Genomic DNA, 115,343 nt, shown 5'->3' on the forward strand with positions numbered 1-115,343 from the left:
CCAGATCGACCTTGTCTTTTTCGACCAGGCTGTTTCCGACCGATTCGCCCTTGGCCAATGAAAACGTGTAAGCCATCGCGCCGCCGATCAGCACGGCATCGCAGATCCCCAGCAAGTTGTTGATCACGTTGATCTTGTCGCTGACTTTTGCCCCGCCCAAGATCGCCACAAAGGGTCGTTCGGGATTGGCGATCGCGTCGCTGAGGTATTGAATTTCTTTGGCGACCAGATGGCCGACAACCCTCGGCTTGCCGGCCATCGCTTCGGGCACCGCGACCATCGAGGCGTCTTTGCGGTGACAGGTTCCGAAGGCGTCGTTGCAATACGCATCGGCCAGGGCGGCGAGTTTGCCGGCGAATTCGGCGTCGCCTTTCTTTTCACCGTCGTTGAAACGCAGGTTTTCCAGCACCAGCACGTCGCCGTCGGACAGTGCGGCCGCTTTCGCCTCGGCGTCGGCTCCGACGGTGTCACTGGAAAAGGCGACGGTCTTGTCCAGCAGTTCGCCGAGACGTTTGGCGACCGGGGCGAGCGAAAACTTTTCGACATCCGACGGCTCTCCCTTGGGTCGCCCGAGGTGGCTCATCAAGATCAGCTTGCCGCCACGATCGATGACGCTCTTGATGCTCGGCAAGGCCATGCGGATGCGTCGGTCATCGGTAATCGTCTGGTTGTCATCGAGCGGGACGTTGAAGTCGACTCGCATCAGCACGGTTTTGCCTGCCACGTCAACTTGGTCAATCGTTTTCTTCGCCATCGGTCGTTCGGGTGTAAGGGGGGAGAGTTACCTGCATTGCTGGATGCGATTATCGAGATCCGGTCTGCAGTGTCGAGTCCTGGCAACTTGAAGGAATCTGGGGAAGAAATCGGAAATCCCGCCGCGATTTCCCGCCGGGGGCCCGGGAAAAAGCTTGCCCGGGAGGGCCCACCGGTTTTCTCTCAACTCCTTTACCGCCAATCGCCGAATCCTAATCCGGTGGGATGGTGGCCGATTCGGCCGCTGACTCCGAACGCAACACGGGGATTTTGGTGGCCAAGACGACGGGACACACGATCGCGCGCCTTCGGCACGTCTCCGCTACCCCCGCGTCGCGGCCCTGCGCCCCGGCTGTGCGACGCGCCGGGCCTCTGCGATGCGCCCGGGCTGTGCTCACCCTGTTGGCCGTTTGCTGGGCGATTTCTGATTCGCCCTGCGCCGCCGAAGGCCCGGCGGGAAAATCCCGCTACCGCTCCGCCACCCACGGTCACTCCAGCGGAGACGATCGCAGCGACACCAACGACGGCGAGCCGAATTCCAATCTGTTCGGACTCCGCTCACTCTTTGGCGGCAATGATGACGGAACCTCGTCGCGTCGGGACGAATTGCTCGATGCCTTGCCGATGGACCGGTTGACCGCGCACGCCAAGGTCAAACTGGCCGGGGTGACCGAGAAACCGACGCTGTACCGGCGTTTGCCGACCCAAGCGATTCGCTGTGACGAAGAATTGTTTCTGTTTCTGACCCGAAAACCCGAGGCGATCATCGGGATTTGGGATTTGATGGGGATCACCAACGTCCAGGCGACCCGCACCGGGCCGTACCAACTCGACGCGGTCGACGGCAGCGGCACGACCTGCCAGATCGATTTGCTTTACGGCGATCGCAACCTGCACGTGTTCATGGCCGACGGCATGTACGATGGCAAATTCGTGCAGAAACCGATTCTCGGCAAGGGCGTGTTCGTCTTCAAAAGCACTTATGCCGTCGCATCTGACGGATCGACCACCGTCACCGGCACCCTGGATTGCTACATCAAATTCGAGAGCTTGGGGGCCGACATCATCGCCCGTTCTTTGGGCGGACTGATCGGAAAATCGGCGGACCACAATTTCGTCGAAACGGCAAAGTTCATCAGCCAAATCTCTCAGGCCTGTGAACAAAACCCCGAGGGTATGCTGGAAATGGTCGACCGCATGCCACAGATCGACGCCCAAACCAAAGCCGAATTCGCCCGCACGATCATCAACGTCTCCCAGCGATACTTGGCAAAAACGCTGCCGACGGCCAAACTCGTGCAGGACCGTGGCATCCAAGCGACGCAGCGCTAGCGGCAACGATCGGCGGGCAACCGACCGATGGTGATCGCAAGTTCGCAGTCGACCGTCTCGCGGTGTGACATCTCCTCCTTCGAGTGGCCTCCGATGAGCAAAGGCATTCTTCCCAAGTCGCTGTTTGCGTTCCTGCGCAAGTTGAAACAGAACAACAATCGCGACTGGTTCGCCGCACACAAAGATCTCTACCAGCAGAACGTGCTCGGGCCGGCCGTCGAACTGGTCGCGCGGCTGGAAAAACCGCTCGCCCGCTCCGCCCCGATGCTGCACGTGTCCCCCAAGCCGCACAACGGCTCGGTGCTGCGGATTTACCGAGACACGCGATTCGGCAAAGACAAAACACCCTACAAGACCAACGTCGGCATCTCGTTGCGACACCAGGCGGGCAAAGACGTCCACGCCCCCGGTATTTACCTGCACCTGGAACCGGCGGAGTGTTTCATCGGGGCCGGCACCTGGCGGCCGGAAAGCAGCGCCCTGGCGTCGATCCGGGCCGCCATCGATGCGGACCCGAAAGCCTGGAAACGGGCCCGCGACAATAAGGCGTTTCGGGCGGATTTTGACTTCGTCGGCGAAAGTCTGAAAACGGCTCCACGGGACTATCCCAAGGACCATCCGCTGATCGAGGACCTGCGCCGCAAGGACTTTGTCGCGATCGCGCCGCTGAGCGAGGCGGAACTGACCGGCGATGCGATCGTGGATTTGATCGTCCAGCGGGTCAAACAGGCCCGACCGCTGATGCGTTTCTTGTGCGATTCGATCGGCGTGCCGTATTGAACCGCCCGTGCTACCCTATACGCTCTCATGAAGCCGCCGCTTCCGCCTCTCTACTCCTAAGCCCGCCCGTTCTATCGTGAATCCAGCTGCTGATCCCGAACCCAAGCCGATCCCGCCGGCCGATCTTGAGGTCAAAGACGCGCAATTGATTTTCAATTCCGTCTGGAAAGAATTGGAGTTTGAAAAAGGGAAATTGAACCTCCGGTTCCCCACCGAGCTGATCTTGCTGGGAGGAGCCCCGGGCGCGGGCAAGGGCACCAACACCGACTTCATTCGGCAAGTCCGCGACATCACCGCCAAACCGGTCGTCGTCAGCGAGCTGCTCAACTCCCCCGAAGCCAAGGCGATCAAAGCCCAAGGCGGCATGGTCGGCGACCGTGAAGTCGTCTCGCTGGTGTTCCGCAAGCTGCTCGAACCGGAATTCCAAAACGGCGCGATCCTGGACGGATTTCCCCGCACCAAGGTCCAGGTCGAATGCCTCAAGGCGCTCTACGACCGGATGAAATCACTCCGCCGCGAGTTGATCGACAATCCGAACGTCGAGCACATGAAGCCACCGGTGTTTCACATCATGGTGCTGTTCGTCGACGAATCCGAGAGCGTCAAACGCCAGCTCTCGCGGGGACGGCAAGTCATCGCGCACAACGAAGAGGTCGTGCGGAGCGGGATCGGCGAGCTGTGGGAAGAACGAGCCACGGACTTCAACGAGGCCCTGGCGCGCAACCGCTATCGAGTCTTCAAGGAAAAGACCTACGACGCGCTCGTCTCGCTGAAACAGATTTTTCACTTCCACTTCATCAACGCCCAAGCCGATCTGGTCGTTGTCCAAGAAAACATCCTCAACGAACTCGAGTACCAAAGTTCACTCGAACTCGACCCGCGAACGTTCCACGCGATCGGCGATATTCCGCTGGCCAGCGACATCGTCCAACACGCCCGCCGCGATCTGGTCCGCCGCCTGGACGGCTATGAATACGACCACGGAGAGATTTTCCATGCGGTCGTCGAATTGATCGAAGCCAAATTGGTGCCGATCATCCTTCGGCACGCCATTTCCGGACGCGCCACGATCAGCAGCGAAGACCCGGTGCTCGACGATCCGCTCGCCCTGCAGATGTTGATCGATATCTTTTCCGAACGCGGTTATCACGCGATGATCGACGTCCGCCGCCGAGCGATCCCGGAACAAGTCGACTTGCAGACCGGCACGATTACCTGCTGCCAAAAGAAGGTTTATCGAATCACACTGTACTTCAAAGGCAGCGAAATCCGCCGCGGCTAGCGGGGACGATCCTGAAGGGACGTCGATTCTTTTACAGCAGGATTCGGCAACTGATTTAGATTCGCTCCCGTCTGGGAGAGACGGCGTTTGCAGGACACGACCGCATAAGGATCATTTGAAAGTCTGTTAGACGATCCGAACGAAGTCCTCCGTTTTATTGAGGCGGAAGACGCCAAAATCATTGCAAGGAAGGATGAACCGCACGAAAGTGAACGAGATGTGAATTGAGCTTGTCATCCGATGGCAATCACTCAGCTTGGCCGAGAACACAGAGACGACTGGAATGTGCCCTGGAAGCCGATTGCAATTGTGCCCGTGCGACCGTCAAGCCTGGGCAACCCTTACCGGCTGTATTGCCTGTCCGATCATGCTTGCCGAAACGATTGTCACGCCTGGCGACCGCTTTCCCTGCACTCTCTTGCATCGACTCGGCAAGACGCGTGAAGTTGTCGAGGCGAAAACGTCGATTTTCATGACGTGTCTCCCTCGGTCATCACGGTCCACACGCGTCGCCCATGTTCCAGTCACGCCCCTGCATTGCCAACTATCGCGGCATCACCGGGCAACCGAAGCGCGGCGTGCAAACGGTCGCCAAATCGACTCAAGACTGGATCCAGCGTGTCCGCGCCCGCGGCCGGCAACTCGCACCGCTCGACGATCGAACGTTTCGAGCCTCCGCCGCACAGTGTCGCGATCGGATTCGATCTCGCGATGATGCCGCCGTCCTGGACAACGCGATCGAATCGTTTGCCTTGACCGGCGAGGCGCTGCGGCGGACCACGGGCATGTCGTACTACGACGTCCAACTGTGCGGCGGATTCGTGCTGGCCGCCGGAACCATCGCCGAGATTCAAACGGGCGAAGGCAAAACGATCACGACGGCGCTGCCCGCGGTGCTGCACGCCTGGTCCGGGCGCGGCGTGCACGTCGCGACCACCAACGACTACCTCTCCCGGCGCGACCACGACGAACTCAAACCGGTCTATGAATTGCTCGGCTTCAGCGTCGGACTGCTGCAACCCCAAGGACCCGTCGAAGAGAAAATCAAGGCCTATGCCTGCGACATCACCTATGGCCCGGGTTATGAATTCGGATTTGATTTTCTCAAGGACCAGCTGGCACTTCGTTCTCGCCACCGAACGCGTCTCGGTGAGCGATTCCTCCGCTCGCTGCAAGGGATCGACAACCGTGAAGCGACGCCCGCCCAACGCGGCCATGCGTTCGCGATCATCGATGAAGCCGACAGCGTATTGATCGATGAAGCCACCACTCCGCTGATCTTGGCCGGCGGAAAAAGCAGTGCATCGACGTCGCCGACCCTGTATCAATTTGCCCGCCGCGTCTCGATGGACTTGAGCGAAGACGACGACTACATCATCGACCCGATTAAACGCACGATTCGTTTAACTCCCGACGGCTGGAAACGTATTCACCGATCGTTTGATTCACGGCCGCCGGGTCAACTCGCCCGCCCCTGGAGCCAATTGGTAGAAAACGCATTGCGGGCCGAGCGGATCCTGCAACGCGACGTCGATTACGTCGTGCAAGAAGGCCAGGTCATGATCGTTGACCAAAACACGGGCCGCATCCATGACGAACGAAAATGGAGCAGCGGGTTGCACCAGGCGGTCGAGGCCAAAGAACAAGTCGAGATGACCGATGAGAATGAAACGCACGCCCGCATCACCCGACAGCGTTACATCGGGTTCTACGAAGGCGTCGCGGGTCTGACCGGAACCGCGTCGGATAGCGAATCGGAACTGCGAGAATTCTATCGTTTGCCGGTCGTGCGGATCGAAACCAACAAACCCTGTATACGGCAACCACTTCCTCTGCGATGCTTTGAGACGTGCCAGCGCAAATTCGACGCGATCGCCGATGACGCGGCCGGGCGCAGTCGCCGCGGCCAGCCGGTCTTGATCGGGACCGGGACGATCCAGGAAAGCAAGCTGCTGAGCCGACGTTTGACCGAGCAAGGAATCTCGCACGTCGTTTTGAACGGTTTGCAAGACGAAGAGGAAGCGTCGATCGTCCATCGGGCAGGCGTTGCGGGAGCCGTGACCGTCGCGACGAACATGGCCGGACGCGGCACCGACATCAAACCCGACGCCCAAGCCCTGGCGGCCGGTGGACTGCACGTCGCGGCCGCCGCGATGCACGCCTGTCAGCGCGTCGATCGCCAACTCGCCGGCCGCGCCGCCCGCCAAGGCGACCCGGGAAGCTGCCAGTTCTATGCCGCCGCCGATGACGAACTGATTCAATCGCGGGATCCGGATTTGGCGGCGGAAATGCGTGCCTCGGCCGGACCGACCGGCGAATGCCGCAAAGACTTCTCCGTCGCGCTGCGACGACTGCAACGACAAGCCGAAGCCGACGCGCTGGTGCAGCGGCAACGCATGGTCGCCCATGACGATTGGATGGAATCGGTGCAATCGTCGTTGGCCAGACGCGCCTAAGAGCAACGCTCCAGCACGGCTCAATCCACGGAGGGCAAGCCGAACGTCACCATGAACATCACTGCCCCACACCTCTTCAGCGGCCTGCTGGTCGCTTGTTGTTGTGCATGCCTTTGCCTGGATGCCGACCGCTGCCACGCCGCGCCGCCCGGCCAAACGCAAATCGATACGCCGGCGGAGCACCTCGACGCCTTCAGCGGATTCACCGAGCCGTTTCGTGAAATCGAACTCTGCGTCGCCGAAAGCGGTTCGGTCGATACGGTCTTGATCCATCGCGGAATGAAGGTCGATGAGGGGCAGTTGCTGATAACGCTCGACTGCGACGTGTTGCAGGCCAGCCGAAACGTAGCCTCTGCCAGGGCCGAATCCAGATCACGAATCGATGCCCTGATCATCGAATCCGATCTAAAGCACCAACGCTATGAAAAACTTCAACAACTGCTCGACGACGGTGCGGGCAGTGTCGAAGAGGTTCGCCGCGCGAAAGCCGATGCGTCGGTGGCCATGCTGGAGGTCGATGCGGCGCGGGAAGAGATACGGCTGAGGAAACTCGAATTGCGAGAAATCGAAGCTCGTATCGAGCAACGACGGGTCTACAGCCCGATCTCGGGCGTGATCACCGACGTGACGAAGCAGCCGGGAGAGTACGTCTCACTGCAAGAACCACATGTCGCCACCGTTGTGCAATTGGATCGGCTGCGTGTCACCCTGTTTGTGCCAACCTCGGTCGCCGGTTCGCTGGACTCAATGTCGGAGGTCGACCTGTGGCAACCTGAATCCGATCAGCGTTGCGTCGGTCGCGTCGACTATGTCGGTGTCGTGACCGAAGCGGACAGCGGACGGGTGCGTGTCGACCTGCTGATCGACAACCCGAATCGTCACTATCGAAGTGGTGTGCGCTGTCAATTGCAGGCCACCCGCGCGAGGATTCGCCCGACAACGCTGACGGCCACACCAAAGGATTAGCACAGCGATGGACCAACTGCGAAGCGACACCGCGCAGATGCCCCTGGCGATCGGCCGGACCATTCGGCCCCGCCACGACGACGGTGCCAATGACCCACGACAGCTGCACTGGATCGCGGATCTACAGGCGCGATTGACGGAGTTGCTGGCGCGTGGGAGAAGCCTTGACCAGACCATCGCCGCCGCGCTGAGTCTGCAAGCGGAGCGTCCCGCCGTACGAGGCATGCTGCTGGTACGTCGCGCCAAAAACGGCGATCTTTCGGTCGCCTCGCGCACCCTGGACGCAGCAAAACACGACGTCCACAAACTCCAGGCGTGGCTGTTGCCGAAGGCCGCCGAATCGCTGGCCAAGGGGCGGCCGGTGATCGCTTCAAGCGTCGAAGACCGCGTGGAATGCATCGCGCTGGCCACGAGGTCGCTTGAATTTGCCGCCGTCGTAACTGTCGTGCGGTGGCCCATTGGCAATGCGCAGCGGGCGATCGAGTTGAGTGTCGCCCAGTCGGTCCTGAGCTTCTTGGAGTACGCGGCACAGCAACAGCGACTTGAGGAGACGTTCGGCCAAACACGGATGGCCGCGGCGTCGCTCGAACTGGTTCAGCGCATTCAAGACGCGGCGACGATTGATCAGGCATGCCTGGTCACCGCGGCACAGCTGCAACAACACCTTCAATGTGACCAGGTATTTGTCGGCTTGGTCGGGCGACGAGGCAGGCGTGATGCCGCGGGAGCGTGCCGCGTCAGGGCGGCGTCCAAGTTGCCGACGATCGACCCCTATTGCGAAACCATGCTCAACATGAAAGCGGTCTTGGATGAAGCGGTGGGTCGGGGAACGATCGGATCCTGGCCGCCGCTGCCCGGAATCCGAACGCATCAGTTGTTGGCCCACAAACAGTTTGCCGGGCGCGATTCGTTGGTGATCACGGTTCCCTTGAGCGACCGCGCAGGCCAGGTCATCGGTGCGTTGGCAGCCACCGGGCGACGTGAATTGGCAACCGATCCGGAATTCACACGTTTTCTTTCAGCCATCGAACAACCCGTGGGAGAGGCATTGAGCGTGGTCGCGCGACATCAACGCAGCGCCGCCGGCCGGTTGCTTCGCGGCGCGTTTGCGAAACAACATCGGCTCAAGCAGATCGTCGCGTTGGTCACCATGTTTGCTGCCGGCATCGTGCTGGCCTGTCCTTGGCCGTATACGATTCGATGCCGAAGCGTGACCGAACCGGTGGAACGCCGGTTCTGCGTCGCGCCACATGACGGATTGCTAGAAACCACCTTGGCCGAACCGGGCGACGTGGTGCGGGCCGGACAATGTCTCGCCAACTTGGACGGTAGTGAGATCTTGTGGGAACTGGCCGGCGTGACGGCGGAACACTCGCGGGCCGAAGCGAAGCGAGACGCGCACCAGGCACGCTACGAAACACCGCAAGCGGTGATGGCCGACTTGCAAGCCCGCGCCTTGGCGAACAAGCAAGCACTCTTGCGGTTTCGGCAATCGAATCTTCAAGTCCGCAGCCCGATCGACGGCATCGTCCTGTCGGGAAGTCTGGATCGGCGTGAAAACTACCCGGTGACCAAGGGACAAGTGTTGTATGAGGTCGCACCACTGGATCGTCTGCGTGTCGAGGTGGCGGTCCCCGCCGAAGAGGTCGCCCACGTCGAAACCGGTGACCGCGTGACGCTGTTTCTGGAAGGGATGGGAAGCGAGACCGCCGAAGGAACGATTGACAAGATCCGCCCCCGCGCCGAAGTGCGGGGTCAACGGAACGTTTTCGTCGCCGAAGTGATCCTGGAAAATCACGATCAAACCCTGCGTCCCGGTATGCAAGCAACGGCAAAGGTCAGCACCGATTCAAAACGCATCGCATGGATCTTGTTTCATCACGCCGCGGAGAAAGCCAGGGCGGCCTGGTTCTTCTGAAAACCGGAAGGATGTTTCAAATCTCAAAACCTGAAACCTGAAACCTGAAACCTGAAACTTGAAACCTGAAACTTGAAACTTGAAACTTGAAACTTGAAACTCCTCTCCCCCCCGCCCCACACCTGACCGTCGACATCCTTGGGCTCTGTCCCTCGGTTCGCGACGACGTGCGGGTTGCGGTTCAGGTGTATGGCGGGCGGACGTGTTATGTGATCGAAGACGTTTTGCGCAGCAAGTTCTATCGACTGGGACTTGCCGAATACACGTTCGTCTCGTTGCTGGACGGTCAGACAACGATCGCCGAAGCGATGGGGCAGACGGCGGAGATCTGCGGCAGCGATGGATTAGAGGAACGCGAAGTCGCCACGCTCTGCAAATGGCTGCTGGAATGTTCCATCATCACGACCGAGCAGTCCAGCTGCGAGAATCGGCTGGAGGAAGGGCGTGTCAAACAACAGACGCGCAGAGTGCTGGGCGGCGTCAATCCGATGATCCAGAAGATTCCGCTGTTCAATCCGATGCCGGTTTTACGTCCACTGGATCCGTTGGGCAAACTTATTTTCGGCGTTTGGGGAGGGGTAGTCTGGAGTCTCGTGGTCGGCTACGCGGCGTTTGCGTTGTGGGAATCCTGGGACGCGTTTACTGGCGCGGGGATGCACGTGTTGGCGCGGCAGAACTGGCTGGTGCTGCTGGCCACCTGGTTGGGGCTGAAGCTGATTCACGAAGCCGGTCACGCGTTGGCCTGCCGTCGATTCGGAGGTCATGTCCGCGAGTCGGGGATCGTGCTGATTCTGTTTGCACCGATGCCCTACGTCGATGTGACCAGCGGCTGGAAGATCGACGGCAAGTGGCAGCGGGTCATCATTTCGGCAGCGGGAATGTACGCCGAAATCTTCTGTGCGGCGATTGCGGCATTGGTGTGGACGTCCAGCTTCGATCCGTTGGTCCGTCAGCATGCGATGAATGTGATCGTGACCGCATCGTTAATGACGCTGTTGGTCAACGCGAATCCGTTGATGCGTTTCGACGGGTACTACATGATGATCGATGCCTTGGAACTGCCCAACCTGGCAACACATGGACGGCGGTGGTTGGCCACGGCGACGCGCCGCTATTTCTTGGGGATCGACGTCCGCGGTCCCGATCGGGGCGAAGGCAGTCCGGCCATCGTCGTCGCGTATGCCATCGCAGCGCTGGTGTGGCGGTGGATCGTCTGTGTCTCGCTGCTGCTCTCGGCCGAAGTGTTGATGCACGGGGTGGGAAAGGCGATCGCGATCGTCGCAATCGGATTGTGGGTGGGGCCGACGTGTTGTCGTTGGATCCGCATGATCCTGCAGAACCGCTTGGTGCGTCATCGCCGCCTGGGTTGGATCACCGCGGCGGCATCCGCAACCCTGTGGATGTGCTGGTCGGTGGTGCCGTGGTACTCGCGTGGAACCGTACCGCTGGTCGTCGATTACCACCATCCGCACGAAGTACGAATCGGCGCGGATGGATTCTTGGACGAACTTTCGGTGTCGGTCGGGGACGTTGTCTCGCGCGGACAGATCCTGGCTCGGCTGAGCAATCGCGAACTGGAATTGGAGTACCGCGATGTGTTGTTGGATCTGGAAACATCCGATGCCCGCTATCGAGGTTTCCTCAGTTCCGAATCGATCGCCGCAGCAGGTGTGGAGCAGAAGGTGCAAGCGTCGTTACGAAGCCGACTGGCACAACTGGAAGGACAGCTCTCCGGGCTGGTCGTTTGCTCGCCGGCCGACGGTGTGATTGCACAGTGTGATGTGCAATCGTGTGTGGGGACATTCATCCATCGGGGCGAACGTTTGTTGGTGATCGGATCCCATGGCAGCGAAACAATGCTGGGGCTGGTCGATCAAGCCGATGTCGAGGCATTTCGGCGTGCCCAAGGACAACGGGTCGACGTTCGCTTGTGGGGCATGGGCGAGCGACCGATCGCGGGCCGAATCGATCGCGTGTTGCCGCGGGCCGAATTGTCGCTGCCGCACGCCGCCTTGGGGGCTGACGCCGGAGGCCCGTTGCCGGTGCGGCCGAACCCGCAAGCGACTGACGATTCGGATGCGATGGAGTTGATCGCACCCAGGTTTCCGGTGCTGATCGATCTGGTCGGCGGCGAAACCGATCGCGTGTTGCCCGGACAAACCGGATACGCGCGGCTGGTTTATCGCGACGGCACCCTGGGAAGAGCCGTGCGGGATTCGCTGACCGACTGGATTGAAGACAAACGGGCGATGTTGAGAATGCATCGTTAGCGTATAACAGGGCATCTCGCAAACTCCGCCCCCTTCGACTCGGTTCACGCTCCATGACCTTGACGACCGCTCAATTGACCGCCCAGGCCGGCGTGCAGCAGGACCATTGGACCGCGTTGGGGAACATGGTTTCGACGTGGACCGCGGCGGGACTTTATTCCTTGCGTTGGCAAGAACGCACAGGCTCTCATGACAGCCCAGGCTCCGATGACGGCCCAGTCGCCGGTGACCCGCGCGGGGAAGATTTGGATCAACGGTTACGCGAGTACTTTGCGACCGGCCACGCGGATTTCGACGCCATTGAGTTGGACACACAGGGCTGGACGCCGTTTACCAATCAGGTCTATCGGTGTTGTCGCGCGATCGCGCCGGGCACGACGATCACCTACCAGGAATTGGCTCAGCGGGCGGGCAACAAGGCAGCCAGCCGCGCGGTCGGGGCGGCGATGTCGCGCAATCGCATTTTGTTGGTCATTCCCTGCCACCGAGTGGTCAGCGCCGGGGGTGGCTTACGTGGCTTTAGCGCACCGGGCGGGTTGCAAACCAAACAGTTTCTCTTGGACTTGGAAACAGAATGAGCGAAACGCGGTTCGCGTTCGGTGAAAACTGGGCATCGTTTCTAAACCATCTGGACGAAGATCGCATCGACCAGGCATGCCGTTCGTTGACCGGGTTGCTAGGTCTTGATGACGCCGCCGGACGTCCGCTGGACGGTCAACGCTTTCTGGATCTCGGCAGCGGCAGCGGACTGTTTTCACTGGCCGCCTATCGGTTGGGGGCGGAGGTCGTGTCGATCGACTTTGATCCTCACAGTGTCGCCTGCACCGAACAGCTTCGGCAGCGTGAATCGGCGGACCCGATGAAATGGAAAATTCTTCAAGGCTCCGCGTTGGATCAATCGCTGATGGAATCGCTGGGACAGTTTGACGTCGTCTACAGCTGGGGTGTACTGCATCACACCGGGCAAATGGAACGAGCGATCGAACTGGCAGCGGCGCGTGTGGCGGTCGGCGGACGATTTGCGATCGCGATTTATAACGACCAGGGCGGCGGCAGTCGGCGATGGCTGGGGATCAAGCAGCTGTACCATCGATTGCCAAAGTGGGCGCGCCCCGTGTGGGTCGCGGCGGTCGCGTCGTGGTACGAATTCAAGTTCGCCCTGGCCCGGCTAGCCGGCGGACGCAATCCGCTGCCCTTTGCCGACTGGCGGAAAAAGCGAACCGATCGCGGCATGTCGGCGTGGCACGATTGGGTCGACTGGATCGGTGGGCTGCCCTTTGAAGTCGCCAAACCCGAAGCCATCATCGTGCCGTTGGTCGCCAAACACTTCCAGCTGATCAACCTGAGCACCGTCGGCAACGGATGGGGCTGCAACGAATACGTCTTCAAAAAAGTGGCGTAAGCTTCCAGCTTGCGAATTCCAGGCTGAACGCAAGCTGGAAGCTTACGCCGCTTGGCCACTACCCCGCTTGCTTGACCGCTTCGGTCAACTCTTCAATAAACCGTTCCCGATCGGCCGGCGAGACGAGATAGAAACGCGAGGCGGTGCTGATCTTCACCCGCCGCACCGACAGTGCCGGTCCACTCAACCAGCTGCCGCTCGGCTCGATTGCTTTGACTTGATGCAGCGGCACGCGTTGGAACAGGATGCCGCAACGGATCGACAACGTGTCCGGCAGGATGGTGTATCGACAGGGGACGGTGAACAGGCCCGTGACCAGCAGGGTCCCGGCTCCGGCCAGCAAGCAAATCAGGGCGTCCTGTTGCCTGCCTTGCTGTAACAGCACGACCGTCAAGCCGACACAAATCATCGGCCCCAGCATCAGCAGGACCGCGATCCACCAATCCACGGCTGAAACATAGACGGATTGACGTGGCATCGTCGTGGTGTGGCCGGGTGCCGCGTCATCGGTCATGGAGCTGGCTCGTTCGGGTGACTGGGATCGCCGGTTGGCAGTTCGTCTTCGTCCGTGGCTGCTTCATTCAACGCCTCTTCCTCTTCCCTCATCAACTGGACGGCTTCTGCCATGGCGGCAGCAAAATCGACGATTTCGTCACGCTGGGCCCGGGTCACGCTCAGGTGACGAAAGATATCGGTTTCGTTCTTTTTTAGCTGCCCCTCGTCCACCGTCAATGTGATGCCGATTGCGGACAGATAATCACTCTCGTCGCAGGTCGGACAATCGGCGAGTCGCAGTTCGACATAGGCGGCATCGGAATCCGATGCGATCTGCAGTTTCTTCAGTGCGTCGAAGTTTCCGTTGCGGATCTGCATCCAGGCCGGGTCGGTGGTGGAAACCGGCAGCACGGCCAGCTCTTCGGTCTCCTCGTTCCATCGGTAACAGTGTTCGCAGAAGGGTCGATTGCCGTACGCGGCCATTCCTGAAACGTATGCGGTTCCGAAGATCAGTGCGGCTTCCAGCACCCAGATCGCCACCGCTCCCCAACCGGAAAGCGCCCCCGCACCGCCCCCGCCCATCGCCCAGATGCCCTCGGCAAAGATCCCTTTCATCCAGCCCAAAATCACGATCGGATCAAAGCCTTGGATCATCAACGGGACGAAGTCACCGCCGAGTTCACCGGGGCCGATCACCAACGCAGGGTGCACCGCCCATGAACTGTAGTAACCGATCGCCGTGAATCCGATCACGGTCAAGAACGCCATCAGCCGACTGCGATACTTTAATTTGAAGCACAGCGAACCGGCGATCAGACCGAACCCGCCGCCGACGAAGAAAGTGACCAGACCACGAAGCTTGATGAACGGCAGATAGACGACGGCCGCCGAGTAGATCGCGCCAAACAGAACGCCCAACGGAATCAGCACCACGGCCGCGATCACCAAACTGGCCGGCGAGACCTTGCCGCTGTGCCGATAGAGCGTCGGAGCAGACGCGATCGTCGAGCCCGGGGGATCGGAAAATGTATCACTCATCTCATCCGCCTTCGTATTGTTTCCATGATTAGTGATCCGAGCGGAAAAGGGGTCAGGCACCAAAAATGCGAAGCACCCGTTGGGCCATTTGGTTTTTGGTGCCTGACCCCTTTTCCGCGGCACCCTCAATTCAAGAGTTGAAAGAGGGCTAGTTTATCAAGAAAGCTCAACGATCGCTCACCCGTCCTGCCCATCGGTCGACCAGGATCTTGAAGACCGTCATTCATCGCCCCGACGGTCTTAAGTTCGATCGGCGTACCCCGGCGTCTCGGCTAACGAAGCACAACGAATCTCTTTGAGCCGTCGTATCGCGATCGGCGGCAGGGCGAGACTGACGAGGGTTGCGACGGACAGCGACAGCACCGAACTGATCCAGCGGAAGTGCAGCGATTGTTCGGAGTCGACTGCCATCGCGGCGGCATGGACATACAACAGTTGTGGCACCACGGCGACCGCGGCCGCAGCCACGTAGGGTACGAAGCGGGCGCCGGCGGCGCCCATCGAATAACTGATGATGGTGGTCGGGACCGGTGCGAGGCGCACGAGTAAATGGATGCCGAAGCCGGCATCCTGCGCCAGCTGCCCCGCCGCGCGCGGCCAACTGATCGGCGGCTCGATCGACGCGTCTCGGTCCTCCCCGACGTCGCGCTGCGGGTCGAGGGACGATCGATTTGAATAAAAATAACCGCCCGCTCCGATCCAGTACTTTCCGATCGTGTAGTTTAGGGCGGCGGCAGTGACGGCCGTCACCAACATGATCGGACATCCGTCTTGCGTGCCGAACAACGCTCCCGCGGCAAGCGACACCATTGTCTTCGGCATCATCATCGTCATCAACAGCGTTCCGGTGACGATGAACAACAGCGGCGCCCAATTTCCCGTCGATTGCAGCCAGAGAGAGAGGTCGTCGAAACGATAGCCGGAAAGAACGAGCAGCAGACCGAACGCAGCAAACCCCAGGGGTAGAGAAACCCTTCTCATGAGCGAGGCGGTCTTTGGAGAAGGAATCATCGAGAGGACCGTGTCTGTCATTGCAGCATCGACAGGCTGGAAGCCGATCCCACCCTGTTTCCACCAGATATCCACTGATCCATCAAGCAAGCCGCCCGCTCCAGCGAGCATCATAACAAAATGACAGAGTTCGCGAAAACTTCCGCATCGGCCTCGGAACGGAATCTTCATCCTCGCGTGCCCCCACGCGACCGTGACTTCAAGTCTTCAGACGCCTTGCAGCCCGCGTCGCGGTGGCCGGCGGCCAACCTGTTTCGCAACCCCTTCGGCGAATTGACGCGCAGCGAACGCGCCGAACTGGCGGTGGTCCCGGTCGCCGAGATCGTCGCGGCGATTGGTGAACCAAGCGTCGACGAACCAGCGATCGGCGACGCCCCCCTCACGTTTCGCCCCTGGTCCGCCTACCAGATGATCGGCGAGTGCGGCCGCGGCAAGACGACACGCATGCTGGCGATCGCCAAGGCCTTTCCCTCGTCCAGCTACGTCTACTTGCCCGAAGACCAGCCTTGCCCGACGATTCCCACCGGCGAACCGTTGCTGATCGATGAAGCACAACGGCTCCCCTGGCGGATCCGCCGCAAGGTGTTCGCCAGCGGCGCAACCCTGGTCCTGGCCACCCATCAAGACTTGTCGACCGCCCTGCGACGCGCCGGTTACACGGTGACGACGGAGAAGATCGGTCTGTCGCTGTCGGTCGGACAATTGGCCGAAATCCTCAACCGGCGAATCGTGGCCTCGCGTCGCGATCACCGGCAACCCGTACCACGCATCAGCGACGAAGATGCCGACGCATTGATTCGGCGGTTCGGGACCGATGTGCGGGGCATCGAAAGTTATCTTTACGACATCGTGCAGTCCCAAGTGAATCATCATGGCGAAATGCGATTTATCGATTGAGCTCGACCACCCCGAACGAATTTATTCAGGTGGCGACAAGATCACCGGCACTCTGCACGTCCTGGCCGATGCCGACGTGAAGTGCAAAGGGCTGGAGGTGTCCTCGGGCTGGCGAACGCATGGACGAGGCAACATCGCACGGGGCGTCGCCGAATCCATCACGCTGTTTGTCGGTGAATGGACCTCCGGCCAGCGCGAGTCGTATCGATTCGAGCTGGAAGTCGCCGATTGGCCGCCCAGCTACCACGGCAACTACATCAACGTCGATCACTACATCGATGCACGGGCCAAAATCCCCTGGGCGTTCGATCCGAAAGCGTCCCAGGAATTCGTGATGCGTCCGGCCACCGGGCCCGACACTGCCGACGCACAAGTGGCGGCGGCGGTCGGCGGATGCATCGGATATGGATTGGTCGCCCTGGTGCTGGGTCTGATGGTCGTCGCGTTCGGCTTCCTGATCGTCACCTTTGTCGTCAATCCGTTTGCGGGTCTGGTCGCCGGAGCCATCATCATCCCATTGGTCGGCTTTTTCGTCGCCAAAAAGCTGTTGCCGAAGTGGCTGCTGGGCAACGTCCAGGCCGAGCTGCTGACGCCCCAGGTGGCGCCCGGTGACCGCGTTCGCGCCCGACTCGCCTTCCAGCCCAAGCGTCGCTTTACGATCAATTCGATCAGCGCCGAGTTGACCGGAACCGAGGTCTGCGTCAGCGGCAGCGGCAGCAATCGCACGACGCACCGACACACGTTTTTCACCGATCGACACGAACTGGAAGGCCAGTCGACGCTGCAAGCCGGCGACCGCAAGGAGTTCAATCTTGATTTTCCGATCCCCGGCGATGTGCCTTATTCGTTTGATCTGGCTGACAACGACTTGAATTGGACGATCGATTTGCGTGTCGATATTCCACGCTGGCCGGACTGGACGCAGTCGCTGAAATTGCTGGTCCATCCCAATGGCCAACCGATCCAGCGGCCCGAGACGACCGAGCCGCATGCGGCGCTCGGCGCGACCGACGACGGGACCGACGCCGCATCGCCACAGCACGACGAGATCACCTTTGCCGAAACCGCCACGCATCTTTGGGAAGCTCGCCACGACGCCGAACAGGTGGATCTGTTGGTCGAAGCGGTGACCGGAATGACGTTCGAAATCGACACCTTCATCGAGCGGCGATTGCTCTACAGCGGCGAAGAGGACCCGCACGTCTACGACGACGGCTATGCCGTTTGGGCCCGCCACAGCGATCCTCCGCTGCCGCTGGTGCTGTATATCCCCCACGAATTAGCGGACGAATTCGAGCAAGCCGGCCGCGACCTGTGGCGCTGTCGCGGCACGATCGTCGGCTGGGACCACCAGCACCGACGCCTGCAAATCAAGGTTTTGGTCCGCTAGGAAAGCAAGCCGGCACGGAATAAACTCCGGGCACCGGAATAGGCCGCCCGCCGCGCCGATGCGGCCGTCTGCCTATCGTGCCCCCCAACCATCCGTCTCGCAAGCCTTCGACATGTCGTCCCCCCGAGTCCTCGTGTTACGTGCCCCGGGCACTAACTGCGACGAAGAAACTGCGTATGCCTTTCAACGTGCCGGCGCGACCACCGAGCGGGTTCACGTCAATCGGCTGATCGAAAATCCGACGCTCAAGGACCGTTATCAAATCCTCTGCCTGCCCGGCGGATTCAGCTACGGGGACGACATCGCCGCCGGCCGCATTCTGGCCACGCGAATGCGAAACCACCTCGCCGATCTGGTGGACACCTTCGTCCACGGCAACGGCGACCGACTGGTGCTGGGAATCTGCAACGGAATGCAAGTGCTGATGCGGTTGGGCGTGCTGACCGAAAACGTCGAAGCCGCCGGTGGTCACGAACCGGCCACGCTGGCCTGGAACAATCACGGGCGGTTCGAGGATCGTTGGGTGGATCTGGCCACCGACGGGACCAAGTGCGTGTTCTTGCGCGACATCGAGCACATGTATCTGCCGATGGCCCACGCCGAAGGCAAATTTGTCGCCCGGGATCAAGCGGTGCTGGGCGAATTGCGCGACGCCGGACGACTCTGCCTGCGTTACGCCCGTGATGCCGATGGCACCGTCGAAGAGACTCCGCTGGAATTTCCAGCCAACCCCAACGGCGCCGACGCCAACGTCGCGGGCGTCTGTGATGCGACCGGCCGAGTGTTCGGCTTGATGCCACACCCCGAGCGTCACATCGACCCGACCCAGCACCCCTACTGGACGCGCCGCAAAGAACAGCCGGCCGCCGGAGACGGGTTGGCGATGTTCCAAAACGCCGTCAACTGGTTCGCCTAGCCCCCACCGTGCCGCAAGCCTCGGGACGTGAAGAGTATTGCTGATGCACGTCGCACTCCTCGGTGTCGTGAGAAAACTCGCGGGCACCAACCCGCTCGCAGTTTCACGCCAGCGGCGTGTCACATCAAGTTCCGGTCACCACCAGATCGCCAACCCCACTACTCCCCAAAGTGGACCGCGCAGGAATCGTTTTCGCAGGCCCCTTGGCCTGATTTCTTACCCGCCAGTTTGTAGCGCCGCTTGGCGATTTGGTTGTACATCCAGCGCCACAGGCTCGCCGATCCGGGCAGGTGCAGAATCGGTGCGGCCAACCACAGTAGCGGCAAACGCCGGCTCAGGTATCGCACCGCGTCCCCGCCACCATGCCGGCGACCCTGGGAATCGACGACGTACATTTCTGCCATCAGCCGATCGTGTGTCAGGTCCGGATACCGCTCCGCGACCCGCGGATCATGCAGCGACAAGAAAGACAATCGGCCGCCGCAACAGTCCAGCCGCCGCAGGTTTTTGACCTGCGCGATGCAGAAATTGCAGTCCCCGTCATAAATCACCACATCGGCATCAGGCAGCTCCGCCGGGTCGGGTAAACCGTTTTCGGCACCAGTGGAGAGCGATTGGGTGGCTGGATCGGCCATGAAATTGCGAAAAAAGAGGTAAGACGGGGGGGAATCACGCTGCCATTAAGCTGCCCACGGTTCCTATACTTGATTGTAGGCCGCAACACACCCAAGGCTACCGCCATGAACCGAATTGAATCTCAAGTTCGCAACGCACGACGTCGCCTCATTTTAGGCAATTTCGGGCGTGCCCTCTGTCTCGCCCTGTTCGCCGCGCTCATTGTGGCGACGATCGCCTGTGCGGTCCCGGGCATCCGCGCACTTGATGTTGACGTGGAAACCTGGAATTTGGCCTGGATCGTCGGCTCGATCGTAGTCGCCGTCGCCGGAGCGTTGGTTTACGCCCTGGCCACCGCGCCGAGTCGCGACCGCGTCGCTCTGGAAGTCGACAAACGCTTCGGGCTGAGCGAACGGCTCAGCAGCTCGCTCTCGATGTCTGCCGCAGACCGCGAGTCGGAGTTCGGCTTGGCCGTGATCAGCGACGCCGATCGGCGCGCCGACAAAATCAAGATCGCCGAAAAGTTCGGCTACCAACCGAGTCGACTCGGTTGGCTGCCCCTGGCGATCACGCCCATCCTGGTCCTGGTTTTGATCCTGGTCGATCCCGCCACACCGGTTGCCCCCGATGGTTCCAACGAGATCGATCCGGCCGTGGCCGCCCAAGTCAAACGCGCGTCGTTGCAACTGAAAAAGCGTATTGCACAACAAAAACGCAACGCCGAAGCCAAGGGGCTCCAAGACGCCAAGGATCTCTTTGAAAAACTCGAGAAAGACCTCAACCAGATCACCGAAAAGAAAAACATCGATCGAAAAGAAGCGATGATCGCGCTCAACGATCTAAAGAAACAACTCGAAGAACGTCGCGAGCAACTCGGGTCGGGCGATCAGATGCGCAAGGCGATGGCGCAAATGAACTCGCTACAAGCCGGACCGGCCAATGAGGCCGCCCAGTCGATCGCCAAGGGTGACTTCGGAAAGGCCGAGCAGGTGATGCGCAAGCTCGCCCAAAAAATGAAAGACGGCACGCTCAGCGACAAAGAAAAAGAACAGCTGCAAAAACAAGTCCAGCAGTTGAAGGACCAACTCGAAAAAGCGATCGCCGAGCAGAAACGCAAGCAGGCCGAACTGAAAGAAAAGATCGAACAAGCCAAACGCGAAGGCCGGTCCGAAGATGCCGCCAAAATGCAGCAACAGCTCAACGAAATGCAGCAACAATCCAAACAGCAATCGCAGCAAATGCAGCAGATGGCCGACAAGCTCGGCCAAGCGGCCCAGGCGATGCAGAACGGCGACTCCAAGCAAGCCGCCAACGCCCTCGATGCAATGGCCGACCAACTCGGTGACATGCAGCAAGAGATGAGCGAACTGCAAGACCTGGAAGACGCGATGAACGACCTGTCGCAATCCAAAGAACAAATGCGATGCAGTTCCTGTGGCGGTGCCGGTTGCCAACAATGCCAAGGCATGGGAATGGGCATGGGCGAAGGCGACAAACCCGGTGACGGACTCGGCGAAGGCGCCGGACAAGGAGACCGGCCGGAAGAAGAAGGCGATACCAACACCTACGAGACTCAGGTCCGCGGCCAAGTCAAGAAAGGCAAAGCCGTGATCTCCGGTTTCGCCGACGGTCCCAACCGCAAAGGCATCAGCCGCGAAGACGTCAAACGCGCGATCGAAAGCTCGTTCAGCGAAGAAAGCGATCCGCTGGAGAACCAGCAACTGCCCCGCACCGAACGTGAGCACGCCATGGATTACTTCAACAAGCTCCGCGCCGGGGAATAAGCGGAAGTGATGTAAGCATCTTGCTTGCCAGACAACGTCACCGCAAGCTGGAAGCGTACGCCACGATTCGCAAGCTGGAAGCTTACGTCACATGGATTGGCCCACTCCTCGATCCGCGTATGTGCATGTGCCGTTCTGTCGGCACCGATGCGGGTACTGCAATTTCAGTGTCGTCGCCGATCGCGATGACTTGATGCAGCGTTACCTCGCGGCGATCGATCACGAACTGGAACAGATTGCCCAACGACTGCAACGTGTCCCGATCATCGACACCTTATTCGTCGGTGGCGGGACACCGACGCATCTGCCCAACGCGCTGCTGGAAACGTTTCTCCTGTCGCTTCGTCGCCGATTCGAACTCTCCGAGGGTTTTGAATGGACGATGGAAGCGAATCCAGAGGACATCACCGCGGAAAAGCTAGCGATGCTGTCCGAATTCGGCGTCAACCGCGTCAGCCTGGGCGTTCAATCGTTTCAGGATCGCAAGCTGGCGGTGCTGGAACGAAGTCACTCCGGGCAGTCGGCCGAGGCGATCGTCCAGCAGGTCGCCGGCACGATCCCCAATGTCTCCATCGACCTGATCTTTGCCGCCCCCGGTGAATCGCTCTCCAACTGGGCGCGGGACCTTCGCACCGCCACAGCCCTTCCGATCAGGCATGTCTCGACGTACTCGCTGACGTACGAGAAAGGCACGTCGTTCTGGACCCGTCGTCGCCGCGGTGATCTGTCCGCAGTCGACGAATCGGTGGAAATCACGATGTATGACCTGAGCCGCCGCGTCTTAGCCGAGGCGGGTTTGACGCACTATGAAATCTCCAACTTCGCGAAACCGGGATTTCGTTGCCGGCATAATCTGGCGTACTGGCGGGGCGATGGCTGGTTCGCCGCCGGTCCCGGTGCCGCCGCCTTCATCGATGGCGTGCGGGCCACCAACCATCGCAGCACCACGACCTATTTGAAGCGGATCGAAAATGGCGACAGCGCGATCGCGGAGTCGGAAACGATCTCAGCGGCCGAAGCGGCACGGGAAGGTGCCGCGTTCGGCGTCCGGATGATCGACGGAATCGACCTGCAACAACTGCACTCACGCACCGGCATCGCCATCGAAACCCTCTGCGCCCAGCAGCTCAACGAACTTCAATCGCAAGGCCTGATCGATCGCGACGGCCATCAGATCAAGTTGACCCCGCGAGGCATCCACTTCGCCGACACCGTCGCGTCGGAACTGTTAGGTTAACCGCCCGCGCAACCGATTGCCAACGAGGCTCCTGCCCCTTTCTCAATCCGCCTGAACTTCCGACTTCACATCCGAGAGGGCACCGCGCAACTTCTCGGCAGAGACTGGCTTGTTGAGGTGCATGTCGAAACCCGCCGCCTTCGCAGCCTCAGCTTCGCTACTTAAGGCCTCTCCCGTGACCGCGACCAGGGGCACCGAAGCGACCCGATCATCCGCACGCACTTGTCTGGCAAATTCGTGGCCATCGATTTCGGGCATTTGAATGTCAGAGAAAATGACGGACGGTGCCCGCCTGCTAATCTCGTCCCACGCTTCTTTGACACTAGAGGCCGCCCGTACGCGATGCCCTTCTGCCTCGAGCAAACATCGCAGAACATATCTGTTGGCTGACTGGTCGTCGACAACCAGAATGTCCAGCGGCAAATCGCAGGTCTGTCCAGATTCCACCGAGTCAGCTTGGCTCAAGGATATCGGCTCTCCCGTCGAGGGTAATCGGACGGTCGCACGACATCCGCTCCCCCGCCCTTGGCTGGCCATCGTAATTTGTCCATCATGCAACTCGACGAGTCGGCGGACGAGGGAAAGTCCAATCCCGAGTCCGCGCTGTCGTGATCGGGCGGACGGGGCCTGATGGAACAAATCAAACACCCGTTTCAGTTCTTGTTCGGAAAGTCCGATTCCGTCGTCAGAGACAACGAGGCAGCCCTGATCGCTAGCGCTGAAAACCTCAACCTGAATGTTTCCATGCTTCTGAGTGTAACGGCAAGCGTTGGTTAAGAGATTGGTCACAACCTGGATCAATCGAGACTGATCGGCATAGACCCAGCAGGGGCGTTCATCACCCAACACCGTCAAACTCAACGATTTTGTTTTGAGCGAGTCTTGGATGGTTTCTGCAGAATGACGTACAATGCTCACTAAGTCGCAGGGACCGCGTGACAACTTAATTTTCCCTCGCTCGATACGAGAGAGATCCAGCAACTCATCAACCAGGCGAGTCAGTTGCCGGGATTGCTGCAACAGCACGTTGTACATCTCTTGTTGTTCATTCTCGCCAACCTGACCATTTGCCAACAACTGTGCGATGCCCAACACCGGCGTCATTGGGTTTCGCAGCTCATGTGACAACTCGGCCATGAACACGCTCTTACGCCTCGACACTTCGGTCGCATCGTTCAGTTGCTGAAGCAACCGCAGTTCGGTTTCAAGCGAACGGCAAACATCAGTGAGAGATTCCACATCGGCTTCGGTCCAATCACGAGGTTCGGTATCGATCGCACAAAGCGATCCGACGCAATATCCACCTTCAACGAAGATCGGTATTCCAAGATAGGCTCGAACCCCTAATTCGGAGACCGCCAAATTGTTTCGCACTAATGGATCGTTGGTCGCGTCGACAATAATCAACGGCTCGCCGCGATTGACGCAGTGTTGACAGAACGAGTGCGAAAGCGGTGTCTGCCTCTCGGCGTCCCAAGGTGGCGGCAATCCAATGCAACTCTTAAAAAATTGGCGGTGATCATCCACCAGCGAGACGAGCGCGACCGGGACATCGAGTAGCTTCGCCACCAAACGAGTGAATCGATCGTAGATCGGATCAGGTTCGCTATCGAGCAACCCAAGAGCCTGAAGAGAAGCAAGCCGCCCGGCATCGTCAAGGGATTGGCGCATTCAGTTACATCCATTCATGTCGTTAGTGATCCGTACCATTCTAGTGAAAGGTATGGAATATGTCGTAACAAAACTGGACGACAAGGCACGCCCCCCGCGGAGAGGAACACGCAACCGATTAGCGTTTCCACGGACCGGTCCAAACGCCCTAGGCCTCAATCAAGCGAACGCTAGCGTGGATTTTGCGTGACGCTTTCGGATTTTTGAGGCGCAGCAGCACGCTTGGGAGCACTGCTCCTTATTGGAAATTCGCATGGTATCGTGCTCATAAATTCGCTTCTCTCGGGTTAGGCGTTAGCGGCGGTACCGAAGCATCCGGACTTCGGCTTCGTTGGTTTCGACGTGTCACGTTCGAAGCGGCATCGCAATATGGTCACTGAGTGTGAACAAGTTTTCGACGCCGAGACGGTATGTCAAAATCCGCAGCTTCAGTTGACGCGATGAGCGGATGACTTGGGCCGGAATCTGGATCAACGAAGTCAAGAACGTCGAGAACTCCATTTTGATCACACGATCACGAAGGCGTTTTCGCGTCTTTCTCTGCCCGGGATTCCCTTTGACGCGGACCATCATTCCACTCCAAAGCTTCAGCGTCCAGGCAAGAGAAGCAATCAACATGTACGCCCAGTTGCTTTCCAGCGAATCCAGCGGCGCGGTCAATGCGTGACTCGCCTTGAGCTGGCTAATCGTGTTTTCCTGATCACAGCGATTGTTGCCGTCTCCGATCAGTTCACGCGACTGTTTTTCTTCCTTTGGTTCGTTGCTGATGTAGAAGAAGTACTTTTCGGTGCTGAACAAGAATTGCTGCCCACTCGTGACGTCGATGTCTTTGCGAACGGCAACCATCCGGTAGGGACGCTTGCAATTGCCAGGCTGATACGGGAACTCGGCATAGCTTTCAGCACGCAGCTTCTTGTTCTCGTAGCCGTTTTCTACGACGATTTCCTCTTTGTAGTTGGGTCGTTTTGCACGCGGATTCTCAGAAGTCTTTTTCTGCCGCCGAAGCGGTTTCCATGCTGATTCGTCGAGGGAGTCGGCAATTGCGGTCAGTGTTTTGTTGGCGTCATAGCCAAACACGAAACGGACATCCTGCGCGTCCCATCGATCGAGATGTTGGGTTGACGAAAAGTCCGTGTCGCCACGCAACAGGATCTTTCGAAACCCAGCATTGCGACATAGTTCGATCGCCCTGTCAAAGTAGAACGATGAGCCTTCACCGCTCGGGCGATTGCCGCTGCGGTTGGCCAGGTACAGTAACTCGTTGGTTTCCGCGAGCGTAACGACCAGTGGATGGTAGCCCCATTGTCCTTTGTAGTTGATTCCGATGCCCTCTTTCTTTTCACCGCAAGTCTCGACCATCGTGCCATCGGCTTCAATGGTGGCCTGCTCGAAGAACGCATCGGATTGTTGTTTCCAAACCTTCTTGCGTGCCACGTTGATTCCCTGCATCAATAGCAGTAGCTTGAAGCCATCAAAACGACGGCAAAAGTCACCAGCAGTTGTCGGATCGGGAATCCGTTCAGCGCCCAGTGCGTCCAGATACGCCTCGTCGGTGCGGCGATGCTCCAAATGTTCGAGGCAGGTCCCACCGGCCAATAGATTCAGGGCAATGTTGAGCACGTGATCGGCTTCGTCGTACGGCGCGTGAAGCTTGAACACCGGTGCGGACTGGTTGATGTGCTTTCGCAATCCGAGTTGCTCGACAAGCTGCATGACCATGCCGATACCGCCACAGGAAACCGCCTCAACTTTCTCGGCCAGTTCGTACTTTGCCCGCAAGGGGCGAATCATGGGCGTATGTGTCTTACCCTTCTTCTTGTCGATACGTTGTAGAAGAACTCGCTTGCGGCGCAGCAACCGACGGCGTAAGTTGTCGTTCACTCGAAATCCTCCGTTGAGTGAGTGCGTTGAAGTTGTCGTTATCTCCAATACACCCGCAAAACGCCGAGGGTTTCGAGTTTTTTCAATTTTTCACCATCAAGCGTTCGCTTGATTGAGGCCTAGGCAGAAGGTAGATTGGTCGAGGCAAGCCCCCGGCCCGCCCAGATGGGCCCTGCTGCGAAAAAGGGGTCAGGCCTCTTTGATACAAATCGCTCAACAAAGAGGCCTGACCCCTTTGTTCAATAGTGATGGTCGTGTTCGGCGGTGCCGTCGGGGCTGTGATCGTGGGTGTGGCCGGGTAGGTTTTCGATGCCGATTGCGACGACGACACCCAACAGCAATGCGATCGTCAACTTGACGCGGTCATGGTCGTGAAAGGCCACTTCGGGTAACAGATCTGCCAGCGCGATGCAGATGAAGAAACCGGCCGAGATCGCCAAGCCCCAGCCCAGAATCCCGGTGCCCTCTAACACCGTCGTTGCCCCCAGGTACATCAAAAATGCTCCCAGCGGGCAGGCCAACGAAAACAGCATGCTGACCAGTCGCTGTGCGGCCGACGACCAACCCTGCTTGCTCATCACCGACGTGATCGCAAACGAATCGAGCGGAATGTGTAGCGCGATCACCAAAAACGTACCGATGCCCGCCAGCCCCATCCAGGAACCGTGGGACGCGTCGGCGATCACGCTGCTGGCCAACGCGACGCCGTCGATCAGCGTGTGCAGTGCCAGACCGAAAAAGACGCCGGCCCAACCGAACCGCTTCGGCTTGGCCGAGTGGTCGTGACCGTGGTCGTGGTGGTGATGGCCGTCGCAGTGATGCTCGTGCTCGCCCGCCTGCTCGCCCGCCTGCTCGCCCGCCTGCTCGCCCGCCTGCTCGCCCGCCTGCTCGCCCGTCCGCTCGCCCGTCCGCTCGCCCGTCTGCTCGCCCACCGGACCGTCGGTTCCAGCGGCCGGACTGTCGGCACCGTTGGCGAAGCTTGATTCGCGGGTACCGTGATCGTGCGTGTGGAACAGCCGGATCAGCAAGAACATCGAAATCAGACCGAGCAGCGCGCCCATCCCGGTCATGGAAGACGATCCCAAGATCTCACCGGCATGTGGCAGCAAATGCAGCATCGCGATGCCGAGCATCAACCCGCCCACAGCGCTCATCAAGAGCTGTGTTCGCAGGTGCGTCATGTGGATCAAATCCGACAGCCGCCCACCGGTGTTGGAGGCGACGAAGATGAACACGCAATAGACGAACAGCAGTGAAACGGGCGACATGGCTGGATCAACAGAGAATGGGGCTGACCGGCGAAATGGTACGCCAACCGGCCGGCTTCGCCTATGGGTAACACGAGTGCACTTGCAACCGTATTGCAACTGGGTACGATCTAGTTTGACAGCGTCCTTTTGGCATCGTTCCCCGGCCGAACAACAGAAATCAAAGCGATGACTGCAGCGAATGATCCCGTCAAGGACGAAATCCGTCGATCCGGGCTGCGCGCCACACCGGCTCGCCTGGCGACGCTGTTGTTGCTGCGCGAGTCGACTTCGCCGCTGACGCATGCCGAAGTGTCCCAGCAGCTCGCCGACAGGGGGATCGACCGGGCGACGGCGTTCCGCAATCTCAACGACTTGGCCGAAGTGGGATTGCTGCGTCGCACCGAACTCGGCGATCACGTCTGGCGATTCGAAGCGGTCCGTGGCCAACCCCAAGACGACACCGGTCACCCGCACTTTCTGTGCGTTGATTGCGGCACGGTGTCCTGCTTGGACGACGTGAAACTGACCGCGGGCAGTCTGCGACAGAGCGCAAAGATCGGCGAGATCACAGAAATCCTGCTGCGCGGTCACTGCAACGGTTGCGGCGACACGTCAGCGACACGCCAATAATCAGCGACACGCCAAGAAGTTGGCTGGCGGAAACCGAGCGAACCAGCGTTCGCGTTCAATCCATCAATCAGAGAACGACCATGACATCGTGGGAAATCGTACTTGCGGCGCTCGGCTGGTGCACGCTGATCAATCTGGGCATGTTGACGTTCAGCACCGTCATCGTGGTCGGTTGCGAAAAATCCGTCGGGCGGCTGCACCAAAAGTGGTTTCATTTGGAATCGCATGAAATCCGCCAGGAGTACTTTCGCTACTTGGCGAATTACAAGCTGCTGGTACTGGTTTTCAATCTGGTGCCGTATCTGGCGTTGCGGCTGGCGATCCCCTAGCGGCTGCGGTGTAGAGCATTGATTCCCACGTTTTCCGCTGCGATTCGCCAATTGTTTCGATTGGCCGGATGAATCCTTCAGGAATCCGCGGCAAACTGACGTTTTGCACGACAAAGGCTGATTCTTTTGGCTCAGGAAAGGCGAAAAAGGGTGATGGATCCGCTCCCATCGAGGCAGAGCCCCGGCCCTGCGATCGGGTGGGCTCAAACGCTTAGGAAGGTGCTGTGCCCCTTGGCCACCCGATTGTGACGGAATGACCCCAATCAATGGTTTTGGGCAGGAGATCGGGGGCTCTGGGGATAAAATTTCCAGTCCCTCGGAAAAAACGGATTCGACCAACATCATGATTGCAGCTAAAATGCCGGCCGCAGGAAGCGCCCGTTCACGTCTCCCCGGCGATTGAACGATATCCCAAAGGATTCGCTTCAACGTCAAGGATTGCATTGTCTGTGCTACTCAATCGCTCATCTCCTTCTAAATCAATGACCACTGCCAGGATCGACCCTGCCGGGATTGTTGAGATGGGTACAGGGGACGAAACCGTGCTGTTTCTGCACGGCTTATTTGGAACGCCCGAACACTGGCGGCAGGTGATGGAGCGACTGGCTGATCGCTATCGCGTGATCGCCCCCCAGTTGCCGGTCGACCCCCAACCCGGCCGTCGCCAGCACGGGATCAACGCGATCGCCGATTTGAGCGATCAGGTCGCCGATCTCGTCGAAACGCTTCAAATTGATCCTTTTGTGATCTGCGGCAATTCCCTGGGCGGATTGGTGGCAATCGACCTCTGTGCCCGCCGCAAAGACTTTGCCAAAGGTCTGGTGCTTGCCGGCAGCGCCGGGTTGTTCGAAAAGAACCCGATCGGTGGCATGCGGCCCAAACCCTCGCGCGAATTCGTCAAGAAAACGGTTTGTGGCATCGTCCACAAGCAGGAATTGGTGACCAATGAACTGGTCGACGACTGGCATTCCTCCATCCAAGACCGCGACTATGTCCGCTTCGTCTTGCGAGTCTCCCGCGCCACCCGCGATCGATCGGTCGAAAAAGAGCTGACCAAGTTGGATCTGCCGACGATGATCATCTGGGGCCAGGAAGACTCGATCACGCCGCCGGAAACCGGTCGCGAGTTCCAGCGGCGAATCAAGGGATCGAAGCTGCAATTCATCCAAGACTGTGGGCACGCGCCGAACTGGGAACAACCCGAAGCGTTTGCCGAACTGCTGGATGAATTTCTTCCGACCTGCTTTGCTGACTGAAATGACGCGATACGCCATCGCGATCGTTTTGTTGGCTGTGATTTCGTTTCCGCTGATCGGCTACGGCGCCCTCCGGGCGCTCAAGAGCACATCGAACGATCCCCGGCAATGGCTGCCCCAGTCCTTCGCCGAAACGGACACCTACGACTGGTTTCAAAGTCACTTCGGCACGGACGAATTCGCCGTCGTCAGCTGGCCGGGTTGCGATCTGGACGACCCGCGCGTCGGACAACTCTCCCAAGCGCTGCTGAACACGGCATTCTTTGATCGCGTGCGGACCGGTCAGAACGCGATCGAGGAGTTGATGTCGCCGCCGCAGAATTTTTCTCGCACCGCAGCCATCAATCGCCTGCGACGCATCCTGATCGGCGCTCAGGACACGACGACCTGCCTGGTGCTGACCACCTCCGTCGCCGGTCAAGCCGATCGCAGTGCGGCGGTACAAGAAATCGAAACCCTGGCCTGGGACGTTTGCCAGTTGCCGGCCGCAGAATTGAAATTGGCCGGTCCGACGGTCGATGCCGCGATGATCGATGCCGAAAGTCGGAAACTATTGTTCGGCCTGGCCGGACTCTCCGCGCTGGTTTCCTTCTTGGTCGCGACGCTGCGGATGCGCAGTATTCGACTGGCGATTTCGGTCCTGCTGGTCGCGGTCTACAGCACCGCAGTGTCGCTGGCGATCCTGTACTTCAGCGGCGGCAAGATGAACTTGTTGATGACGATGCTGCCACCGTTGATCTATGTGTTGACGATCTCTTCGGCGGTGCATTTGGCAAACTACTATCGCGACGCGGCGCGGGGGCCATCGTCACCGGTTCCCGCCGCGATCCGAGCCATCGGCCAGGGTTGGTTGCCCTGTTCGCTGGCCGCGATCACCACGGGAATCGGCCTGATCTCGTTGATGCTCAGCAAGATCGAGCCGATCCAAAGTTTTGGCTTCTATTCCGCGCTGGGTGTCGTGGCCAGCGTCATCGTCCTGTTTCTGTTGCTGCCCTCGGCGCTGTATCTGTTTCCCCCCAAACCCGAAACCGAAACCGAATCGGATCGCCCATCGGCCGACGATTCACCCACGAAAGGCAACGCGTTTATCGATGCGATCCTCAATCACCACGCGTTCTTTGCACTGGCTTGCTTGGCATTGATGTTGTTGTGCGCCTCACGCATTCCATCGATTCAATCAACGGTCAAACTGCAAGACCGCTTTCTCCCCAGCAGCGATGCGATCGCCGACTACCGGTGGCTGGAAGAACACATCGGCCCGATGGTGCCGCTCGAGGTCGCGATCCATTTTGACAAAGACGACCCACGCGATCGCGTCGAGCAGATCAAATTGGTGGCGAGGGTACAGAGCACAATTCAATCGCTCGACGAACCGGTGGCGACCCTGTCGGCTTTCAATCTGTCTCCGCGACTTCCGGCGGGCCACAGCGTTCGTGACATCGTGCAACGCAAGGTGATCAACGGTCAGCAAACCAAACAACGCCTGATCGAGACGAAGTACTTGAGCGACGGCGAAGACCAAACGCTTTGGCGCATTTCAGTGCGTGCCAACGCCATCGGCGATTTGGACTACGGGATCTTTGTCGAACAAATCCGGGCAGCGGTCACACCCCTGCTGGCCGAAGAGGACGTCCAAGGCACGTTCACCGGTGTGATCCCGCTGATTTACAAAGCCCAACGTCAATTGCTGTTGGATTTGTTTCGCAGTTTCCTGGTCGCCTTCGCCGTCATCGCCGTCGTGTTGCTGGTGGTGCTGCGAAACATTTGGGCAACCTGCTTGGTGATGTTTCCGAATATCTTTCCCGCCGTGATCGTGTTCGGCGGCATCGAGTGGATGAACATTCCCGTCCAGATCGGCTCGGTGATGACGGCAAGTGCGGCACTTGGGATTGCGGTCGATGACACCGTCCACCTGCTGACTTGGTTCCGCCGCGGTCTGGACCAAGGGCTGTCGCGCCGACAAGCGATCGAAAGCGCGTTTTCGCGATGCTCCGGTGCGATGGTGCACACGACGCTGATCTGTTCGTGTGGATTGATCGTGTTCGCGCTCAGCACGTTCGTGCCGATCCTGCACTTCGCCTGGCTAATGGTCTTCCTGCTCGCCTCGGCGCTACTGGGCGACCTGGTGCTGCTACCAGCGATCTTGGTCGGACCGCTGGGCCGCTGTTTTGAGAAAAAGCGGTAGCTCGTCAACAGTCCACCGCCGCTGCTCCGCAGCGAATCCGAGCGGCTGAAGCCTGCACACCAGCGCCGTTGGTGTCTAGCCTTTAGCCCGGATATTGCATCCGCTTATTCGACTGCCCCTATAGCGCGAAAGCCTTAGTTCGTGTATCTATTGGAGTTACGACACTTCATAGACCACAAAACCAAGGCTTTCGGCAATGACAAAGCGTAAACGAAATCGTCCCGCATTGAAACGCCTCAGAAGGCAGGCCGTTGAGGTAGATTTCGACGGCGGATCGCTCACTTCCGATGGGGGCCTCGTCCTGCTTCGCGAAGTCGACAAAAAGCTCAATTTGATCAAGCGGATCGACCAAGCGATTCACGACCCGCGTGATCCGATTCACACCGTTCATTCTCAAGCGGAAATCCTTATCAGTCGAATCTTTGCGATCGCGGCCGGATACGAAGACGCAAACGATCAACAGCAGCTTCGCGATGATGCCGCCTTTCAAGTCGCCGCCGGACGGCCCCCTCGAATCAATGACAGGTCGGATGACGATTGGGATCCCACTCTGGCGAGCCCCTCGACTCATTCCCGATTTGAAAACCGAATCACCAAAAAAGAACTCTTCGAACTCAGCAAGATCCTCGTCGACATTTTTCTTGACAGCTTCGACACCCCGCCTGATGAAATCACACTCGATCTAGACGCAACGGACGACAAGGTACACGGCGATCAAGATAAAAAGGCTTTCAATGCCTACTACGACAGCTATTGCTTCCAACCTCTGTACGTGTTTTGCGGCGACCAACTTCTCGTCTCGTATCTTCGTCCAGCCAACCTCGGTGATGGCCATCACGCACGCGGAATCACAAAATTGCTTGTTGCAAGGATCCGCCAACGATGGCCTCGGGTCAAAATCACCCTTCGTGGTGACGGAGGTTTTGCGATCGAACGCCTCATGCGCTGGTGCGACAAAAACGATGTCCACTACGTCTTTGGTTTGCCCAAGAATAAGGTTTTGGTCAAGCAAATTGCCTGCGAAATGACTCGCGCAAGAGTCGAGAGATTCCACCGTGGTGGCAAACAAGCCTTTTACAAGTGGTTTCGCTATCGCACCGGCAGGACGTGGGACCGCCATCGCTGGGTGGTCGGCAAAGCAGAGTATACCGCCAAAGGCCCCAATCCTCGCTTCGTCGTAACAAACTGTTTCTCAAGTGACGACATTGTCGACACGACCTACCATCGACCGATGGTCGATGGCAAAAGGCAGCCGCTACAAGTTAAGACTCCAGGGACATGGTGCTCTGTCGCTTATGACCCGGAGAAGTTTTATCGAGAGCACTACTGCATGCGTGGCGAGATGGAGAATCGGATCAAAGAGCAACAGCTTTGTCTGTTCGCTGATCGCACCAGTTGCACCCGTTTTATTGCCAATCAGTTCCGCGTGATGCTTTCATCATTTGCTTACGTTCTACTCGATGGGTTGCGTCGCCTGGGCCTGAGTGGAACGAAACAGAGTCGTCTACGTGTGGACACGATTCGATTGCGACTGTTGAAAATAGCAGCCCGAGTTCGAGTGACTTGTCGTCGGGTGGTATTTCATCTTTGCAGCCATTGCCCCTGGGAACCGCTGTTCAATCAGGTGCTGGCACGTCTGTGCCGTAGCGATTAGCCACTCCCATCGCATCGTGTGGCACCGCGCAGCGACTTCCGGTCGTCTGGGGGTAGGGGGCCCTCTGCCCGCAGCGAATCGATTGCAGCAAAAACCGGCTATCGTGGACAGCCTCGCCGTAACTCAGTCTAAAATCAGAGTCAACCAGTCAGCGGATGCAATATCCGGGTTAGGCGATTCCCGGTCGCTGCTCCGCAGCGAACCCGGGTGCGTGACGCCTCGCTGCTCCGCTACGCCACCTTCACATCCGACGGAACCCGCCGCTTTTGGATCGCGCCGATGCATTGATAGACGGCTTGGCGGACGGCCCGTTCGCGCGGGTCGTCGAAGATGCGAAAGCTCATCGTGTTGGTCAGGTACGCAAAGGCTAACTGCTTGGACGGATCCGCCATGCCAAACGATCCGCCCGCTCCGGGGCAACCGAAGGCTTGGTCATCGGCGCCGAAGCGGAATCCGTCACTGGGCCGAGAAAACCCGAAGCTGTAGTTGGTGTCGATCTTCAAGACGGCGTCTCGCGAGCCGCGCGAGGGCTGCACCGGCGGGGCGACCAATTCCTGCATCGTCCCAGGCGTGATTCCCAACCGCCGGCCGCCCCGCGCCAAGACGTCGTAGACTTTGGCGACGGCACGCGCCTGACCGAATCCGTTGGCAGATGGAATCTCGACCTCGCGATACTCCGGTCGCCCGAGTGCCGCAGGGTTATCGAATTTCAGAAACTTGATGGACTTGGAGACGACCGATTGGGGCCAAATCCCGGCCAACACCATTTTCCACGGCAGCTGATTGAGATTGGCCAAGATGGCCAGCTTTCGAAAGCCCTGGGTGCTGCTGATGTGTTCCGAGTCGATCCAATCGGGAAGTCCGATGTAGAATTCGATCCCCAACGGAGCGGCGATTTCGTCTTGAAAGAACTCGCCCAGTGTCCGCCCGGCGGGATCGACCCGACGAATCAGCTCATTCTGGTACCAGCCCAAAGTCAGCGTGTGATAGCCGTGCCGGGTCCCGGGCTGCCACAACGGTTTTTGACTGGCCGTGATCGCCGCCATTTGGTCATGGTCGGCCAGAATCTGGGGGTTCAGTCTTTGGTTGATGGCCACCAGACCGGCCTGATGGGCCAACAATTGACGCACGGTGATTTTCCGCTTTTCGTCGCATCCAAACTCCGGCCAATACGTTGCCACGGGCGCGTCCAGATCGAACAGCCCCCGGCTGTGGGCGACCGCCATCACGGCCGCCGCCATGCCCTTGGTCACCGAAAACGCCAGCGATAGCGTTTGCTCGGTCCAGCGTGCCCCGGAATGGTGGCATCGTCGCCCACCCCAGAGGTCGACGACTTTCTGGCCCTGGTGGTACACCGTGCAGGCGGCACCACACTCACCCCGCGACACAAAATTGGTTTCAAACTCCGCCCGAACGGGCTCGAACCCCGGCGCCACCGACCCGAGGATCGTCGGACGATTTTCGCTCTGCGTGAACATCCTGTCTTCCCCAAACGAATCAGCACACCGAATTAGATCAGAGACGCAACTGTTTTTATCGTAGGGAACCGTCTACCCGCAGGCAATCTCAACATCTAGTCAAAATATCACTAGTCCTTCGCAACGAGATTTATGTACACACCATTAACTGCCGCAAAACCGGGCTAACGGCGGCAATCTCTTCTCTCTTAATCTGGAACGAACGGATGCACCCCTTCCAACTCCTGCCGAGACTACGGCTGATCATCATTTCATTGCTCGCAACCGCACCGTTGCTAGCAAATGCACAAGAAATCGAGCAGGTGGCACGGCTGAGCCTTCCGCCGGTGGAGCGTCGGCATCCGGTCGACACGGCCTTGGAGATCGCCGAAGAGAGTCTGCAGCACGTCCGGGCCAACGTCGATGACTACACGGCGATCTTCATCAAACGATGCCGGGTCGGCGGAGTGATGCCGCCGCTGCAGTACGCGAGTTTGAAGATTCGCAATCGCAAGCTTGACGGGCAGGACATTGCGGTTCCGTTGAGTGTCTACCTGGATTTCTTGAAGCCCAGTTCGGTCAAGGGTCGCGAGGTGATCTGGGTGGAGAACGCCAACGACGGAAACCTGATCGTGCATCAGGGCGGGTTCGCCAGTTTCTTGACCACGCAGCTTGATCCCGAGGGGATGCTGGCGATGCGCGGACAGCGGTATTCGATCAAGGAGATCGGGATCGAAAACCTGCTGGAAAAATTCGTCGTCACGGCACAGCAGGATCGCTTGCATGGCGAATGCGACGTTCAAATCGAGACCGACCACCTGTTCGGTCAGACCAGCTGCACGCTGGTCGAAGTCATTCATCCGATACGTCGCGAGCACTTTCGGTTCCACCGGGCGCGGGTCTATTTCGACAACAACACGAAGATGCCGATTCGATACCAAGCCTGGCTGTGGCCGGAGACACCCGGCGGCCCGCCGGTGCTGGACGAAGAGTACAACTATTTCAATTTGAAAGTGAACGTCGGGCTGTCGGCGTCCGATTTCGATCCGAGCAACCCGAGCTACCGTTTCCGGTAGCCGGTCTGCGCTATATAAACTCCCTGAGCGCGATTCATATCGATTGGGCCGACAATCACTGACCGGGTAGGCAACTGAATCCATGCAAGGGAGTCCATGATGTCGGCATCCAAGCCGCCGGGGACGCGGATGAGCGACCAGCAGATCCAAACGGTCTGCTTGATGGTCTTGGCCGGCGTCGCGGGGATCTACATGATGTATTGGCTGCGACCGGTGCTGGTACCGTTCGTCGTCGCCTGTTTCATTGTCAGCGGCGTCGGGCCGATCCTGTCGTACCTGGAGTATCGGTTCAATGTCTCCCGCGTCGCCGCGGCCGGGTTGGCATTTCTGTTGGGTGTCGGCCTGATGGGCGTGTTCGGGTTGACGATCTCGTTCTCGATCATCGATCTGGCGAAAAACAAAGAAGAATACCGAACCCGTGTGCGGCAACTGGTGGACAAGGTCGATGACAAACTCTCCTTCGACGCGCTCTCGCTGAAGCGGTTCGTCGGCGACAAGTTTTCCAACGACGAAGACGGCGACAAGGACAAGTCCTCCACGGCTGACAGCGGGTTTCTCGCCCAGGCTCCGCCGGACGCGACCGCCAACGGCGACACCACGACCCACTCCACCGAGCCTGCGGAACTGAACTCGCCAGCAAGTCCCCCGTTGGCTGCAGAATCTCCGCCGGATGTTGAATCCCCAGCAGATCCTGAATCACTCGCTGATGCTCCATCGCCGGCGGATCCTGGCCCCGGCGAGCCTCTCGATTCCAACGCCGCGACGGTGGACTCACCGGCAGATGCCGCGACTTCAGCCGATGTCCCGCCGGATTCCGTCACCGATGTAGAGTCGGCGGCAGTCGTCGAGGTAGACAAAGACGAACCCCTTCCGCTGCTGGAAACTCCGACCGTGCAAATTCGCGCGCGGAGTGTTCCGGTGGAATCCGGGCGGATGAAAGAAGCCACCGAATTGGTCGACGCCTTCGTCCGCGACGGCATCTCGGTCGTGTTGCAGGCGTTCTTGAGTCTGGTGTCGACCAGCATCGTCGTGCTGATCTACGTCTTCTTTCTGTTGCTCGGCAAGTCGTCTTACGCCCAGACCGCGACGTTGCGTGAAATCGACTCGCAGATCCGTAGCTATCTGTCGCTCAAGACGGTGATTTCCATCGGCACCGGCGCCGTGTTTGGTCTCACGTTGCGGATGTTCGGCGTCCCGATGGCGTTGTCGTTCGGGGTACTCGCGTTCCTCTTGAACTTCATCCCCAACATCGGACCGATCGTCGCCAGCTTGTTGCCGATCCCGTTGATCTTGTTGGATCCGTCCGGCAACATCGTCTGGATGGTCTCGGTGATCGTGGCGACGTCGGCCATCCAAATCCTCAGCGGAAACGTGGTCGAGCCGAAATTGATGGGCAACTCGTCGGACCTGCACCCGGTCACGATCCTGCTGGGGTTGATGTTCTGGGGCATGATGTGGGGCATCATCGGGATGTTTCTGGCCACGCCGATCACCGCGGCGATCAAGATCGTACTCGAGCGATTCGAACCGACACGTCAGATCGCGAACATCATGGCCGGCCGCTTGGAAAGTCCTGCCGTCGCTTCGTAGTGCCGTTACTTCGTAGTGCTGTTACTTCGTCGTGCTGTCAACCAAACAGCGTGATCAAAGGCGATTGCGGAGCGGACAATCGACACCCTTTCCATTGGGAATCAAAAACGTTGCTTTCTGCGTGACGTTTCACTGAAGTTTTCCACCTTGACTAGAGAGGACGATCACAAACCATTCGCCGTTTCCTTTGGCGAGCAAACACGGAGGAGTCAGCATGTTGGTTCTGTCACGAAAAATCGGTGAAGAGATTCTGCTGGGTGACGACATCAGAATCGTGATCACCCGAGTGTCGCGTAGCCGAGTGAGTCTCGCCATCGATGCCCCCTTAGGCGTCGCTGTCAGACGAAGCGAACTGACTCGCACGACGCTGAATGAGTTTGTCGGCGCGGTCGTTCCCCATCGAGACGCCGTCGTGCTGGACGACAAAGCCCCCCTGACGGCTTGAACCATCCGGCGTTCCGCCATCGAGAAGACTTCCCCAATCAGCGGACCGCTGCCCCAGCTGCCGCTCGGATTTGACTTGGGAGTTTGAACAGAAGAGACTATCGGCGGGAATCCTGTACGATCCCCCTTCCCCAGGGAATCTCACCCTGCGGTTTGTCGGCCGCGACCCTCTGTTCTTGATGTGCCAACAGAGCCGCCCATCGGTGGCGGAGCGCGAGATCGATCCCAGCGCCCCGAGTCAACCTTCCAAACATTGGGATTCAAGATGATTCAACTCCTTGCTTCGACGCCGACGAGTTTCCGCCGGTCATGCGCGCGTCTCTTGCGACACCGAACGACAATGTGGGGTGTCCTGGCCGCTACCGCCCTGCTGACACATGCCCTCTGTGCCCCGGCGCTTCAAGCCGAGTCGGTTCGCCCCAACATTCTTGTCATCTATACCGATGACCAAGGCTTTGGTGATGCCAGTTGTTTGAATCCGGACGCCAAATTCAAAACGCCGAATCTGGATCGATTGGCCGCCGAAGGGATCACGTTCACCAACGGTCACTCCTCCGATTCGGTCTGCACGCCGTCACGCTACGGATTGTTGACCGGCCGCTATTCATGGCGGACGACGCTGAAGACGGGAGTGATGGGCGCCGAGGGTAAATGCTTGATCAAAGACGGACGGACCACGATCGCGTCGATGTTGCGTGACAACGGGTACGCGACCGCCATGGTCGGCAAGTGGCACCTCGGCATGGACTTTCCCGGAACGAACCACAAGACCCGTGATTGGTCTCAACCGACCCGCAACATGCCCTTGGATAAAGGCTTTGACTACTTCTTTGGCATTCCCGCTTCACTCAACTACGGCGTGCTGGCGTGGTTCGAAGGCCGACATGCCAAGGTGCCTCCGACGGTCTTTACCGCCAAGAAACCGAATGCACGGCACATGGACTATCGCATCATGCCGCCCTACCAGCCGACTCCCGAAGCGACACAACAGGCGCTCGGCAAGCAGGGCATGGAGGTCGCACCGGACTTTATTGACAACCAGTGTTTGACACGGTTCACCGACACCGCGATCGACTGGATGCAGTCCCATACATCGGGCTCGAGTTCTGAAAAACCGTTCTTCCTGTACTTGCCGCTGACGTCGCCACACTACCCGGTGTGCCCGTTGCCTGAATTCCACGGCCAGGGAGATTGCGGCGGCTATGGCGAGTTTGTGATCGAGACCGATTACCACGTCGGCCGCATCCTCAAGTTCCTCGACGATGCCGAATTGGCCGACGACACGCTGATCGTGTTCACCAGCGACAACGGTCCGGAAAATTCTTGGAAGCAGCGCGTCAAGGAATTCGGTCACCAGAGCAATTTCCGCTATCGCGAAGGCAAGCGTTCGGTGTACGAGGGCGGCCATCGCGTCCCGTTCTTTGTCCGCTGGCCGGCCGGAAATCTCACTCCCGGACGACGCTGGGATCGGCCGGTGGGACAAATCGATTTGCTGGCGACCTTCGCCGAGCTTCTCGACATCGAATTGCAACCTGACGAAGGCGTCGACAGTCACAGCTTTGCGACCGTGCTGCTGAATCCCGCGAGCAACCGTCAACGATTGCCGCTGATCAATCACTCCGTCAACGGTCGGTTCGCGATCACCGAAGACAACTGGAAACTCGTCCTGCCCCACGGTAGCGCCGATGCCGAACTGTATGACCTGGAAAACGACCCCGGCGAGACGACGGATGTGCTGACCGAGCACCCGGAAATCGCCGAGACGCTGCAAGCCAAAGCCACCCAGATCGTCCTTCGCGGCCGAACGACCGCCGGCCCGGCTCAACCCAACGACACCGGGTATTGGGACGATCTGAAATGGATCTCGGCCGAACAATACGAACAAGCGACGGGCAAGAACAGCCAGTGAAGCCATCATCGCGTCGCGCGTTCCACGTGGCGGGGCGGTAAGATCTGAAGTGGCAGAATCATACGGGGCAGAATGATGTTCTGACCGCTCAGAACGCAAAGTCAGAATCAGACGGCTACTCCATCACTCCGCCATCCCCATCATTCTGCCGTCTCCATCATTCTGCCGTCTCCATCACGATGGAATCGATCTCCACGACCGATCCGGGCGGACCGTCAAACCGCAATTCAATCTGACGCACGGTGTCCTTCCAATTCAACGGAAAGCGAACCATCTGCGTTGCATCATCCATGGTGGCGGTGGATTCGCTTTCACCTGCGACGAGAGTGACCTTGGTGCCCGGTGACGAACGCAGATTGATGAGCAGGTCACCTTGATTCTTGGCCGGATCGAGCTTCAGCCCCGTCCGTGTGATCACCGCTTTGCCGCCCGGAAGCCGGAAATCCAAAAATCCCAACCGGCCCGCGATGTTGCCCATCGCTGCATCGCTGCCGCTCCAGCCCTCGGTTTGCCATCCGCCGCAGTCAAACGTAAACAGCAACCGGCCATCGGTCGCATCGCGTCCGTTGATGCGTTCCCAGTCGTCGGACAATCCGTCGCCATCGCTATCAGAGCGAACGACTTCGTATTCGGGATTGACCCCTTCGCCCCATTTCTGTCCGTTGGCCTGATAGGCCAATTCGGCAAGCGGCTCCTCCTCGACGCCCTCGTCACCGACAGCGATCCACTCGTCGAGCAACTGGCGGTGTCGCTGAATCTCGTCGCGATACCCGGGATCACCGATCAGATTGTTGACTTGGCTAGGATCGGCTTTGACGTCGTAAAACTCCTCTTCCGGGCGCTGGCCGAAATAGATTTCCGTCAGCTTCGGTGACAATTCGCCGGACTGATAGAGTTCGTGCAGGTTTTGCAAAAACGGTCGTTTGTCTCGGTACTGGGGCTGCAGCAAGATCCGATCGGTCTTGAAATTGCGTGTGTACCGAAACCGGTCGGTGCGAATCGTGCGGACACGATCGATGGTATGGTCGAGCCGATCTTTGGCGGCCGCCACAAAGCTGCGTGGGACGACGACCTCGGCGAACAGATCCTGGCCTTCGTACCAATCGGGCTTGTCGACGCCGGCCCAAGCGAGCGTTGTCGCGGACAGGTCCAGCAGATCGACCAGATCATCGCGTACCGAGGGAGACGGCACGTAGGGCGCGGGCCCGGCGATGATGAACGGAACGTGCAACCCGCCTTCGGTCGGCATCTGCTTGTGACGCACCAAATTGTTTGCGCCGTGGTCACCAAAGTAGACGACGATCGTGCTGTCGGCCAAACCGGATTCCTGGAGCCCCTGGAGCACGGTGCCGATGAAATCGTCGTCTTTTCGGATCGCGTCGTAGTGCTGTGCGACCGTTTCGCGATAGAGTTGGTTTTGCGGGTAGTCCGGCGGGACGGTGACGGACTGTGGATCCGTTTTCCGATCCTCCGGGAACTTGGCGGTGTTGTTCTTCCCACCGGCCGTTTGGATCTGGCCAAAGAACGGTTGGTTTTCTTTCAGTTCCTGCCAATCGATCGCAGCGCGGTTCTTCTTTTGCAGCGAATAAGTCGCCGCTTGATCCCAGACGAAATTGTAATCGTCTTTGCCGAAGTTAAACGTGAAGTAGCCGGTCTCTTTCACCAGCTGCGGCAACAGCTTCATGTTCTCGGGCAGATAAATTTTGGCCGGACCGCGGCTGGAACGATGTTCGTGCGCGCCGAAGCGAATCTGATTCATCCCACCCATGATGGCCGATCGACATGCCGAGCAAACCGGTGCCGGAACGTAGGCTCGCGAAAATCGCAAACCACGCTCGGCAAGCGAATCAATGTTCGGCGTCTGACCTTGATTGACCGGGTCGCCGTAGCACCCCATCCACGGCGAGGTGTCTTCGGCGAACAGCCACAAGATGTTGGGGCGATCTTTCGCGACGGCGAATGAGGTGAACGATGCCGTGGCGATCAGGATCGCCAGCCGAATCGGGTTGATAGTCATGCCAGGGTGCGGGCGTGGGTTGCGTAGGTCGAACGTTCGATGACGGAGGAAGACCGTGCATGGTATTCCAGTTCGGCTTGGCGTGCAAAGAAACGCGGTCGTGACAGTATTTCCGTCGGCAATCACCGTCGGACCGGACAATTGCGGCGTCCCGCTGGATCATCGCTGATGCCGCTGCCGATGTCCGAGGTGGGCGCGTCTGCCCCCACCTCGTGTGTCTCTCGTTTCCTTGCCGACCCCTCACGCGTGACAGTGACGACGCTGTTCACCAAGGCGGCAGACCATGTGCGCGTATCCTTTTCATCAAATGGAAGAACAACGACGAACGGGCCCGTTCTTGATGCTGGTCACGATCTGCATCCTCGTCGGGGCTGCGGTCTACTTTTCACAGCACTTCCAGATCGCCGGGCTGGATCAACTGACGATCACGCCCAAATCGGCGGAATCGGCAGACGAACCCGATCCGCTCGATGATCTGTTGTTCGTCTCGGCGAACCAACGAAACGGACTTTCAAACGGCGGTCCGGTCGCGCCGGCACCTTTCGTCGCCCGATCGGCGGAAGCCAACCGAAACGTCCGCAACCTGCGAATCGGATCGTGGGCGCTCAGTGGGTTCGGACCAAGCAAACTGGCCAGCGAACACTGCCGGCTGAACCTGATCCGCATGATTCGCAAGTTCGACGTCATCGCGTTGCAACAGGTCACCGCAGCCGAGCGGGACCTGATCCCGCGCTTGGTGGACGAGATCAACGAGGGCGGGCGAAGCTTCGATTTCGCGCTGGGCGCACCGTCCGGACCGACCGATCGATCCGAACAGCTGGCGATCCTCTTCAACATCAATCGAGTTCAAATCGATCGCTCGCAAACCTACACCGTCGCCGATCCGGAAAACCAGATGACCTACGATCCATTGGTCGTCTGGTTTCGCGCCGCCCAACCCACCGTCGATTCGGCATGGACGTTCTCGGTCGTCAACGTCCGCATCAACTTGGCACGTGCACCGGTCGAAGTCGCGCTGTTGCCCGGTATCTTTGCCTCGGTGCGGGCGGACGGTCGTGGCGAAGACGATGTCGTGATGGCCGGACTGTTTCAGGCCGACGATTCGTATTTGATCCCGCGCGTGATGGGCGGCGACGTCGTTGCCGCAGTGGACAGCACGACGACCGACATCTTTAGCCGGCATCAGACATGCAACATTCTGGTCGACCGCAATCGAACCAACGAATATGTCGGCCGCGGCGGACCGATCGACTTCTTGCGGCTATTCAACCTGAATCTCAGCCAGGCCGAAGCGGTCAGCAGCCACTTGCCGGTGTTCGCCGAGTTCACCGCCACCGAAGGCGGCACGCTGTAAAAAAAGGGTCAGGAGCATTTAAAATAGAAGAGGCAAGCCGAGGCGCCCCAGTTTACTAGAAAGGCTCCTGACCTTTTTCTCATTTTCGCCGGCGGAAGGCGTCGAAGGCGTCGCGAATCGCCGGGGGTGCTTGGCGGCGGTTGCCGGAATCGCGCAGGTTGCGGAGCGAATCGGCGGCGTCGCGAGCCGAGGATGCCGGCGCGTCACGCGGCTGCAACCCGAGACTCCGCAACGCATCTTGCAACTCGTCGGTCGATTCAGCCTGCTGAGTCGGTTGGTCCAGCTTGCGAACCTTTTCCCAACGCTCGCGGAATCGTTGCAGATCTTGCTCGGTCCAGTCCAATTCCTTCAACAGGTCTTCATCCACCTGGTCGCGCGTCTCGTCCAAGTAGTCCAACACCATGTCGGTCGCCTTTTTCGCGTACTCCAAATCAGGCGGGGGCGGTGGGTCGGCGGCCGCGTCGCCGGATGCGGGTGATGTCCCCGTGCCGCTGCCTTGGCTTCCGGAAGACGCATCAGGTGACGGGGTCGATGGCGATTGCCCCTGCGGCGGATCACCGCTTTGGCTTGCCCCCGACGGGTCGGCCGAATCCGCTGCTTCACGCGACCCGCTTTCTCCCTGGGACGCGTTGTCACTCGCTTGGCCCGGTTGCCCCTGCGGATCCCCCGATTCAGATCCACTGGCGTCTTGCCCTTCGGACTTGCCTCCGTCGCCCTCGGCTGCCTCTCCCGATGGCTGATTCTCCGTCCCCGGCTCACCGGGTGCCTGCTCGCCAGACGTCTGCTCACCAGTACCCTGCTCACCAGTACCCTGCTCACCAGTACCCTGCTCACCAGGTGCTTGCTCACCAGTGCCCTGGGAGTCGCTCTTGGGGTCTTGCGAAGCATCGCCGCTGCCACTCGATTCTTCGCCCGTTGACGACTCGCCGGGCGACTGACCTTGTGGTGACTTTTGTTCTGACGCAGGGGAATTCGAAGATTCAGAATCGCCAGCGGCTTGATCACCCGCTGGCGAGTCTGTCGGGTCGGTTGCGGCGTCCGCGGACTCGGAGTCGCCGCCGGAGCCATCGTTCTTCGGCGGCTGGTTTTGATCGGCGGACGAGCCACCCTGGGATTGGTTTTGCTTTTGTTTCTCGATGTAATCCTTGATCCGCTCAAACGCTTGGCCGTCATGTTCCGGCGGCGCCTGGGACGGCTCGCCTCCGGAGGGCGATTGGGATTCGGTTCCGGCGCTGTCGCCGGATGCATCCCCATTGTCACTGGACGCATCGCTGTCGCCGCTGGGCGCCTCACTATCGCCGCTGGGCGCATCACTGTCGCCGCTCGGCGGGCCGGTGCCGTCCTGTGCATTCGATTCTGCCCCACCCGGGTTCGGCTTGCCGCCGCCATCATTGGCGTCCTGCATGGAGCCCTCCGATTGGCCGGTTTCCTGCGTGCCTTGAGACGCGTCGTTGGCTGGATCGGTCGCTTCACCCGCTGGCGATTGCCCGCCGGGGTTCGACGGATCGCTATTGCCCGGCTGTCCTTCGCTTGGAGGCTGGCCTTCGGTTGGAGGCTGGCCTTCGGTACCGGGCTGGCCTTCGGATGGGGGCTGGCCTTCGGTGTCCGATTGGCCGGTGGCACCGTCGCCGGGGCTTGCATCGCCAGACGATTGCGGCGAATTTCCACCCTGCTCGCCCTCACTCGGATCCTGCTTCTCGCCGCTCGACTCGCCGCCGCCGGATCCTTCGCCGCCACTGTTTTGGCCTTCGGATCCCTGGCTCGGATCACCTTGACTCGGATCACCCTGGCTTTGACCGCCTTCTCCTTGCGCGCCTTCGCCACCGGAACCCTGTTGCCCTTCTCCCTGCTGGGACTGTTCGACATCGCTGGCGGGCCGATCGTCGGGAGCCGACAGGCCGTCATTGCCTGTCGGGTCTTGGGGCAATGGTTCGGCGTCTTCGACGATCCGAATCTCGATCGGGTCGGTGCTGGCTTGATTCGGCTGCACGTTGGGATCGCCGGGGATGTTGCGATTGTCGATCGCGGTCGCCGAGATGCGGACCACGTCGCCGGCGCGGAGCAGATGCTCCAGCGGTCGGAAGCGATATTCCATCACCTGGTTGCCCTTGCCGTTTCCGTCTTCGGGTTTGATCCAGATGACGGGATCTTCCAGCGTGTCGATGCCGCGTTCGATCCGCAGCGTGACGCGTTGCAGCTCGAAGTCGGCATCCATGGCGTGGACTTCGATCATCTGTTGTGCACCGACGGGGACTTCGATCGGCGATTTCGTGGGCACCACGATCGCGACTTCCGGCGGCAGATCCGCGATAACCTTGATCGGGTAGATGATCGGATCGGGGTTTGACTGCTCGTTGGAATCCCAGACGCGGATTCGGTAACTTTCCAGTTCCACCGAGGCGGTCTTGCCGCGGGCACAGCGAAGTGTCACATCGGACGTCAACGTAACTCCGTCGTCGCCGATCGCGATCGGGGTGCGTCCCGCGGTGGCCCGCACGGTGTCGCCGAGTGGTTTCGGATTGAATTGCAACTCGGCTCTGGCAATCGGCCGGTTGGTTTTGGCGGTGATCCGGATCTTCGTCCCATCGATCGCCGTGATCGCGGGGCTGGATGTCGTGCGGGGTTTTCGGCGGGTGTAGGCCGGCGGCTGATAACGCACGCTCTCGATGGCGACGACCGGAACATTCTCGACCGACAATTCAAACGGCCCGGCGACCGCGTCACCGGCCTGGACCGAATAGCGGACGATCCCCGACGCGGCATGGTCCAGACTGAGCGTTCCGACGAAACGATTCGAACTGGGGTCCAGTTCCAGTTCCGCTTCCCGCGGCGATCCGTTTACCGACCAGTGACACATCACCGGTTCGCCATCGCGGAGTCCGTCGACGTCGGCGGAAACTTCTAAGTCACGGCCCGCCAGCGCTTCGGCATCACCGGGGCGGACATCACGAATCTCGACCCGTCGTGCGGGATCGATCGCGGCCAGCGGGATCGCCAATCGTTTGGCCGACGCGAGCGAGCTTTTCGGCGACCCGACACAATAGGCGGCCAACAGCGCGAACACCGCCGCGGCGGTGATCCACCATTTGAACGTCCCGGTGGCTTCACGCGGCAGCACGTCGTGCGACTTCAGCAGCGATGCGGCTCGCGTCCCGATCGCCCGCAAGACACGGGCGCGGACACCGCGTCGCGAATCGCCATCATGGAGCGTGACGTAGCTGGTCAATTGTTGGCGATAGTCGGGGTGGTCTTGCTCCAGCGCCCAAGCGGCATATTCACGTGTGACGCGCGACGTCATCACGGGCCAGGCCCGGCGGATCAGAAACCAGCACGCCAACGTGACGAGGGCGATAAAGCTGGCCGTGCGAACAATCGGCCCCGGCGAATAGACCCAATGATCCACCACCAGCCAGACCAACAAGGCCAGCATCGAACCGATCACGACCATCAACCCCGTTCGCGTCAGTTCGCTCCACCACAATGCCCGACGCGCCTCTTCGATCCGCTGCTCGATCAACTGCTCGGCAGCCGTGCGTTTGGCAGGCTCCGCGCCGGGTGACGGATCGACCGAGCGTTTAGATGGCGTGACGGGTGGTGCGACGGTAGACATAGGGCCTTGGGGATGGCGAACAGGAGAGCCCGAGACGATCTATTGTAACTCCTCAGCAAGAATTCGATGGAGGCAACTGGTCAGTTCTTCGGGCCGCTCGTGGCAATAGGCGACCTCAGTCGATTCCTTCGTTGCCAACGTTTTGACTTGCACCGTACCGGCCCCCCACTCGTTACCTCCGGCGATCAGCGCGACACGAAAACCGTGGGAGTCGGCGTATTTCAGTTGGACACTCAGTTTCTTGGGGTCGGGGAACACCTCGTTGGCGATTCCCGCCTCGCGCAGGTGCGCCGACAGCCTCAAATAGTTGTCTCGGTGATCGGCGTCAAAGTAGGCGATCAACACGGGGGCCGGTGTCGCCGCGTCGGGCAGCATCCGCAGCGATTCCATGGCCGCGAGCAGCCGATCCAATCCCAGGGACGCTCCGATGCCGGGCAGTTCCTGTTTGGTGTACAGCCCCGCCAAGTTGTCGTATCGGCCACCGCTACAGATACTACCGATCGACGGCAAATCATTCAGCGTGGTTTCGAAGATGACGCCGGTGTAATAATCCAACCCGCGTGCGATCGAGACGTCGATTTTGATCCGGCCGCGTGGAACACCGGCGGCGAGCGCGCCGGTGAACACGTCTTTCAATCGATCGATCGCCAGCAACGCTTCGTCATTGCCGCCGGTGATCGCCGGCAGCGCTTCGAAGATCGACTCGGCTTCGCCATCGAGTTCGGCCAGTTGCAACACCTTGTCGGCCTGGGCAGCGGTCACGTCGGCCACCTCGCACATCTCCGCGGCAACCTTTTCACGCCCGATCTTGCCGAGCTTGTCCAGGCAGCGGAGGACGGCGACGCTCTGATCGGCCAGATCCAGATGACGCAGCAACTCCGTCAGAACCGCGCGGTTGTTGACGCTGATGGTGAAGGCGTCGAATCCGATCGAGCTGAGCAGACGGTTGATCACGGCGACGGTTTCGATATCGGCCATCACATTGCGGGTTCCGATCGTATCGAAGTCGCATTGCACGAACTCGCGATACCGACCGGCCTGAGGCCGTTCGCCGCGCCACACCGGCGCGATGTGGTACCGTTTGAAGGGGGTGCCGAGTTGGTTGATGTGTTGAGCGGCGAAACGCGCCAAGGGAACCGTCAAATCAAACCGCATGCCGACGGCCCGCCCGCCGTTGTCTTCAAAGCGGTAGATCTGCCGGTCGGTTTCATCGCTGCCCTTGCCGGTCAGGATCTCCAAGTACTCCAGCGTCGGCGTGTCGATCGGCGCGAAGCCGTAGGAACGAAACACGCCGCGCGCGGTTTCCATCAATCGTTCGCGCGGGATCATGACCGCCGGCAAGTAGTCGCGAAATCCGTTCAGCGTTCGTGGTTTAATCAATGACATTGGGTTGAGGGTTGTTGTTGGACATTGTGGCGCGACGCGCTCCGACGAGCCGCCAGAGCAGACGAGCGATCAGGTGACGGCGCCCGCGGGTCGCGATTGGGTCATGATCGAAGTTGCAAATCGACCTTAATTCACCACCGGCAATCCACTCGGGCGCCGGCTCCGCAGTGAGTCTTTCGGGTCCTGATCGGACGCCGGAAATTGTGGCCCGTACAGCGCATCGGCATACTCGTCGACTTGCTCGGGAGTCTCGAAATACTGTTCGTAGCACCAATCGTCATCAAACTCGCATTCGTCGGTGGTGTAATCGCGACAAATCTGAGGTCGGGTTTCATAGATGCCACATCGGTGGTCGTCCTGGAGGTGTTTGCAGGTCGTGTGGACGAGCAAATACCAGCTGTGGTCTTCCACGAAGATCGTTGCCCTGTCGTGCAGCAGGTACCAGCGGATATAGTCAAAATCCTTGCGGCCGGCGGGCGGGTCGATCGGCAACGCAAAATAGTGACAGCACTTGGCGGTGCAATGATCGCACAAATTCTCGCCTTCGGGCACTTGATCGCGTTTCATACGAATCGGTAACGCGGCGGGGCTGGCGGGGGGTGGTGCGTTCACGGCTTCCGGGCTGGGATGGAACAAAAGTGGTTTTCGAGCGACAATGTGGATATCAGAGGAATCAGTTTAATGGAAGTCGTCATCACTGCACTCGGGCCTGACAATGTCGGGCTGGCCGATCCGATCATTCACTATGTCACCGGTCAGGGGGCACGGATCAGCGAAATCCAGATGTATGACCACGACGAAGAACAGTTGTTCGCGATGTTGTGCCGAATTTCCATCGATCAGGGACATTTCGAGACGCTCCAGTCGGCCATGCGACAAATTGGCGACCACACCGGATTGGCGATCCGGGTGTGGAGCCCGGACCGACGAAAAACGCCCCGGCTGGCGATCTGCTGCACCTACGTCGAACACACCCCTCGGGCGATCCTGGAATCGATTCGTGACGGGCGGATCGCCGCCGAAGCCTCTGTGATCCTGTCCAACCGCAAGAAACTCGCTCCGCTGGCCGAGGAATTTGACGTTCCTTTTCACCGCATCGGTGACGAGACCGGGAAAGCCGACGATGCCGAAATGATTCGCCTGTTGGATCAGTACGATGTCGATTACGTGATCCTGGCTCGCTACATGCGCGTGCTGCCGCCGAGCACCTGCTGGCAATTCGCCGGTGGTCGCATCATCAACCTTCATCACGGGCTGCTACCGGGCTTTCCCGGATTTCGCCCCTACCATGATGCCTTTGCCGCCCGCATGCTGACCTACGGCGCGACCTGCCATTTCATCATTCCCGAACTCGATGCGGGAAACCAGACGATCAATCAACGCACCTTCAGCGTCGATCCAGGCACCAGCCTGGAAACCATCATCGCCCGCGGCGAAAAAGAAAACGAACCGGCGTGTCTGGCCGAAGGCGTCCGACGCGTCGTCGATCGCGAAGTCCAATTGCACTTCCACCGCGTCACCGCTCGCAAACGCGGCTAGTGGTGCGTCAGCTTCAAGAATTAGGGTTGGTCTAATCGCGTAAAAGCTTCATGCTTTGGGGAACACGGAGGGTTTTCCAATGCAGAAAAAGTACATCGTTCGGTTGAACGATCAGGAGCGTCGGACGCTCGATGCAATCGTCAAGAAGTTTAGCGGTTCTAGCCAGAAGGTGCGTCGTGCCCAAATCTTGCTTGCTGCGGATGCAGACGATTTGGCATGGACCGATGCGGCGATTGCTGAAGCTTATCGTTGCCGCACCAAGACGGTCGAAAATATACGACAGCGGTTTGTCGAGTTTGGCTTTGAGCAAACACTGCAGGGAAAGAAACGTGCGGAGCCTGCCAGACCTAAATGCCTCAGCGGTCAAGAAGAGGCGAAAATCATCGCCACTCGTCTAGGCAAACCGCCAGCAGGCTATGCCAACTGGTCGCTGAGATTGCTCGCCGAGAAAGTCGTCGAACTGGGGATCTGCGATTCGGTCTCGCATGAAACCGTTCGCCAGACGCTAAAAAAAATCGCATGAATAATCGCAACATCGAGTACTGGGTGATCCCGCCACAGTGCGATGCGGAGTTCGCCGCGAGCATGGAAGATGTGCTAGAAACTTACGAAAAACCGTACGATTCGAGTCATCCGGTGATCTGCATGGATGAACAACCGGTCCAACTGATCAAGGACGTCAACGTTCCGATCGAAGCGACCACCGAACATCCCCGCCGGGTGGACTATGAATACGAACGTGCCGGAGTAGCGAACATTTTCATGTACACCGAGCCGCTGGCAGGATGGCGAGAAGCCTACGCCAGAGAGACCAAGACCAAAGCGGACTGGGCCTTGCTAATGGCTGAGCTGCTTGAGGGACGTTACGCCGATTGCGAGACGGTGACGTTGGTTTGCGACAATCTCAACACGCACACTCGCGGGGCTTTCTACGAAGTGTTTGAGCCGTCTCGAGCACGGGCGTTGGTGAAGCGAATCAACTGGTGCTATACGCCCAAGCACGGTAGCTGGCTCAATATCGCAGAGAACGAGTTAAGCAGCATCACCCGTCAATGTGTTGGCGGGCGACGCATTGGAAGTATTGAGGAGTTGGCCAGAGAGATTGCAGCATGGTCATCGGACATCAATGCAAGACAACGAGGCGTTGACTGGCAGATGAAAATTGACGACGCCCGGGTTAAACTCAAATCCGTCTACCCTAAAATTAGACTTTGACGCACCACTAGTATCAATTCTCGCGTAGTGGACGAGGCGACGAGTCCGCTCCTCAATTCCCACGTAGTGGACGAGGCGACGAGTCCGCTCCTCCATTCCCGCGTAGTGGACGAGGCGACGAGTCCGCTCCTCAATTCCCACGTAGTGGACGAGGCGACGAGTCCGCTGCTCAATTCCCACGTAGTGGACGAGGCGACGAGTCCGCTGCTCAATTCCCACGTAGTGGACGAGGCGACGAGTCCGCTGCTCCATTCCCACGTAGTGGACGAGGCGACGAGTCCGCTCCTCCATTCCCGCGTAGTGGACGAGGCGACGAGTCCGCTCCTCCATTCCCGCGTAGTGGACGAGGCGACGAGTCCGCTCCTCCATTTCCACGTAGTGGACGAGGCGACGAGTCCGCTCCTCCATTTCCACGTAGTGGACGAGGCGACGAGTCCGCCGCAGTCGGCATCTTGGCTAGGGACTCGTCGCCTCGTCCACTGGCTAGGGACTCGTCGCCTCGTCCACTACCGCCTCGTCCACTACCGCCTCGTCCACGACCGCCTCGTCCGAAACGCAAGGTGCCACGAATTACGAGTGCACCCACCGTGGGGTAAGCATCCTGCTTGCCATCAAACCGCCGTCGCAAGCAGCGAAGCTCACGCCGCTTCGGCGGCGATTTCGGCTGACACTTTGTCGGCGATCGGCGCCAAGTGCTTTTCAAAGCGACGCCATTTTTCCACCGAGGATCGGTACATCGGTTGACGCACCTGCCACTTACTCGGCGTGTGCACGGCGCGATCGTTGGAATGAAATTGAAGACAGGCGTCGTCCCACTGCAATCCACAATGACGGATCAATTCGCGGCTGTGGGTCTCCGGATCCGCAACCAGCGACTCGTAGTCGTTGGTGTGAATGTTGATCGGCAAGACACGTTCCCAGTGCGCCATCAACCGTCGGTAGTTGCGATGATAATGGACCAGTTGATCCAGGTCGCAAAACGGGGCGTTCAGGTTTTGGCAATAACACGACACGAACACATCCATCGGATTGCGGCGGCAATGAATCACCGTCGCACCGGGAAACAGCGTTGCGATCAATCCGAGATGCATGAAATTGGTCGGCATCTTGTCGGTCACATGTCGCTCCCCGGTGCGGAATCGATCCAAATGTTCCAGGTACCGAGCGGCATGTTGATTCAACTCACTCGGATCCATGGCTCCCAACAACTCCGGGTAGCGACTCCACGCCGCCTGATGAACGGTTGCCGGGGAATGCAACCGCGACATCTCCTGCCGAATTTGGTTGATGTGATTCAACTCCCCCGCACCGGCGATGTCGGGATGGCTGCTCAGGATCTGTTCGGTCAGCGTCGTGCCCGAACGCGGCATCCCGACAATAAAGATCGGTGTTCGGCTCGGATTGCCCGACCCATGCATGGAACGAAAAAAATCTGCCGTGTAGTGCCGTGTCGCATGTTGGGTGAAGGCTTCAAACCAGGGTTCGTCCGCCGACGACACGGACGGCACCGCTGCCGCTCTTGCTGTCGGTGTCGCTCTCGTCTTGCCCGGCCTGTTGGCAGGCATGGACTTCAATCGATTCGCCCGATCGTAGTGTTTCCAAGCCCGATCGAAATCGCCGATGTCGTCGTACACCTTGGCGATCGCAAAGTTCAGGTAAACCTGTTTCTGTCTCGCCTGGCCGACTTCGCGGAGCTGCTGTTCCAATTGCTCCAGGTAACGTCGCGTCGGACCGCCGGGTCGGAAACGTTTCGCGCGTGCATAGCGAAAATGGGCTTCGGCCCGTTGCGGATCCAACCGGATCGATTGTTCGAATTGCCCGAGCGCGAGTTCGATTTCTCCGAAATCGACATTGGCGCTGGCCAGATCGTTGAACGCTTTGGCCGACGTCGGGTCCAAATCCACGGCCCTCTGGAATGAGATTCTGGCGGCCGAATGGTCCAACAGCTGTTGTTGCAGACGCCCTTGCATCAACAAGCTTTGGCTGGTGGGTGCGGACGCATTGACGATCCGATAACACTCCAATGCCTCCTGCCGCAACCTGTGCTGTGGCAGATACATTCGTTTTCGCCCTAGCATGACGGCCCGCCGATCCAACAGACGGGCGAGGGCAAAATTCAGCTTGGGTGAACGGCGATCACGTATCAGTGAAACACGCAGGGTATGGATCGCGTCCTTGAGTTGACGCTGGCGGGCGTGCAACCGTGAAAGCGCGAGCGCCGAGTCATGTCCGCCATCGTCAAACAAGATGCCGCGCTCATAATACTCCGCGGCCTGCTCATCCTGGTCATCGCTCTCGGCAATCCGCCCCAACCATTTCCAACAGTCGGGCTGGTTCGGATCCAGACGAACCGCCTGGTCAAAGGCATGCCTGGCTCGGCCGGTGTCTTGACGAACCAACCAAGCGTAACCGGCAAGTCGATTCGCAACGGGGTCGCGCGCGAAGGACTCGCCATCTCTCTGCAACAACTCCAGCGTCTTTGCGGTTTGCCGATGCACCAGCGACGAAGCCGCCACGACATGCAGGGCTTGCATGTCCAGTGCGTTGCTGGAAAGCCGTTGCTGCGACCGTTGAATGATCACTTCATTGGACTGCCGAACCGATTGACCGGAGCGGCTGCAGATCGACTCCAGCACCTCGTTCAGAACGTCGCGGTCCACTTCAATCGCAGGACGGGGTGGTGACAGGGTGTTGAGATACATACCGGTGATGTTGACGCGTTAATCGTGACACTGCGTTCTCGAACACCGATTCGAGAACCTTGCGAATCCAGACAAACTTCCTCTGCGGCGTGACCAATTCATCGCCCCGCACCTGCGGCCTTTTTAAGGTCCCGTGTAGTAATACTCGTAGTAGTAATACTCTGACCCAGATTCGTAATACCCCTCGTCGTACGCGCCACTATTATAGTAATAGGGATCGTAATTTGGATCATCCGCCGGATCGACCATGTCATCGTCTTGGTCGTCGGAAATGCCATCGGCCGTCAACGCAAAGCTGACGTTCGTGACGGGCGCGGTCCCGACCGCAATGGCGGTGAAGCGAAGGATGTATTCGCCCTGCTGCAACCAGGCCATCGTGCTGCGGGTGACCCCGGCATGCGCCACCGCCACCATCTTGATCTCTCGGGTGTGGGCATCGTAGACCGTCAACCGGACGGCCTGATCGGCGTCCGCGCTGGCGGCATTCAAATCGAATCGATAGAGCCGCGTTTTTCCAGCCGTCCAACGAATGAATTTATCCGACTCGCCCGTCAAATCGCCGCTAGCCAGATCATTCATCTGCGCTTGCGGGGACTCAAATTCTGCGATCGCCACATAGTTGCCTGCGTCGACCGTTGAGTTGGGGTCGACGCTGACTTTGACATAGTAATCTTGCGACGCCTCGGGTTGCGCGACTTCGACGGTGAAGGTCCCGTCACCGCGCAGCCTGGCGTTGGCTCCGACGGCTTGCCCCTGCGCATCCACCACACTCAATCGCACGTCGGGCCGAACCGCTCCGACGCCCGCGACATGCACCACCAAGCGCCCCTCGATCGTCGCAGGTGAGGTGATTTTGAAGTAGTCGACGTCCGCTGAGGATGATACCGAAGACTGAATTTCATAACGCTTCGTTTCGGGTGTTTCGCTCGGAACCGGTTCGATTGCGTTGGCCAGATGGTCGTCCAATCCGAGTTCATCGTCGATCAGATCGAAATTGGCGAACAACGTGTCCGGCCCCGAATCGTAGGCACCCGGATGAAGATCGCCGGCGCGCTCCAATTCGCTGCGATAATCGACTTCGATCCAATAGTCACCGACGGCATAGACATCACTTGCATCGACGGCGGAGACACGCAGATAGAGTTCGTCGAGGTTGGCGATGCCGGTGATCGTCAGTTCGTTATCGTTTTCGAATACCGAAACGGCACTGGATTGATCGATCACCTGTCCGACGGAATCGAGCACCTCCAAGCGTGACTGCAACAGGCTGACGCCGGAGGCACGCACACGGACGGTCACAGAATCCGTGCCGGCAATCGGAACAATCTTGTAGTAATCGACGTCGGTACCGGCGGACAAACTGCCGCGTGATCGGATCACTTCGGTCTGATGATCCAGCCCGACCGGCGTCGGAATCAGCGAGGCGACTTGCAGGGTGCCGTTGTCGATTTGCTCGTACGGGTCACTCCGCTGTCCGTACAGAGCCGTGATCGACGCAATGTCCTCTGCAGCCAACACGCCCTTGGGCACGGTGTATTGCCGGAACATGACAGACCAATCCAGCAAGTTGTCGTCTAGCCCCAGAGTGTTTCCGGTTTCGTGCAACAACAGGCTAAACAGATCACGATCGGCCTCAGCCAGGGTCGCCGGGTCGGGACCCTGGTTGTCGGCCCAATCGTGAAACGTGAACTGCTCGTTTGAGTTGAGCACCAGGTCACCCGAGTAGGTTCCGGCGACAGCCTGAAAGGGAATCGAATTGGCGATCAGACCTTCTTGCGGGAACGCACCGATTCGAAATTCGCCGAAGCGAGGATCGCCGACGAGCATTCCCGGCACCCCGAAGGCGTTGTTGTAATCGTTACGCAGCCCGACGTTGATGTCGGCGTGCACCGCCCAAGTCTGGTAGGCGCGGAGCGCCAGTTCCTGCCATTGGTCACGCTGGGCGACGGTGTCCAACAAGGCGTTGATGTCGTTTTGTTGGCTGCCGATCTGCACGCCGTCGGCCGGAAAGCTGACGGTCAGATCGCGTTGGTTGGGCCACACGTTTCCGAAGACGGCCAACATGCGGCGGTCTTCGAGGGTCTGGAGAGAAGCGGCGGAAACGGTCCGGCCGCGATTGACACATTTCATGTGAGTCGAGTCCTGGTGGTAGGAGAGTGTCAGCGGGTTAATAAAGCTTGAATGTCAACAGGAATCTGTTCGTCGTCGGCGACCTGAGGATGGTGACGTTTGTCACGCCGCGACGTTTCCAAGAACCGTTCAATGACGCGAAATTCTTCGTGATCGCGGATCGATGCCAGGTCCGGATCGTCTCCGATGTTATCGGGCTCATATCCTTGAGCGACCGCTTTGGCCAGCAGAGTGACCGCCCTGCGTTGATTGAACGCTTTACCGATCAAGGCATGAACACAGGCTGCCTGATAAAGCGTTCTCGCGGAGTTCGGATCCTCCATCGCGATCTTCGTGTCCGCCAAGGCCTCTTGCGTGCGGCCGAGACGAACCAGCGAGAGCGCCCGGTCGATCCTGGCAACCTCGTTATTGGGTTGCATTTCGATTACCTTTCCATATACCTCGACGGCTTCTTCATGGCGTCCAAGTTGGACCGCCAGAACCTGAGCGATCAGACGCTGCAGCGCCGGTCGATCGGGATCCAATTGGTGCGCCAACTGGAGATCGACGAGCGCGGCCTCTGGGTCGGTTTTGAATCTCGCGCTGGCCCGATACGAAAGCTCATTAGGATCGTCGCAGGGGACTGACATCGCGGTCAAGAAATCGGCTTCTGCCAGATCTGGCTGACCGAGAGCACGATACGTCTTCGCTCGCTTCAACAGCGTCCAAATGCGATTCGGCGACAACTCCAAAGACCGGTTGAAGCATTCCAACGCTTGTTCGTAACGCTGATTGGCATGGTGCAACAATCCGAGTTGCGACCAAGCACCGACACTTTCCGGATCCAGCTCGATCGCTTTGCGGTAGTCTCGTTCGGCGTTGGCGTCTTCACGCAAATCGAAGTGACAGCGTCCCCTCAATTCACGCAATCTCGCCGAGCCCGGCGCGCGTTCGATCGACTGCGTGAAAGAAAGTTTGGCGTCTTCGACGCGACCGGCGGCGAATTGGGCTCGCCCCAGCATCGTCCATCGCAACGCCGACGGCACACTGTTCCGATCCGCCAGTGCGGCCAGCAAGTCGCTGGCACCCTGGTGATCGTAGCCGGCCAGCAACCGCACCGCTTCCAGATATAACTGCGAATCGGTTCGGGCCGGCGTGTCCTCGGCAATCTTCTGCAACACCCGGTATCGCTCATCATTGCCGGCCAATCGAACCCGCTCGGCTTCCAGAAACAAGCTTGCCCGGCTCGGCTTACCATCTTCCACCGCCTTGGCTGCTTCGATCAGACGATCCAAACGTGCGAAGTCGGTGGACGCTTCTGGGTCAGAAATTCGCAACTGGTCGAGACGCTGTATCTCCAGAATCGCGATGTGCGCGATGTGCCGGAACAGCGTTTCACGGGCGAGTTGTTGCTGCTGTTGATCGAGCTTCGATACCCAGCTCTGCAGCTTCTTTCGGTCCAAGGCGTCGTGCTTTTCCAGCATCGCAACGCCCCGGCTGACGTTCGACTCTTTCTGGCGGTTCGGATCGGCCATCAACGTGGACAGGAACTCAGCCGATTCCTCCGAAAACTGCTCAAAGGCGGCCTGTGACCGCAGCGAGCGATTGTCTTGGAGCGAAACCACCGTCATGTAGGAAAGGGGCACGAGGATCGTGAGCAAGACGGCCGCGACCAGTCCCGACGCGATTCCGCGGGGGTGTCGCCGCGTCCACTTCTTGACCTTCCAAGACTTTGGCTCGGCCGTGTGAAGCAGTGCCAGGTTTTCTTGTTCACGCTGCAACTCGACTTGCAAATCGTCGGCGCTGGCATAGCGCTGATCTGGTTCAAATTGCAGACATCGGTTGACGATGCTCTTCAACCCCGGTCGGACACCGTCGCCGGCTCGCCAGTCCGGTTGCGCGCGTCGGGCTTCGATCGCGGCGTCCAAATCGATCGATGCAATCGACGCGGGCGTCGGATGGGGCAATCGACCGGTGACAAATTCAAACAGCATCACGCCCAGACCATAGACGTCCGACGCCAAGCCGGGCTGGGTCTGCTGTCCCATCATCGCGCGATAGGTTTCCGGCGACATGTACGGCAGGGTGCCCCCGGCGTGTCGCAGGTTTTGTTGCCCCAAGGTTTGGGAAAGATTGAAATCCAACAGCGCCGGTTCACCGTCGTTGCGAATCAACACGTTGCTCGGTTTGAGATCGTTGTGCAACACGCCGCGGGCATGGGCATGAGCCAATGCGCCGGCAAGCCGTTGAAACAAGCAGATCGCCAATGCCTCGCAGTCCAACGTGCGAAACGCTTCCAACGGTCGAGTTCCGGCCTTGTCCTCGGCGGCGGGAACCAGGGGCGCCGGCTGGGCGTCGGCCGCAGCGCCGGATCCGTCCTCGCTAAGAATCGTGGTTTTGCCGATTCGCTCCCGCACCGTCCGGATCAGACTTTGGCCGCCGCGCTGCGAAACATCGGTCTTGTCCTTCAAAAAGTCATGCAGCGTCACGCGACCGGCATAGGGCATGCAGATCACCGATCGAGACAGGATTTGATGGAAGGAGTAGATCGGGACGATGTTGGTGTGTTGGAGCAACGCCATGTACTCCGGCTCGGCCAGCGTCTCGGTCACGATCTTCAACACCACAAACCGGTCGGCCAGATCCACTTGAGTGGCCAAGTAGACGCGGCTAAAGGCGCCCTCCCCGATCTTCTGGACCAGATGAAACCCGGCTTCGGCCAACGCAAATTCAAACGTCGCATCGGGCGACGGGTCGGAACGCAACTTGGCGGTGCGTGCGTGCGTTTGGTGAACCGACGTCTCCCGCATCAGTTCCTGGAACCAGTGCTCCCGGTTGACCCCCGGCAGCCCCCGCCAACGCATCACCGAAACGGGGTGCCCCTTGGCCGCACGCGAGCGATAATCCTCGAACGCGATTTCGGCGACGCGTTTTGGACGGTCTTGCAAGATCGTGAACCGATCCAAATACTCCCCAAGCTCGATCGACAGACCACGCTCATAGCGCAGTTCGATGTCGATACGAATCAATTCGACAATCGCTTCCTCATCGTCGCTCAGGCCATAGGCCGCGAGCAGCTCTTCGATTTTGGATTGCGACTGCAGTGACCACGTTTCCTCAAATTGATCGATCGCGTCTTCAAGTCGATCGAAAGTGCCTCGATTGATCATCCGGTTCTGAACCTAGGCGTGTCAAAGGTTGGAATCGTCCGTCATGTTACGACCGATTGAATCGTTGCAATGAAGAGCAGCGAAGGGACAGGAACCCCGCCACAGAATTAGCAAAAAAAGATGCCGCGTGTAAAAGGGAATTCGGATCGCCCACCCCTCGCCGGCACTGAAACCTCACCGGTACGGAAACCTGACTGCAGTAGTCCAGGTGTCGCCGGGATGCGATCATCGTCGCCGGCGGCGGACGGCGCTACGATTCATCCAACAGCGATTCGGCCAACAACTCGCGACTCTTCTGCAGACTCCGCTCGACCGTGCGGCGACTCCTGCCGGTCAGGTCGCGAATCTCGTCAATACTGTGACCCTGGATCCGCAACGACAGGATCTTGCGGTGCAGCGGACGAAGCAACTCGAGCGACTCTTGAATGCAAACCTGAAGAAACTCGGCCGAAGCCAGGTCGATCGCCGACCCCAGCCCATCAAGCTCCGCGTCCAAGGGCACGTTGCGACTCGCGTCGCGACGTTTGGCCGAATGATGGCTGGCCTTGTTGCTGAGCTTTCGGACGGCAATCACCGCCAACAAATTCCAAAGCGTCGTTCCCGGAGGCGCGTCATAGTTGCCCGACTGCATCCCGCGAAACATGCTCTTGAACACCGACTGCACGATGTCTTCCGGCTCGGTCATCGCGCTCAAACGCGCCCCGAGTTTGGAACGCACCAGCCCGAAGACCCGTCGCGCGTAACGATCATACAACGCTTCGGCAGCATCCTCGTCGCCATCCCTCACCATCACGACAAGTGACTTGTCGGTCGGAGTGAACTCGATCGGATCGGGGGACGCTGGACTCACGACTTGATCTGTTGTTGGGTGTTGATCGCGGAACGGATTATCAAACCATAACCGCCAACGCCCCAAACTCAACCGTCACTCCCCCATTGCCGTGGGCGAGTCTTGCACCGGGCAAGCGCGGTCATGAACTACTTACTACATCAGTAAGAATGCCCCGTCACAACCGCGCCTGCACCTGTGCAAGAAACTGCAACTATGCAAAAAACACCTGCCCAGCTTGCCCCTCCAAACCACGAGTAGCCCCCCAAATCATTCGGACGATCTGGTCCCGAGTCTGTATCGCTGGACAGGCTCACAGTGGATCAACAGAACCACATGGTTCCCGCCACCGATTTTGGCGATTTTCAATTTCTTTTTTTCCAACGCATGGCAGCGTCAACGCGTTCACCCCGACGCATCAACGGCCTGTCGATGAAGCCCGCCTGCGCAAGCAAGCAAGGGGACAGGCGGCGCCCGTCGCAATCGCGTCACACCGGATGGGATCGCGTTGAATTCGGAAGATCGACTCAATCGACAGGCCGTCAAAGAGCCGTCAAGAATGTCCGCGCGGCAAACGATAGCGGACCGGCCGCCCAACGTGTTTCGCCGTCAGTTCGGCGAATAAAAAACGCGTCTGGGACATTGGGGCAAAATATCCCAGACGCTTGGTGCGAGCTGTGCTCAGCACCCTCCACAAGGCTAGTAAATGGGGAAACCCAAGTCGAGTCCCAAGTGGGGGGCTTTTTGAAAAAGGAGAAAAAATTCATCAACCCGCACCGTGTTGCCAGACAAATCATTGACCTGGCAATTCAGAATTCTCGTTGGCCGATCGCGTCGACCTGTGCCCCGTTAACGCTGGCGTTGCAACAGCGCGCCGAAAATCGCCGAACGAAGCTCGTCCGGCGTCGTAATGATCCGCCGTGTCGGCGGCGATGTCCTGGCCGAACGCTGCAACTGCGCACCACCCGGTATCGCCGACGGTCCGCGAACCGTTGGCCCAATGTCTCCAACGCCACGCGGCCGCGTCGCGTAAGGATCGGCGTAGGGATCGGCGGAAACCGGAGCCCCGATAGCAGGTCCCCATACCGATCGCGGCTGTTGATCAAATCGATGGTCGATGATCGCCACCGGACGCCCACGCTTGGCACTGCGTAGCTGTTGCAGGTAGCGAATCTCGTAAACCAACCGCCCGTAGGCTTCATAGACCGCCAGCCAACTCTCTTCCAGATGCGGCTCGGGCGGATAAAGAGGATCGCCGAAGAACGTCAACTCCACCCGCGCATGCAAGGCATCGGTCGTGACGAACCGACCGATCAGCCGATCGAAACGTGCCGGATCGCGGGCCGCCGATTTCAAATCGCTGGTGCTGTCTTCCAAATCATCGACCAGCCGCTCGACGCTGCTGCGAATCTTGGGCGTCCGCAACACCACCCGTTCAAAGTCACGCACCGCGTCACGGTAATCGCTGGCCGCGGCGTAAATCGGTGTGTTGCCCCCAGCCTCGACCCCGCGCGGCGCGAGGAAGACGAAAAAAAGACCGGCAAACGCAGCCGTCCAATTGCTGACGATTCGATTCACTTGAAGCTCTCCGCGATGAGTGTTCTTGATTACCACCACGCCGTGCATTGCGCGTGCCGAGTCGTCGCGAAGATCGCACGCGACGCAGAAATCACGGTGTTTATTGCCGCAATGCCGGCCACACCGCGATGGCGAAGCGGCGTCAATTCGACGGCACCGGATCTCAGAAGGGGACACACCACCACCAATCGGGGTGACGATCTGCCCCAGGGGATCCTCCGACTTTGTCTTGCAGTCATCCGCGCCCTGGCGGTATACCGGGGAGAATGGAGGGTTCGGGTTGTCCGAATCCATGAACAACATCAGCGAAAAGGACTTCGCCGTGGAAATCCGACTTGATGAAATAGCCCTGATGGTTGGCGGGACGCTCCACGGTGACGGGACGTTGATTTGCAGCGGTGCCAACCCGCCGGATCAGTCGACGTCGAGCGAAATCACCATGCTGGTCGGCCAGCACCCGTCGGCGAATTTGGCGTCCTCCAAGGCCATGGCGGTCCTCTGTGCCGAACGAATTGATTCAGACCTACGCCCCCAAATCATCGTCGCCGATCCCCGCGCGGCCTTCGCGACCGTGGTTTCCCAGTTCCGTCCCCCGATCCCGGTTTCACTTCCCGGTGTGGGCGTCGATTCATCCGCGGCGATCGCCAACTCGGCCAAGATTCATCCCACGGCAACGGTTTGTGCGGACGTGACGATCGGTGAGCGAACGCTGGTGATGCCGAACGTGGTCATCATGCCCGGATGCACCATCGGAGACGACTGTGTGCTGTACCCCGGCGTCACTCTCTACGAATACTCGTCGCTGGGTGACCGTGTGGTCTTGCATGCCGGAACGGTCATCGGGGCTCAAGGATTTGGCTACCGGCAAAAGAATGGTCGCCACCTGCCGTCGGCGCAACTCGGTTATGTTCGCATCGACTCGGATGTCGACGTCGGAGCCGGCGTGACGATCGATCGTGGCAGCTACGGTGCGACGCGAATTGGTGAAGGAACCAAAATCGACAACCAGGTGATGATCGCCCACAACTGCCAGATCGGTCGACACAACCTGATCTGCAGCCAAGTCGGCATCGCGGGTTCCTGTCGCACCGGCGACTACGTGATCCTGGCCGGCCAAGTCGGACTGAAAGACCACATCACCTTGGGCGACCACACGATCGTGGGCGCCAAGGCCGGCGTGATGGATGATTGCCAGGGACATCAGGTCTATCTGGGATCGCCGGCGATGCCGCAGCGCGACCAGATGCAAATCTTTGCGATCGAACGCAAGTTGCCCGAGATGCGTCGCGAACTGAGAACCTTGCGAAAGCGACTCGACGCGATGACCGAGCAGCTTGCCGAGGGAGAAACCGATTCGGGTCACTCTGGTGTGGGGCGAGCGGCATGATCCAGCGTCGTGGATACGGGCGAGACTTGATTCGCAACGTCTTGCCCGGCTTTTCATCTTCGTCAGATCCCCAAGACCAGCCGCCGATCGGACTGATCGCCGGCTGGGGCAGTTTCCCCGTCGAAGTCGCCGAGCATGTGATCGCCAGCGGTCGACGCGTCTGCTGCATCGCAATCACCGACCACGCGTCCACGGATCTGGAATCGATCTGCGACCATGTGAAATGGTCCGGTGTCGGAAAGATCGGTGCGCACATTCGATACTTTCGACGCCACGGCATTCGCCAAGTGACGATGGCCGGCAAATTGTTCAAGTCCGAATTGCTGTTTCAAGGCAGCGTCTGGATCAAGCATTGCCCCGACTGGACCGCGATCCGTACCTTCGGTCCTTGCCTGCTGGGCAATCGCCCCGATTCACGCGACGACAGTTTGCTGTTGGCCGTCACCAACACCTACGCAAAACATTCGTTGAACATCTGCCCCGCCACCGACTTTGCCCCGGAGCTGCTCGTGGACCAAGGCCATTTGATCGGAACACCCCTGACACAAAAACAAACGCGCGACGCTGAGTTCGGTTGGCAAGTCGCCAAGCAGATGGGCGGCATGGACATCGGCCAATCGATCACCATCAAAGACGGCACGGTCCTGGCCGTCGAAGCGGTCGAGGGAACCGACGAGTGCATCGCGCGAACCGGGACGCTGTGCCGCCGCGGCGGATGGACATTGGTCAAAGTCAGCAAGCCGAATCAGGACATGCGATTTGACGTCCCCACGATCGGTCCCCAAACGGTCACCCGCGTAGCCGAAAACGGCGGCACCGCGATCGTGATCGAAGCCGACAAAACGATCCTGGTCGAGCGCGAAGAAACCTTCCGTCTGGCAAAGCAACACGGGATCACCATCGTCGCCCTCGCCCAACCCCACGCGATCGCCGCCGCGGCGTGAACCGCAACGGATGAACGCGACACCGGGTTTCGGTTGGTTCAATCGACTTGCCGAAGGGCATCGCGTCTCATGACGTCGATGGGACAAATAGGACGTAGGGGACGAAGACGACGCATGTGTCCCACAGGCCCCCTGCGCGGATCCATCTTCCTACCCAAAAAATCTTCCTACCCAAAAAATCTTCCTACCCAAAAAATCTTCCTACCCAAAAAATCTTCCTACCCAAAAAATCTTCCTACCCAAAAAATCTTCCTACCCTCTGATCAAGCCCTAGCGCGACCGGAAGATCTCGCTGGTCAGGACCTCGATCACGATCGTTCGTAGCCCGGCCTCCTTGTCTGCCTGGACTCGCGCTGCCAGGTCGTCGATCGCGAAGCGGTCTGTCACTTCCATCTGACGGCCCGTCGCGTAGGTGAGTAGTTTCTCGATCAGGCTGCGCGTGAATTGGTCTTGTCGGCTCGCTCGCAAGACGGCTTTGAAACTCGAAAAGTCACCAAACGTTTCTCCCGACGGCAGCTTTCCCGATGGATCGATCTTAGCCGCGGAACCCTTACCCTTGGGCTTCGGGTACTTCGCCCGCCAGCGTCCGATCGGATCATAGGTTTCCAGCGCGAAGCCGAGCGGGTCGATGTTTCGATGGCAGACGAAACACGTTTTGTCTTCGCTGTGTCTAGTCAACTTCTCGCGAATCGTCTTCGCTCCACTGACATCGGCGTCGATCGAGGGCACTTCGTCCGGTGGCGGAGGCGGGGTGATGCCGAGGATGTTTTCCATCACCCACACACCGCGTGTCACCGGCGAGGTGTCGACGCCGTTGGCGCTGACGGTCAACACACCCGCCATCCCCAAAACGCCTCCACGCTGTTTGTTGCCGGCCAGACTGACACGTTGAAAGCCGTCGGCCAGACGGAGCGTTTTTTGTTCGGGCAACCCGTACAACTTAGCGAGCTTCTTGTCGACAAAGGTGTAATCGGCGTCCAAAAAATCGCTCACCGGACCGTCGTTGTCCAACAGATGCCGAAAGAACCGTCTCGCTTCCTGCTTCATCGACTCCGGCAAGTTTTCGGCGTAATACTGTGGGGCGTCTTTGCGCGGCGGCGGCAGATTGCCGATGTTGCGAAGGTTCAACCAGCTATCGGTAAATCCACTGACGAACGCATCGGAACGTTCATCATCGAGCATTCGCACGATCTGCTTATTCAACTCGCCAGGCTCGGTCAGCTTGCCCTCGTCCGCTGCGGCGAAAAGTTCCTCATCCGGTGGCGCTGCCCACAATGCATACGACAGACGCGACGCGAGATCGTGGGGTCCGAGTAACGTTTCCTGTTCCGGAGTGATTTCGCTGAGGTAAAGAAACGAGGGTGAGCACAGCATCATCTTCAACGTGTCCAAGGCGGCCTGCCGCGGCGTCGCATCGTCTGACAATCGCTGCTGATAAAACGTCTCGATCCGATCGCGATCGGAATCGTTCAACGGGCGCCGGTAGGCACGCCGTCCGAACGCCAACAGCTGCTCGAGCGCATGATCGGCCTGAAAACCTTTCGGTCCAAACACGGCGACCTGTTCGTTCCCGCCGTGTGGTTCCTCGATCGGACCGTGGACCTTGATCTCCCCGATCCGGATGTGGGGCAATTTGCCTTCGCGAAGGATGTGGGTTCGGCTGACACCGGCATTGTATTTCTTGGGGTCGAACTCGTCCTTGTAGCGTTGGTTGACCTCGATCACCGAAGCCCGCGATTCGTAGGGGCCGTTGGGAAAGATAAATCGCGGTGTCTGTCCGGCTTCGAGCCAAACGCGGAACGTCAACCATTCCGGCTGCTCATCCGGCACGATCGCCTGCCCCAGGATCGGTTCGATCGCTTGGGGGTAATGGATGTGTCCCTTTGTGACGTCGCCGGGAACGACGGCCAGTTGAAAGGGCTCGGAAAAGTCGATGCGAAAGATTTTTGGATCGTAGTGGGTGTCGCGGTGCATCGCCTGGGCGTGGACTTCAATGTCGTAAAGTCCCGCGACCGGTACGCCGCTTAAAAAGTCTTCGATGTGCCCGTAGCCGCCCTGCCGCGTGTCGGTGTTGGGCTGTTCGTAGAGACAAAGGTACTCGTAGTTCAACGCGCTTCGGTGCGGGTTGGAGAGTTCTTCGTACTGACGAAAATTGTCGCGAAAGTGCCACGTCTTCGGCTCCATCGCCGGCTTGCCCAGACGAGCTTCCACCAGTCGGTTGGCGGCCTGGAAGTACTGGTCGAGCAGAAAGCCGGACGTCACCAGGGATTCGCCCAGGTTGTCCATGTGGCCGACGGTGTTGTCCTTCGGGAAGTCAGCGGTCAGTCCCAGCGTGTCGACGCGACGATCGAACAGTGTCGCCAGCGTGTTTTCATATTCACGATTGGAAAGCCGGCGCATCACCGTCCGCCCGCCGGATCCCTTCAACCGCTGGCGGGACGCTTCGATGCCGCGGCGCAAGGTGCCCAGCAGTGCCAGACGCTCAGCGTCGGTCGGCTGCGGCGCGTCTTCCGGGGGCATCAGCTTGAGCGTCAGCTGATCGACAATTTCGTCGGCGGTGATTTGTTGCTCGACCGAGGCGAGCGGCAACTTGAACGAGTCAAACTCGCGGTCGCCCTCGGCCGAATCGGCGTCATGACACTTGGCGCAGTATTGACCGAGAAAGTCAGCGACGACCGCCTGGGGCGTTGTCGGCGGTTGGGCGTCGGGTTCCGATTCCGCTGCCCGAAGCGAGGTCCCGGCGGCGACAAACGCGACCGTGAGCCACGCGGCGCGAATCGATCCCCCGCCGAAGCACTCAAAGGAAAACATGATATGCTCGCGATTAGCAGAAGCTGCCGGTACTGGTTCCGAACGACTCCATCTGGACCCCCATCCGCTGGCCGATGTCGACGAAGAGGTTGCAGAGGGGAACCTTTCCGGGGCCATCGCTGGCGACCTTTTTGAATTCGCCGCGACCGTAACCACCGCCGGCCAGCACGATCGGCAGATCGTTGTTGGTGTGCGAATTTCCGTTCCCCATTCCGCTTCCGAACAACACGGCCGTTGAATCGAGCAACGTCTGATCCCCGTCCTCGATGGCGGCGAGTCGGCTCAGGAATTTGCCGAACTGTTCCAGTTGGTAGGTCTCCAGCGTGATCAGGTGCGCGATCGCTTCGTCGTCGTTGCCGTGATGCGAAAGGCTGTGGTAGGACTTGTCGATCCCAAGGTTTTGCGGCAGAAAGCTGCCGCCGATTTCCAAGGTGGCGACGCGTGTCGAGTCGGTCTGTAGGGCCAACGCGATCAGCTCGTACAACAACGGAAGATCCTCGACCGTGTTCCGATTGGCCGGTTTCTCAAACGGGGGCTCCGGCTTGGGCTGGTCGGCCCATTGGCGACGAGATTGCAGACGTTTTTCGACGTCTCGGATCGAGCTGAAGTACTCGTCCAGCTTGGCTTTGTCTTCTCGGTTGACTTGTTTGGAAAGCGCCCCGGCCTCGTCGACGATCGAATCCAGGATCGAAGCCTGCAGCGAGTTTTCCCGGACCATTTCCGAGCGACGTTCTTTCGATTCGGTGACAAACAGCTTTTCGAACAGCTCTGCGGGGCCGGTGATCGGGGGCACGCGGACGCCGGACTTGGTCCAGGAGAGCTGGCAGCCGCCATGGATGCCGCCTTCGGACCCGACGGTGAGCGATGGGAAACGGGTCTGGGGCCCAATTTCATCGGCGATGAACTGGTCAATCGTGACGTTGCCATCGGGCCGTTGCTTGGACTCGTGGTGCAGCACGCCGGAGAGAAATGTGTGGACGGCAAAGTGTCCACCGCGAAGTCCGTGATCGAGCCCACGATAGACGGTGATCTGGTCGCGGTTTTCGGCCAGCGGCTTCAGCAGCGTGGTTTCCTCGAACGTTTTGCCGGGCGTCTCGGGGAAAAACTGTTTCTGTTGAAAGCCGAGCAAGTTACCCACCGCGACGAACCGACGGGCACCCGCACCGGCCCCACGAGACGCCCGAACCGGCAGCGCGTCACTGCCGGTCTCCGCCCGCAACGACGACAGCCCCGGCAGGGCAAGGGATCCGGCAAGGGATTGAAGCACAACACGGCGGGGATGAACTGATTTGTACATGTAGACAGTTTAGCCGAAAGTTTCCGACAAAACCAACATCAGCAGCGGATGCCATAGACCACCCCAATGGCAGCGAACGCCCGCTGCACTCCAGGGTTCGGCAGAGGGTTGTTGAGCTGGCGGACGACGTCAACCGTTGACGATTTCATACGATCCTATGATGGATGAGCGGTCAAAACGTTGGGCCGTGCGTAGTTGATGTCTACCAGAACGGAAACACCGTTTTCGGCGTTAAAAAAAGTGTCGATGTGTTACAATGAAGGTGTCATGACGCATGTCCGACATCACGAAAATTCTCGGCCGAATTGATGCCCGATTGATCCGTGAAGAGTCAACCCAATTGCCCGTCGGCCCGTCGTCTCTATGAACAAGCGATCGCGTTAGACGACGAAGCGTTGCAGCGATCGTTTCTCGACGAGCAGTGCCGCGACGACCCGGCATTGCGGGAGCGGGTCGAGCGTCTCTTGCAAGCGCGTCGAGAACAGACGAGTCATTTGTTGCGTCAAGCCGTCGAGTCTGACAGCAAGGATTGGGACGAGAAACCGACTGAGTTATTCAACCGGAAAACGGAATCAGGTGTGGATCGGTTGTCGACCTCAGGTACGACGACTGACTTTCACGACCCGAGCCGATTCGAACCGCCCTCGATCCCTGCGTACCGTCTGGTACGGGTGATCGGCGAAGGCGGCATGGGAACGGTCTATCTGGCCGAGCAAACCGAACCGATCCGACGTGAAGTCGCTGTGAAGGTGATCAAGCCGGGAATGGATTCCGAGGAAGTGATCGCCCGATTCCAGGCGGAACGTCAGGCATTGGCGATGATGGACCACACGAATATCGCGAAGGTTTATGAAAGCGGTACGACCGAGCGAGGCCGTCCGTACTTTGTGATGGAACTGGTTCGCGGCCTGCCCATCACCAGCTACTGCAAAAAGCACGGACTGAATCTACGCGAACGGTTGGAACTGTGCGTCGATCTGTGCATGGCCGTTCAACACGCCCATCAGCGTGGCGTGATTCACCGTGACCTGAAGCCCACCAATGTTCTGGTCACCGTGCAGGACGACAAACCGATCGTCAAAGTCATCGATTTCGGTGTTTCCAAAGCGCTGCATGGTGAACTGGCCGGAAGAACGCTGCTGACACACGGTTCACAATTGATCGGAACGCCGCTCTACATGGCGCCAGAACAGGCGAGACGGACACACTACGACGTTGACACTCGCGTCGACGTCTATTCGATCGGCGTCGTTCTGTACGAGTTGCTGACCGACACCACCCCCATCGATCGAGAAACGCTCAAGCAGATTGGTATCGAAGAATTCTACAGTCTGCTTGCACGACGGGAGCCGGCTCGGCCGAGCCAGCGCGTCAGTGGTCTGCGGACCGATCAATCGCCGCCAGCGGACCGACTTGTCGATGGCACGGGCTTTGACGCGAAGCTTCTCAAGCGAGAGTTGGACTGGATCGTGATGAAGGCGATCGATCGGGATCGCGAACGGCGTTACGCGTCGGCGAGCGAGTTCGCCGAGGATCTGCGGCGGTATCTCGATGGCGATCCGGTGGAGGCCTGCCCGCCGTCCTGGGCGTATCGGTTTCGCAAAACGGCACGTCAGTACCGGGTTGAACTGAGTGTGTTGGCGTTGGCGATGGCCACCCTGATCGTCATCTCCGGGGTTTCGCTGTGGCAGATGGCGGCGGTGGATGCGGCGCGACGTGAGAGTGAACGACGTGAGCGCCACGCGGTCGAACTTCTGCAGGCGTTGAAGTTGCAGCGCGCCCTGACGACGTTGAGCAACGACAATCTGAAGCGGCTGCATGTCTTGACCACGGACCTTCGCTCGGACCCGCTGCCGACCGACGGGATCTCTCCGCCGCCCGACCTCGCGAACCTGTTGATGAACGTTGCGGTTCGTCCGACCCGAGGCTCCTTCGCCAACTCGTCCGCCGTCAATGGTCTGGCGGTGACGCGAGACGGAACGAAAGCGCTCAGTGTCGACGATCAGGGTGACGTCAAGCTTTGGGATTTGAACGCACCCGATGCCACCGGGCAATGGATCGGATCCTACGAGAAACCGGCTCAAGCGGTCGCGATTTCCCCTGACGGCCGCACCGCAGCGACCGGCAGCAAGTCCCGGATCGTGTCGTTCTGGAACCTGGAAAACGGAATGCTGATTCGCAGTTTACCCCCGCTGGAATCGGGCGTCGAAACGATACGCTGGTCTCCCGACGGCCGGTTTGTCGCCGCCGGTGCCCGTTACAGCCAAGTCTGGGTGGGTGACGCCGAAGGCAATGAATTGTTCCGCATCGACAACGACCATCGACACGAAAGTCTGCTGTTTACATCAGACAGCAAGAAGCTGATTGTTCCGACCCGTGTGGACATCTCCGTTTACGACATGACGTCGGGCAAGAAGATCCGCAGCATCGCCACCCAACCGCTGACGAATGTGCGAACCCTCTGTTTCGCCGGTCGGAATGACCAGTGGCTCGTCGCCGGCGAGCGTTTCAAAGAATCGTTGATCATCCTGGATTTCAAAAGCGGAAAACTGTTGGGACAAGTGCCGCTGGGCGTCTCCTATCCGCGTTCCCTCTGCGCCGCGGGGAACGGCATGTGGCTGCGCGCGAGTTTTTCGGACGGCCGGATTCAGTTGATCCAGCTTTCACCGGCCAACGCAGGAGCTTCGGCGACCGGCCGCGTCGTCTCGCAGATTCTCGCACATCGACCGGCACCGGATCATCGTTTGCCGCTAGCGTCGCTGCCCGGTGACACGTTGTTCGTCTCCGGCGGCCAGGACGGAAACATCCATCGCTGGCACCAACATGACCTTCGATCGACGGAGCTTCGCAAACGGCCCGAATCGGTGTTGGCGAGCTATTTGATCCCGGAAACGGGAAGCGTCTATCACGTTCATCACGACCAGCGGCGACCGTTTGCCGCCCGTTCAAGCATCTTCTCTCCGTCGATCACCAATGCGATGTTCGCCGCTGCGAACGGACAAACGATCTGGATCGTCGCCGCCGCCGACCAACAACCGGTCGCCGAAATTGCTTCGCCGCTCGACCGACATCGCGATGTCGCATTGTCGGCCGAAGGAGACACACTGGTGGCCGGATCCGAGACGCAGGTGTGCGTCTGGAAATCGAACGACGGTTGGAAGTCGCATGAACTGTTGAATCGATTCGAGATCACGCATGACGCACCGCCGGTTCTTTGCGACGGTGGTGAGACACTGATCATCGATGATGCCGCCGGACATCGAGTCCTGGCAATCGATGTTCAATCCGGACAGCAAACCGAGCTTGCGACGGACGTGACCGTGTCCTTCATTTGCCTCGATGCCGATGCAACCCGATTGGGCCTGATTGCTGAGAATCGGATCCAAATCGTTGATCGCCAGACCGCTGCGGTGCTGATCGAGACAGATCAGTACTACGGCATCACGCGATTGTGTTTCAGCGACGACGGCACGACTTTGCTGGAAGGACGCCGCGACGGTCGTGTCTATGTCTGGCATCTGCCGACGCGCCAACGACTCGGACTGCTCTACGAACCCGAGCATTCCGTCGGCACGTTGCTCCGCTGGCAAGTCGCACAGGAAAGCCGTCGTCTAATGCTGGAGTTCGCCAGCGATTACGGCGGCACCGACCTGCTCCTGTTGCCCGGCCAGATGGACCGGAAAGCACAGACCGACCGGTAAGCCCAGACCGTCCCTTAAGCAACAGAGAGGGCGTAACAAACGACAACGATCGTTTCAGCGGCGGCGACGCAGCAACATCCCACAGCTGATCAACCCGGCCAAGGCGGCGGAGGCGGGTTCGGGTACGGCGCTGATGCGCGCGACCGAAACGTTGTCGATGAATAATCTTGACGTGCTGCCAAGGTTTGCACCTGTCGCGGCATTGAACTGCAGCGTGATCCCACCGCTCACATCCGATCCGGTGACGGGGCTGAAGCTGAAGCGTTGGTAATCATTGGTCAACGCGAGCGGTCCGCTGCCAAGAATCGGATTCGCCGATGTCCCTCCGCCGGCGATTTCAGAAAAGAACTCTGCGAAGGCCACTCCGCCGCTGGTCCCAGCCCCCTTGGCGTCGAACGAAATTAAGATCGTTTCGCCAGCCGTGACCAGACCAACGCCAAGGTTGGCTTGCTTGACCACCAGAGCTGAACCGGAAACGTCGTTGAACAACTCACCGGCGAAGCCACCCGTTTTACTGTCGCTGGTGACGGCAAACGTTTGTGCGGGTGAAGCAAAGGATGTCCAGCCGCTGGTGTCCCCGGTTTCAAAGTCGCCGTTGACCGTCAGCTCCGCAGCGACGTCGCCGGGCGCGGCAAAGACAAAGGCCAAAACCAGTCCACTAAGACAAATCGGTTTCATCGCTGACATCGCATTACTTCGAATTGGGGACGCTGAACATTGTCACCCTACACGAATCAACAGAGCTCCACGATTATTCCGCCGAGTTTGTCGAAATTGACACGGCTGCGGTTCACCCCCCCCGCTGAACATCAATCTCAAGCGGAGGCGCGGTCGATGCGATCCATGATCGCGCGACCGATGCCGGACCTGTCACACTGATCGATCACGATCAAGCTGCACTCGGTCGCATCGGCTTGGCGGATCGCGGTGAACAGGTGCTGCGCCACTTCGTTCAGGTCACCGGTTCGGCTGAGTGATCGATACCAACCGAAGCGGGCGGCTTCGCAGTCGGGCAGCGGGGCAAAGACGATTCGGGCGACACGTGACGGGTCAACCTCTTCGGCCTGCCAGGCAGCGACGACCCGCAACGGCTTCGCCGGCGAGTAGTGTTTTGCCAGCATGCCAGGTGCGGGCATCGCCTCAAGCGGACCGCTTCTCTCTGGGGCGTTGTTACCGACTTTGCTCTCGACGGTGTCATCCTTGCCGGCGCGCTGGGCGAGCTTGACGGACCCGAACGCGTCTTGGAGCTGTTCCACCGAGATGCCTCCCGGTCGCAGCAATTCGACTCCGTCACGCTGCAGCCGGATGATCGTTGACTCCAGTCCACATTCACATTCACCGCCATCGAGGATCATTGCGACCTCGTCGCCGAGCCCTTGCCGGACGTGTTCGGCGCAGGTCGGGCTGACGTAGTTGGACGGGTTGGCACTGGGTGCGGCGATCGGGAACTCGCACGCGGCCAGCAACGATCGCATCACCGGATGGCTGGGGACACGGACGGCAACGGTCGGCGCTCCGGCGGTGACTTCATCGACCACATCGGCGGAACGGGGAACCACGACGGTCAACGGCCCGGGCCAAAACGCGGCGGCGCGTTGCCATTGGTCGGCCAGCCATCGGGGATGATCGACGTGAACCCAGCGCCGCGCCGATTCGGGCGAGTCGACATGGATGATCAGCGGGTTATTGGCCGGCCGGCCTTTGGCCTGGAAGATCTTGCGGACCGCCACCGGATTGGTGGCATCGGCGGCCAAGCCATAAACCGTTTCGGTGGGAACACCGACCAGTTGTCCGTCGGCAAGGAGTCTGGCCGCCTCGGCGATCGAAGCATTCGATGCGGCTTTGATCTTGGAACTGGACACGTGACAGTCAGCCGATCACATCGCGTTGCAACGTCGTCAGCTCGGCGATTCCCTTGCGGGCCATCGCCAGCATGGCGGCCAATTGGTCGTCGTCAAAGGTTGCTTCTTCGCCGGTGCCTTGGATTTCCACGAACTTGCCGCGACCGGTCATGACGACGTTCATGTCGACGTCGGCGGCGAAATCCAGTTCGTAGTCAAGATCCAGTTTGACGGTGTCCTTGATCACTCCCACACTGATCGCGGCGATGCTATCGCGCAGCGGACCTTCACCGATCTTCGCATCGGGCAATTCATTTTGCACCGCTTTGGCCAGCGCGATGAACCCGCCGGTGATCGATGCGGTTCGCGTGCCGCCGTCGGCTTGCAGGACATCGCAATCGACGACGATGGAGCGTTCGCCGAGTGCCTTCAGGTCCACCACGGCACGCAGCGACCGGCCGATCAACCGCTGGATTTCCGTCGTCCGTCCGTCCACCTTGCTGCGTTCGCGTCGCTTCCGCGGCACGGTGCTGCCGGGCAGCATGTTGTATTCGGCGGTGACCCAGCCCTTGCCCTTGCCTTCCATCCACGGCGGAACGCTGGGTTCAACCGATGCGGTGCACAGGACGATCGTGTTGCCGGACTTGTACAGCACGTTGGCGGGATGATGGGCCAGGTAGCCGAGTTGGATCTCGACCGGGCGTAGTTGATCGTCGGGGCGCATGGAGGGGGAGGTGAAGTGGGGTGAGAAAGGGAGGATTTGGTTTCCGGACGTCGCGTACGCTTCCAGCTTGCGACTCAGACTACGTTTTTACCGATCCAATCGCGACCGAGCATCCAGACGAGCAAGCCTTTCTGGGCGTGCATCCGGTTTCCGGCTTGGCGGACGATGTCACTTTGGTCCCCGTCGATCACTTCGTCGGTGATTTCTTCGCCGCGAACCGCCGGCAAACAATGCAGCACGCGAGCCGACGTGGGCGCCGCCTGCAGCAAGGTCTTGTTGAGCTGGAAATCTTTGAAGGCCTGACGACGGGCAACCATCTCGGCTTCTTGTCCCATGCTGGTCCAGACATCGGTGTAGATCGCGTCGGCCGTCTTCACCGCCGCGGCGGGGTCGTGCAGAGTTTCGATCTCCGCGTCCGGATAGGCGGCCTGGACCATTGCCATCCAATCCGATTCCATCTCATATCCATCGGGGCAGGCCAACGTGAATCGCATCTTCAGCATCGCGCAGATCAACGCCAGCGACTGAGCGACGTTGTTGCCGTCGCCGACGAACACGAGATGTTTGCCGGCGTAGGATCCGAAGGCTTCTTCGATCGTCAAGATATCCGCGAGCGCCTGGCAGGGATGGCAGCGATCGGTCAATCCATTGATCACCGGCATGGCGTTGAAGCTGGCCAGCAATTCGACTTGGGCATGTTGTTTGGCGCGACACACGACGGCGTCGACGAATTGGCCGAGCACGTTGGTGAAGTCGGACGGTGATTCACGTTTGCCCCAGCCGACATCGGAACCGAGAAACAGGCTTTCGCCGCCCAGCTGCGCCATCCCGGCCTCGAAACTCACCCGCGTCCGCAAGCTGGGCTTTTCGAACAGCAGCGCGATGACTTGGTTCTTCAAGATGTTGGGCCGATCACCGGCCGCCAACTTTTGCTTGACGACACCGGCGGTCCGCAGAATCAGCTGCAAGTCGTCGGGACTGATGTCGAACAGGGATAAGAAGTGTTGCATGAGAAGAACAGCTCACTTGCCAGCGTGATGAGAAACGTGCAAAGACACGACAAGGTTAGTTACTTGTAGATTTCGGTGCCGACGCCTTCAGAGGTGTAGATTTCCAACAGCAACGAATGTCGCAGCCGGCCGTCGACGATGTGCACCTTGCCGACGCCCCGTCCGAGTGTTTCCAAACAGGCTTCGACTTTGGGAATCATACCCGAGGCGATGTGCCCGGAGTCGATCAACGCGCGGGCTTCGGTTTCACTGAGCGAGTGGATGATCGTGTCGGGATCATCTTTGTCCATGCGAACGCCGTTGACGTCGGAAAGGAAAACCAGCTTCTCGGCGCCGAGTGCCTGTGCGACCGCCATCGCCGCAGTGTCCGCGTTGACGTTGTAACAACGCCCATCTTTGCCTTCACAGAAACTGGGGATGACCGGAACCTGGTCGGTGTACAACAGCCCTTCGATGACGCTGCGGTCGACTTCGGTCACCTGGCCGACGTGTCCCAAGTCTTCACCGCTGTCCAGTTTCAACGGTTCTCCGAACAGCACGTTGGTGCTGTGCACGGACAGATTCATCGCCCGGCCACCGAGCCGCTCGATCTCGTCAGTCAAAAACTGATTGACTTCTCCGGCCAACACCCGCCGCACGACTTCCAAGGTCGCATCGTCGGTGTATCGCCGGCCGTGGATGAATTTTGGCTCCACGTTCGATTCGGCCAACGCCCGGTTGATCGCTTTTCCCCCGCCGTGAACCACCACGGGTTTCATGCCCACCGTTTCCATGAAGATCACATCCAACAGGATGTGCATCAACGCGTTCTCATCGTCCAGTACGCTGCCGCCGAGCTTGATGACGGTGGTCTTGCCACGGAATCTGCGAATCCATCCCATCGCTTCGATGAGAGTGTCAGCTTTGGCGATCGCTTCTTGCACGCGGGAGACTCCAAACCGTGAGAAGGTTAAACTGTGCACGTCGAATTGGGCAAAACGAAAAACGGACCATGCTAGGTGCCCGCCCGATGGGGGTCAATTGCGGGCCGGCCCGCTGGGCCCAGGTATCCGAAAAGAACCGCGTTTCCAATGCCTTTCCGCCCCCCTCCGGGGCATATACCGAAAAGAAACCTTGATGAAAAAAGCGACTGTTGTAGTGATCGGCGGCGGACAGATGGGGCGTGCCCTGGTCGGTGGGATGCTGGCATCCGGCTTCGCCACAGCCGAACAAATCACCATCGTGGACCCCAGCCCCGACAGCCGCCAGTGGTGGACCAGCCAACACCCGACCGTCGGGTTCGGTGACAAACTCGGTGGCGAGAACGCCCAAGCGGACATTTTCTTGCTGGCGGTCAAACCGCATCTGATCCCGCGTGTGGCCGCCGAAATCGCCGGATTGGTGGACCAGACCAAACTGGTCATCTCGATCGCCGCCGGGGTTTCCCTGCAAACCTTGTGCGAGCATGCCGGTCACGAGCGCGTCATCCGCGTGATGCCGAACACCCCCAGCCTGGTCGGCGCCGGGGCGAGCGCGTTTTGCGTCGCGGCCGGCGCGACCGACGACGATTGCCGGTGGATCGAACAAGCCTTGGCCGGCGTCGGAACGGTCGCCCGCGTCGCCGAGGCCCAGATGGATGCGGTCACCGGACTGAGCGGCTCCGGCCCGGCGTACATCTGTTTGGTGATCGAGGCACTTGCCGATGGCGGCGTGCTGGCCGGGCTACCGAGACCGTTGGCGATGACCCTGGCCGCTCAGACCGTGCTGGGGACCGCTAAGATGGTGACCGAAACCGGACGCCACCCGGCAGAACTGAAAGACGCCGTCGCCAGCCCCGGCGGCACGACGATCGCCGCGCTGAAAGTGTTGGAAGAAAAAGGCCTCCGCGCCGCATTGATCAGCGCGGTTGAAGCGAGCGCGAAGCGAAGCCGCGAACTGGGTTAAAGTTCCAGAAACAGTCTCGCCGGATCTTCGATCACTTCCTTGATCGTGCGCAGGAACCCGACGGCTTCGCGGCCGTCGACGATGCGGTGATCGTAGGTCAGCGCGACGTACATCATCGGTCGGATTTCGACTTTGCCATCGATCGCGACGGGCCGGTCCTGGATCGAATGCAATCCCAGGATCCCGCTTTGTGGCGGATTGACGATCGGGGTACTGAGCAGCGACCCATAGATGCCACCGTTGCTGATCGTGAACGTCCCACCGATCAGGTCTTCGGCTTGCAACCTGTTTTCGACCGCTTGCTTGGCAAAGTCGGCGATCGTCCATTCGATTTCCGCAAACGACAGACGTTCGGTGTTTCGAACGATGGGCACGACCAGGCCTTTTCCGCCGCCCATGGCGATCCCGAGATCCTGGTAGTTGCGGTAAATAGCGCTGTCATCGCGGATTTCTGCGTTGACGGCGGGAAAGCGTCGCAGCGCTTCGACGCTCGCCTTGGCGAAGAATGACATGAAGCCGAGTTTGACACCGTGCTTTTCCAGAAACGCGTCTTTGTACTTCTTGCGAAGACTCATCACGGGCTGCATGTCGATTTCGTTGAACGTCGTCAACAATGCGGCGGTCTGTTGGGCGCTGACCAGCCGCGATGCGATCGTTCGGCGCAGCATGCTGAGCGGCTTGACCTCTTCGCTGCGATCGGGCGCACCGGTCATCAGTGTGCTGGTCGGCTTGGACGGTGCAGTCACCCCCGTGGAGGCGGCAGGCTTGCCAGCCGATTTTTTGGCGGGCGGTGCTTCGGCGGGCTTGGACGCCTGTTTCGCCCCGCCGGATTCGAGAAACCGCTGCACGTCTTCTTTCAACAGTCGGCCGCCGGGGCCGCTGGCGGGAACATCCGAAGCCGACAAACCGTTCTCGTCGAGCAGGCGCTGCGCGGCGGGCATCACAAAACTGGCGGCTGATCCACCCGAACCGGAACCGCCGGCGGAGTCGGCAGGCGCGGCGGTCGAGCCCGAGTCTGGGGATGCCGATGCGTCGGAGTCGGGTTTCGGGGCGACGCGAATCTTCGCGATCAGCTCACCGATCTCGGCAAAATCCCCCTCCTGCTTGGTGATTCCTTCCAAGAATCCGGCCGCCGGGGCGGGCAGCTGAACCGATGCCTTTTCCGTTTCAATCTCCACCAAGTCCTCGCCCGAATCGACCCATTCGCCCTCGGACTTGATCCAAGCCCCTAATTGAACTTCGGTGATGGACTCGCCAACGGTCGGCACTTCAACGTCTACGATTTCGCTCACGGCTTCCGGATGTCCCAATCAAAGATGAAGATCGAATTTTTCCCGTCAAACGCGGGCATCGTCACAGGATAACGGGCAAATGCCAAGGTGTCATCGACGGAAACGGGCCCAATTAGGTTCTCAGCATCCGGATCAGATCGTCGTTGGACAGCTTGGCCGCGGCTTCGGTCCCTTTCATCACCCCGGCGACCAGATCGCGTTTGGATTCGTGCAGCGCCAAGATTTCCTCTTCGATCGTGCCCCGGGCGACGATCCGGTAGACCATCACCGGTTTGTCTTGCCCCATCCGGTGGGCCCGGTCGGTCGCCTGGTCTTCCACGGCCGGATTCCACCAGGGATCCATGTGGATGACATAGTCGGCGGCGGTCAGATTGAGCCCGGTTCCGCCGGCTTTGAGCGAAATCAGGAAAACGTCGGCGCTCCCGGTTTGGAACTCGTCGACGGCCACCTGCCGCGCCTTGGCGGGGGTCGACCCATCGAGGTACTGGTACGTGAATCCACGCTCATCGAGGGCCTTACGGATCAACGCCAGGTGCTCGGTGAACTGGCTGAAGACGAGCGCCCGGTGGCCTTCTTCGCGGAGGCTGTCCAAGGTTTCACAGAGCTGATCGAGTTTGGCCGACGATTCGGTCCATTGCTTGTTGACCAAACCGGCATGGCAGGCGATTTGCCGCAGCCGGGTCATCAGCGCCAGAATCTTGAAACGTTGGTCTTTGATGTGCGGCAGGGCTTCGAGGGTTTCAATTTCGCCGATCGCCGCCAAGCGGACCTTCTCGTACTCGGCTCGCTCGGCCGGACTCAGATCGACATACAAGTTCATCTCGGTGCGGGGCGGCAATTCGGTCAACACCTCGGACTTGGTTCGGCGGAGCACGAAGGGCTGCAACCGCTCGGCCAGCGCCTTGCGGGCCGACTCGCTAGATTCCTTTTCGATCGGCCCGGCGAATCGTTTGCGGAAATGTTCCCAGCCGCCGAAGACGCCCGGCGAAACGACGTGGAACAGACTCCACAATTCACCGAGATGGTTTTCCACCGGCGTTCCGGTCAGCGCGACCGTCCAATCGGCGTCGATCCCGGCGATTGCCTTACTGGTCTTGCTGCGACTGTTCTTGATCGCCTGGGCTTCGTCCAACACCAGGGTCGACCAGGACACCCCGGCAAGCGCCTCGGCATCGCGCAAGGCCAACCCGTAGCTGCAGATCACCAACGACCGGGGTCCGACCGTGGGCAGAAACTCGCCGCGTTCGGTTTCACGGTACAGGTGGACGTCCAGGTCGGGGGCAAAACGCTCTGCCTCGCGCTGCCAATTGAACCCGACACTGGTCGGCGCGATCACCAGCGCCGGACCGTCGGCGGATCGATCCAGCAAGACGGCCAGCGTTTGAAGTGTCTTGCCCAAACCCATGTCGTCGGCCAAGATGCCGCCGACGCCCCACTCGGCCAACTTGCGCAGCCACTTGTATCCGTCGATCTGGTAGTCCCGCAGATTGGCATCCAAGTTCTGCGGCACGGTCGGATCCAGCTTCTCCGCCTTGGCCAATCGTTTGACGCATTTTTCCCAGGCACGGCTGGCTTTGACGGCGACGTCGGAATCGACCAATTCACGAATCGCCGGGGCCGCGGTCGCATCCAATTTCAGCGTGTTGCGATCCTTGTGCGTCGCATCCTGCAAACGCTTCAGTCGCTTCCGCAACCCTTCGGAGATTCTGGCCCACTGCCCATCGGCCAGTTTGATGTAATCGCCGATACCGTCTTGATCATCCGCCGGCAGCCCGTTGATCAACTCGGCCAGCGGCATCGAGTGCTCACCGAACTTGCATTCGCCTGAGATCCCGAACCAATTGCGTTTGTTCGTGATGTCGACCTTGACGTTGCTGCTGGACAAGTTGCCGAGCACCGTGACCGGTTTTTCGCCGGTGCGATCCCACAGCACTTCGACGTCACTCTCGGGCGACTGCAGGTCCTCGATCAGACGCAGCGCGGCGCCGAAATCATCGATCGTTCCGAACCAATTCTCGCGGTCCACCGACAGACGCCAGCGCTTGAGCAGCCGATCAATTTGCTCGGATTCTCGAGTGACCGAGCGGGCCAGCTGCAACTTCTCGCCGTCGCGTTCGGTGGCTACGACCATCGGTCCCGTCAATGGTCGCCTGAGCACACCGGCGGCGTCGCGGACGCGGAGCCCGAAATCGAGCCGGCCGTCGGCTCGACTACGAAGTAGGATCGCCGGACGGGCGTCCGTAAAACGGACCGGACCCGCCACCGAAGGCGGCAACAGAATGGAAATCTGTTTTTGAAGCTTGGCCAGAGGTTGCAGCAAGTCTTCGCGGCGGTCCAGGGCGACCGGAGGCAGTTGGCAAATCGAACGAATCAACTCGGCTTCGTTTGCCTTCGACTTGCCGACCAAGATTTCGTCGGCGTCCAGGTCGATGCGCAGAAAGGTTTCACCGGAGGCGATCACTCTGGGATAGATCTTCGATCCGTCTTGATTCGAAAACAGGACACGGTAGTTGTCCTTTGAGATCCCGACGGCGAGATAGTTGGGATAGTCCCGGACGCTGATCGGTTCGGAATCCCAAGTGACGTTGTTCTGCCCGACCAGTTGCTCGATCGCTTCGACCGCGTCCAACTGGTAGCCGGAGTCGCCGTAGTAATGCCGACCGGCACGCTCGATCTTGGCGACCACCGCAAGATCGGCATCGGTCAGCGGGAGCGAACGATCGGTGATCAAGTTGTCCAGACGAATCTTCTTGCCTTTGGTGAATCCATTGCCACGTTTCTTTTTTTGCTGAAGCAGCGGTTGGACCGACAGATATCCCCCGCTGCTCTGCGTAAAGTTCCAAATGATCCGCTGCGTCACAATCGCGGCCAGCGGCGGCAACAGATCGTCATCTTCGTCGGCGACATCGGAAAACAGGTCGTGTTGCTCGGTCGTGATCCGATTCAGCTCGGCGATCGCGATCGTCGAGGGGTCGGCCACATAGGCGTCGCGCGGCGGCTCACCCGACTCCATCTCCCCTTGAGCGATCCGCGACCGCAAGGGCTGGTTGTGCTGCAATTGCTCGAGCGCGTGCAACACAAATTGATAGCAGTGCACGCAAGGTTCGATTCCGCCCGATTCGGCGCAGTCACAACCCGCCGGCGATGATTCCGCATCCACACTCAAGTAGACGTTGTGGTGGACACCCTTGCTTGACCAAGAACCCTGCATCTCGCCGCAGCGATAAATCCTTTCGATGTGGATTTTTGCCGGGATCGATCGATCGGCCCGCTGAAGTGCATGAGCGGACCTGATCTGAGGGGGAAAGCTCTCCAACAGCTCTCGCAACGCGAAGAACCAGGATTGGACGTCCTGGCAGTCAAAGCGGGGCTCATCGAACCAATCTTCGCCCTCATCAAGCAACGACTGCAGCCCGATCAGACCATTTTTGTTCTTTGCCTGCGAAAGGACTTTGCGAAGCTTTTGCAACTGGATTTTCGATCGCGACACCGGGAACTCCGTTTCACAAGTCTGTGTGGTCAACAGACAATCAATCTACCGTCCGCCACCGTTTTCGACGAGTTGGTTTTCCGACTCGTCCGCCAAATCCTGCTTGACCCGCAACGGCACCGCGATTTTCCGCAGCCGAAACTCGCGAAACAGCGAAATCAAATTGATCGCCAACACTCCCGATCCGACCACCAGGATCAACATCGCGACTTCAGCCGGCAGCCCCCGTGAGCTGAACGCTTCGTCCCACGTCCACCCCCAATTGCTCGCGTGCAGGGCGGAGTAGCTAAACGAGACGCGGCCTTGGATGGCCACATCGATGATCGCCGGCACGATCACGCCCAAGAAATATGCAACGATCGCCGCAATCAGGGGGGCGACAAAGGAGGGCCCGAACCGCTTCAGAAACGGCATCGACAGCAAGCGAATGATCCCCAGATATCCCAGCAGATAGCCGATCATCATCGCCGCAAAGATCGGCGGAGGAGTGTCCACACTCGTTCCCCGGACGACTCCCGTCTGGAAGCCAAGTACACCCACCCCGGCCAACACCAACAGCCCCGCCACGCCCGTGCCGATGACAAACATGAAACCGGTCCCCGGCCCGGGCATCCACCACGTGAACAACATGCGGGTCCCGTAAGTGGCCGGCAATCCGCGTCGCACGCGGGGGCTCAACTCCGAAGCTTCGCCGCACATGAACATCCCGACCAACAACCAATAGATCCCCAGGTACAGCAGCCCCTCATTGATCCATTCGAAATCACCGGTCACCCAGGCGGCATAGGCGATCGTCACCACCCAGATCGCCTGCTGGAAAAACAGAATCACGCGCAATCGAGTCGAGCGATTTTCCGTGACCGGGGCGATACGGGCCGCCGCCGCGGCCACGAACAAAACGACGAACGATGCCGCAACGGTGAACGAAGCGAGAAACCCGAACCAAGTCCCACTCCATTGCTCGGGCAACACCATCGAGAAAACAAAACCGCAACACGTGAACTCCACCACGACGATGAACGCGACCAAGCCGACCAACAGAAACGTTTGCAGCGTCCGGCCCTTGGCCAGCGTCGACAGCACCAACGCGAGCGCCGTCAACACCATCGCCGTGATAAAAACAATCGCGACGACCAAGACGATGGTCAGCAACCCGATCCCACGGAGCAGATAACAAAACGCCAAACAGGGCACGATGGCGGAGAAGTAAATCAGCATCTGAAGCACCGCACTGTTCATCTTCCCCGACACGATCCGCCAGGCCGACAGACGCGTGATCGCCAACATCTCATACGTCCCTTCATCGAGTTCGGCGGCCAAGGAGCGAAACGCCACCAAGGGAACGAAGGCGAACATCGAAACGGACAGGATCAGGAAGTAACCGATCATCATTGATTCACCGGTCGGGATGTAATAAACATCCGGCGCATTGAACACGATCCCCATGATCGTCCAGGCGCACGACGCGGCCAGCAAACAGAAAAACGTGATCAGAAACTGCTTGCTCTTGAGCGATTGCCTGGCCTCTTTGACCAAGATCGGATTCAACAGACTCGTCAGCCGCTCGGTCGCCCGATCCACCCAGCCCCAAAACCCACTCGCGTCAGGGTCCAGCGCCAGTGCCGGGTAGGGAATCGCCTGGCCACCGCCGCCGAGTGAAAGTTCGGCGACCGGGTGCAACGGTTGGCCGGCCGACGGGTCGGAATCACCGTCACCGCCGTCCCCCGCACGTCTCGATGCCTCTTGATCGCTCATTGCACCTTCCCCGCGGTGACCTTCAGGAACAGATCCTCCAACGATTCATCGACCACCCGGTACTCCAGCACGTTCACGCGGGCGTCACAGAGACGATGCAAAATTTCGATCTGGCGCTGTCGGTCGCCGGCGACGCGAAACTGCAGCGTGCGATTGAGTTCCACGACATCGGACACATCCTCACACTGTGACAGGATCGTTTTGGCCGTCTCGGTCTCGCCGTCGATGACGACGATCAAATCGAGATGCGTTTGCGAATTGCCTTTCAGACCGGCGACGGTATCGTTGGCCAACAACCGCCCCTGCTCGATGATGCCCACCCGATCGCACATCTCGGCCAACTCGCTCAAGATATGGCTGCTGATCAAGATCGTCTTGCCATCGGCCGCCAACGATCGAATGATCTGTCGCAACTCGATTCGGGCACGGGGATCCAGCCCGGCGGCGGGTTCATCCAAAATCAGCACCGAGGGGTCGTGGATCAGGGCGCGGCCGAGACAGAGACGTTGGCGCATCCCCTTGCTCAAACCGGTGATCGGTTTTTCGGCCATCGAACGCAGCCCCGTGAAATCCATCACCCAGCGGATCCGCCGCGTCCGCTCACGTCCGACCAGTCCGTTGGAACGCGCAAAGAAATCCAGATACTCGGCACAATTCGTGTCGCTGTACGAACCGAATGCATCGGGCATGAACCCCAACCGCCGGCGGACGCGGTCGGGATCGTTGACCGAGGAGAGTCCTTCGATGAAGGCGTCGCCTTCGGTCGGCAGTTCCAGCGTCGCCAGGATTCGCATGCTGGTCGTTTTCCCCGCCCCGTTGGGACCGATGTAACCAAACACGCTGCCCCGTGGGACCATGAACGAAACGTGATCGACCGCGCGCGTGCTGCCGAACAAACGCGTCACGTCTTGCAATTCGATCATCGGCCCCTGCCAGGGCGTTGGCGGGACGGACATTGGCGGGACAGCGGTATTCGACCCTGTCACGGCAGCAACCCTCCGATCATGCGGACGCATTCATCCTGCACACACTCGCGGAGCGCATACTGGTCCGCTTGCACTTCGGTCAAAGCCAAGAAGGATCGCCACTGCGGGTTTCGCGAAAACTCCAAGAGCCGCTCTTCGATGCCGGTTCGATCGTTCATCGAGACACGATTCTGATAGGGCGTCGGCATCTGTGTCGAATCCGGATCGACGACCCCCAGTGCGATCATGGAAAGTGTATTGGAGTTTGCCTTCTCCAGCGCCACCGTCGCCGCGGGCGCCACGTCCCGGGCGATCCAGTACTTACCCTTGTCGTCGCGCACGCCCACGATCGACAACGGTGTCGGCAAATGATTGGTCAACGAAACGGTCTCACCGCCGAAATCGATCTCGATCGGAGACACACCGACGTGCGGACGCGTGACCAGATAATGAACCTGAGTCCGCGTGGGCAGGAAGTCGCCAGAGTACAGCCGATCGTCGCCGACTTGGTCGATCAAAAAATCACCCGGCCGCGAGTCGTCGGCGACGCGGTAGTTGTAGTTGTTCATCATTTCCGAATGATGCACCGGTAACACAAACGCGTCGCCGGCAAACCGCAATCCGCGTTGATTGTCGACCACGGTGTAGTACGTCTGACGCGACTGGTCGATCACCGGGACACGTCCCGGCTGGCCGTCGCCCGGGGGCGAAACGGGATGCCGACCGTCGATCCAGGTCAATTGGCGGATCCGAGCCCGATTGTCAAACCCGTCCGAAAGAAAGGCGTAAAAAAACAGTCCCATCGTGGCCAAGAACGCCAACGCGGGCGCCAGGAAATACAGCAAGTAAAGCCGCCCGCGACGCCGCAACCCGAAGTACAACAGCGGCCCCATGACCAACACAAACAGACCGTTCAGGATCACAAACATCGTCACCGGCGGCTGGCCCACCGTCGACATCAGCCAAGCCCAGTAACTGTCGTTGCCGGTCGCGTACTCCACCCCGTTCCGCTCGCCCCATTTCTGTTTGTCCATCTCCAGCGACTTCCAGAGCTGGAACGACCCCGGAAACGGATCCTGTTGCTCGATCAAAACGACACGTCCCCAACCGTATGGCATCACACCCAGTCCGGCGAGGAGTTTCTTTTTGGTCACCGTCTGAACCATCGGATGCTTGACCGCCACCAGATCGTCATACACCGATTGACGAGTTTTTTCACTGGAACCGTAGGCGTATGAATTGGAGTAGTAGGTTCCATAATTCCAAGGCTGGTATTGAATTGCCGACGTGTCGTTGGGCTGGCTGAGCGTCATGACGGACGATGGATCGGCCCAATACCGGAACGACTTGCTGACGTCCCCTCGCGCGCCCGCAAGCCAACTCGGCGGATCAGCCCCAGCAGGCGGACTGGCCGACGTCGATGTCGCTTGCTGCTCCGGCGTCTGCGTCCCTTGCGAGGCCGCCGCCTGCAACGGTGCCGCGTAGGCCCAGATCTGACCACCCGCGGAAACCCAACGTTTCAGTTCCGCCGATCGGTCGGGTTGCTCTTGTTCGATTCGCTGCAGCAACGGATAGGGTGCCAGGATCACGTCCAACTGGCTGTAACCGATCCACGAAGGCTGCAAGGCGTCTTCGTCGATCACGCGAAACCGTGCCCAGCCGTAGACGACGTCGTCGACGAATTTCCGCGCCTGTTTGTCGGACAGTCGCGGCACGTTCGCCTTTTCACTGATCGCGCCCTCGCCCAGGATCGTGGCGATCGAACGCAGGTCGGGAAAGCGGGCCCAGGGGGCGGTCGACGTCGCCGCGTCTCGTGGAACCATCACCCCGATCGACATGTATTGTCCCCAATCTTTGACCGATGCCGGAATCGCCAGCTTGGACGCCACCTTTCCCAGCCGCCTGCCGTCTTCGATCACCTGGACCGAACAGGATTCCCAGCGATAAAAGTGAGGCACCAGGACCGGCATGTCATACGTCTTGACGCCTTGCGGCACCGTCACCTGACAGGCAAATTGAAAATCGATCTCGGTCGCGTATTGGGTCCGGGGCCGAAACAAGATGCGCAGCGAACGCTGGCGGGTAAACGACTTGCCGATCGCTCGAAACCGCAGCGTGATCGGTTGAAACCCCTCGTTGCCCAACCGCTCGGTGATCACGAACATCGTGAACCCTGCTTTGGCCGGATTAGACGGTGCCGCCCCCAGCTGAATCTCTTCGGCGGCAGCCGAGACCGTGGTCAGCGTCCCCAGGACCGCGATGACTAGAGCGGCGACGACCGAGCGAAGCAAACGCCTCATGGAGTTTCGCCATTGCGATGATTCGGATCCGACATCGCGTCGGGCATTTCGGTCGTGGGCGCATGAACTCGTATCGGCTGTTCGGGTCCCATGGCCGCCGAGCCGAGCGTCGAAAACAAGCTCGCCAACGAAAACGATCCCACGTACATCAAAAACGGCAGTGTCAGCGTTGCGATCAAGACCGTCGTCAACACCGCCCACAGTTGCCCGGTCGTGATCGCCTGCTGGACGACTCCCATCGCAACGGCACACACGGTGACCAATCCGATCAGCCAACGAAGCGAGATCTTGGGGAGAAATGGTTCGGTCGCGGTCGGATCAGTCATCAAGTGTTCTTTTCCTGGGTCGAAGCAGCCCCCCAGCATAGCAAACCCCGCCGATCGCCGCGGGAGGGCCGCAGTACTGAGTACTCAGTACCCAGTACTCAAGACTCAAGACTCAAGACTCACTACAAAAAAAAAGCCCCGACAAGTTTCCTTGTCGGGGCCATGTTGCGGGTGATCATGCCAACGCTGAGCGGTGCTCAGCGTCTGGGTCGTGGCAGGATCAGTTGCAGTTGGTGCAGCCGGCACCGGTTGCGATCGGTGCGGCACCGCCACAATTGACGCAGCCGGCTCCGGGAGCGGCGGACGCGCCGTAGCTGTACACCGGCACCTGGACCGTGGTCGGAACGGGCTTGCAGACTTGCACCTGCACTTCCTTCATCGTCGTCACGGGGATGCAAACATTGTACGTTTCCGGAACTTCTTCGGTCACGTTTTCATAAACGGTGACGTTGTAAGTTCGGACGCGTTCCTGTTTGACGCAGACGGTGTAGTTGACCTCGCGCTCGCGGGTTTGGTTTTCCATACGAGTCTTGGTGACCGTCCGCGTGCCTTCTTCCGTCTTGTAGGTCGTCTGGGGAACCATGCGGGTGCGGGTTTCCAGACGGGTCTTGGTGACGGGGATCGAGCGGGTGCGGGTTTCGTTCACCATGGTGGTGACCGGAACCGTTCGCGTGCGGGTCTCGTTGCGATACTTGGTCACGTCACGAGTCCGCTCTTCTTGACGCATCGAGCAAACGGTGACCATTCGCGTTCGCGTCTCGGGAACCATTTCGCAGTAGGCCACTTCGCGGGTGCGAGTTTCCATCCGCGTCTTGGGAACGTTGACCGTGCGGGTCCGCGTTTCGGTCATCATTTCGCAGTAGGGAACTTGCCGTTCACGGGTTTCCATCCGAGTCCGTTGAACCGGAACCTCGCGGGTGCGGGTTTCGGTCTTGCACTTGGTGACGTTGACGGTTCGTTCTTCGGTGCGAACTTTTTGAACCTGAACGGGTCGCGTGCGTTGCTCGGTGCGATACCGAGTGACGTTCACCGTACGGGTGCGGGTTTCGGGACGGCACTTGGTCACCGGAACCGTGCGGGTTTTGGTTTCGGTGACGTAGCTGGTCGTCGTGTACGTGTACGGCTCTTCGGTGGTCTGCCGTTGGTACGTGGTGACCGGGACTTCTTTGGTGACCAGGTTGGGCACCCAGACTTGTCGATAGCTGACCGCCGGGGCACAACCGCTGCCGCCGACGACGCCGGCTGCACCGCCGCATCCGCCACAGGAATTGCACGCCGTGCTGCATCCGCCACAGGGATTGCAAGCAGTGCTGCATCCGCCGCAAGGATTGCTGGGCGCGGATCCGCCACAGGCTCCGCAACCGGCACCGGCACCTGCACCGCCAGCGGCTTCAACCGCTTGGCACTGGTAGCTGCCGTGATCTTCGGTGACGGTCTTCATGGTCGTCACCGGAACGCACTTGGTGACCGTACGCGTTGCGGTCTTGGTTTCCGTGACAGGCACCTGAACCGTGTAGGTCTGCTCGACTTGCTCGGTGTAGGGAACCATCACCGTGTAAGACTGCTCGACGGGCTCGGTGTAGGGCACGCTGACGGAGTACGTTTGCTCCACCGTTTCGCAATACGGCACCTGAACGGTGTAGGTATGCGGTTCGGTGTAGGGCACTTTGACGGCGTAGGTTTGCGTCACCGTGTCGGTGTACGGAACGCACACTTGGTACGTTTCGGTCCGCATCTTTTTCACCGGAACTTGGACCGTGTACGTCTGCTCGACCGGCTCGGTGTAAGGCACGCAGACTTCATAGGTTTCGGTGCGGGTCTTTTGAACCGGCACTTGAACCGTGTATTGCTGCTCGACCTGTTCTCGGACCGGCACCGAAACGGTGTAGGTCTGCGGTTCCGTGTAAGGCACACAAACCGTGTAAGTCTGTTCGACTTCCTTGGTCTGGGGCACACACACCGTGTAGGTCTGCTCGACCGTGTCGGTGTACGGCACACTGACTTGGTAGGTCTGTTCGACCTCGGTCGTCACCGGAACCTGTACCTTGTAAGGCACTTCCTCGGTGTACTCGACCGGCACGCAAACCGTGTAGGATTCGGTGCGAGTTCGGACTTCGGGCACATTGACCGTGTAGGTCTGCTCGCGGGTTTGCACTTTGGCAACTTGCCGCGTCACCGTACGCATGCGGGTGCGTGTTTCGGTTTGATAAGTCGTCGTCGGAACCAGGCGGGTTTCCGACACCAGTTGCGGTCGCATGACCGTCCGGGTTTCATACGCGACAGCGGGGCCAGCGGCCCCGCCGGCAGCGACACACGCGAAACCGCTTGCGCAGCCGCCGCAATCGCCGCATTGAGCAAAGACATTTGCCGCAAATAACAGTGCGGTGCATAGTCCTGCCAAACCTTGATACATCATTTTCTTCATGTAGTGAGTCCTCCAAAATGTCTCACAGCCAGTGAGCCGACGATGGGAATACGAGTGAGTCTGTAACGGCTGCGTAGCATGGGCTGCTGCCCAGCCCCATGAATGTAGACCTACGCAAACCCCTGTCAACAAATAGGCGACGTGCAGACGACGCAAATCGCGAGTTTTGCCCAGGCGTTCAAAACGGAATCATGGAAGCCGAAGCATGCCACCGGCGCATCTCGACCCGACAGGGATCGATTGCCCTATCCCGCTGAAGCGAAAAACCCCGGAATTCCCCGCAACAAAATTAATTTTTTCTCAAGCGGCACGCCCGCGTCGGACGACAAGGCCCCCCGTTTTCCCGCCGTGTCAAACTGATTTGCAGGCAGGGTCGCAACGGACCGCGAGAGACTTGTCGATGTGCACTGTCGCCCGACCTTGACCGCGCAGCGCGATCGAATTGATAACACCGAAACAAATCGACTTGATGACGATTGCATCAGAGCCGACGTCAAACGCTCCGACCAACGGACGCCCCCCGTATCGATCGCCGCTTTCTGCCAGGCAGGGTAATGACTGCGGTGTAGACACCTGTGCCCAGAGGAAGGGCGAACAAAATCAATGATTTCCGAGGTTTTTTGAAACGACGCAAGCCCGAATGACGAACGGGTAGACGGCGGTGAGAAAGGTGGATAAATGACGCGTGATTGGACGAGAGTGAAGCAGCGAAACTCGTTCCGTCGCGCGTTTGGCGCCAACATTGCACCGCTTCGGGCGTCGACTGCCATGTCAACGGCCTCCGACTAGGGCGGAGGATCCGACCACAAGGCGGGTTGACTGGCAACTGAAGCGGTTTGCGCGGTCAAACGCGTATTCGGCTGGGTTCAACGGTGGTTGATCACTCGTTTTCTCGTATGATTCTTGGTGAGGTAGTGCCGATGAACCGACGTATGTATGGATGTGCGTTCATCGATGAGTTCCCAGGGGCGGCCCAAAGCGAGTCGCCTTCGCTCGATTTTTACTGCGTGGTCTGAGGCGTGTCATGACTCGATCCACTTCCCCGTTCGGCACTGAAGACAGGACCGGCCAGCCCGGCGAGTCGACAGAGACGATTCGGCTGATATGCGTAGGCGACAAGCAAACGCTGCCGCGCGGGTTCTCGGACGAGGAAGTGCTCGCGCTCGATTCCTCAGCGACGGTCCTCGATCAATTGGCCAGCCCTTCGATCGAGGGTGTGTGGATCGCCCGAGAGTTGCTCCCCGAACTCGGTGAACTGCGGGGGCTCTGTCAAAGCGGCTTGATGCTCCGCGATCTACCCGAGGGGGCTGCGTTGCTGGACCACAAGATCCGGGTGCTGTGGGCCAACCGCCGCCTCAAAGTCTGGGCCGGCAAGCTGGAAGAAGACCCGACGGGCGAAACGATTTACGATCTGCTGGGCAATCCCGACATCATGGGATCCGATCTCTGCCCGTTCCACACCGCCTTTTCCACCGGCGAAGAAAGCAGCGGAACCTTCCAAACCTCGGACAACCGTTTCTTCCAAGTCCGCGCCGCGCCGGTCGGCGACAACGCCGCCGAGCCGCACCTTGTGGTCACCGTAGGCGACATCACCGAAGAGATTTTGCAGCAGCAGAAACTCGCCGCGATCCACCGCGCCGGACGCGAACTGGCCGATTTGCGGCCGACCGAAATCTACCAGATGGGCGTCGACGAGCGGATCGATTTGCTCAAAGACAACATCCGGCACTACCTGACCGACCTGCTGAACTTCGAGGTGATCGAGATTCGGCTGCTCGAACAAGCCAGCGGCAACCTGGTCCCCTTGTTGAGCGTCGGGATCGACCAAGAAGCGGCCGATCGAAAACTGTTCGCCCACCCGCAAGGCAACGGGATCACCGGGTATGCCGCCTCCAGCGGGACGAGCTACCTGTGCTATGACGTGGTCAACGACCCGTTGTTCATCCCCGGCGTCGCCAACGCGCGAAGCTCCTTGACAGTTCCGCTGATCTTGAACGACCAGGTTCTGGGAACCATCAACGTCGAAAGCCCCGAAGTCGCCGCGTTCAGCGAAAGCGATCTGCAGTTCCTCGAGATCTTTGCCCGCGACATCAGCTTCGCACTCAACACGTTGGAACTCCTCGTCGCCCAAAAGGCCGACACCGCCCAGCAAAGCTGCAATGCGATCCACAGCGCCGTCGCGCTGCCCGTCGACGAGATCCTCAACGATGCCGTCAACGTGATGGAGGACTACATCGGCCACTCGCCGGAAATGGTCGATCGCATCCGCCGGATCTTGAAGAACGCCCGCGACATCAAGCAAACCATTCAACAGATCGGACAGCGGTTGACGCCTCTGGAAGCCGTTCCGCCGGGCATCTCCTCGGATGAACACGCGCTGCTTCGCGGTAAACGCATCCTGGTCGTCGACGAAGACAGCACCGTCCGCGAAGACGCCCACACGCTGCTGGAACGCTACGGATGCATCGTCGAAACCGCCCGCGGTGCCGACCAAGCCGTCTTGATGGTTCGCGATGCCGGCGAAGATGACAAGTACGACGTCATCATCAGCGACATCAAACTGCCCGAACACAGCGGCTTTCAATTGATGATGCGTTTGAAAGAGATCATCGACCCGGTGCCGATGATCCTGATGACCGGATTCGGCTACGACCCAGGCCACTCGATCGTCCACGCACTGCAAAACGGACTGCACCCCAAGGCTCGGTTGTTCAAACCGTTCCGGCTGGACCAGTTGATCGACGTCGTCCAAACCGTTCTGTTGGCCGGCGGCGTTGCCCCGGACAACCAAGCCGGTCCCGCGGCCAACCCTCCGACCGTCGGACAGATTCACAGCCGTTGAATCGTCGCCCCGCATCGCGCCACGACGGCCCGCGCAGTGTCTCGACGGCCCGCGTGGCGTTACAGCGAACGCGGTGCCGCATAGGGATTCAATCGCGCCGCCGCTTGCTGGGCCGCCGGAGCGTCGACACCGAGATGAGCCGGATCGAGATGCATCAGGCGATCGCTGTCCGGGTCGCGGTAGCTGAAATCGCCGCCGGTAGCGATGCGGCGAATCTCCCCGCACAGCTCTTCGGTTTGGCGCCGACGATGGCGTGAACGCAAGCCGCCCAATCGATGATCCCGATAGGCCAACGCAAACTCCAGCGGCCCGTCTTCGGTACGCACCGTCACGACGACGAAGTGCAAGCGATGAAAACACCCGGTCGGCCGCACCGATTCCACGTGCACGTCAATGATCGACGCGGCCGGGAACCGGTACCGCGAAAAATCTCCTTCCATCACCACGCCCCAGCCGTCGACGTGAATCAGCATCACATCCTCGGCGGTGTCCAGCTTCGTCGCGTTCCAATTCTCGCGCGGCACCCACTCGACCAGACGAGCCGTCTCGATCCAATTCAACCGCCCCCCCTGCTCCACTGGCACTTGCTCGGCCGGCACTTGCGAGTGCTGCCCGCCGGCCCCCCTCGTGCGCGTGCGTGAACGACAAGAACGGCGCAAACGGCGGACCAATAACTGGTTCATCGGCCATTCCGGATACGTGCCCGCCCAAGAGACCTGGGCCACGACGATCAACGGAATCACGACCGCCGAAACCAATAGGGCACGGCCGGATCCGACCCAGAGCGACAGGACGAATAGCGGAGACACCAGGCCGACCATCAACACGGGCACCAACAACAACGATGCATTGAGCAGCAATTTCCAACCGAGCGTGAGCACTCGCCCGGCTTCCTGTTTGGGAAGCGGGGTGATGCTGGCAAGGCAGGAATCGGCAGGTCGCTGGTGCATGGAAGGAGGTCGATCGAGCATGGGTGGCGCGTCGGGGATCGCCCCCAGGGTAACGATCCGCCCCCGACTCCCCAACCAATTTTTGCTCCGGGCTGCTAAGTTGACCGCGCCGCGGTTCGGATTAGACCGCGCGAAAGCGACCTGCCCCCCACGCAACTTCCAACCCATTGATCATTGATCGGACTGCCATGGATCTCGATTCCCAATCCCGACAACTCGTCGAGCTGCTCGAGGAGAAACAACAAACGCTGGTGTTGGCCGAAAGCTGCACGGGCGGATTGATTGCGGCGACGCTTGCCACGGTTCCCGGTGTTTCCGCTTGGCTGGCCGGTTCGTTTGTCGTCTACCAAGAGGCCAGCAAGATGCGCTGGCTGGGCGTGGCCGAAGACACGCTGCATCAGCACACCGCGGTCAGTGCCCCGGTGGCGCATCAAATGGTCGCCGGAGCGTTGCAGCTGACGCCGCACGCGGACTTGGCGGCCTCGGTGACCGGTCACCTGGGACCGAACGCCCCGCCAGAATTCGACGGTCGGATCTTTGTCGGTGTCGGGCGGCGCGGCCAACCGCCGAGAACCTGGGGCGTCGAGTTGAAGGCCAAAAAACGAGTCGGCCGGCAGCGAGAATCCGCGTTGATCGTGATCGACACCCTGATCCGAGTGCTGGGAACGATATGACTGGCTCAGATCTCAACATTCCAATTACAAGTTTCAGATCCCTGGCCCCCCGCTGCGAAACCTCCAAACGGCGAAGTCGGGACGTCAAAAGGGGTGGAAAACGTGGTGGCCGGGAAAAAACTTCTGGGCAAGTTGCACAATTGGCGTTGACGCTTTCAACGACTTTCTCAATATTCTCGTCTCGTCAGAAGCCGATAGGTTTTCTGTGAAGTGGGAGAATTTGCCGCCGGGGTGCGTTTTCGCCTCGGGCCTGGTGATTTTGCTAACACCACCCGACCTCCATTGAGTCGTGACCATATGGGTAAGAAATCAAAGCGGTATCGCGCCGCGCTCGAAAAGCAACCAGCGAACACGCTTCCTCTCGATGAAGCGGTCACTGCGCTCAAGGCGTACGATTCGACCAAGTTTGATCAAACGGTCGAGATCCACATGCGTCTGGGCGTCGATCCGAACCAAGCGGACCAAATCATCCGTGGTTCACTGGTGCTTCCGCATGGGATCGGAAAACAGCAACGCGTCGTCGTGTTTGCCAAAGGCGATGCCGCCACGGCAGCACAAGAAGCGGGTGCCGATGAAGTCGGTCAAGATGACCTGGCCAAGAAGATCAAGGACGGTTGGACAGACTTCGACGTCTGCATCGCCGCACCCGACATGATGGGATTGGTCGGACCGCTCGGACGCGTTTTGGGTCCTCGAGGTTTGATGCCCAGCCCCCGTGCCGGAACCGTCACGCCCGATGTCGGCAAAGTCGTCAGCGAGTACAAGGCCGGTAAAGTCGAATTTCGAAACGACAAGGGCGGCAACGTCCACGCGATGGTCGGCAAGATGAGCTTCGAATCGGACAAGCTTGTCGACAACATCAACGCCTTCATCCAATTCGTGGACGGCCTGAAACCGCAAACCATCAAGGGCACGTACGTCAAAGGCGTGGCGATCTGTGCAACGATGAGCCCGAGTGTGCGAGTCACTTGCTAGTCGGCGCCCCCATCATCCCTACTTCAGTGAACCAATCTGATGAGTAAGTACGTCAAACAACTCGTGACCCGCGACATCCAGCGGCAACTTGACGGTGTCCAAGACGCCGTCCTGGTCAGCACCGTTGGAATGGACGCGAACACGACCAATGAACTACGTGGCGAATTGGCCGAGAGGAACATCACGATGTTTGTCGTGAAGAACTCTCTCGCCCGACGCGCCACCGAGGGAACCTCGTTGGCCCCGGCCTTCGAAGGTGCCAGTGGCCCTGTGGCAGTGTGCTACGGCGGCGAAGACTTTGTGTCGCTGGTCAAGGAAGTTGTCCGTTTGGACAAGGACGGCGAGAAATACGAGAAGTTCACCACCACCGGCGGTGTCATGGACGGTGAACGTCTTGACGCCGATGGTGTCAAAGCGGTCAGCAAATGGCCTAGCCGCGAAGAACAAATCTCGATGCTCGTCGGCCAAATTCTGGGACCTGGATCCACGCTATCGGCCGCGATGCTGGGCCCCGGAAAGACGCTGAACAGCCAGCTGAAAAAGATCAGCGAAGGCGACGAGTAGTCGACCGCCACAGCTATCACCCCCCCATTCCGTTTTTCAAACAACCGACCATTCGTTTTTTAAGGGAAACCTGTCATGTCTGATGAAGCCACTGCGGTCGCTGAGTTCAGCGCCGAAGCTAAAGAAATGGGCGACAAGATCGCCGAAATGACCCTCAAGCAAGCCAAAGAGCTGAGCGACTACCTGAAGGAAGTCCACGGCATCGAGCCCGCCGCAGGCGGCGGAGTCGTGATGGCGGCCGCCGGTGGTGACGGTGGCGGTGAAGCCGCTGCCGAGCAAACCGAGTTCGACGTCGTCCTGACCGGCTTCGGCGACAAAAAGCTGAACGTCGTCAAGGTCGTCAAGAACCTCACCGGCGCCTCGCTGATGGAAGCCAAGAAGATGGTCGAAGGCGTCCCCGCGACCCTCAAAGAAGCCGTCTCCAAGGAAGAAGCCGAAAAGGTCAAAGCCGAAATCGAAGAAGCCGGCGGTTCGGTCGAACTCAAGTAGTTCACCCTCGCCCGATTGCTTCCCGCAACACAAAGAACTCTGCGCCCGGAACCACACTCCGGACCGCAGAGTTTTTTGATGCGCCGACAGATCCCCGCAGAACGCCCGTGATGTTGTTAGCGGCCATGACCCCGACGGGGTCAAAGCGATTAGCCGGGGGCGAGCGAAGCGACACCTCCGGATATCCGGTCCCGCGTCAGACGCGACCCCGAAGGGTCTCGCTGTGAAGCATTTTTTTAGCGGTAGGGCGCGAGCCCTCCGGTATTTCGGGAACGATGAGGGACCGGAGGGCTTGCGCCCTGCCGCGAACACCTCGTCAAACGCAGGGAATAAATGCTTCACAGCGTTGCCCGAAGGGGGTCGACGTGCTTCCCGGAGCTGGCATCCCTCCGGGATACTCGGTTCGCTGCCGCTCTCCTTTGACACCAAACGGAGTGATGCTTGCTACCGGACGGCTCGCGCCGTTCCGCTAACACCCCCCTCGCCACCCGAGGCTCACCACTCCAGCACACGCTCCACCCGCGGCGCGCCGTATTCGGCCGCGGCGGTATGCACCACCAAATTGGGCGCCATCTCGGCGGTACCGGCGTGATGCGTGTGGCCACACAACACGGTCATCTCGATCGCCGGGTGCTCGCCGGCGAATTGCTTCAACACCGCGCCGACCTGGCCGCAGACAAAAAAGGGCGCCCAAAGGTCATCGGTCGTTCGCCCCTCGTACCAACAGGATTCACGGAACGGCGGCACGTGAGTCGCCACCGTGACGCCCCGCGCCGACTCCGGCAGTGCCAGCAATTTTTGCCGCAATCGATCGGCCGACTGAGCACCTTGCTCACGCAACAAACGAGGCCAACTGATCGGGTCGACCTGACGAAAGTCTTCGATCGCGACAAAATCGTTCAGCCGCACCGGTGAGTTTTCGTAATCGCCTTCGGTCCCGTCCCCCCAACCGTCCTCCCCGACCAGATAGCGACCCGGCGTCAATTCAATCGTGCTCGCATCGGTCAGGTAACACAGCGATGGCAGATCGCGCGTGACCGAAGCCACACTGCGTCGCGTCGCCCCGATCGAGGATCCGTAGAAATCGTGATTGCCGAGCACGAAGTAAATCGGCAGCGAGATCGATTCTGCCATCCGACGCAACTGGAACACCACGTCCTCGGCTTCCGAGATGTCGCCGGTGACCACGACGGCGTCGACACCCTCGCGACAGACTTGGGCGACCCAGGCGTCCCAGGCCCTTAAATCGACGTGGTTGAGATGCAGATCGGAGGTCCAAACCAAACGCATTGCTGGACTCCAGGGGTGGGCTCGCCTGACGGACCGGGAGGTTCACGCACCGCGTGAGAGACAATCATTCCAAGGCATGTTGCCGAAGGTTTTGCCTCCGGCAGTCGCCAAACATGCTGTGCATGCCACCTTCACACGTAGGGCATGCTGTGCATGCCAGCGTCACGCACAGCGTGACCTACGCGGTAGCCAACCGTGACGCACAACCGTGACGTCCCTTCGACACGAGCTAATTGGCCGCAGCGGCCAGCTTCGATGCAGCCGCCAATGCGTCGGCCTTGTCGGTGTTTTCCCACGTGAACGTGTCGCCTTCGCGTCCAAAGTGACCGCCTGCGGTGGTGACTTTGAAAACGGGGCGGCGCAGTTTCAGGTGTTCGATGATCCCCGAAGGCGTCAGCGGGAAATGCTCCCGAACCAGTTCGCACAGTCGCTCGTCGGGAACGGTTCCGGTTCCCTCGCTGTCGACGTGCACGCTGACGGGTTCGGTCACACCGATCGCGTAGGCCAATTGGACTTCGCAACGCTCGGCCAGTCCGGCTGCAACGATGTTCTTGGCAACGTAGCGAGCCATGTAGGCGGCACTGCGGTCGACCTTTGTCGGATCCTTGCCGCTGAACGCGCCACCGCCGTGCCGTCCCCAGCCGCCGTAGGTATCGACGATGATTTTGCGTCCGGTCAGTCCGCAGTCGCCGTGGGGGCCGCCGACGACGAACTTGCCGGTCGGGTTGATGTGATACTTGATGTCACCCTTGTCCATGCCTTCGGGCAGCGACGGCTTGATGACGCTTTCGATGATGAACTCGCGGATCTCGTCGTTGGTGACATCGGGATCGTGCTGGGCGCTGACGACCACGGTGTCGACTCGGACCGGCGTATTCCCTTCGTACTCGACCGTCACCTGAGCCTTGTTGTCCGGCCGCAACCAGCTGACTTCTTTGTTGAAGCGAGCCTCGGTGATGCGGTTGATGATGCGGTGCGACAAGGCGATCGGCAACGGCATCAATTCCGGCGTGTCCTTGCAGGCATAGCCGAACATCAGGCCCTGGTCTCCGGCACCGACGTCTTTGCCGCTGGCAGCATCCGAATCAACGCCCTGGGCGATATCGGGGCTTTGCGTGTCGACCGAAACCATCACGGCACAGGTGTCGCCGCAGATTCCCATTTGATCGTCGGTGTACCCGACCTCATTGATCGTTTGACGAACCACGTCGGCATAGTTGACCTTGGCCTTGGTGGAGATTTCGCCGGCGATGATTGCAACGCCGGTCGTCACCATGGTTTCGCAAGCAACCCGACTGTTGGGGTCCTCGGTGAACAGGGCGTCCAGGATGGCATCGGAAATCCGATCGGCCAACTTGTCAGGGTGGCCCATACTGACCGATTCGCTAGTAAACAAAAAACGAGCTTGGCTCACAGATTTACTCCAATAGGGGCGCTCAAGCCGTGGGTCTGGAAACTCGAAGACGTTGGCGCCGGCGTGAAATCGTTACAATCTTGATCTAATAACGTAATTTGGCGAGGCCCTGCTGAGAACCGCCGTTGGCGTGTCTGGCAGCGGAATTGTCTCCGATCACAGGATACAGGACCAGCTTGAACGCAACGCCGCCCCGAAACGATTCGCCGCCTGCCAAGCTGGGGCCGGAAATCCAGCCCCATCCTACACCGCCACTGCTGCTTTCCTTTGTGCTGCACCTGGTTTTGTTAATCCTCATCGCGTGGGTGGCTTCCTCCGCCCCTAAGGGCTCCGAGGGGACAAATGACCGCCAAATCGGGATCGCGGTGGTCCATCGGCTGCCCGATCGCGACCGCTACGATGAAGTCACCGCGGACCTCAAGAAAACGGTCCAGGAAACCGCCGCAGACGCCTCCAGTGCGTCGGCCGCCGCGGCCCCACCGGCCGATCTGTCACCGCCGATCGATCTGCAAGGCATCTTGTCGGCGATGGAATCGACCCCGGCCCCGCAAAGTGGTAGCGGGATCGCCGGCGACGTCCAACTGGACGGTGACGCCTTCGGCGATGGAGCGGGCACGTCGAGCAAGTCGCCCTCGGGCCAACGAGCAACGGCGAGCCTGTTCGGCGTCTCCGGCAGCGGGACGCGTTTCGTCTATGTCTTTGACCGCAGCGACAGCATGAATGGCTTCGGCGGATTGCCGCTCCGAAGCGCCAAACGAGAATTGATCCGCAGCCTGCAATCGCTCTCCCCCCAGCAACAGTTCCAGATCATTTTCTACAACGAGAACGTCAAACCGTTTCAGATGTCCGGGATGCCAATGACCATGGTCGCCGGTGAACCGAACAACCTGAAACGGGCGCAACGGTACGTCGAAGCGATCCAAGCGTTCGGCGGCACCAAACACAAAGGCGCCCTGCTGATGGCGTTGCGACTTTCGCCGGACCTCATTTTCTTTCTCACCGACGCGCACATCCCGCGGCTGTCCCAGCTGGAATTGAAGGTGGTGCAGGACCGCGCCGAACAAAGCGGGACGACGATTCACGCCATCGAATTCGGCAGCCGCGGCGGCCCCGCAGCGGATAGTTTTTTGAAAGACCTGGCCGCCATGAACAACGGACAATACCAATACGTCGACGTGCGCCAGCTGCGGTCCGATCCGGCCCAGCCGGCCGCCGCGGAACCTGGCGGCGATGAGGCGACCGCGCCGTGATCACAGCCAGCCCCCGCCCCACCACGTGGCCGCACCTGGTCGCGGCCTGCCTAATCAGCCTGTCGGCCGCCGGATCCGCAACGGCAGAAGCCCAAACACCATCGGCGACCGAACCGCCGCACCGCGTCCGATTGGCGCCGCCCACGGAAACGCGATCGGACTCATCAGAGCGTTCTGAGGATCGCTGGTACCCGCGACCGTTGAGCACGCTGCGTGGAACGATCCAAACCTACGACGCCGAGCAACTGGCCATCCTGCTGGACGGGCACAGCGTCGTCACGCGTGTTTCATCGCCGCGCGTCGTTGCGGTCGACCTGACCCGAGTTCCGGCCGATCAAGCCGCTGCGTTGGAATTGTTCCATCAAGGAGACTTCGGCGCGGCGCTGCCCGCCTTGGTCCGCAGCATCAGCGATCACGAGGCCTCCAGCCGGCCTCCCGTCTGGCGGCAACAATGGCTCTCGATGATGGCCGCCCAAGCAGCGATGCGCGCCGGACGGGGCGACATCGCATTGGAACTGGTCAGCCAACTCGACGCCCGGCCCCTGCCGACGGCGACACTGGCAATCCTTCCGATCGATTGGACCGGAGCGATCGGCGGCGATGAATCCATCGTCCAGATTGCCGCCGGGCGCGCCGCGTCGGATTCGTTGGCGGTCAAGCTGGTCGTGGCCAGCTGGCTGCTGCGATCACCAAAGTATCGTGGTGCGGCGGAGTCCGCGTTGACGCGATTGGCCGATCAGCGCGAGCGAAAACGGATTGCGTCACTCGCCAAACAGCTCACTTATCGCACCCAACCGCCGCCCGCCATCGCCGCCAACTTGGTCCGCATCGAAAGCGAAATCGAAGCGTTGCCGATGGCCTTGCAGACCGCCCCGATGATCTCCTTGCTGAATCTGGTCCGTCAATCGGGACAGAAAGAGGCGGCGAAACGATGGGAGCTGACCCTGGAACTGGCCGCACCGGCCTGGCATCCCGATCTAGCAGCCAGCGTCGCGGCACCCTAACGTCCACCCAACGCATGCCCGACCGTCACACCATCGAGACGATTTTTCTGGAGGCGGTTGAACTGCCGCCGGACCAACTCGCATCGTTTCTCGATCGCCGTTGCGGTGATGACAGTCAACTGCGTGACGCGGTGATGGAATTGATCCAAGCGGACCGGCAAGCCGGCGACGGGGCGTTTTTGCAGTCGCATCTTCTCAAACCCGACAGCCCCAATGACGACGCGTCAACGTCTGGCGACACGCCGAATCAAGACGACACGGATCGATTCCGGATTCTCCGTGCCTATCGCCAGGGAGGACTCGGCGAAGTCCTGTTGGCCCATGACCGACAACTCGATCGCGACGTCGCGATCAAACAAATCAAACCGCGCTGGGCCGACAGCGAGGAAGCACGCCAGCGATTCATTCAAGAAGCCAAGGTGACCGGTCGGCTGGAACACCCCGGCATCGTGCCTGTCTATGCGATGGGCACCTGGCCGGATGGCCAACATTATTACGCGATGCGGTTTATCGAAGGCGACACGATGAAAGACACCATCGATCGTTATCATCGGCCGCCGCAACCCTCCGATTCCGCCGACGTCAAAGGGATGCGACTGCGCGAGCTGTTGTCACGATTCGTCGATGTCTGCAACACGATTCAGTACGCGCACAGCAAGCGCGTCCTGCACCGTGACATCAAGCCGTCCAACATCATGGTCGGCCCCTATGGTGAAACACTGGTCGTCGACTGGGGACTGGCCAAATTGCTGGACGAACCGGTCGACGAATCGATGACGGCCGATCTGGCCCGAGCGATTGCCAAGGGAAGCGGGTCCACACCCACACGCGTCGGCGGCACCGTGGGCACGCCGCAATACATGAGCCCCGAACAAGCCCAAGGAAAACTCGAGTCCATTGGCACACGGACCGACGTCTATTTGCTGGGCGCTACCCTGTACCAGATCTTGACCGGCCGCCCGCCCCATCAGGATGATTCCGTCTCCCGGCTGTTGAAAAAAATCGCCGCTGGAACGTTGACCCGGCCACGCCAGATCGCTGCTGACATCGCGCCGCCGCTGGAGTCGATCTGCTTGAAAGCGATGGCCACCGATCCCACCGACCGATACGCCGATCCGAACCACATCGCCGACGACGTCAATCGCTGGATGGCCGATCAAGCGGTCTCGGTCCACAAGGACTCCGTTTCGGTTCGCGTGAATCGCTGGATGCGTCGACACCGCACCGCCACCAGTACCCTCGCCGTGACGCTTCTGCTGTTGGCCATCGGCGGTGTCTCGGGGTCCATTCTGTGGAATGTGGCCAACGTCCGAAAACTGCAAGCCGAACAGGAACGGCGCAGCAAGCGATTGGAACTCGAAGCCAAAGACCGACAACGGCTCGCGGAGTTGCAAACCACCGCCGACGCCGCGGAAAATCTGGCCGCGATCGAGGTGTCTCGCGATCGATACACCTCCGCGTTGGACGTCTTGCGCAATACGCTGCCCGGCATGCGATCGGAACCCCGACTGGTCGAACGAGCCGATCGAATCGAACAGAAAGCCAATCGCATCGAGGCACTCGTCGATTTTTACACCCTCGCCGAAACCGTCGAGCAACAAAACGTCTTGAGCCGAGACACCAAAGCTCTGCTGGCCTGTACCACCGCCCTGAAACGACTGGGCATCTGGGACCGCGCCGATTGGTGGACCGGGCTGCCCGATCAAGATCTCTCGGCCGAACAGATCGATCGCCTTCGCTGGGACGTTTATCAACAGTTGATGTTGATGGATGCCATGCTGGTCAAATCGATCGGTGTCCGACTGACCGGCGAAGGTCGCGTCGGAGGCCCGAGCGCGTTGCTCCGTGCCGCCGGTCGATTGCTGACGACCAACGCCGGCAAAGCCGAAGCGAAGGCGGCGCTGGTGGTCAGTGACCGAATCGATCGGTTTCGACTGTCCGAATCCACACGCTTGTATCGATCGATCGCAAACATGCGACTGGGCACTGGCGCGCGTTTGCAAGGAAAGGATTTGGGGCAAACACGCAACGGCGCCGATGCGCACTCCCTGGCCGTGCTCAGCATGATCGCCGCGATCGACCCCAGCTTTGAATTGGTCTTTCGCGGCTATCAGGGTGACGACGCACTGCTCACCGCGCGTGATTTGTTCGGTCGCTCGGCCGCACTGGGACCGAATTATTACGGATCGCATTTGGGCCTCGGGCAAGTCCATTATTTGATCGCCCAGCGGAACGGTGCCGAGCACCCCGACGATCTGCAATGGGAAGACTTGGCACCCGCGCTGCACGCCTTCGGTCAGTGCATCACGCTGTTGCCCCAGCGCTGCTTTGCCTTTGCCGATCGTTCCAGCGTCTATCGTTGGCAAGCCCAATTGATCGCCGACGACGAACGTTACAGCCCGGCCGAACGTCAGCGCCGAGCGACCGAACGGTTGCAATGGAGTCTCGAGGATGCCCAGCGGGCGATGCAGTCTTACGATGTGCACCCCTGGGTCGGATGGCAGGCCGGTCAGGCATACGCCGAACTGTCGCAAGTCGATCGAGCCCTGCGGCTTTGGATCCAAACCGCCATCGATACGTATCCCCTGGGAGAAATTGCCGACGTGCGTTTCGTCGCCGTCGACGACCTGCGGGGACGGGCACAGATCGGCGACTGGTTGCAACAACAACTCGCTCGCCCCGAATCGCAAATTCGTTTCAACCTGGTCGATGGATTCACCGCATTGGCCGGCGTCCGGCTCAATCAAGCCCGCCAGGACGAGGCGTTCGCGGCGATCGAATCGGCGTTGACAATCGATCCAGACAACCTCAACGCGCGGGCGATCCGTGGCATGATCTTGTTGCGTGAGGGCGGCTTCGAAACGGCCGAACTCGATTTCCAGGCGGTCTGTGATGCCGATCCCGATCATCCGTTGGGGTCATTCGGGCTGGCGCAATGTCGCGAGAACCAGGGGCGATTGGGCGAGGCAGCGGCGATGTTTTGGATCGCGGAGCGCGCCGCACTGACGGGCGAAAATCAAGCCGCCGCCGCCCTGGGACATTGCCGCACCGCAGCGTTATCCGGCGACCTGGTGGCGGCGGAGGCGGCCGTCGGACGTGCCATCGACGTCGAACCCGCCTGCGATCTCCTCTCCACCGTTCGCTCCATCACAACCGAACTGAGTCGACGAAAACGTTCCCCAGGCGTCGACCAAACGCAAATCGTCGCGCTCGAAACGTTCATCAAATCGCTCGCGAAGCTGCCCCGGGCGACCAAGATCGAAGTGATGCCCCCGGCCGATCCCCGAAAAACGACTGCGGCCTCGATCCTCAATGGCGGCTTCGAACTCGATTCGATCCGCTACTGGAATTCCGTTTCCGGCGCAAAGTGGGAAACCACCCCTGGGTTTGCCTCTTCCGCCAGAGTCAGCCCCGAGGCGCACTCGGGAAACCGCTCGCTGAAGATCACCGCGACCGCTGCGGACCCCGACGGTGTCGCCGACGCCTCGGGACGAACCGGCCAGGAGTTTTCCGTCGTTGCCGGTCAACCGTATGCGCTTTCGTGTTGGGTCAAAGCCGACCAGCTTGCCGCCGGCGCGATGCGAATTTTGGGGCCCGGCGAGGAGACGCTGATCGAATTCGATTCGGGCAGTTACTCCTGGCGTCGGGTGGTTGCGCCGTTTCAGGTGACACAAACCGCGGACGGCCGACGCGTTGATGCCGGCACCATCGTCCCGGTCCGGATCCAGATCGTCGCCAGCGGAGCCGGAACGCTGTGGCTGGACGATCTCGCGTGCCAGAGCAAGCCGTAGTCGCGAAGCGGCGCAGGGCATGCTGTGCATGCCGACGGAGTGATTCTCGTTAGCGTTAGCGGCAGGGCGCGAGCCCTCCGGTGTTTCAACGCGTTTCAAGCGGATACCGGAGGGCTCGCGCCCTGCCGCTACAACCTCGTAAAACAGAGCGTTTCAGGCCGTAACGCACGGAGTGATGAAGCGGTTCCCAGTCCTCTGTCACCTTTTTTCAGGTTTTGTTTCAGGGGTTTCACCGCGGCTGCCGCAGGGTCGTGTGTCAGGCAACTCACCCGATTCAACAAACACTCCACCGAGACAAAACCATGAAACGCCAAATCCTCTGCACCGTCGCCGCCGCCACCCTGTTCACCCTCGCCCTGGCGGCTTCGCCCGCTGAAGTTTCCGCCCAATCGGCCGGATCTTGGGTCGACATCGCCCGCGGACGTGCCGGAGCCGGTGCCAACGCAAGCGGCATGATCCAAATCGCCAAAACCCGCAGCAGTTCGAAAAACGGAGTCGATTTCGGTCACGGATTCGCCCTCGGAGCCGGCCCCAACGGGATCGCCTTGAGCAACTCGATCGGTGTCGGCGGCGGCCAAGCCGGGGCGGCCCACAACGTTCAACTGAATCTCGGACGCGGCGGTGCCCACGTCAGCCACGGCGGAGTGGTCACCCAGGGCGGCAACCGACGCGTGATCAGTGGCGGACACACCGGCACGTCGGGCGGCCAAGTCTACGGCGGCAGCCATTCGACCGGCTACGGACAACACACCAAAGCGTACTCCAAGAGCCACACGCGACAGTGGGGTGGCCAGGTCTATCAAGGTCAGGTTTATCAAGGCCAAGTCTATCAAAGCCAACCCAACGCGACCAATTCCCGCTCGACGCCCACCCGAGTCATCCGCAGCAGCGGGATCCGAATGTTCGGCCGCTAAACGAAACGCAACCGCCACCAAGCCTCCGACCTCGGTCGGGGGCTTTTTTGCGTTGGCATTGAAGGAGGTGGCGGAACGGCGCGAGCCGTCCGGTTTGACGTTGAACGACCGGAGGGCTCGCGCCCTACCGCTAACAAACAATACCCCGATTGGTTTGAAGGTAGGAGACATTGGGCTCGCGCCAGCGTCTGGGCGGCAACGCCGACGACAAGGACTTTCAAATCACCCCCGCTTTCTTTCCGTTCGTTTCCAAACCCCGACTCCATTTGAGGACTTGCCCCATGGCCCTTCGACTCTTCAGCGGCACCGCCGCAACCCTGCTCGTCGCGTTTGCCGTCTTCGCCCAGTCGCCACCTGCGACCGCCGAGCCGGAACCGGATCTGACCCTCAAACCCGTGCCTCGCCTGCTGCGTCTGCATCTACCCATGCTGGGTAAAAAACGCGGCGTGCTGGTCGAATCCGTCACGGCGGGGTCGGCCGCGGCCGGCACCGGACTGCGTGCCGGTGACGTCATCCTGGAAGCCGGCGGGCGAGCAATGATCACCGGCGATGCACTCCGGCAGCCGGACCCGGCGTTTCCGATCGTGGTGCTGCGCCGCGGCCGCACGCGGGTGCTGCACCCCGGGGCCATGGAAAACGGCTTCTTGGACCAGATGTTTGCGCCCCCGGTTCCCGCCGACGAACCTGGCGGAACCAGCGTCAGCACGTCAGCGATTCGTTCCGGTTCTGGCAGTCGCGCCGTTTCGGTCAGTCGTGCCGGAGACCAAATCGCGCTCGAAATGTCGCTGCCGGAAATGATCGAGGGACCGATCCGATTGCGGGGCACGGCGGCGGAGATCGAGCGGCAATTGCAGGAAAGCACGCTCGGCGAAGCTGTCAAACGCGAAGTCCGAGCGGCGCTGCGGCAGTCTTTGTAGTGTGCCCAACACCACTAAGAAAACTTTTCAAGAATCGTTGAGGGGTTTGGAAGGTCGCGACGCAGGTGTCTGGTGAAGGCCGACCACAACGGCCGCCACCCACTTCACCAGCTCGTTGACCCACTTTACCACTCGGAACAGACCCATGAAACGCTTCGCAACCACCTTCGCCTTTGTCGCTCTGACCACCTTCGCCGCACTGACCACCGACGTACTGAGCAGCAACGCCCACGCCCAAGTCTCCGCGTCCAGCTATTCGACCGGCGGCACCGCCATCTCGAGTGCTTACGGACGAGGCAACACCCGACTGAATTCCTCGGCGGTCGCCAGCGGCGGCGGCTATGCCCGATCGACGATGACCGGCAGCGGATTCAACGGCGGCTACGCCACCGGCAACAGCCGAGCCGTTTCCCACGGCGGTGTCGCGATCAGCAACGGCAACTCGTCGGCCAACGGCTGGGGTGCCCGCTCTCACTCCAATTCCTACGCCCGCACCGTCGGCGGATTTGCCCGCAGCAACAGCAACGCGGTCGCCAACGGCAACTGGGCCAACGCCCGCTCCAATGCCGTCACCCGAACCTGGGGCACCTACGGCAGTTCGTCGTCCGAAGCGATCGACAATCGCCAATCCTCCAATCCGAGCTACCCCGTTTACCCGACCAGCACGCCCAGCTACACCGGCGGCAACTACAGCAGCGGAACGACGGCATCGGTCTACCAAAACTCGACACCACGAGCGACGGTCTTCCGCAGCCGTAGCGTCCGACGCGGTTGGTGAGCCAATCGCAGAAATCATTTCTCCCGGCCTCGCATCGATCTCGATGCGGGGTTTCTTTGTCAGCTAAGCTTGAATCAGCGGCATTCGGCTTCAGACGAACGTTCGGCACCCAATGACTGCACCCCAACAAGTGCTTCATCCCCTGCGACCCGACTCTGTGACACCCACACCCAACTCATTTCCAAAAGGGCGATCTCATGTCTGACCCCAACACCAACCCGGCCGTGGACGCGATCGTCGAACAAGCCCTTCGCGGTGAAGTCCCCCGTCGCGATTTTCTGCGTCGACTGGTCGTCGCCGGTTTGTCTTCCGCAGCCGCCTACCAGGTGCTCGACGAAACCACTGCGTCGGCACAGTCCGGTGGCTCTGGACGCCTCACCACTTTCGCACTCGGTGAAGAAGGCAACCCGCCCAGCCTGCCACCCCAAACCCACCCGCCCTATCAGCAAGCCACCACGCTGGCAGTCGGCGAAGAATCATCCAAGCCACCGGCCAATCAAATCACCACCAAAGCCGTCGGCGAAGAATCGTCCAGGCCACCGGCCAATCAAATCACTACCTACGCGGTCGGCGAAGAATCACCCAAGCCGCCGACGCCTCAGATCACCACCAAGGCCGTCGGTGAAGAGTCGACCAAGCCGCCGACCGCTCGGCCCACCACCCATGCGATCGGTGAAGAGTCGACCCAACCGCCGACGACATTGTCGTACGGTCTGGGTGAAGACGGACGACGTGCGACGACGATGGCCGTGGGTGAAGAAGGCCAACCGACGCCCAACCCCATCACGACCAACCGTTCCGGCGAAGAGTCTCAGGTGACGACCCACGCGGTGGGTGAAGAATCCAACCGCACGCCAAACGCCACCACGCTAGCCTGGGGCGAAGAGGGCTCGACCAGGAAGCCGCAATTCAAAGTGCCCTCAAGTCCCTTCAAGAACATCCCCCGGCCGTGGAAAAACTTTCGCCGCTGGTAAGTGGCTCTTAAAGATGAACGCGCGCAACATAGACCTGGTGATCGTCGGCGGTGAATCCGACCCCAACACCCAACGCATCGTCGACCAAGCCCACCTGCGTGGCGTCGACTATTTCTTCTGGGACACCGACCGGCCGGACGCTCGCCAGATCGCCTGGGATTTTCAAACGCCCGAAATTGATCTCGGCGACGTGGCGTTGCGGCCTGCGGCGATGTTTCTGCGTTTCAACGTGTTTGACTGCGACGCGGTCGCCAATCACGCCGCCTACGACGTCGCCGAATCGTTTGCATTGGCTTGGCCTGCGATTCGATTGCTCAACCGAAGCACCGTCGGCGATGGAAACAACAAGTCACGCAATTTGGTCCGCGCCCGCGACTGCGGGTTTGTGATTCCACAAACCACCGTACTGGGTGACCTGTCGCCACTGGAATCGATTCCCGACCCCGAATCCAAGATCATCAAACCGCTCGCCGGCGGCGACCATGCGATCATCGTCCGCGACGTGATCGACGATCCGTCGCGATTGATGGAACGGACGCCACAATTCGTCCAGGAACGACTCGACGGCGAAAACGTGCGGGTCTTCTCGATCGGCGGAAACCTGCATGCGTTTCACCTGCAAACGACCGAAATTGATTACCGGACCGACGACAACGTGGTCGTCCACGCGGTCGAGGTCCCGCCGGAACTCGACCCGTCGATCCATCAATTGGTCGAACAAATCGGTTTCGATTACTGTGCGCTGGACTTCCGCTGCCGCGACGGATTTCGCGATCCGGTTTTCTTAGAAATCAACTCGTTCCCGATGTTCGTGGCGTTCGACGACGCCTGTGAAAACAAGCTTGCCGACGCGATTTTGGAGTTTTTGGTCTGAAAGAGTACACTGCCGCCTGGCTTTCACCGCTATTTGCAAGGTCGGCAGGAATGAATCAGCCCCCCAACGACGTCTCGATGATGCTGCGTGAACTCGGACGCGGCAACGATTCCGTCAAAGAACAACTGTTCGAACAACTCCAAAGCGAACTTCGACAGATGGCGTCGGCGCTGATGCGTCGCGAGCGCAGCGACCACACGCTGCAGGCCACCGCGCTGGTCAACGAAGCCTGCATTCGGTTGCTCGATTCCGATGCGATCGGCAACGCGACCGACCGGCGCTATTTCTTCGCCGCCGCCAACCGCGCGATGCGTCAGATCTTGATCGACCACGCGCGACGACGGAACACGACCAAACGTGGCGGCGAGTACCAACGAGGTTCGCTGGACGTCGTGCTGGAGAATTTCGAAACCAGCAACGGTTGCCGATTCGAAGACCTGGAAGCGTCTCTGGAAGTGCTCGAAAAGGACTCGCCACGGCAGCGCGAAGTCGTCGAGTTGCGGTTCTTCTCAGGATTGTCGATTCCCGAAACCGCCGAAGTCTTAGGCGTCAGCGAGGGGACCGTCGAACGCGACTGGAGACTGGCTCGCGCGAAGCTGTATCAGCAGTTGCGAGAGGAGTAGAGAGCGACTGGCGTTCGCTTTTTTACTGGGCTAACCATCGAAAATAATACCCACTGATGGCAGCGCGAACCCACGGATGACAGGGTGCCGAAAATCCGTGGGTTCGCGCTGCCATCCGTGGGCTCAGTGGTAATTGCGGCACTCCAAATCTAAAAGTAGACGCAGCATTAAAACAAATCCTGCTGCTGCGATGACCCTTCCGACAATTCGATGCGCTGGACGCACTCCGGCACGTCGTTGCGCGGACTGTTGACGATTTTGGATACCGGAAAGGCGGTCAGCAGATCCACAGGCGCCGGCCGCAGCAATTCGCGCAGGGAACTCGGATCGTCGCGATCCTGTTCCAGCCATGCCGCTTGCCCGTCGGGATCCAGGATCACGGGCATCCGATCGTGAATCGACCGTGTCGTCTCGTTGGCGGCCGTGGTCAAAATCGTAAACGTTTCGATCGGCCGGTCGTCGCCCTCGATCTTGCGGTTGCGTTCCCAAAGACCCGCCAGCGCCAGCACGCCGCCATCGACGGGCTCGATCAGGTAAGGCTGCTTTCCATCGGCCGTCTTCATCCACTCGTAATAACCGTCGGCGGGGATCAGACAACGTCGACTGGCAAACGCTTTCTTGAACGACGGCTTTTCGTGCACCGTCTCGCTGCGGGCGTTGATCATCCGATTGCCGATCGCCAAATCGTCGGCCCATGACGGGACCAGTCCCCAACGCAGCATCACCCACTCGCGTCGAGGGCCGTCGGCGGCGGCCCGCACGCAAGACACCTGTTGGGTCGGCGCGATGTTGTACCGCGCGGTGCTTTCATACTCGGCCGCCTTCGCGGCAATCTCCTCTTGCGACCACAGCGGCAAAAACTCTTGCGTCCACGCGGCCGCGGGAGTGCGAAGATTGATGCGACCACACACGATAAAGAGTCCCCAATTTGCGGTTAGCGGTAGGGCGCGAGCCCTCCGGTCCGTCAACGCGGTTGCAACGCCACCACCGGACGGCTCGCGCCGTTCCGCTATCTCCTGCTGTTGCGGTTAGCGGTAGGGCGCGAGCCCTCCGGTCCGTCAACGCGTATTCAACGCCACCACCGCACGGCTCACGCCGTTCCGCTATCTCCTGCTGTTGCTGTTAGCGGTAGGGCGCAAGCGGCCTGTCGGTTTAGTGTATCCACAAAACGAGGGGAGGTGGCTTAGTAGGCATCGTCACGATGTTTGCTATTCTTGGCGGATCGTCGTCGCGATTCACTTCTCACGCAGGGAGGCTTGCCCAGTGAGCCAGAGACAACCCAAGACCAGCTATTGGCAGGAAGCTCCTACACCACGCGGGCAACTGGTCCTCATTCCCACCGCCCTGGAGGAACTCATCCCTCAGGATCATCCCGTTCGCTTGGTCGACGAGATTCTCGATCAGATGGACTGGACTGATTGGGAGGCGGCCTACAACGGCGGATTCGGTCAGCCGCCGATCCATCCCAGCGTAATGGCAAAGATCCTGCTGTTTGCCATGATTCGGCGAATCCGATCCAGCCGGAACATTGAATACGAACTCAAGCATTCGATCGATTTTATCTGGCTTAGCAGCGGTCGCCGCATCGATCACAGCACGATCAGCGACTTCCGCCGAAACAATAGTGATGCAGTCAAAGGCATCTTCAAACAAATGGTCAAGCTGGCGATCAACCTGGGGATCGCCAATCTCTCGGAACTGTGCATCGACGGCACACGCATCCTGGCTGACGCCAACAAATACAAGACTTGGACGGCCAAACGATTAGCCAAAGCACTCGAAGAACTTGACGCGCAAATTGATGAGGCCCTGGAAACCTTCGAAGTCAACGACGCATGCGACGAAGATCTCATCGGACAGGACGTTTCGGCGGACCGCCTACCCGCCGCCGTCGCCAACTTGAAGTCACGACGCTCACAACTGGCCGCTCATCTGGAGACGGTCAATGCGATGGACGAAGTCCGCAGGAAAAATGGGACGAAGGGCCCCGCCCAGTTACCCAAGACTGACACGGACAGTCGCATTCTTCCCAATAAGGAGGGTGGTTACGCAGCCAACTTTACTCCGATGGCGACGACCGAAACGCAGAGCGGCCTGATCGTTGCGGCGGACGTCTTGATCGGCAACGTCGAACACCACGAATTTGCCACCATCGTCGACTGTGTGGCCAACGACTTTGGAATTGACATTAAGCGAGTCATGGCTGACTCGGCTTACACGACGGGCAAAAACCTCACTGCGGCTGAGGAAAAACAGATCGAACTGATTGGCCCGCTTGCCGAAACCAATCGCGAGAACAACCCTGCCGAGCGTTCGGATTTGACTGAGCCCGTTGCCGCCGATCAGATTGATCAGTTGCCGGTTAATCCACAAACCAAACGATTTGACAAAGCAGCGTTTGTGTACGACGAAGCGAACGACTGCTATTACTGCCCGGCAGGCAAAGTGCTTTCACATCGGACGACCGAGAACACGACGCATGGCGACGGCTCTCCGGTGCAGCGAAAGGTTTACACCTGTTTTGAATGCGAGGGCTGCACGCTGGCTGGGCGTTGTCGCAAGAACGTGAAGCCAAAAGACGAGGCAAGCAGCAGCGAGGCATCGTCCCAGGAGTCCAGCGAAGCGACCTCGTCGGACAAGCGAGCGGGCAAGCGACGTGGTCGCAAGCCTGGCCCGCCACGTGGTCGCGAGACGATGCATGATGAGCATGAAGGAGCGCGACGTCGGCAGCGTGCGCGAATGGAAACGCCTGCAGCCAAAGAGGCTTACTCTCGTCGTCAGCATTTCGGTGAAACGCCTTTCGCCGTGATCAAGAGCACGCTTGATATGCGGCGATTCCTGCTTCGAGGTATCGCAGGTGTGAATCAAGAATGGCGCTGGGCGGCGACCGGATTCAATCTGAAGAAAATCATGAGTTACTTGGCGAAGCTGCGCGCCGCCGCGGCGACACAATCGCTCGGAACAGCAAACTAGGGGAGATAGGGGGCATTTCGAACGAAATCCGCCACAAGCGAACGCCACGATCCCGTCAACACGCTTACCAACGACTCTGGATGCCCCGCATAGCACCATAAAAGCCTCGTCCGGAACCAAAATCGAATCAACCGTCCCCAGGAACTAAATCGACAGGCCGCAAGCCCTCCGGTCCGTCAACGCGGTTGCAACGCCTCCACCGCACGGCTCACGCCGTTCCGTTATCTCCTGCTGTTGCGGTTAGCGGTAGGGCGCGAGCCCTCCGGTCCGTCAACGCGTATTCAACGCCTCCACCGGACGGCTCGCGCCGTTCCGCTATCTCTTTCGATGCCACAACCAGTGTATCAATTTGCGTGTTGCAAAATGCACCGGTTGCCGCATGGTCTCGGCACCGCCTCCGGCCCGAATCAGCCCGATCAAGACGCGGGAAAACACCGTAAAAGTGGCGATCGACGCCGCCTCCAGCGCCGACCGCCTAGCCGTCGTTCATCCCCTGGGGAAGGGTTTTTCGAGGCCGGGAGTTTTGAAAAGCAAACCGGATGCCAATCGCCACCCGCGACATTCTGCACAAACGCACTACAATCCTGGCGGAAAACAGCTGATTCCCCCGATAGGACCCGCAAGCCTTGAATTTTCGACTTCTCAGCCGTGTGCTTGGCATCGTCTGTCTGCTGATCGGCGGATCGATGAGTTTCAGCCTGCCGTTTGCGTTTCCGTTGCTGGCCAACCGCACCCATCTGCCTGCGGCCGAGGCGTTGGAACGCGAGGGGATTCGCGGCCTGGTCTTGAGCATGGCGATCAGCTTGTTGGTCGGGACGCTGTTGCTGGTCAGCGGACGCGGCAATCGCGGTAAACCGCTGTTTCGTAAGGAAGCGATGGCCGTCGTCGGACTCAGTTGGGTGCTGGCGACCGTGTTGGGCGCGTTGCCGTATTACTTGGCCGGAACCGAAATTGCTGCCGATCAACCGATCACGTTCATCGAAGCGATGTTCGAATCGCAGTCCGGCTTCAGCACGACCGGCGCGACCATCCTGACGGACTTGGAGAACCCGAGTTCCGTGCCACACTGCATCCTCTTCTGGCGGAGCTGGACGCACTTTCTGGGCGGACTGGGGATCGTCGTGTTGTTCGTCGCCATCCTCGGTCAAGGATCTGCGGGCAAGGCGATGGTCCGCGCCGAAATGCCGGGGCCGAGCAAAGAAGGCAGCATGCCCCGGATGCAACACACCGCGCTCGTCTTCGCCGGTATCTACTGTGGCCTCAACGCGATCCTGACGGCGATCTACATGCTCGAAGGCATGACGCTCTTTGACGGACTCTGTCACGCCTTCGGAACCATGGCCACCGGTGGGTTCAGTACCTACAACCGATCGCTGGGCGGATTCGACAGCCCACTGATCGAATACACCACCATCCTCTTCATGATCCTGGCCGGCACCAATTTCACCTTGCTGTATTTAACCCTGATGGGCGGGCCGCGGCAGCTGTTTCAGGATGTGGAGTTTCAAACCTTTATCGGAATCATCGCCGGACTGAGCGGGTGTATCTTGCTGTTCGGGATGCGTGCCGGTGACGTCGGCTTTGAATCCCTCGGGCAAGGCTTTCGCAACGGGCTGTTTCAAGTCGTCTCGGTGATGACCACCACCGGCTACGGGACGGCCGACTTCGATCGCTGGAATAACTTTGCCCGCGGCAGCCTGCTCGTGTTGATGTTCATCGGCGGATGCGCCGGCAGCACCGGCGGTGGAATGAAAGTCATTCGGCACGTGCTGTTCTACAAAATCCTGCTCCGCGAGATCGAACTTTCGTATCGCCCACGCGTCGTCCGGCTGATTCGGATCGGCGGCACCACCGCCGACGATCCGGCGATGCTCCGCGGCATCATGGTCTACTTCTGTTTGATCCTGGGAATTTTCATCGCCTCCTGGATGCTGTTGGTCACCTTCGAACCGAGCTCGACGTGGGGCTATTCCGAAACATCAACGGAGAGGGTCGAAGACAACACGCTGGACGAAAAACTGCTCGATTGTGCCAGCGCCGTGGCCGCCACGCTCAACAACATCGGCCCCGGACTGGGTGTCGTCGGCGCGACGCAGAACTACGCCGGATTCAGCCAAGGCGCCAAGTTCCTGTTCGTCTGGTTGATGCTGCTCGGTCGCGTCGAAGTCTTCAGCGTGCTGGTGTTGGTCTTCCCGACCTTCTGGCGAAGGACATAATCAATTCCGCCGGAACCTCGTCGGGCCAATCGCCCGTCAATCGAATCTTGCGGACGGTCACGTCACACTTCTCGTGACGGTAAATACCCGGTCGTTCATGGCCGCGGACCGGGATCGCTGTGAGCGGTTGATCGTTCAGCGTCAGTGACAACTGATCGCCGTCGCGTGACATGACCAACGTATTCCAAGCGTCATCCTTCGGCACGTTGTCCGCCGCGATGGCCGAATAGGGCGGGTCGACGTTTGCCACGTTGATG

Annotated in this window: 84 protein-coding genes (2 of these 84 cut by a window edge); 47 read left to right on the plus strand and 37 right to left on the minus strand. The window is 59.8% G+C overall.

From position 1 onward, the window contains the following. A protein-coding gene (locus tag TBK1r_RS36715) for a phosphoglycerate kinase (protein ID WP_145221197.1) crosses the window boundary here: on the minus strand, positions 1 to 754 show its 5' portion. Its footprint begins 443 nt before the window's first position; 754 of the gene's 1,197 nt are visible here — the first part of the coding sequence; the start codon lies at positions 752 to 754; its stop codon lies off the left edge, out of view. Positions 755 to 1,143: 389 nt separating this feature from the next. Here TBK1r_RS36715 and TBK1r_RS36720 point away from each other — a divergent pair, with 389 nt between their 5' ends. The 9 genes from TBK1r_RS36720 (at position 1,144) to TBK1r_RS36760 (ending at position 13,159) form a co-directional block, all read left to right on the plus strand. Beyond that, positions 1,144 to 2,085, plus strand: coding sequence for a hypothetical protein (locus TBK1r_RS36720; RefSeq protein ID WP_145221200.1), 942 nt, complete (start codon positions 1,144 to 1,146; stop codon positions 2,083 to 2,085). Between the two features lie 93 nt (positions 2,086 to 2,178). Continuing rightward, positions 2,179 to 2,865 carry a DUF2461 domain-containing protein gene (locus TBK1r_RS36725; protein ID WP_145221203.1) on the plus strand — a complete coding sequence of 229 codons (687 nt, stop codon included), beginning with the start codon at positions 2,179 to 2,181 and terminating at the stop codon, positions 2,863 to 2,865. Between the two features lie 76 nt (positions 2,866 to 2,941). Continuing rightward, entirely contained in the window at positions 2,942 to 4,147 is a 1,206-nt protein-coding gene (locus TBK1r_RS36730) for a nucleoside monophosphate kinase (protein WP_419580750.1), read from the plus strand. A gap of 515 nt (positions 4,148 to 4,662) precedes the next feature. Beyond that, a complete protein-coding gene (locus TBK1r_RS36735) occupies positions 4,663 to 6,603 on the plus strand; it encodes a preprotein translocase subunit SecA (protein WP_145221210.1) in 1,941 nt (646 codons plus the stop codon). A 51-nt stretch (positions 6,604 to 6,654) separates the two neighbouring features. Further along, positions 6,655 to 7,569, plus strand: a complete 915-nt coding sequence (locus TBK1r_RS36740; RefSeq protein WP_145221213.1) for an efflux RND transporter periplasmic adaptor subunit — start codon at positions 6,655 to 6,657, stop codon at positions 7,567 to 7,569. A gap of 7 nt (positions 7,570 to 7,576) precedes the next feature. Continuing rightward, complete coding sequence (locus TBK1r_RS36745) at positions 7,577 to 9,487, plus strand: efflux RND transporter periplasmic adaptor subunit (RefSeq protein ID WP_145221215.1); 1,911 nt, start codon at positions 7,577 to 7,579, stop codon at positions 9,485 to 9,487. 86 nt (positions 9,488 to 9,573) lie between these two features. Then, entirely contained in the window at positions 9,574 to 11,757 is a 2,184-nt protein-coding gene (locus tag TBK1r_RS36750) for an HlyD family efflux transporter periplasmic adaptor subunit (protein WP_145221218.1), read from the plus strand. A 53-nt stretch (positions 11,758 to 11,810) separates the two neighbouring features. Continuing rightward, on the plus strand, positions 11,811 to 12,335 hold the full coding sequence (locus TBK1r_RS36755) for a methylated-DNA--[protein]-cysteine S-methyltransferase (RefSeq protein ID WP_145221221.1): 525 nt from the start codon (positions 11,811 to 11,813) through the stop codon (positions 12,333 to 12,335). Then, complete coding sequence (locus TBK1r_RS36760) at positions 12,332 to 13,159, plus strand: class I SAM-dependent methyltransferase (RefSeq protein WP_145221224.1); 828 nt, start codon at positions 12,332 to 12,334, stop codon at positions 13,157 to 13,159. Before TBK1r_RS36755 ends, TBK1r_RS36760 begins: the two co-directional genes overlap by 4 nt. Before the next feature lie 58 nt (positions 13,160 to 13,217). Here the strand turns inward: TBK1r_RS36760 and TBK1r_RS36765 are convergent, their stop codons facing one another. The 3 genes from TBK1r_RS36765 to TBK1r_RS36775 all read right to left on the minus strand — a co-directional run bounded on the left by TBK1r_RS36765 (position 13,218) and on the right by TBK1r_RS36775 (position 15,673). Beyond that, a complete protein-coding gene (locus tag TBK1r_RS36765) occupies positions 13,218 to 13,673 on the minus strand; it encodes a PH domain-containing protein (RefSeq protein WP_145221227.1) in 456 nt (151 codons plus the stop codon). After that, a complete protein-coding gene (locus TBK1r_RS36770) occupies positions 13,670 to 14,692 on the minus strand; it encodes a hypothetical protein (protein ID WP_145221230.1) in 1,023 nt (340 codons plus the stop codon). The genes TBK1r_RS36765 and TBK1r_RS36770 overlap by 4 nt, the downstream gene beginning before the upstream one ends. A gap of 240 nt (positions 14,693 to 14,932) precedes the next feature. Next, the gene (locus tag TBK1r_RS36775; RefSeq protein WP_419580751.1) at positions 14,933 to 15,673 is read right to left on the minus strand and encodes a TVP38/TMEM64 family protein; all 741 of its coding nucleotides are present in this window, start codon (positions 15,671 to 15,673) and stop codon (positions 14,933 to 14,935) included. Between the two features lie 207 nt (positions 15,674 to 15,880). Here TBK1r_RS36775 and TBK1r_RS36780 point away from each other — a divergent pair, with 207 nt between their 5' ends. The 3 genes from TBK1r_RS36780 (at position 15,881) to TBK1r_RS36790 (ending at position 18,906) form a co-directional block, all read left to right on the plus strand. Then, positions 15,881 to 16,600, plus strand: a complete 720-nt coding sequence (locus TBK1r_RS36780) for a hypothetical protein (protein WP_145221236.1) — start codon at positions 15,881 to 15,883, stop codon at positions 16,598 to 16,600. Further along, positions 16,575 to 17,990: a sporulation protein gene (locus TBK1r_RS36785; RefSeq protein WP_145221239.1), complete on the plus strand. Its 1,416-nt coding sequence runs from the start codon at positions 16,575 to 16,577 to the stop codon at positions 17,988 to 17,990. Before TBK1r_RS36780 ends, TBK1r_RS36785 begins: the two co-directional genes overlap by 26 nt. Before the next feature lie 112 nt (positions 17,991 to 18,102). After that, positions 18,103 to 18,906, plus strand: coding sequence for a phosphoribosylformylglycinamidine synthase subunit PurQ (locus TBK1r_RS36790; protein ID WP_145221240.1), 804 nt, complete (start codon positions 18,103 to 18,105; stop codon positions 18,904 to 18,906). Between the two features lie 158 nt (positions 18,907 to 19,064). On the opposite strand, the gene TBK1r_RS36795 is transcribed toward TBK1r_RS36790, so the two are convergent. After that, positions 19,065 to 19,541: a thiol-disulfide oxidoreductase DCC family protein gene (locus TBK1r_RS36795; protein ID WP_145221243.1), complete on the minus strand. Its 477-nt coding sequence runs from the start codon at positions 19,539 to 19,541 to the stop codon at positions 19,065 to 19,067. 105 nt (positions 19,542 to 19,646) lie between these two features. On the opposite strand from TBK1r_RS36795, the gene TBK1r_RS36800 reads away from it, so the two are divergent. Together TBK1r_RS36800 and hemW are read left to right on the plus strand one after the other, a co-directional pair. After that, on the plus strand, positions 19,647 to 21,305 hold the full coding sequence (locus TBK1r_RS36800; protein ID WP_145221246.1) for a hypothetical protein: 1,659 nt from the start codon (positions 19,647 to 19,649) through the stop codon (positions 21,303 to 21,305). Positions 21,306 to 21,396: 91 nt separating this feature from the next. Beyond that, entirely contained in the window at positions 21,397 to 22,542 is a 1,146-nt protein-coding gene (hemW, locus tag TBK1r_RS36805; RefSeq protein ID WP_145221249.1) for a radical SAM family heme chaperone HemW, read from the plus strand. 42 nt (positions 22,543 to 22,584) lie between these two features. On the opposite strand, the gene TBK1r_RS36810 is transcribed toward hemW, so the two are convergent. From TBK1r_RS36810 to TBK1r_RS36820, 3 genes are all read right to left on the minus strand, one after another. Beyond that, on the minus strand, positions 22,585 to 24,213 hold the full coding sequence (locus TBK1r_RS36810; RefSeq protein WP_145221252.1) for a hybrid sensor histidine kinase/response regulator: 1,629 nt from the start codon (positions 24,211 to 24,213) through the stop codon (positions 22,585 to 22,587). Between the two features lie 345 nt (positions 24,214 to 24,558). Next, complete coding sequence (locus tag TBK1r_RS36815; RefSeq protein WP_145207156.1) at positions 24,559 to 26,094, minus strand: IS1380 family transposase; 1,536 nt, start codon at positions 26,092 to 26,094, stop codon at positions 24,559 to 24,561. A gap of 239 nt (positions 26,095 to 26,333) precedes the next feature. Beyond that, positions 26,334 to 27,362 carry a ZIP family metal transporter gene (locus TBK1r_RS36820; protein WP_145221256.1) on the minus strand — a complete coding sequence of 343 codons (1,029 nt, stop codon included), beginning with the start codon at positions 27,360 to 27,362 and terminating at the stop codon, positions 26,334 to 26,336. A gap of 168 nt (positions 27,363 to 27,530) precedes the next feature. Here TBK1r_RS36820 and TBK1r_RS36825 point away from each other — a divergent pair, with 168 nt between their 5' ends. From TBK1r_RS36825 to TBK1r_RS36845, 5 genes are all read left to right on the plus strand, one after another. After that, positions 27,531 to 27,974: a Fur family transcriptional regulator gene (locus TBK1r_RS36825; protein ID WP_145221259.1), complete on the plus strand. Its 444-nt coding sequence runs from the start codon at positions 27,531 to 27,533 to the stop codon at positions 27,972 to 27,974. A gap of 80 nt (positions 27,975 to 28,054) precedes the next feature. Continuing rightward, positions 28,055 to 28,303: a DUF6868 family protein gene (locus TBK1r_RS36830; protein ID WP_145221262.1), complete on the plus strand. Its 249-nt coding sequence runs from the start codon at positions 28,055 to 28,057 to the stop codon at positions 28,301 to 28,303. A 482-nt stretch (positions 28,304 to 28,785) separates the two neighbouring features. After that, the gene (locus TBK1r_RS36835) at positions 28,786 to 29,559 is read left to right on the plus strand and encodes an alpha/beta fold hydrolase (protein WP_095742296.1); all 774 of its coding nucleotides are present in this window, start codon (positions 28,786 to 28,788) and stop codon (positions 29,557 to 29,559) included. 1 nt (position 29,560) lies between these two features. Beyond that, entirely contained in the window at positions 29,561 to 31,744 is a 2,184-nt protein-coding gene (locus TBK1r_RS36840) for an efflux RND transporter permease subunit (protein WP_419580752.1), read from the plus strand. Positions 31,745 to 31,940: 196 nt separating this feature from the next. Continuing rightward, complete coding sequence (locus TBK1r_RS36845) at positions 31,941 to 33,398, plus strand: IS1380 family transposase (RefSeq protein WP_145208447.1); 1,458 nt, start codon at positions 31,941 to 31,943, stop codon at positions 33,396 to 33,398. Positions 33,399 to 33,628: 230 nt separating this feature from the next. Here TBK1r_RS36845 and TBK1r_RS36850 read toward each other — a convergent pair whose 3' ends face one another. Then, positions 33,629 to 34,876 carry a serine hydrolase domain-containing protein gene (locus tag TBK1r_RS36850; protein WP_145221268.1) on the minus strand — a complete coding sequence of 416 codons (1,248 nt, stop codon included), beginning with the start codon at positions 34,874 to 34,876 and terminating at the stop codon, positions 33,629 to 33,631. A 206-nt stretch (positions 34,877 to 35,082) separates the two neighbouring features. Here TBK1r_RS36850 and TBK1r_RS36855 point away from each other — a divergent pair, with 206 nt between their 5' ends. The 4 genes from TBK1r_RS36855 to TBK1r_RS36870 all read left to right on the plus strand — a co-directional run bounded on the left by TBK1r_RS36855 (position 35,083) and on the right by TBK1r_RS36870 (position 39,874). Further along, a complete protein-coding gene (locus TBK1r_RS36855; RefSeq protein ID WP_145221272.1) occupies positions 35,083 to 35,931 on the plus strand; it encodes a DUF1571 domain-containing protein in 849 nt (282 codons plus the stop codon). A gap of 96 nt (positions 35,932 to 36,027) precedes the next feature. Beyond that, positions 36,028 to 37,521, plus strand: a complete 1,494-nt coding sequence (locus TBK1r_RS36860; protein ID WP_145221275.1) for an AI-2E family transporter — start codon at positions 36,028 to 36,030, stop codon at positions 37,519 to 37,521. Positions 37,522 to 37,735: 214 nt separating this feature from the next. Beyond that, complete coding sequence (locus tag TBK1r_RS36865) at positions 37,736 to 37,966, plus strand: carbon storage regulator (RefSeq protein ID WP_145221277.1); 231 nt, start codon at positions 37,736 to 37,738, stop codon at positions 37,964 to 37,966. Between the two features lie 339 nt (positions 37,967 to 38,305). Then, on the plus strand, positions 38,306 to 39,874 hold the full coding sequence (locus tag TBK1r_RS36870) for a sulfatase family protein (protein ID WP_145221280.1): 1,569 nt from the start codon (positions 38,306 to 38,308) through the stop codon (positions 39,872 to 39,874). Positions 39,875 to 40,031: 157 nt separating this feature from the next. Here the strand turns inward: TBK1r_RS36870 and TBK1r_RS36875 are convergent, their stop codons facing one another. Then, a complete protein-coding gene (locus tag TBK1r_RS36875) occupies positions 40,032 to 41,891 on the minus strand; it encodes a sulfatase family protein (protein ID WP_145221282.1) in 1,860 nt (619 codons plus the stop codon). Between the two features lie 283 nt (positions 41,892 to 42,174). On the opposite strand from TBK1r_RS36875, the gene TBK1r_RS36880 reads away from it, so the two are divergent. After that, positions 42,175 to 43,245, plus strand: coding sequence for an exonuclease/endonuclease/phosphatase family protein (locus TBK1r_RS36880; RefSeq protein ID WP_372895748.1), 1,071 nt, complete (start codon positions 42,175 to 42,177; stop codon positions 43,243 to 43,245). Between the two features lie 79 nt (positions 43,246 to 43,324). Here TBK1r_RS36880 and TBK1r_RS36885 read toward each other — a convergent pair whose 3' ends face one another. The 3 genes from TBK1r_RS36885 to TBK1r_RS36895 form a co-directional block, all read right to left on the minus strand. Continuing rightward, positions 43,325 to 46,855, minus strand: coding sequence for a hypothetical protein (locus TBK1r_RS36885; RefSeq protein WP_145221285.1), 3,531 nt, complete (start codon positions 46,853 to 46,855; stop codon positions 43,325 to 43,327). A 39-nt stretch (positions 46,856 to 46,894) separates the two neighbouring features. Continuing rightward, positions 46,895 to 48,235 (minus strand): histidine--tRNA ligase, encoded by a 1,341-nt coding sequence (gene hisS, locus TBK1r_RS36890; RefSeq protein ID WP_145223359.1) that lies wholly within the window; start codon positions 48,233 to 48,235, stop codon positions 46,895 to 46,897. A 132-nt stretch (positions 48,236 to 48,367) separates the two neighbouring features. After that, entirely contained in the window at positions 48,368 to 48,808 is a 441-nt protein-coding gene (locus TBK1r_RS36895) for a YkgJ family cysteine cluster protein (RefSeq protein WP_145223361.1), read from the minus strand. 114 nt (positions 48,809 to 48,922) lie between these two features. On the opposite strand from TBK1r_RS36895, the gene TBK1r_RS36900 reads away from it, so the two are divergent. The 3 genes from TBK1r_RS36900 to TBK1r_RS36910 all read left to right on the plus strand — a co-directional run bounded on the left by TBK1r_RS36900 (position 48,923) and on the right by TBK1r_RS36910 (position 50,995). Next, positions 48,923 to 49,780, plus strand: a complete 858-nt coding sequence (locus TBK1r_RS36900; RefSeq protein ID WP_145221288.1) for a formyltetrahydrofolate deformylase — start codon at positions 48,923 to 48,925, stop codon at positions 49,778 to 49,780. 79 nt (positions 49,781 to 49,859) lie between these two features. Then, positions 49,860 to 50,303, plus strand: coding sequence for a helix-turn-helix domain-containing protein (locus TBK1r_RS36905; protein WP_145209012.1), 444 nt, complete (start codon positions 49,860 to 49,862; stop codon positions 50,301 to 50,303). Then, entirely contained in the window at positions 50,300 to 50,995 is a 696-nt protein-coding gene (locus tag TBK1r_RS36910; RefSeq protein ID WP_145209010.1) for an IS630 family transposase, read from the plus strand. Before TBK1r_RS36905 ends, TBK1r_RS36910 begins: the two co-directional genes overlap by 4 nt. Positions 50,996 to 51,633: 638 nt before the next feature. Here TBK1r_RS36910 and TBK1r_RS36915 read toward each other — a convergent pair. The 5 genes from TBK1r_RS36915 to TBK1r_RS36935 form a co-directional block, all read right to left on the minus strand. Then, positions 51,634 to 53,655 carry a tetratricopeptide repeat-containing sulfotransferase family protein gene (locus tag TBK1r_RS36915; RefSeq protein ID WP_419580753.1) on the minus strand — a complete coding sequence of 674 codons (2,022 nt, stop codon included), beginning with the start codon at positions 53,653 to 53,655 and terminating at the stop codon, positions 51,634 to 51,636. 165 nt (positions 53,656 to 53,820) lie between these two features. Then, positions 53,821 to 55,827, minus strand: a complete 2,007-nt coding sequence (locus TBK1r_RS36920) for a matrixin family metalloprotease (protein ID WP_145221294.1) — start codon at positions 55,825 to 55,827, stop codon at positions 53,821 to 53,823. Positions 55,828 to 55,856: 29 nt separating this feature from the next. Beyond that, complete coding sequence (locus TBK1r_RS36925; RefSeq protein WP_145221297.1) at positions 55,857 to 58,976, minus strand: serine/threonine-protein kinase; 3,120 nt, start codon at positions 58,974 to 58,976, stop codon at positions 55,857 to 55,859. 250 nt (positions 58,977 to 59,226) lie between these two features. Further along, complete coding sequence (locus TBK1r_RS36930) at positions 59,227 to 59,826, minus strand: RNA polymerase sigma factor (protein WP_145221300.1); 600 nt, start codon at positions 59,824 to 59,826, stop codon at positions 59,227 to 59,229. An 828-nt stretch (positions 59,827 to 60,654) separates the two neighbouring features. Beyond that, complete coding sequence (locus tag TBK1r_RS36935; protein ID WP_145221303.1) at positions 60,655 to 61,383, minus strand: hypothetical protein; 729 nt, start codon at positions 61,381 to 61,383, stop codon at positions 60,655 to 60,657. Positions 61,384 to 61,663: 280 nt separating this feature from the next. Here TBK1r_RS36935 and lpxD point away from each other — a divergent pair, with 280 nt between their 5' ends. Both lpxD and TBK1r_RS36945 read left to right on the plus strand, forming a co-directional pair. Beyond that, positions 61,664 to 62,770 carry a UDP-3-O-(3-hydroxymyristoyl)glucosamine N-acyltransferase gene (lpxD, locus tag TBK1r_RS36940; RefSeq protein ID WP_419580754.1) on the plus strand — a complete coding sequence of 369 codons (1,107 nt, stop codon included), beginning with the start codon at positions 61,664 to 61,666 and terminating at the stop codon, positions 62,768 to 62,770. Further along, entirely contained in the window at positions 62,767 to 63,714 is a 948-nt protein-coding gene (locus TBK1r_RS36945) for an LpxI family protein (protein WP_145221306.1), read from the plus strand. Before lpxD ends, TBK1r_RS36945 begins: the two co-directional genes overlap by 4 nt. A 270-nt stretch (positions 63,715 to 63,984) precedes the next feature. On the opposite strand, the gene TBK1r_RS36950 is transcribed toward TBK1r_RS36945, so the two are convergent. After that, entirely contained in the window at positions 63,985 to 66,525 is a 2,541-nt protein-coding gene (locus TBK1r_RS36950) for a DUF1592 domain-containing protein (RefSeq protein WP_145221308.1), read from the minus strand. A 13-nt stretch (positions 66,526 to 66,538) separates the two neighbouring features. After that, positions 66,539 to 67,822: a DUF1552 domain-containing protein gene (locus TBK1r_RS36955; protein ID WP_145221311.1), complete on the minus strand. Its 1,284-nt coding sequence runs from the start codon at positions 67,820 to 67,822 to the stop codon at positions 66,539 to 66,541. A 323-nt stretch (positions 67,823 to 68,145) separates the two neighbouring features. Here TBK1r_RS36955 and TBK1r_RS36960 point away from each other — a divergent pair, with 323 nt between their 5' ends. Then, a complete protein-coding gene (locus TBK1r_RS36960) occupies positions 68,146 to 71,523 on the plus strand; it encodes a WD40 repeat domain-containing serine/threonine protein kinase (protein WP_145221314.1) in 3,378 nt (1,125 codons plus the stop codon). Between the two features lie 54 nt (positions 71,524 to 71,577). Here the strand turns inward: TBK1r_RS36960 and TBK1r_RS36965 are convergent, their stop codons facing one another. From TBK1r_RS36965 to argB, 5 genes are all read right to left on the minus strand, one after another. Then, entirely contained in the window at positions 71,578 to 72,210 is a 633-nt protein-coding gene (locus TBK1r_RS36965) for a hypothetical protein (RefSeq protein ID WP_419580755.1), read from the minus strand. A gap of 128 nt (positions 72,211 to 72,338) precedes the next feature. Beyond that, complete coding sequence (locus tag TBK1r_RS36970) at positions 72,339 to 73,385, minus strand: L-threonylcarbamoyladenylate synthase (RefSeq protein ID WP_145221320.1); 1,047 nt, start codon at positions 73,383 to 73,385, stop codon at positions 72,339 to 72,341. 7 nt (positions 73,386 to 73,392) lie between these two features. Next, a complete protein-coding gene (rph, locus tag TBK1r_RS36975) occupies positions 73,393 to 74,088 on the minus strand; it encodes a ribonuclease PH (protein WP_145221322.1) in 696 nt (231 codons plus the stop codon). Between the two features lie 74 nt (positions 74,089 to 74,162). Beyond that, a complete protein-coding gene (gene argF, locus TBK1r_RS36980) occupies positions 74,163 to 75,098 on the minus strand; it encodes an ornithine carbamoyltransferase (protein WP_145221325.1) in 936 nt (311 codons plus the stop codon). A gap of 59 nt (positions 75,099 to 75,157) precedes the next feature. Continuing rightward, entirely contained in the window at positions 75,158 to 76,021 is an 864-nt protein-coding gene (gene argB / locus TBK1r_RS36985) for an acetylglutamate kinase (protein WP_145221328.1), read from the minus strand. A gap of 193 nt (positions 76,022 to 76,214) precedes the next feature. On the opposite strand from argB, the gene proC reads away from it, so the two are divergent. Next, positions 76,215 to 77,021, plus strand: coding sequence for a pyrroline-5-carboxylate reductase (gene proC / locus TBK1r_RS36990; protein ID WP_145221331.1), 807 nt, complete (start codon positions 76,215 to 76,217; stop codon positions 77,019 to 77,021). Here proC and odhB read toward each other — a convergent pair. From odhB to TBK1r_RS37025, 7 genes are all read right to left on the minus strand, one after another. Continuing rightward, a complete protein-coding gene (gene odhB / locus TBK1r_RS36995) occupies positions 77,018 to 78,313 on the minus strand; it encodes a 2-oxoglutarate dehydrogenase complex dihydrolipoyllysine-residue succinyltransferase (protein ID WP_145221334.1) in 1,296 nt (431 codons plus the stop codon). The two genes, proC and odhB, sit on opposite strands and share 4 nt — an antisense overlap. A gap of 112 nt (positions 78,314 to 78,425) precedes the next feature. After that, positions 78,426 to 81,803 carry a DEAD/DEAH box helicase gene (locus TBK1r_RS37000; RefSeq protein WP_419580756.1) on the minus strand — a complete coding sequence of 1,126 codons (3,378 nt, stop codon included), beginning with the start codon at positions 81,801 to 81,803 and terminating at the stop codon, positions 78,426 to 78,428. A 45-nt stretch (positions 81,804 to 81,848) separates the two neighbouring features. Further along, positions 81,849 to 83,558, minus strand: a complete 1,710-nt coding sequence (locus TBK1r_RS37005; protein ID WP_145221337.1) for an ABC transporter permease — start codon at positions 83,556 to 83,558, stop codon at positions 81,849 to 81,851. Further along, positions 83,555 to 84,514 carry an ABC transporter ATP-binding protein gene (locus TBK1r_RS37010; protein WP_419580757.1) on the minus strand — a complete coding sequence of 320 codons (960 nt, stop codon included), beginning with the start codon at positions 84,512 to 84,514 and terminating at the stop codon, positions 83,555 to 83,557. Before TBK1r_RS37010 ends, TBK1r_RS37005 begins: the two co-directional genes overlap by 4 nt. Positions 84,515 to 84,540: 26 nt before the next feature. Beyond that, positions 84,541 to 86,823: a hypothetical protein gene (locus TBK1r_RS37015; protein WP_145221340.1), complete on the minus strand. Its 2,283-nt coding sequence runs from the start codon at positions 86,821 to 86,823 to the stop codon at positions 84,541 to 84,543. Then, entirely contained in the window at positions 86,820 to 87,149 is a 330-nt protein-coding gene (locus TBK1r_RS37020; protein WP_145221343.1) for a hypothetical protein, read from the minus strand. Before TBK1r_RS37020 ends, TBK1r_RS37015 begins: the two co-directional genes overlap by 4 nt. Positions 87,150 to 87,369: 220 nt before the next feature. Next, positions 87,370 to 89,574, minus strand: a complete 2,205-nt coding sequence (locus TBK1r_RS37025) for a hypothetical protein (RefSeq protein WP_145221346.1) — start codon at positions 89,572 to 89,574, stop codon at positions 87,370 to 87,372. Between the two features lie 1,024 nt (positions 89,575 to 90,598). Between TBK1r_RS37025 and TBK1r_RS37030 the strand changes: the two genes are divergently transcribed. Continuing rightward, on the plus strand, positions 90,599 to 92,416 hold the full coding sequence (locus tag TBK1r_RS37030) for a hybrid sensor histidine kinase/response regulator (protein WP_145221349.1): 1,818 nt from the start codon (positions 90,599 to 90,601) through the stop codon (positions 92,414 to 92,416). Positions 92,417 to 92,475: 59 nt separating this feature from the next. Here TBK1r_RS37030 and TBK1r_RS37035 read toward each other — a convergent pair whose 3' ends face one another. Continuing rightward, positions 92,476 to 93,366 (minus strand): hypothetical protein, encoded by an 891-nt coding sequence (locus tag TBK1r_RS37035; protein ID WP_145221351.1) that lies wholly within the window; start codon positions 93,364 to 93,366, stop codon positions 92,476 to 92,478. Positions 93,367 to 93,554: 188 nt separating this feature from the next. Between TBK1r_RS37035 and TBK1r_RS37040 the strand changes: the two genes are divergently transcribed. The 4 genes from TBK1r_RS37040 to rplL all read left to right on the plus strand — a co-directional run bounded on the left by TBK1r_RS37040 (position 93,555) and on the right by rplL (position 96,068). Then, a complete protein-coding gene (locus TBK1r_RS37040; protein WP_145221354.1) occupies positions 93,555 to 94,040 on the plus strand; it encodes a CinA family protein in 486 nt (161 codons plus the stop codon). Positions 94,041 to 94,337: 297 nt separating this feature from the next. Further along, positions 94,338 to 95,015 (plus strand): 50S ribosomal protein L1, encoded by a 678-nt coding sequence (rplA, locus tag TBK1r_RS37045; protein WP_145223369.1) that lies wholly within the window; start codon positions 94,338 to 94,340, stop codon positions 95,013 to 95,015. A 39-nt stretch (positions 95,016 to 95,054) separates the two neighbouring features. After that, entirely contained in the window at positions 95,055 to 95,579 is a 525-nt protein-coding gene (rplJ, locus tag TBK1r_RS37050; protein ID WP_095737432.1) for a 50S ribosomal protein L10, read from the plus strand. Positions 95,580 to 95,654: 75 nt separating this feature from the next. Further along, positions 95,655 to 96,068, plus strand: coding sequence for a 50S ribosomal protein L7/L12 (rplL, locus tag TBK1r_RS37055; protein ID WP_095737433.1), 414 nt, complete (start codon positions 95,655 to 95,657; stop codon positions 96,066 to 96,068). A gap of 495 nt (positions 96,069 to 96,563) precedes the next feature. Here rplL and TBK1r_RS37060 read toward each other — a convergent pair whose 3' ends face one another. Together TBK1r_RS37060 and metK are read right to left on the minus strand one after the other, a co-directional pair. Next, positions 96,564 to 97,358: a metallophosphoesterase family protein gene (locus tag TBK1r_RS37060; RefSeq protein WP_145221357.1), complete on the minus strand. Its 795-nt coding sequence runs from the start codon at positions 97,356 to 97,358 to the stop codon at positions 96,564 to 96,566. 229 nt (positions 97,359 to 97,587) lie between these two features. After that, on the minus strand, positions 97,588 to 98,772 hold the full coding sequence (gene metK / locus TBK1r_RS37065; protein WP_145221359.1) for a methionine adenosyltransferase: 1,185 nt from the start codon (positions 98,770 to 98,772) through the stop codon (positions 97,588 to 97,590). Between the two features lie 176 nt (positions 98,773 to 98,948). Between metK and TBK1r_RS37070 the strand changes: the two genes are divergently transcribed. The 9 genes from TBK1r_RS37070 to TBK1r_RS37115 all read left to right on the plus strand — a co-directional run bounded on the left by TBK1r_RS37070 (position 98,949) and on the right by TBK1r_RS37115 (position 109,897). After that, complete coding sequence (locus TBK1r_RS37070) at positions 98,949 to 100,022, plus strand: vWA domain-containing protein (protein ID WP_419580758.1); 1,074 nt, start codon at positions 98,949 to 98,951, stop codon at positions 100,020 to 100,022. After that, complete coding sequence (locus TBK1r_RS37075; protein ID WP_145221362.1) at positions 100,019 to 101,026, plus strand: hypothetical protein; 1,008 nt, start codon at positions 100,019 to 100,021, stop codon at positions 101,024 to 101,026. The genes TBK1r_RS37070 and TBK1r_RS37075 overlap by 4 nt, the downstream gene beginning before the upstream one ends. A 14-nt stretch (positions 101,027 to 101,040) precedes the next feature. Next, positions 101,041 to 104,817, plus strand: a complete 3,777-nt coding sequence (locus TBK1r_RS37080) for a protein kinase domain-containing protein (protein ID WP_419580759.1) — start codon at positions 101,041 to 101,043, stop codon at positions 104,815 to 104,817. Positions 104,818 to 105,119: 302 nt separating this feature from the next. Next, positions 105,120 to 105,731: a hypothetical protein gene (locus tag TBK1r_RS37090; RefSeq protein ID WP_145221368.1), complete on the plus strand. Its 612-nt coding sequence runs from the start codon at positions 105,120 to 105,122 to the stop codon at positions 105,729 to 105,731. A gap of 281 nt (positions 105,732 to 106,012) precedes the next feature. Next, positions 106,013 to 106,648, plus strand: a complete 636-nt coding sequence (locus tag TBK1r_RS37095; protein ID WP_145221371.1) for a PDZ domain-containing protein — start codon at positions 106,013 to 106,015, stop codon at positions 106,646 to 106,648. Between the two features lie 145 nt (positions 106,649 to 106,793). Further along, on the plus strand, positions 106,794 to 107,426 hold the full coding sequence (locus tag TBK1r_RS37100; RefSeq protein ID WP_419580760.1) for a hypothetical protein: 633 nt from the start codon (positions 106,794 to 106,796) through the stop codon (positions 107,424 to 107,426). 197 nt (positions 107,427 to 107,623) lie between these two features. Then, positions 107,624 to 108,400 (plus strand): hypothetical protein, encoded by a 777-nt coding sequence (locus tag TBK1r_RS37105; RefSeq protein ID WP_145221374.1) that lies wholly within the window; start codon positions 107,624 to 107,626, stop codon positions 108,398 to 108,400. 13 nt (positions 108,401 to 108,413) lie between these two features. Beyond that, positions 108,414 to 109,274, plus strand: coding sequence for an ATP-grasp domain-containing protein (locus TBK1r_RS37110; protein ID WP_145221377.1), 861 nt, complete (start codon positions 108,414 to 108,416; stop codon positions 109,272 to 109,274). A 50-nt stretch (positions 109,275 to 109,324) separates the two neighbouring features. Next, the gene (locus tag TBK1r_RS37115; protein WP_095737444.1) at positions 109,325 to 109,897 is read left to right on the plus strand and encodes an ECF-type sigma factor; all 573 of its coding nucleotides are present in this window, start codon (positions 109,325 to 109,327) and stop codon (positions 109,895 to 109,897) included. A 167-nt stretch (positions 109,898 to 110,064) separates the two neighbouring features. Here the strand turns inward: TBK1r_RS37115 and TBK1r_RS37120 are convergent, their stop codons facing one another. Beyond that, positions 110,065 to 110,808, minus strand: a complete 744-nt coding sequence (locus tag TBK1r_RS37120; protein WP_419580761.1) for an SOS response-associated peptidase — start codon at positions 110,806 to 110,808, stop codon at positions 110,065 to 110,067. 352 nt (positions 110,809 to 111,160) lie between these two features. On the opposite strand from TBK1r_RS37120, the gene TBK1r_RS37125 reads away from it, so the two are divergent. Together TBK1r_RS37125 and TBK1r_RS37130 are read left to right on the plus strand one after the other, a co-directional pair. Beyond that, positions 111,161 to 112,870 carry an IS1182 family transposase gene (locus TBK1r_RS37125; protein WP_419580133.1) on the plus strand — a complete coding sequence of 570 codons (1,710 nt, stop codon included), beginning with the start codon at positions 111,161 to 111,163 and terminating at the stop codon, positions 112,868 to 112,870. Between the two features lie 686 nt (positions 112,871 to 113,556). Further along, positions 113,557 to 115,086, plus strand: a complete 1,530-nt coding sequence (locus TBK1r_RS37130) for a TrkH family potassium uptake protein (protein ID WP_145223374.1) — start codon at positions 113,557 to 113,559, stop codon at positions 115,084 to 115,086. Here TBK1r_RS37130 and TBK1r_RS37135 read toward each other — a convergent pair. Further along, on the minus strand, positions 115,040 to 115,343 hold the 3' end of the coding sequence (locus TBK1r_RS37135) for a tetratricopeptide repeat protein (RefSeq protein WP_145221386.1). The gene runs 9,512 nt beyond the window's last position; the window shows 304 of its 9,816 coding nt (coding positions 9,513-9,816); its start codon lies off the right edge, out of view; its stop codon occupies positions 115,040 to 115,042. The two genes, TBK1r_RS37130 and TBK1r_RS37135, sit on opposite strands and share 47 nt — an antisense overlap.

Source organism: Stieleria magnilauensis (genome assembly GCA_007753675.1).
GTDB lineage: Bacteria > Planctomycetota > Planctomycetia > Pirellulales > Pirellulaceae > Stieleria > Stieleria magnilauensis.

Excerpts from the sequence above, each read along its gene's own strand:
- TBK1r_RS36725 (WP_145221203.1), top strand. The coding sequence starts at position 2,179 with ATGAGCAAAGGCATTCTTCCCAAGTCGCTGTTTGCGTTCCTGCGCAAG.
- TBK1r_RS36735 (WP_145221210.1), top strand. The coding sequence starts at position 4,663 with ATGTTCCAGTCACGCCCCTGCATTGCCAACTATCGCGGCATCACCGGG.
- TBK1r_RS36740 (WP_145221213.1), top strand. The coding sequence starts at position 6,655 with ATGAACATCACTGCCCCACACCTCTTCAGCGGCCTGCTGGTCGCTTGT.
- TBK1r_RS36745 (WP_145221215.1), top strand. The coding sequence starts at position 7,577 with ATGGACCAACTGCGAAGCGACACCGCGCAGATGCCCCTGGCGATCGGC.
- TBK1r_RS36755 (WP_145221221.1), top strand. The coding sequence starts at position 11,811 with ATGACCTTGACGACCGCTCAATTGACCGCCCAGGCCGGCGTGCAGCAG.
- TBK1r_RS36760 (WP_145221224.1), top strand. The coding sequence starts at position 12,332 with ATGAGCGAAACGCGGTTCGCGTTCGGTGAAAACTGGGCATCGTTTCTA.
- TBK1r_RS36765 (WP_145221227.1), bottom strand. The coding sequence starts at position 13,673 with ATGACCGATGACGCGGCACCCGGCCACACCACGACGATGCCACGTCAA.
- TBK1r_RS36770 (WP_145221230.1), bottom strand. The coding sequence starts at position 14,692 with ATGAGTGATACATTTTCCGATCCCCCGGGCTCGACGATCGCGTCTGCT.
- TBK1r_RS36775 (WP_419580751.1), bottom strand. The coding sequence starts at position 15,673 with ATGAGAAGGGTTTCTCTACCCCTGGGGTTTGCTGCGTTCGGTCTGCTG.
- TBK1r_RS36785 (WP_145221239.1), top strand. The coding sequence starts at position 16,575 with ATGGCGAAATGCGATTTATCGATTGAGCTCGACCACCCCGAACGAATT.
- TBK1r_RS36790 (WP_145221240.1), top strand. The coding sequence starts at position 18,103 with ATGTCGTCCCCCCGAGTCCTCGTGTTACGTGCCCCGGGCACTAACTGC.
- TBK1r_RS36795 (WP_145221243.1), bottom strand. The coding sequence starts at position 19,541 with ATGGCCGATCCAGCCACCCAATCGCTCTCCACTGGTGCCGAAAACGGT.
- TBK1r_RS36800 (WP_145221246.1), top strand. The coding sequence starts at position 19,647 with ATGAACCGAATTGAATCTCAAGTTCGCAACGCACGACGTCGCCTCATT.
- hemW (WP_145221249.1), top strand. The coding sequence starts at position 21,397 with ATGGATTGGCCCACTCCTCGATCCGCGTATGTGCATGTGCCGTTCTGT.
- TBK1r_RS36810 (WP_145221252.1), bottom strand. The coding sequence starts at position 24,213 with ATGCGCCAATCCCTTGACGATGCCGGGCGGCTTGCTTCTCTTCAGGCT.
- TBK1r_RS36820 (WP_145221256.1), bottom strand. The coding sequence starts at position 27,362 with ATGTCGCCCGTTTCACTGCTGTTCGTCTATTGCGTGTTCATCTTCGTC.
- TBK1r_RS36825 (WP_145221259.1), top strand. The coding sequence starts at position 27,531 with ATGACTGCAGCGAATGATCCCGTCAAGGACGAAATCCGTCGATCCGGG.
- TBK1r_RS36830 (WP_145221262.1), top strand. The coding sequence starts at position 28,055 with ATGACATCGTGGGAAATCGTACTTGCGGCGCTCGGCTGGTGCACGCTG.
- TBK1r_RS36835 (WP_095742296.1), top strand. The coding sequence starts at position 28,786 with ATGACCACTGCCAGGATCGACCCTGCCGGGATTGTTGAGATGGGTACA.
- TBK1r_RS36840 (WP_419580752.1), top strand. The coding sequence starts at position 29,561 with ATGACGCGATACGCCATCGCGATCGTTTTGTTGGCTGTGATTTCGTTT.
- TBK1r_RS36845 (WP_145208447.1), top strand. The coding sequence starts at position 31,941 with ATGACAAAGCGTAAACGAAATCGTCCCGCATTGAAACGCCTCAGAAGG.
- TBK1r_RS36850 (WP_145221268.1), bottom strand. The coding sequence starts at position 34,876 with ATGTTCACGCAGAGCGAAAATCGTCCGACGATCCTCGGGTCGGTGGCG.
- TBK1r_RS36855 (WP_145221272.1), top strand. The coding sequence starts at position 35,083 with ATGCACCCCTTCCAACTCCTGCCGAGACTACGGCTGATCATCATTTCA.
- TBK1r_RS36860 (WP_145221275.1), top strand. The coding sequence starts at position 36,028 with ATGATGTCGGCATCCAAGCCGCCGGGGACGCGGATGAGCGACCAGCAG.
- TBK1r_RS36865 (WP_145221277.1), top strand. The coding sequence starts at position 37,736 with ATGTTGGTTCTGTCACGAAAAATCGGTGAAGAGATTCTGCTGGGTGAC.
- TBK1r_RS36870 (WP_145221280.1), top strand. The coding sequence starts at position 38,306 with ATGTGGGGTGTCCTGGCCGCTACCGCCCTGCTGACACATGCCCTCTGT.
- TBK1r_RS36875 (WP_145221282.1), bottom strand. The coding sequence starts at position 41,891 with ATGACTATCAACCCGATTCGGCTGGCGATCCTGATCGCCACGGCATCG.
- TBK1r_RS36880 (WP_372895748.1), top strand. The coding sequence starts at position 42,175 with ATGTGCGCGTATCCTTTTCATCAAATGGAAGAACAACGACGAACGGGC.
- TBK1r_RS36885 (WP_145221285.1), bottom strand. The coding sequence starts at position 46,855 with ATGTCTACCGTCGCACCACCCGTCACGCCATCTAAACGCTCGGTCGAT.
- TBK1r_RS36895 (WP_145223361.1), bottom strand. The coding sequence starts at position 48,808 with ATGAAACGCGATCAAGTGCCCGAAGGCGAGAATTTGTGCGATCATTGC.
- TBK1r_RS36900 (WP_145221288.1), top strand. The coding sequence starts at position 48,923 with ATGGAAGTCGTCATCACTGCACTCGGGCCTGACAATGTCGGGCTGGCC.
- TBK1r_RS36905 (WP_145209012.1), top strand. The coding sequence starts at position 49,860 with ATGCAGAAAAAGTACATCGTTCGGTTGAACGATCAGGAGCGTCGGACG.
- TBK1r_RS36910 (WP_145209010.1), top strand. The coding sequence starts at position 50,300 with ATGAATAATCGCAACATCGAGTACTGGGTGATCCCGCCACAGTGCGAT.
- TBK1r_RS36920 (WP_145221294.1), bottom strand. The coding sequence starts at position 55,827 with ATGAAATGTGTCAATCGCGGCCGGACCGTTTCCGCCGCTTCTCTCCAG.
- TBK1r_RS36925 (WP_145221297.1), bottom strand. The coding sequence starts at position 58,976 with ATGATCAATCGAGGCACTTTCGATCGACTTGAAGACGCGATCGATCAA.
- TBK1r_RS36945 (WP_145221306.1), top strand. The coding sequence starts at position 62,767 with ATGATCCAGCGTCGTGGATACGGGCGAGACTTGATTCGCAACGTCTTG.
- TBK1r_RS36950 (WP_145221308.1), bottom strand. The coding sequence starts at position 66,525 with ATGTTTTCCTTTGAGTGCTTCGGCGGGGGATCGATTCGCGCCGCGTGG.
- TBK1r_RS36955 (WP_145221311.1), bottom strand. The coding sequence starts at position 67,822 with ATGTACAAATCAGTTCATCCCCGCCGTGTTGTGCTTCAATCCCTTGCC.
- TBK1r_RS36965 (WP_419580755.1), bottom strand. The coding sequence starts at position 72,210 with ATGTCAGCGATGAAACCGATTTGTCTTAGTGGACTGGTTTTGGCCTTT.
- rph (WP_145221322.1), bottom strand. The coding sequence starts at position 74,088 with ATGCGCCCCGACGATCAACTACGCCCGGTCGAGATCCAACTCGGCTAC.
- argF (WP_145221325.1), bottom strand. The coding sequence starts at position 75,098 with ATGCAACACTTCTTATCCCTGTTCGACATCAGTCCCGACGACTTGCAG.
- proC (WP_145221331.1), top strand. The coding sequence starts at position 76,215 with ATGAAAAAAGCGACTGTTGTAGTGATCGGCGGCGGACAGATGGGGCGT.
- TBK1r_RS37005 (WP_145221337.1), bottom strand. The coding sequence starts at position 83,558 with ATGAGCGATCAAGAGGCATCGAGACGTGCGGGGGACGGCGGTGACGGT.
- TBK1r_RS37010 (WP_419580757.1), bottom strand. The coding sequence starts at position 84,514 with ATGTCCGTCCCGCCAACGCCCTGGCAGGGGCCGATGATCGAATTGCAA.
- TBK1r_RS37015 (WP_145221340.1), bottom strand. The coding sequence starts at position 86,823 with ATGAGGCGTTTGCTTCGCTCGGTCGTCGCCGCTCTAGTCATCGCGGTC.
- TBK1r_RS37020 (WP_145221343.1), bottom strand. The coding sequence starts at position 87,149 with ATGACTGATCCGACCGCGACCGAACCATTTCTCCCCAAGATCTCGCTT.
- TBK1r_RS37025 (WP_145221346.1), bottom strand. The coding sequence starts at position 89,574 with ATGAAGAAAATGATGTATCAAGGTTTGGCAGGACTATGCACCGCACTG.
- TBK1r_RS37030 (WP_145221349.1), top strand. The coding sequence starts at position 90,599 with ATGACTCGATCCACTTCCCCGTTCGGCACTGAAGACAGGACCGGCCAG.
- TBK1r_RS37035 (WP_145221351.1), bottom strand. The coding sequence starts at position 93,366 with ATGCACCAGCGACCTGCCGATTCCTGCCTTGCCAGCATCACCCCGCTT.
- TBK1r_RS37040 (WP_145221354.1), top strand. The coding sequence starts at position 93,555 with ATGGATCTCGATTCCCAATCCCGACAACTCGTCGAGCTGCTCGAGGAG.
- rplA (WP_145223369.1), top strand. The coding sequence starts at position 94,338 with ATGGGTAAGAAATCAAAGCGGTATCGCGCCGCGCTCGAAAAGCAACCA.
- rplJ (WP_095737432.1), top strand. The coding sequence starts at position 95,055 with ATGAGTAAGTACGTCAAACAACTCGTGACCCGCGACATCCAGCGGCAA.
- rplL (WP_095737433.1), top strand. The coding sequence starts at position 95,655 with ATGTCTGATGAAGCCACTGCGGTCGCTGAGTTCAGCGCCGAAGCTAAA.
- TBK1r_RS37060 (WP_145221357.1), bottom strand. The coding sequence starts at position 97,358 with ATGCGTTTGGTTTGGACCTCCGATCTGCATCTCAACCACGTCGATTTA.
- TBK1r_RS37080 (WP_419580759.1), top strand. The coding sequence starts at position 101,041 with ATGCCCGACCGTCACACCATCGAGACGATTTTTCTGGAGGCGGTTGAA.
- TBK1r_RS37090 (WP_145221368.1), top strand. The coding sequence starts at position 105,120 with ATGAAACGCCAAATCCTCTGCACCGTCGCCGCCGCCACCCTGTTCACC.
- TBK1r_RS37095 (WP_145221371.1), top strand. The coding sequence starts at position 106,013 with ATGGCCCTTCGACTCTTCAGCGGCACCGCCGCAACCCTGCTCGTCGCG.
- TBK1r_RS37100 (WP_419580760.1), top strand. The coding sequence starts at position 106,794 with ATGAAACGCTTCGCAACCACCTTCGCCTTTGTCGCTCTGACCACCTTC.
- TBK1r_RS37105 (WP_145221374.1), top strand. The coding sequence starts at position 107,624 with ATGTCTGACCCCAACACCAACCCGGCCGTGGACGCGATCGTCGAACAA.
- TBK1r_RS37110 (WP_145221377.1), top strand. The coding sequence starts at position 108,414 with ATGAACGCGCGCAACATAGACCTGGTGATCGTCGGCGGTGAATCCGAC.
- TBK1r_RS37115 (WP_095737444.1), top strand. The coding sequence starts at position 109,325 with ATGAATCAGCCCCCCAACGACGTCTCGATGATGCTGCGTGAACTCGGA.
- TBK1r_RS37130 (WP_145223374.1), top strand. The coding sequence starts at position 113,557 with ATGAGTTTCAGCCTGCCGTTTGCGTTTCCGTTGCTGGCCAACCGCACC.